The following is a 113,334-nucleotide window of genomic DNA, read 5'->3' as shown; positions in this document are numbered from 1 at the left end:
GGCCGTTTCCGACCTGCTGGGCCGCCCGGCGATGCGTTACGTGGAGTGGGCGCGCCGTCACGCTGATCTATTCGGGTAACCCGATTTGGTGGGCCGGGGGGCCTCGGGTAAAGTTCTCCACGGCACGGCAAGCCGGGCCAAATGGGGTATGGGGTAATTGGCAGCCCGGCTGATTCTGGTTCAGCTAGTCTAGGTTCGAGTCCTGGTACCCCAGCGCAGCCCTCCTCCGGGAGGGCAGTGCTGGAAAGCAGTTATCGCTGGAAACAGCGAGATAGCACGTCCTGGTCCCGTCGTCTAGCGGCCTAGGACGCCGCCCTCTCAAGGCGGTAGCGAGGGTTCGAATCCCTTCGGGACTACATTCGGCAACGGCCCGCATCTTCTGATGCGGGCCGTTTCGCATTCCACCACCCTCATCTCATACGCGGCCCGCCGCGCCCCGCCGCAGCCATCGACGTCGCGTGAGCTCCCGCGCGACGTGGGCGCCACTCGCGGGCTGGGGCCCTGTCGCACTCCGCCACAGGCCGCGGCTCCGCCGTTCTCGGTGCCGCCTCAGGGGTGCCGGGCGGCGCCCGGAGCGGGCCCGTGGTCCGGCCGTCGCCGGCGGTGTTGAGGTGGGTGGATATCCGATTTCGGCTGCGGCGGAGGTGCTGATAGAGTTCAGCCCGCCGCCGCAACCGGGCGGTGAACGGAAGTTCTTGGTCCCGTCGTCTAGCGGCCTAGGACGCCGCCCTCTCAAGGCGGTAGCGAGGGTTCGAATCCCTTCGGGACTACCAGAAAGATCGGCCCGCACCGGATCCGGTGCGGGCCGATCTATTTCTCTGCTGCCTCAGCACCCCTCAGTTTCCGCGCCGGAAGCAGAGATCGCGGGAAGCCGTTTTCTGCTCTCCGGAGATCGGCGTGGCCGGGCCGTCGCGTGCCGGGAATACTGCGGCGATGACCGACCTCACCGTTCGCCGCGTCGACTTCGGATGGTTCATCCGGCCCGCCGAGGAACCCGGCACCGGTGCGCCCCGGGTCGAACCCGCCCTGGGCTATCTCATCGACCACCCGGCCGGCCGGATCCTGGTCGATACCGGCATGGGCAGCCATCCCGAGGTCGACGCCCACTACCAGCCGCACCGCGTTCCGCTCGGAGCCGCGCTCGCGGCCGCCGGCGCCACGATCGGCGACATCCGGTACGTGGTGAACTGCCACCTCCACTTCGACCACAGTGGCGGCAACCCGGAGTTCGGCGGCGTGCCGGTCTTCACCCAGCGGACCGAGCTGGCCACCGCCCGGACCGTGCCCCATCACACACTTCCCGAGTTGGTCGACTTCGCCGGCGCCCGCTATGAGGAACTGGACGGCGAGACGGAGATCCTGCCCGGGGTCCGGATCGTTCCGACTCCGGGGCACACCGCCGGACACCAGTCGGTGGTGGTGACCGCCGCCGACGGCACCGTGATCGTGGCGGGGCAGAGTCACGACCACGCCAGCGCGTTCACCGGCGACGTGCTCGCTCACCGGGCCGGGGTCGGCGAACCCCCGCCGTGGATCGAGAGACTGCTCACGTTCGACCCGCGGCGGGTGCTCTTCGCTCACGACAACGCCGTCTGGACTCCCTGAAGCAGCGCCCCCACCGGCCGCGATCTAGTGAATGTCTCCGCCAACGGCGCGGCAGGAACCCACAAGATCGCGGCAGGTAGGTGGGTAGGCAGGTGGGTGAGGGGGGTTAGAGGCCGGAGAGGCGCTGGCCGGCGCGAACGACGGCCATCGCGTGACGCTCACCGGGGCGACGGCCCAGCCGCTCGATCGGACCGCTTATCGAAATCGACGCGATCACCCGCCCGGTGCGGTCCCGGATCGGCGCGGAGACGCTTGCCACACCCGGCTCACGCTCGGCGACGCTCTGGGCCCAGCCGCGGCGGCGCACCTCGGCCAGAGTGCGGCCGGTGAACTTGCAGCGCGGTAGGAGCGGCATCACAGCCTCGGGGGGCTCCCACGCGAGCAGGATCTGGGCGGCCGACCCGGCGACCATCGGCAGCACCGAACCGACCGGCACGGTGTCGCGCAGACCACTCGCCCGTTCGGCGGCGGCGACGCAGATCCGTTCATCGGCACGACGCAGATAAAGCTGAGCGCTCTCGCCCGTGGCGTCCCGTAGTGCGGACAGCAGGGGTTCCGCGGCGGTCAGCAGAACGTCTGGCGCGGCATTGGCCAACTCGCCCAATCTCGGTCCTGGCCGCCATCTTCCTTGAGTGTCACGCACCAGCATCCGATGGATCTCCAAGGCCTGGGCCAGGCGATGTGCGGTCGCCCGCGGCAGCTTGGTGCGTTCGACCAACTCGGCAAGGCTGGCGCCGTCGACACATGCGGCGAGGATGACGACCGCCTTGTCGAGAACGCCTACACCGCTCATACTGTGTCCCACAAGCCGAAACATACATTCCAGAATTTAGGATGTCCAGATGGTGGGAGTCACTCCCCAGAGCGGGAAACCCAGGACCCTGGCCGAGAAGGTCTGGGATGACCACGTGGTGCGCACGGCCGAGGGTGAGCCCGACCTGCTCTTCATCGACCTACACCTGCTGCACGAGGTCACCAGCCCGCAGGCGTTCGACGGTCTGCGGATGGCCGGGCGGCCGGTACGCCGTACCGACCTCACGCTCGCTACCGAGGACCACAACACCCCCACCGGGTATGCGGATCCCGCGTTCAACACCAAACGCGGCGAGCTCTTCACGATCGCCGACACGACCTCCCGCACGCAGATCGAGACCCTGCGCAAGAACTGCGCCGAGTTCGGTGTCGAGATCCGTCCGCTGGGCGACGTGAACCAGGGCATCGTGCACGTGATCGGCCCCCAGCTCGGCCTCACCCAGCCCGGCATGACGATCGTCTGCGGCGACTCGCACACCGCGACCCACGGCGCGTTCGGCGCGCTGGCCTTCGGCATCGGCACCAGTGAGGTCGAGCACGTGCTCGCCACCCAGACGCTGCCGCAGTCGAAGCCGAAGACGATGGCGGTCACGGTCGTCGGCGAGCTCGGCCCGGGCGTCTCCGCGAAGGACCTGATCCTCGCCCTGATCACGCAGACCGGCACCGGTGGCGGCAACGGCCACATCGTGGAGTACCGGGGCGAGGCCATCCGCAAGCTCTCCATGGAGGGCCGGATGACCATCTGCAACATGTCGATCGAGTGGGGCGCCAAGGCCGGCATGATCGCGCCGGACGAGACCACCTTCGAATACCTCAAGGGCCGCCGGCACGCCGCGAAGGGCGCCGACTGGGACGCCGCCGTCGCGTACTGGAAGACCCTGCCCACCGACGAGGGCGCCGAGTACGACACCGAGATCATCCTGGACGCGGCGTCGATCAGCCCGTTCATCACCTGGGGCACCAACCCGGGCCAGGGCGCCTCGCTGAACAGCGTCGTGCCCAGCCCCGAGGACTTCCTGGACGAGGTCGAGCGCGGCGCCGCCGAGCGCGCCCTGGCGTACATGGACCTGACTCCCGGCACCCCGTTCCGCGAGGTCCCGGTCGACGTCGTCTTCGTCGGCTCGTGCACCAACGGCCGCCTGGAGGACCTGCGTGCCGCCGCCGACGTGATCCGTGGCCGCAAGGTCGCCGACGGCGTCCGCATGATGATCGTGCCCGGCTCCTACCTGGTGCGCGAGCAGGCCGAGGCGGAGGGCCTGGACAAGGTCTTCATCGAGGCCGGCGCCGAGTGGCGGTTCGCCGGCTGCTCGATGTGCCTGGGCATGAACCCGGACACGCTCAGCCCCGGCCAGCGCGCCGCCTCCACCTCCAACCGCAACTTCGAGGGCCGGCAGGGCAAGGGTGGGCGCACCCACCTGGTCTCGCCGCAGGTCGCCGCCGCCACCGCCGTGGTCGGCAAGCTGGCCGCCCCCGCCGACCTCTGATCCCGCCGGAGAGAAAAATGGACAAGTTCGTCACCCACAGCGGCAAGGTCATGCCGCTGCGCCGTTCCGACGTGGACACCGACCAGATCATCCCCGCGGTCTACCTGAAGCGGGTCACCCGGACCGGCTTCGAGGACGGCCTCTTCAACGCCTGGCGTGAGGACCCGTCGTTCGTGTTGAACAAGCCGGCCCACGCGGGCGCCACCATCCTGGTCGCCGGCCCGAACTTCGGTACCGGATCGTCCCGGCAGCACGCCGTCTGGGCGCTGCGCGACTGGGGTTTCAAGGCGGTCATCGCCTCCCGCTTCGGCGACATCTTCCGCGGCAACTCCCTCAAGGAGGGCCTGCTGCCGGTCCAGCTCGACCAGAAGATCGTGGAGAGCCTCTGGGACCTCGCCGAGAGCGAGCCGGAGAAGGAGATCACCGTCGACCTGGAGAGCCGTGTGGTCCGCGTCGACGATGCCGCCTATGGCTTCCCGATCGACGATTTCAGTCGCTGGCGCCTCATGGAGGGCCTCGACGACATCGGACTCACACTGCGGCACGAAGAGGCGATTACCGCGTACGAGAAGACGCGTCCCGCTTTCAAGCCGGTCGTGGTCTGAGCCTTTTCCTCTTTGGCGCGCCCCTGCCGGGTCACCCGGCAGGGGCGTATTCGTTGGGACACAACGGTTTTTTCCCCTGAATGTTTCTGTAACCAGGTCACAGGGCATACCGTGCGCGCAGAATGGCCCGTGACGGGCCAGTTCTCACGTCCGGGAGGAAACCGTGAACAAGGCCGAGCTCATCGAGGCGCTCGCAGTCAAGCTGGGAGACAGGAAGACCGCGACACTGGCTTTGGACGCGTTCATCAGTGAGGTTCAGAACGCCGTTGCCAAGGGCGACAAGGTGGCCCTCACAGGATTCGGTTCGTTCGAGAAGCGGGCACGCAATGCGCGTACGGCGCGCAATCCGCGAACCGGTGAGCCGGTCAAGGTGAAGAAGACGTCGGTCGCGGTCTTCAAGGCCGGCAGCACATTCCGTGATCTGGTGGCGAGCGGAAAGCCGGCCAAGGCGGCCACGGCGGCGGCGAAGAAGTCCACCGCCACCAAGGCCGCACCGGCGAAGACGGCCGGCACTGCGACCGCGGCAAAGAAGACCGCGGCGAAGACGACCGCCACCAAGGCGGTCACGACGACGCCGGCCAAGAAGACCGCGGCGAAGACCACGTCCGCGACCAAGGCGGCCACCACCACCGCGGCCAAGAAGACGACCGCGGCGAAGACGGCCACCACGGCGGCGAAGACGGCGCCGGCGACCAAGAAGGCCGCCGCCACCAAGAAGACCGCCCCGGCGGCCAAGAGCACCACGGCCGCCAAGTCGACGGCCGCCAAGTCCACGGCGGCCAAATCCACGGCGGCCAAATCCACGGCGGCCAAGTCGGCGGCCAAGAGCACGGCGGCCAAGAGCACGGCGGCGAAGTCGACGGCGGCGGCGAAGACCACCGCGGCCGCCAAGAGCGCCACCACCGCGAAGGCCCCGGCCAAGCGGACCGCGCGAAAGGCGGCCACCCCGGCGCCGGCGCCCGCCCGCGCCCGCTCCGCTCCGGCCCGCCGGACCCGCTGACCGGCAGCCCGGCGACGGCGTCCACCCGTTGGGTGGACGCCTTTCCGGTGTTCCGGCGCCGCCCCGCCCGGCCGCCCTACCGTCCGGGGCATGCAGCGAACATCGAGGCCACGCGGCCTGACGACCCGGGCCGGACTCGCCGCGGCGCTGTTCGCGGTCGCGGTCGTGCCCGGGTGGACACTCGGCGACCTGGCCGAGGACCACACCGGCTGGCCGGTGCTGGACTGGCTGATCACCTGCGGCTGGTCGGGCGTCGCGGTGGCGGCCGGCGCGCCGTGGGGCTCGTACCGGCGGATGGACGGCTGGCTGGGGGCGGTGCCGGTCTACGGCTGGTACCTGGCCGGGATCCTGAGCTGGCGGCTGGCGTCGCTGCCGTACCGCGACTGGGAACCGCGCCGGGACGAACTGTGGCAGGCCCGCTGGCTCACCGGTGACCTGATCGGTTACTGGCGGGCCGACGCCGCCGCCCAGCGGGGGGTCACAGCCGCGACGCGCCCAACAGCCGCTCGCCGGACCAGGCCAGCAGCCAGCCGTCGCCCTTCGGCGTCTTGAACGGCTCGTGATCGTCCGAACCGTGCACGGACGCCAGCAGGTGCGGCATCAGCTTGCCCTGACTGCACACCACGACCCGCTCCTGTGCCCGTAACTCGGCCAGCCGGGCACGGGCGGCGGCCACCCGGGCGGGCAGGCCGTCCGGGCCGGACGGTTCAGCGAACGCGCCGTCCCGCACGATCGGCCGGTCACCGAGCGCCGCGGCGAGCGGCTCCAGCGTCTGCGTGCAGCGCAGCGGCGTCGCCGCCACCAGCCGGCGCGGCCGGAACGGGGTGAGCAGGGCGGCGATCCGGTCCGCCTGCTTCGCGCCGACCGGATCGATCGGCCGCAACTCGTCGCGGCCGGCCCACTTCTTCCGTTCCCCGGCCCGGGCGTGCCGGACCAGCGCGATCACCGCGGTCACCGGCGGCAGCGACGCGACTCTCGCCAGGACGGTCGTCTCCTCGGGGTACGTCAACCGCGCGCCGGCCTCGGCGAGAGGCAGCCACGCCAGCTCGTCCACCTCGGCGGTGTCCTGGACCGGCCCGTCCGAGGCCGCGCGCATCAGCCAGTAGGCGACGTTCTTCGGCCGCCCGCCGGGCATCGTGTAGTCGACGTCGGGCAGCCGCAGCTCGGGGATGCCGGCCGAGCCGGTCTCCTCCTCGACCTCCCGCAGCGCCCCGGCCAGCGGCTGCTCGCCACCGGCCAGCTTGCCTTTCGGCAGGCTCCAGTCGTCGTATCGCGGGCGGTGCACCAGGCACACCTCGACCCGGTCGCCGGACCGGCGGTACAGCACCCCGCCGGCGGCGCGTTCGATCTCCGTCACAGTCCCTACTTCTTGCCGATGATGCGCCGGAGCATGGCCGCCTGCAGGTGCACCTGCGGCCGCCCCGGAGTGCCCGTGCTGCGGTGCCAGAGGCCGTCACCGTCGAGGTCCCAGCCCTCGGTGTGCTCGCCCATCGACAGTTCCAGCACGTGCCGCAACTCCTCGCGGGCCGACGGCAGGGTTACCTTGACCAGCGCCTCCACCCGGCGGTCCAGGTTGCGGTGCATCATGTCGGCGGAACCCATCCAGTACTCGGAGTCGGGGCCCGGGCCGAACCGGAACACCCGCGAGTGCTCCAGGAACCGGCCGACGATCGAGCGCACCCGGATGTTCTCCGACAGGCCGGGCACCCCGGGCCGCAGCGCGCACATGCCGCGGATGATCAGGTCCACCTTGACCCCGTCCTGCGAGGCCCGGTACAGCGCGTCGATGGTCTTCTCGTCGACCAGCGAGTTCACCTTGAACTGGACCAGCGCCTCGCCGCCCTCCCGGGCGATCCGGGCCTGCTCCTCGATCCGCTCCAGCAGGCCCCGGCGGACCCCGTGCGGCGCCACCAACAGACGCCGGTAGGTGGTCTGCCGGCTGTATCCGGTGAGCACGTTGAACAGGTCGGTGACGTCGGCGCCCACCTCCGGGTCGGCGGTCAGCATGCCGAAGTCCTCGTAGAGCCGGGCCGTCTTCGGGTGGTAGTTGCCCGTGCCGATGTGACAGTAGCGCCGGATCTGGTTGCCCTCCTGCCGTACGACCAGAGAGGTCTTGCAGTGGGTCTTGAGACCGACCAGGCCGTAGACCACGTGGCAGCCGGCCCGCTCCAGGGTGCGCGCCCAGGCGATGTTGGCCACCTCGTCGAACCGGGCCTTCACCTCGACCAGGACCACCACCTGCTTGCCCGCCGCCGCCGCGTCGACCAGGGCGTCGACGATCGGGGAGTCACCCGACGTGCGGTAGAGAGTCTGCTTGATCGCCAGCACGTGCGGGTCCGCCGCGGCCTGCTCGATGAACCGCTGCACGCTCGTCGAGAACGAGTGGTACGGGTGGTGCACCAGGATGTCCGACTCGCGCAGCCGGTTGAACACGCTGCGTGGCACCTCGCCGTCGGCCAGATGCGGATGGGTCGCCGGGACGAAAGGGCGGTCCTTCAGGTCGTCGCGGTCGCACTCGCCGAACACCTGCCACAGCGACGACAGGTCGAGCAGGCCGGGCACCCGCAGCACGTCCTGACTGTCCATGTCGAGTTCGCGGACCAGCAGGTCGAGAACGTGGTCGCTGATCGAGGCGGCCACCTCGAGCCGGACCGGCGGGCCGAACCGGCGCTGCGCCAGCTCGCGCTCCAGGGCCTGCAGCAGGTCCTCGTCGCGGTCCTCGTCGACCTCCAGCTCGGCGTTGCGGGTCACCCGGAACAGATGCCACTCCAGGATCTGCATGCCGGGGAAGAGCTGGTTCAGGTGGACCGCGATCAGTTCCTCGATGGGCAGGAAGCGCACGCCGCGGTGATCGTTCTGCACGGCCACGAAACGGTGCACGTTGTTCGGCACCTTGACCCGGGCGAACAGCTCCGGGTTGTCGCCGTCCGGGTACCGCAGGGCCACGGCGAGGTTGAGCGAACGACTCGAGATGTACGGGAACGGGTGCGCCGGATCGACCGCCAGCGGAGTCAGGACCGGGAACACCTGCTCCCGGAAGAAGGTCCGCAGACGCCCCTGCTCGGCGGCGTTCAGCTCCTTCCACGAGACCAGCTCGATGCTCTCCGTCGCCAGTTTCGGCCGCACCTCGTCGGCGAAGCAGGCGGCGTGCCGAGTGACCAGGTCGGCGGTCCGCTCGGTGATCATCTCGATCTGGTGACGCAGCGGCGAGCGGTCGCCACCGCGGACCGGCAGGCCCGCGCTGAGCCGCCGCTTCAGGCCGGCCACCCGGACCATGTAGAACTCGTCCAGGTTGCTCGCGAAGATCGCCAGGAATTTCGCCCGCTCCAGCAGCGGGGTGCCCGGGTCCTCGGCCAGGGCCAGGACCCGGGCGTTGAAGTCGAGCCAGGACAGTTCCCGGTTGAGGAAACGGTCCTCGGGCAGCGTGTGACCCGGCTCCTCGTCCTTGTCGTCGTCCTCGTCGTCCACATCGAGCGCGGCCACCATCTCACTCACGGTGTGCTCGACGGCCTCGCGCTCCGTGATGACGGTCTCCGCCGGGGTCACCGTGGCCGGAACCACCGGCTCGGCGGCGGGTTCGGCGGCGGGCGCCGGGTCGGGAGCCTCGGTCGTCTGCGATTCCGCCGACTCGGGCCTGGGCAGAAAGCGGCCGTTGGGGCCGCGCCGGCGGGTCTCGGGGGTCCGGGGCGGGGTCTGCATGCGTCCATCATTGCCGTTTCCGGAGAAACGTGAAACGAACTACCGGATGATCACATCAAGCGATCCCGGGAATTAACACCCGCCAAATCACACCGGTCGCGTCCGACTCGACGGTCACGCGCTGGCCCAGCCGGAGAAGGCGCAGGCCGGAGCGGTTGAAGGCCTCCGCCGCGAAGGTCAGGGGGGTGCCGTCGTCGAGCAGCAGCGAACCGCTACGGGTCTCCGGGTCGAAAGTCGCTATCGTGCCCTGCACCGGACGAACGTTACCCCGCTCAGGCGGCCGGCGCGCACTCCGCCGTGAGCCCGAGGTCACGCAGCAGCCCGCAGGTGCGCCGGCCGGCACCCAGAGCGAGCACGGCGCCGAGATCGGCGGCGGTGTCCACGTCCTGCCGCAGGCCCGGCCAGTCCCCGCGCAGCCGGGCCGCGCCGGAGCCGGCGTGCGCCGCCGCCGAGAGCCCGCCGAACCGCGGATCGAGCACCTGCCCGGGCGGTACGGCCAGCAGGACCGTCCCGGTGCCCGCGGCGTCCGCCACGAAGCTGCGGCCGGACACCCGGCTCAGCGCGTCGTCGAGTTGCTCCGGGCGCAGGGCCGGCAGATCGCCGGCGAGCACGGCCCGGTGCGCCGACAGCCCGGCTGCCTCGTCGGCGCCGAACCGCATCGCCGAGTTCAGCCCGCCGCCCGGGTCGGGCACCACCCGGGCGCCCAGCTCTCGCACCGCGTCGCCGACCACCGGATCGTCGGTCACCACGATCAGCTCGGCGACAGTCGCGGCGGCGAGCACCGCGGCGGCGGTGTCGCGCACCATGGCGAGAGCGAGATCGGGGTGACGGTCCATCGGAACCGCGCCCCGCAACCGCGTCTTGGCCAGACCCAGCCGCTTCACCGGGATGACAGCCGTCCAATTCCGCACCACCCGCCCATCCTGCCCGAGGTCCGCCTCTCGCGGTGCCTCACGTCACCGCGTCCCCGCTCACAGACGGCGGTGGCCAGTGATCCGGCAGACCCCTGCCTGGTCCCACCGGCCATGAGCGGGCATGATTTCGTCGCAGGTGAACAAGGAAGTCGGCGGACGACGTCGCCGATCGAGGGACGGGGGACGCCGTGACACAGCTCAGGCTCGGCTTCTGGCAGCGTGTCGCGGTGATGCTGGTGCTCCCGGTCATGACCGTCCTGACCCGTAAGACGTGGCTGCGGATGACCGACATCCCGGCCACCGGACCGGTCATCCTGGTTCCCAACCACGTCTCGCACTTCGACCCACTGGTCGTGGCGCACTACCTCTACCGGGCCGGGCGCTGGCCACGGTTCCTCGGCAAGGCCAGCGTCTGGAAGGTTCCGGTTATCGGGTACCTGCTGACCAAGGCCCGGCAGATCCCCGTCGAACGAGGCAGTGTGGAAGCGGTGAAGTCGCTGGACACCCTGGTGGAGGCGTTGCGTGAGGGCGGGGCGGTGGTGATCTATCCGGAAGGCACCACGACCCGGCACCCCGACCTGTGGCCGATGCGCGGCAAGACCGGCGCCGCCCGGCTCGCCCTGCTCACCGGCGCACCGGTCGTGCCGATCGCGAACTGGGGCGCGCAGCAGATCTTCGACCCCCGTACCAACCGGCTGAAGCTGCGCCGGGCGCCCGTGACGGTGACGACCGGGAAACCGGTCGACCTCAGCCGCTGGGCCGGCCTCGAACCGAGCCGCCCGGTGCTGGAGGCGATGACCGAGGCGATCATGCTGGACATCCGGGACCTGCTCGGCGAGATCCGCGACGGCGAACCGCCGGCGCTCTACGACCGGCCCGCACGGCGGGCCATTAACTCGGAGGACGCACCATGAGGGCCGCCGTCATCGGATCCGGAGCCTGGGGCACCGCGTTCGCGAAGGTGCTCGGCGACGCCGGGTCGGAGGTGACCATGTGGGCACGGCGGGAAGCCGTGGCCGCGGAGATCCGCGACAAGCAGGGCAACGCCGGATCGCTGCCGGGTGTCCGGCTGGCCGACGGCGTGACCGCCACGACCGACCTGGCGGCGGCCGTCGCCGGAGCCGAGCTGATCGCGATCGCCGTGCCGTCGCAGACCCTGCGCGGCAACCTCGCCGACTGGGCCGGCCTCTTCCCGGCCGACGCCACGGTCGTGTCGCTGATGAAAGGCATCGAGCTCGGCACCCTCAAACGGATGAGCGAGGTGATCGTCGAGACCGCGGGCGTCGCCCCGGAACGGGTGGTCGTGGTCTCCGGGCCCAACCTGGCGCCCGAGATCGCCGCCGAGCAACCCACCACGACCGTCGTGGCGTGCTCCGACGAGAGCCGTGCCAAGCAGGTGCAGCACGCCCTCGCCACGCCGTATTTCCGGCCGTACACCAGCGACGACGTGATCGGCTGCGAGCTGGGTGGCGCCTGCAAGAACGTGATCGCGCTCGCGTACGGCATGGCGGTCGCGCTCGGGCTCGGCGACAACACCCGCGCCTCGCTGATCACCCGGGGACTCGCCGAGACCGCGCGACTCGGCGTGGCGCTCGGCGCCGACCCGCTCACCTTCGCCGGCCTCGCCGGCCTCGGCGACCTGGTCGCCTCCTGCTCGTCGCCACTGGCCCGCAACCGCACCTTCGGCGAGCACCTGGGCCGCGGCGAGAGCCTGGAACAGGCGCAGATCGCCACCCGGCAGACCGCCGAGGGCGTCAAGAGCTGCCTGTCCATCCGCGACCTGGCCCGGGCGAACGGCGTCGAGATGCCGATCGTCGAACAGGTGGAACGGGTGTGCCACGAGGGCGTGGACCCGCGGGTCGCGGTCAAACTGCTGATGACCCGGGAGATGAAACCCGAGTGATCGTACGAACCGTCGCGTTCGCCGCGATGCCGGAACACAGTGGGGAACCGCGATGAGTCACTCCGACGGCACCCGTGCCGTACACGCCGGCCTGCCGGCGCCCGCGGTCGGCGAGCCGTTCCTGCCGGGACCGGTCTTCGCCGCGCCCTACCACCTCGACCCGGTCACCGGGCCCGGTGAGAACGGTTACGCGCGGACCGAACACCCGACGAGACGGGCCCTGGAAACGGCGATCGAGGCCCTGGAGGGCGCGCCGACCCTGGCCTTCGCCAGCGGGCAGGCGGCGATCACCGCGCTGCTGCTCGCCGTGCTGCGCACCGGCGACACCGTCGCGCTTCCGTCGGACGGCTATTTCACGGTACGGGCGTTCGCCGAGGGAACGCTTCGTGACCTCGGTGTGAAGACCGTCCTGGTGCCGACCGCCGGCCCCTACCCGGACTTCACCGGGGTGCGCCTGGTGCTGCTGGAGACGCCGGCGAACCCGGGACTGGACGTGTGCGACGTGCGGGCGCTGTCCGCCGCCGCGCACGAGGCCGGGGCCCTGGTCGCGGTGGACAACACGACCGCCACACCGCTCGGGCAGAACCCGCTCGCCCTCGGGGCCGACCTGGTCGTGGCGTCCGGGACCAAGGCGCTGACCGGGCACTCCGACGTGCTGCTCGGGTACGTCTCGGCGCACGACCCCACACTGCTGGGCAAGGTGGAGACCTGGCGCAAGCAGACCGGGGCGGTGCCGGGGGCGTTCGACTCCTGGCTCGCGCACCGGTCGATCGCCACGCTCGACCTGCGGCTGGCCCGGCAGACCGCGAACGCCGCCGCCGTCGCCGGGCTGCTGCTGAGCCGCTCCGACGTGACCGGGGTGCGGTGGCCGGGGCTGCCGTCGGATCCGTCCTACCCGATCGCGTCGGCCCAGATGCGGCGGATTCCGGGAATCGTCTCGTTCGACCTCGGTTCCGCCGAGCGGGCCGGCCGGTTCCTGTCCGCGGCGCGGCTGGTGTTCGCGGCCACGTCGTTCGGCGGCGTGCACACCACGGCCGACCGGCGGGCGCAGTGGGGGGACGACACGCCGCCCGGGTTCCTGCGGTTCTCCTGCGGGATCGAGGACGCCGCGGACCTGCTCGCGGACCTCACGGCCGCGCTGGACGCGTCCGCGTGACCGGCGGTTGGGCGCCGGACGACGTGACCGGTGGTTCGTCGGTGGACGGCGTGACCGGTGGTTCGTCGGTGGGCTGGTCATGACGGCCTGGAGCAGCTTCGACGGCGACGAGGTCGCGGCGCTCACCCAGGGGGAGAGCTTCTTCGCCGACCCGGGGGAGCGGGACTGCCCGGCCTGCGGCCGGCGGCGCCTGCGGGCCTACTTCACCGCGCCGGAGAACGCCAAACGGCCGACTCTCGTCAGTTACGTGTGGTGCGGGGCGTGCGACAAGTTCGTGGGCACCCGAGCCCGGCACCCGGACGGGCTGATCTTCTCGGACCCGCTGGCCACGTTGTCCCCGGCCGAGCGGCGTGACCTGGAACGGAGCCTGACCGGCTTCCTCGCCCACCTGGACGCGCTGTGGGACTCGGGCGCCCTTCCCCAGACGTTCACCGCCTGAGTCCCCCCGGCCGGTGACCACCGGATCAGCCCGGCGGCGGCGTTACCGCCCGGCGCCGGGCGGACGTCGCCGGGAGCCCGCGGGACGGTCCGGCTTCGCTCGGGCGGGGTGGCCGTACCGTCGCATGGGTTTGATCTGGGGTCAGCCGTGTGTGGCGACGAAGTCGTAGAGCCAGTCGGGGGCGATGTCAGCGGGCGAGCCGGTGCGGCGGAGCGCCTCGCCGGGGCGGATGCCGAGCAGGGCGAGCGTCATCGTGGCCAGGAGCGTGGAGCGGCCGTTGTCGGCCGCCGACTGGGTGACCACGAAGCGGCCCGCGCGGACCTCACGGGCGAGCCGGACGGCGAGGGCCACCACCTGGTTCGCCTCCTGCCGCGTCTCGGTGGCCGACGGCGGCGACGACCTGGCCGGCGCGGGGAACGGCACCACCTCGATGCCGGCGGTGTCCGGGCCGGACTCGGCCGAGGAGACCAGCACCTGCACGCCGGCTCTGGCGAGCGCGCCCAGTTCCTGCGGCGACCACGGCTCGTCCCGGGGATGAGCCATCGTCGCCAACTGCCCTGGCCCCGGGCCGGCGATCACGTGGAGTGCTGGAGCCATGGACGCTTCGTCCTCCCTGCCTTGGACACTCTTCAGGGTCGCCGCCACGAATCCCATATTCGGCTTACGCAGAGTAGGGTCACCCCCGGTATGCCCGCTAGCTGGAAGGCGCGAGAAGAGTGACGTCCCCCCGCAAGACCCGCGTCGCGATCGTGTTCGGCGGTCGCAGCACTGAGCACGCCATTTCCTGCGTCAGTGCCGGTGCGATCCTGGCTGCGCTGGACCCCGGTCAGTACGAGGTGGTCCCCGTCGGAATCACCCGTGAGGGGCGGTGGGTCCTCGCATCGGGTGACACCGAAGAGCTCGCGATCAGCGAGCGGAGACTGCCGGAGATCACGGCCGAGTCGGGCAACGGGCTGGTGCTCGCGGCCGACCCGACGGCCGCCGAGCTGATCGTGCGGGACCCTGCCGAGGGTGTCTCCGAGCTGGCCGGTGTGGACGTGGTGTTCCCGGTGCTGCACGGCGCCTACGGCGAGGACGGCACGATCCAGGGGATGCTGGAGATGGCCGGTATCCCGTACGTGGGCGCCAACGTGTTCGCCTCGGCGGCGGCCATGGACAAGGAGTTCACCAAGAAGCTGGCGGCGGCCGAGGGGATTCCGGTCGGGCCGTACGCGGTGCTGCGCGCCGGCGTCTCGCTCTCCGAGGCCGACAAAGAGCGCCTCGGGCTGCCGGTCTTCGTCAAGCCGTCGCGGGCCGGGTCGTCCCTCGGCATCAGCAAGGTCACCGACTGGGCCGACCTGGACGCGGCCATCGCGGCCGCCCGGGAGATCGACCCGAAGGTGCTGGTCGAGGCCGCGCTCGTGGGCCGCGAGATCGAGTGCGGGGTGCTCGAGGCGGAGTCCGGTGGCACGCCGGAGGCGTCGCTGCTCTCCGAGGTCCACATGGACGACGTCGAGTGGTTCGACTTCGAGACGAAGTACCTGACCGGCAGCCGGTTCACGATCCCCGCCGAGCTCTCGCCGGAGCTGACCCGGAAGATCCAGGAATACTCGCTGCGGACCTTCACGGCGCTGGACTGCGCCGGCCTGGCCCGGGTCGACTTCTTCGTGACCGAGGCCGGCGAGGTCTTCCTCAACGAGATCAACACCATGCCGGGGATGACGCCGCACTCGATGTTCCCGCGGATGTGGGCGGCCACCGGCCTGGAGTACCCCAAGGTGGTGGACCGGCTGATCCGGACGGCGCTCAGCCGCGGCACCGGCCTGCACTAGGCGTCACTCGCAGCCGCTGGGCATGGTGCCGGCGGCCTTCGACTTGACCGTCTTCACGATCGTGTCGGAGAACTCGTTGGCCCATTGGGCCGGGTTCTCGTAGGACGCCGGCACGGTCACCCGCACCGGGACCTCGCGGTCCATCGTGGTGATGGTGGCCGCGCCGTCGCCGGGTGCGCCGTACCAGCAGACGTTGTTCATGATCAGGAGCTCGGTCTCCAGCGGGACGCAGCCGGGCGTGGTGTCGCCGGGAACCTCGCACATCACCGGCGCGGCGACCCCGCACTGGACCGTGACCGGCGGTTCGCCGTAGGCGGCGTTCTGCTCCGGGCCCGAACTCACCTTGCGGCCCGGTAGATCGCGGATCTTGGCCGGCAACTGGGACGTCACGGCGAGACAGACCTGAGCGGCTCTCTCGTCGAGCGGGGGCGCCTCCATCACGACCGGCGTGCTGGGGACTGGTCCTGCCGCTTTTTCGGTTTTATCCGAATTGTCTGGCTTTATGGTGAGGAAGGCGACGGCACCCACGATCAAAGTCACCGGCACGGCCACCGCGGTCGCCCACAGAGCGGCGATCCGCTTCGTCCGGTCCGGTGCTTCTTCGATCTTGGGAGTGTCGAGGTCCACCATGTCAGAGGTTTACCACGGAGCAGGTGAGCGTCCGCGTGATGCCTGGCACGTACTGGACCTTGCTCACAATCAGGCCGCCCAACTCGTCCACGGTGTGCGCCTGGGTCAGCACCACCACGTCATAAGGGCCGGTCACCGCGTCGACCCGCACCACTCCCGATATCTTCTCGATCGCTGCGGCCACGTCACGGGCCTTACCGACCTCGGTTTGAATGAGGATGTATGCCTGGACCACGATCGACTCCAATCCGCCACCGTGTCGGTGATCCCCGGTCGTTGAAACTACCGTACGAAGCGACCCGGCAGCGGGACGCCACCATCGAAGGACTTAGACGTGAGCATCGCAGAAGCCGGTGAATTCGGTCTGATCGGCCGAATCGTCTCCCGGCTCGGCTCCGGATCAGCGACCCTGCTCGGCCCCGGCGACGACGCCGCCGTGGTCAGGGCACCCGACGGACGGGTCGTCGCGTCCACCGACGTGCTCGTCGAAGGACGGCACTTCCGCCGCGACTGGTGCGGCGCCGCCGACGTCGGCCACCGCGCCGCCGCCGCCAACCTGGCCGACATCGCCGCCATGGGAGCCGTGCCGACCGCCCTGCTCGTAGCGCTGTGCCTGCCCACCGGACTCGAGGCCACCTGGGCCGAAGGCCTCGCCGACGGGCTCACCGACGAAGCCGGCCTCGTCGGCGCCACCGTCGTCGGCGGCGACACCTCGTCCAGCCCGACACTCACCATCGCGGTCACCGCCCTCGGCGACCTGCGCGGGGCGGCGCCGGTCCGGCGCGACGGGGCCCAGCCCGGCGACATCGTCGCCCTCAACGGACGGATCGGGTACGCGGCCGCCGGCCTCACCGTGCTCTCCCGCGGATTCCGGACGCCGAAACTGCTCGTCGAGGCGTACCGGCGGCCCGCCGTCCCCTACGCCGCCGGCCCCGAAGCCGCCCGGCTCGGCGCCACCTCGATGATCGACGTGTCCGACGGGCTGCTCCAGGACCTCGGGCACATCGCCGATGCCAGCGTCGTCGGCATCGACGTGCGGCGGGACGCCTTCGAGCTGCCGGACCAGATGCGGGACGCGGCCAAGGCGCTCGGCGTCGACCCGTACCAGTGGCTCCTCGCCGGCGGCGACGACCACCCGCTCGCGGCGACTTTCCCGGCCGGCGTTCCGCTGCCGACGGGGTGGCGGGTGATCGGCTCAGTGCATGACGGGTCCGGGGTCACGGTCGACCGCAAGCCTTGGACCGGTGGTCTGGGCTGGGACCACTTCCGCTAACCACCTGGTCGCCCGGGTTTCGCCGCCCGCCGCCCGCCGCCCGCCGGTTCTCCGCCGCCGGGCGTCGCTGCCCGCGTCGGCCGGCCGGTACCCGGCGTTTGACGTCCGCCGTCTCCTGGCGCCCGTGGCCCGCCTCTCGGTCGGTTTCCCTGTGTGCGCCCGCCTGGGCTGTCGCCTCTTGGCCGCCTACCGTTGCCGCCCGTCTCCCGCCATTCGCCGGCGGTCGTGCCGTCTGATGCTGTCGTCTTCGTCTCCCGACCGCCTTCGTCTGCCGCGGGGATCGGTGGCCGTGGTTACTCTTGCTTCGTGCACGACTTCAAGATCAACTCCGTGGGCTTCGACGATCCCGCGGTCCAGCTTCTCGTCGCCGAGAACCTGCGCGACCTCTCCGAGCGATATGGGGGGACCGGCGACGACACCCCGATCGCCGCGAGCGACTTCGCCCCGCCGAACGGAGACTTCCTCGTCGCCGTCGACGGTGACGAGCTGATCGCCAGCGCCGGCTGGCGCCGTCACGGCGACGACGCCGAACTCAAGCGCATGTTCACCACCAAGGCGGCACGCGGGCGCGGCGTGGCCCGCCGCATGCTCACCGCCATCGAGGAGTCAGCGGCGGCGGCCGGCTGCAAGCGAGTGATCCTGGAAACCGGCGACCGCCAGCCGGAGGCGATAGCCCTCTACGAGTCGGCGGGTTACGTGCGCATCGAGGACTTCGGCTATTACAAGGGCCACCCCGACGTCCTCTCGTACGCCAAGCCTCTCTAACTCTCTGGCGGCCTCTCTGGCGGCCGGATACGGACGGCCGCCGGTACTTCCGGTATCTGGCTCTCACCAGCACACCCCGTCTCGACGGCCGGCCTTGGCCATGTGCTGGCCGCGGGCCTCCCCCCTGTCGCGGTAGTGGCCTCAGGAGATGTGCTGGTCGTGAGCTCGTGTCCTGTGCCGGCTCTCGGCCCTGGCGACGTGCTGGCCGCAGTCCTCACCCTGCCTCGACAGCCCGCTCTAGCCATGTGTCGGCCGCGAACCCACCTCGCGCCCGCAGCCGGCCCTCACCATGGGTTAGCTAGCCGTCAGCTCTCGCCCTGTGCCGTTGCGGTGAGACGGGCCCGTGCTCGGCTGCCGGCCTGACCCGATGCCCGGCTCGACCGATTCCTGATGGCTAGAGCGCTTCCGGGATAGGGGTCACTGCTCGCACCGCCATTGGTCAAGGGCTGCGGTGCCGCCTAGGGGCCTTGCCTCCGATGGTCGGTGACATCGCCTTGGAGATCTTGGTGCACTACCCACCGGATGCGGGTGTTGACGCTTCAAGATCACTGGGGGTGGGGAGAGCTGGACGAATCTTGATGCGTTGGCAGCCGGATCCGGTGGTTAGCGCATCACGATTGCGAAGGTCTGGCTCGATAGCGGCGTCTGTAGATGAGGGTCTGGCTCGTGGGCGTCGTTTGAGGATGGCGGTCATGTGGGAACGGGCGTGGGCCTGCGTCGCTTGTTTGTCGCCGGCTCTTCCGTCGGTGCTCTGCCGGGCTTCTTCGTCGGCGCTTAGGCGGGCTTCTTCGTCGGCACCCAGGCGGGCTGCTCTGTCGGCGCTCGGCCGGGTTGCCTCTCCTGGACTTTCTCTGGGCGGAAGGCGGGGTCACGTCCGCTGGCGTGGTGTTAGAGGCGGAGGTTGCTGCTCGCGAGCGGATGCGGGCCTTGTAGATCTTGGTGCGGTGGCCACCGGTTGCGGTGGTTAATGCTTCAAGGTCGCTGGGGACGTGGCGGGCAACCGAGATGTTGATGCCCTCACTGCGGGCAGAGGGGGGCAGCGCTCCATGATCACCGTGGGCCGTGGGCCGTGGGCCGTGGGCCGTGGGCCGTGGGCTGTGGGCTGGGGGCCGTGGGCTGGGGGCTGGGGGCCGTGAAGCGTGGGCTGTGAGGCGTGGGATCGGGGCCGTGGGCTGGGGGCGGGGTCTTGCGGGGGTCTGGTGGAAGAGTGGCGATCGTTCAGTGAGGGTGGTGGAGGGCTGCCCTCAGCTGGACGAGAACCTCGTCTGGGCGGTGGCGGACCGCCCAGGCAGGGAAGCGGAGAACTCGATCACCGGGAATCCACAGGGAGTTCTACCGATGCATGTCGGCCCACCACTGCTGAACGTCCATGTGATGGCCGCCGTCGATCTCGACGTGCAGGCGTTGATCCGGGAAGTAGGCGTCCAGGTAGTTCTGTCTGCCGTTCCGGTCGCGGCGCGGGTGCTGGAGCACAGGCGCCGGCAGGCCGGCCCGCCGGCACAGGGCGAGGAAGTCGGCTTCGGGAAGCGAGTGCGCGCCTTCTGCCGAGCATGCGATGGCTTCCGTGATCGTTCGGCGATGGCGTAGTCGGGGCATCGCCGCCAGCATGGACCGCATGCCGTCGGCGCGGACGAGGCGCTGCTGGAAGCCGGCCGCCACGATCGCCCAGGCCCGGCGTTCCGAAGGCTGCCACTGTGCCGCGTCGAGGAGCGAACGGGCCGGTGAGGTGGCCGGCAACCGCCCGCCGGGATTCAGGTCGGCGGGACGAAGCAGCGTCGTCCGGTGAACGATCACACCGTCCGGCGCGTGCCTCACGGTCGTCCGAGCCGGGAGCAGCACATGGATCTCCTCGGATCCCAGGCCGCCGACGCCGGCTTCTCGGCCGCTGATGTCGGCTCCCGGGCTCCGGGCGCCGGTTCGCGGGCTGTGGATGTCGGCTCGCGGGCTGTGGGTGCCGGTTCGCGGGCTGTGGGTGCCGGTTCTCGGGCTGTGGATGTCGGCTCCCCGGCTGCTGGCGTCGCGGAAGCCCAGAGTTTCGAGTGCGGACAGCCCGGCGAGGTGGGCGGTATGCCCGGCGACTGTCCCCAGGATCGCGATCCAGCGCGCCTCACGTCGCCCGAGCGGGCCCGTATGGGTGACGTAGACGCCGCGGTGTGGTGCCTGCCAGCGACCGGAGGACAAACGTCGTTCGACCATTCGGACGGTGAGATGGCGTAGCGCCTGGACGCGGGTGAGGATCCCATCCTGGTGGTGAAGCAGTTCCCTCAGCGCGGGGTGGTCGTCGGCTCGCATGGCGGAAATGCTTCAGGGACTGCGGCCGCCGGGCGAACGGATACCCGGCATCCTGTGGATAACCGGCCGGTCGCCATCGGCTTCGCCAGCACGGGGATAGCCGAGGATGGCATTCGCGCTGCTCGCGAGAAGAATGCCAACATCTACGCGTGATGCGGCCACGGACGATCAACCGTGTGGCTACCCGACGATCGAGGCGCGGCTACGGGCGATCGAGGGCGGGGTTACAGGGGGCCAAGGGCGCGTCCGGACGGATAAAGGTGCCGTTGCGAGCGGTTGAGGGCGCGTCCGGGCCGCCGAGAGCGCGGTTGGAGGCGGCCGAGGGCGCGTTCGGGCGGCTGACGGCGCGGTTGGAGGCGGCCGAGGGCGTGTCTGGGCGGCTGAGGGTGCCGTTGGGTTGGCGCGGGGTGCCGAGGGCGGCTCCCCGAGACGCTCAGGGTGCGGTTGCGGGGCGGCTGACGGCGCGCGGCCGGAGGTGAGGTTGGCGCCCTGAGGGCACCGCATGCGGGCGGCCGGGGGTGCAGCTGAGGGTGCCGGGTGGTGTTGCGGGTGATGGTGCGGTTGCTGGGGACTGGGCTTCGGCGTTGTGGATGGGGGTCCGCTGATGGCGGGGTGGGCTCGGATGGCTGAACGCCGCGAACCAGGCCGGAACAGCGAGGATCCACCTCGGGAACAGCGAGGATCCACCTCGGGAACAGCGAGGATCCACCTCGGGAACAGCGAGGATCCACCTCGGGAACAGCGAGGATCCACCTCGGGAACAGCGAGGATCCACCTCGGGAACAGCGAAAAGCCGCCGAACCAGTGGGTTCGGCGGCTTTCGTTACAGCCTGGAAAGGCTCAGGTCAGGCGCGGACGACCTTGCCGGCCTTGATGCACGAGGTGCAGACCTTGAGCTTCTTGGTAGTCCCGCCACCGGCCGGAGTGCGCACCGACTGGATGTTCGGATTCCAGCGGCGGTTGGTCCGCCGGTGCGAGTGGGACACGTTGTGGCCGAAGCCCGGCCCCTTGCCACAGACGTCGCACACGCTAGCCACGGGATACTCCTGGGTTTGATACGAAACTGAAGGCGCCCAGGGAAATGAACATCGCCCAGGCAACCCGGCGAGCTTACCCGATCCGGGGGCTGGACAGCCAATCGCCCCCGGTCAGGGCGCGCACCCAGCGATTGTCGGGGGCGGTTAGTACGATTTTCGCGTGCTGGAGACCCTCGATGCCGCCGCGGTACGCCGCTGGTGTGATGGTGGGCTCGAGGCGCTCCGGGCTCACCAGCGTGAGATCGACGACCTGAACGTCTACCCGGTGCCCGACGGCGACACCGGCACCAACCTCGTCCTCACCCTGACCGCCGCACATGAGGCTCTGGCGTCCACCGAGACGCTCGATCCCACCGGGGCGCACGGGCCACCGGGCTCGACCGGAGTGGCCGGGCTCATGCGGCGGATGGCGCGGGGAGCGCTGCTCGGGGCGCGGGGCAACTCCGGCGTCATCGTCTCCCAGATTCTGCGGGGGATGGCCGACACCTTCACCGGCACGGTCGCGGTGCGGGGCATCGAGCTGGCCCGGGCGTTGCGGACGGCGACTGACGCCGCCTACGCGGCTGTGGCACGGCCGGTCGAGGGCACCGTGCTGTCGGTCGTGGCGGCCGCCGCCGAGGGAGCCGGCCGGATCAAGTCCGACGATCTGCTCATCGTTGCCCGGGCGGCCGCGCGGGCCGCCACCGAAGCCCTGGCCCGCACCCCGCAGCAGTTGCCGATTCTCGCTCAGGCGGGCGTGGTCGACGCCGGTGGCCGCGGTCTCTGCCTTCTACTCGACGCCCTGGTCCGAGCGGTCGCCGACGGCTCCGGCGAGGGACCCGGCGTCGGCGAGCGATCCGGCGACGGCGAGCGATCCGGCTCCGGCGAGGGACCCGGCGTCGGCGAGCGATCCGGCTCCGGCGAGGGAAACGGCGACGCGAGCGCCGACACCACAAGCAATGGCAGTGCGGACGACGGCAGCGCGGACGGTGCGCGCGGTGGCGATGCGAGCGGTGGGGGCAGCGGCAGTGTGCGCGGCGGCGTTGGTGGCGGCAGCGCGGGCGGCAGCAATGCCGCCGGAGGCACCGCACGGAGGGCCACGGCCGGCGGCCTAGTGCCGAGGCGCTCTGAAAGCAGCGCTACGGCCGATGACGGCCGGCCCGAATCCCAGCGGCCCAGCTGGCCGGGAGACAGGCGTGCGGCGGACGGCAGGCCGCAAGAGCTCTGGGCGGCGGGCGATCAGCGCGCGCCCGGCGGCCACGCGCCCGATGGCGGCTATGCGGGCGCCGGGCAGGCGGGCGGCGGGCATACGGGCGCTGGGCACGCAGGCGGCGGGCATGTGGGGGGCGGTGGCGAGGATGGGTGTGCCGGCTTCGGGTATGAGGTCCAGTACCTCCTGGACGCCACCGACGAGGCCGTCGAAAGGCTGCGGACCGTCCTGGACGGCCTCGGCGACTCACTGGTCATCGTCGGTTCAGGCGACGGCGACCCTCCGACCTGGAATGTCCACGTGCACGTCACCGAGATCGGCCCGGCTGTCGAGGCCGGAATAGCGGCCGGTCGCCCGTACCGGATAAGTGTCACCCCGCTGGAAGAGCGGCGCGGTGGAAGCGACAGCCGCGGCGCCGTGGTCGTCGCCGCCGGCGACGGGCTGACGGCGTTGTTCGAGGCGGAGGGCGTCGTGGTCGTCGACCGCAACCCGTCGACCGCGGAGATGCTGGCGGCCGTGCACGCGACCTGCGCCCGGTCGGTGGTGTTGCTGCCCAATGACGCCAATACGCATGCGGTCGCCGTCTCCGCGGCGCGCGAGGCGGAGACCACGGGGGTACGGGTGAGCGTCGTCCCCACCAGATCCCCGGTGCAGGCGCTGGCGGCTCTGGCGGTACGCGACGCGCAGCGGCCGTTCGCCGACGACGTGATCGCGATGGCCGAGGCCGCCGGCGCCTGCCGGTACGGCGAGGTCTGCACCGCCCAGCGGGACGCTTTCACGGTCGCCGGCCAGTGCCGGGCCGGTGACCTGCTGGGTCTGGTCGACGGCGAGGTGCACGTGATCGGCTCGGACCTGGCCGAGGTGAGCCGCCGCCTGCTGGACCGGATGCTCGGCGGCGGCGGCGAGCTGGTGACGCTGGTGCTCGGGGCGGGCGTCCCCTCGGGCTTCGAAGCGGATCTGCGCGGCCATGTGCACCGCACCTGGCCTTTCATCGAGCTGGAGTGCTACGCGGGCGGCCAGCCCCGCTACCACCTGTTGGCAGGAGTCGAATGACCACGACCGACACCCCGTTGACCAAGGTGCTGGGGGCGAAGACCGCCAAGGCCTTGGAGCAGCATCTCGACCTGAACACCGCCGGTGACCTGATCTATCACTTCCCGCGCCGTTACGACGAGCGTGGCGAGCACACCGACCTGCGCAGCCTGGAGGTGGACGAGCAGGTCACCGTGCTGGCGCAGGTGCAGGGCATCAGTGTGAAACCGATGCGGCAGCGGCGCGGCAACATGCTTGAGGTGACCATCGGCGACGGTTCGGGCGCGACGCTGACCTGCACGTTCTTCAATCAGGCCTGGCGTGAGCGGGAACTGCGCAAGGGTGTGTGGGGGCTGTTCGCCGGCAAGGTGACCGAGTTCCGTGGCAAGCGCCAGCTTAACGGCCCGGCCTATCAGCTGCTCAGCGCGGACGCGACGAAGGACGATGCGGCCGCCGAGATCGAGGAGTTCGCGGGGGCGCTGATCCCGGTCTATCCGGCTGCCCAGGCGGTGCCGACCTGGGTGATCGCCAAGTGTGTGCGGACGCTGCTGGACACCTTTCAGCCGCCGGACGATCCGATGCCGGCCGAGGTGCGGGCGAAACGGAACCTGTGCGGCATCGGGACGGCCCTGCGGGAGATCCACCGGCCGAGTTCCGACGCCGCGCTCTACTCCGCGAAACACCGGCTGAAGTGGGACGAGGCTTTCGCCGTACAGCTGACGCTCGCGCAACGCCGGGCACGGGCGGCGGCGGCGCCCGGGACCGCCCGGCCGCGAGCGGAGGACGGGCTGTTGTCGAAGTTCGACGCGGGTCTTCCCTATGAGCTGACCGAAGGTCAGCGACAGGTGGGCGAGGAGATCGCCGCCGACCTGACCCGGCCGCACCCGATGCACCGGTTGCTGCAGGGCGAGGTCGGCTCCGGCAAGACCCTCGTTTCGGTACGCGCGATGTTGCAGGTGGTCGACGCCGGGGGGCAGGCCGCCCTGCTGGCGCCGACGGAGGTTCTGGCGACCCAGCACTTCCGCGGCATCAGCGCCCAGCTGGGGGCGCTCGGCCGGGCCGGTGAGCTGGACGGCGATCCGGGCGGCACGCAGTTGGCCCTGGTCACCGGCTCGCTGGGGGCGGTGGCCCGGCGTGCGGCGCTGGCCAGGGTCGCCGACGGGACCGCCGGCATCGTCGTGGGCACGCACGCCCTGCTGTACGAGGGGGTCGACTTCAAGGATCTGGGTCTGGTGGTCGTCGACGAGCAGCACCGGTTCGGCGTGGAGCAGCGGGACGCTCTGCGTGCCAAGGCGTCCCGGCCACCGCACGTGCTGGTGATGACGGCGACGCCGATCCCGCGCACGGTGGCGATGACGGTCTACGGCGACCTGGAGACGTCGATCCTGTCGCAGTTGCCGCGCGGTCGTTCGCCGATCGCCTCGCATGTGATCCCGGCGCTGGACAAACCGGCTTATCTGGACCGCGCCTGGGTGCGGATCAAGGAGGAGGTGCGGGCCGGCCATCAGGCGTACGTGGTGTGCCCGCGGATCGGCGAGGGCCCGGAGGACGAGGAGACCCCGCCGAAGGACGACGAGCCGGCCCGCCGCCCGCCGCTGGCCGTCACGGAGGTGCTGCCGCTGCTGCGTGACGACTATCTGAAGGGCCTGCGCATCGGGATGCTGCACGGCAAGATGCCGCCGGACGAGAAGGACACGGTGATGCGCCGGTTCGCCGCCGGCGACGTGGACGTGCTGGTGGCGACCACGGTGATCGAGGTGGGGGTGGACGTGCCCAATGCGACGGTGATGCTGATCCTCGACGCCGACCGGTTCGGGGTGTCGCAGCTGCATCAGTTGCGCGGCCGGGTGGGCCGGGGTTCCGCGCCGGGCGTCTGCCTGCTGCACACCGAGTCGGTGGAGGGCTCGGCGGCCCGTGAGCGGCTGGACGCGGTCGCCTCCACCACGGACGGTTTCAAACTCTCCGAGATCGACCTGGAGCAGCGCCGGGAGGGCGACGTGCTGGGCGCGTCGCAGTCTGGCAAGCACTCGCACCTGCGGTTGTTGTCGCTGCTCCGCGACGAGAAGCTGATCAAGGAGGCCCGGGCGGAGGCGTCCGAGCTGGTCGGCGACGACCCCGACCTGTCCCGTCACCCCGCGCTGGCGGCCTCGGTCGCCGCGCTGGTGGACGAGGATCGCGCCGAATATCTGGAGAAGGGTTGATTCTGCACATCTGCCCGCGCGACGCGTGGGCCACGATCGTCGCCGACGGCTTCCTGGAGGCCGACGGCTTCATCCACTGTTCCCCGGCGGACTGGGTGCACGTGGTGGCGAACCGCGTCTTCCGGGGCCGCGACGACCTGGTCCTGCTGGAGATCGACGAGACCGGGCTGCCGGTGGTCTGGGAGGACGGCGACCCTCCGGAACCGGACGGCCGGCAGTTCCCGCACCTCTACGGCCGCCTGCCGGTGAGCGCGGTGGTGGCCGTCCACGATTACCCCCCACGCGAAGACGGGTCCTTCCCCGAGTGGGGAAGGACCCGTCAACAGTGATCATCAGGCGGTGAAGTTCACCTTACGGCGACGCGCCAGGATGTAGAGCACGGCGCCCGCGACGAGCAGCAGGAACGCGCCACCGGCGACACCGGCGGCGGCCGAGCCGGTCAGCGGCAGCTCGCCGTCGCCGTCGCCGCCACCGTCACCGGCGACCGGGGTGGTCGCGACCGGGCTGGTGCTGGTCGACACCGTCCCGGACGGGGTGGCCGACGGCTTGTCGGCGCTCGGCGAGGTGGTCGGCTTGGTGGTGGCCGGGGTGGAGCAGTTCGCCGGCTTGGTCCAGGTGACCGCGCCGTTCAGCACGTCGAGGCCACCGGAGACGGCGACCTTGAGGTTCTCGGCGGCCGCGAAGGTGACGGTCTTGGTCTCGCCCGGCTGGGCGGTGATCGTCTGCGCCGCACCCTTGTTCGGGGTGAAGGTGGCGGTCACGACCGCGCCGTTCTGCGGGTTCTTCACCGTGAAGGTGAGGCCGTCACAGTTGCTGGTCACCGTGCCGGTGGGCTTGCCGACCTCGGGAACCTGGCAGTCCGCGGGCTTGGTCCAGTCGCCGCTCCACAGCACGGTCGAGCCGGACTTGACCACGATGTTCTTGGCGTTGGCCTTCGGCACGGTGACCGTGACGGGGGTCGCGCTGGCCTTCAGCTCCTCGGTCTTGGAGAACCCGCCGTCGGCGGTGATGAGGAACTTCTCGCTGTGGCTGCTGCGGTTGGTCAGCGTCAGCTGCACGTTGCCGTCACAGTCGGGCAGCGCCACGGCGGCCGGCTTCGACACGCAGGTGCCCTGGCCGCCGTTGTACCAGGCGTACTTCGGGTTGTCCTTGGCCGGGGTGGAACGAGAGCCCTCGTTCTTGTCGCTGCCGACCTTGCGGTCGTTGTAGAACTCGCCGCCCTCGGTCAGCGGGTTGAGGATCTTGTCGCCGAAGACGAAGTCGACCTGGGTGAAGCACTGCGGAACCTCGACCTTGAAGTCCAGCTTGCTCTCGGTGAGCTTCTGCGATCCGGTCGGCGCGGTGAACTTCTTCACCGAGGTGTCCAGCACGTACTGCGGGAGGGCGAACTTCGCCGACGGCGCGGTGTAGGAGACCAGAGCGAACGACTGCTCCAGGCCGGCGCAGAGCGGGCCGTTGGTCAACGTGATGCCGGCGGTGCCGGCCGGGCCGTTGAAGGTGTGCTCGTACCTGGCGTTCTCAAGGGTGGTGCAGGCTTCACCGGTGGCGCTCGCCGGGGAGGAGAACCCGACGAGGCCGGTCAGGCCGACCAGCGCGGCGGCCACCACGGCCGCAGCGCGGGGGAACATCTTCATTCGTGCTCCAACATGAGGGGAATGGGCGGGGGCACGCCGACTCGAGATCGGCGCGCCCCCGGTTGTTGCTGTTTTCAGTGGTGCTGAAGCCCTTGTCAGGCGGTGAACTTCACCTTGCGGCGGCGAGCCAGGAAGAACAGCGCGCCACCCACGGCGAGCAGGCCGGCGGCGCCGGCGGCGACACCACCGGCGGCGGCGCCGGTGACGGGCAGGCCGCCACCCTCGCCGTTGTCGCAGTTGTCGGGCTGCTCGAACGGAACCTTGGCGGACTCGGTGTAGGTCTTGCCCTTGTAGACGACGGTGAAGGTCACGTCGACGGAGAAGCCCTCGGTGGCGCTGAAGGTCGCGGCGTCCTTCTTGCCCGGCTCGATGACGAGCTGGCGCACCTCACCCTTGCTGGTCTTGAAGTCGAGGGTGAACTTGCTGTCGTTCTTGGTGTTGTCGACACCGATCGTGATGGTGTCGCAGGTGAGCTCGAAGATCGGCTCAGCCGGAACCTCTTCGGGGATGGTCACCGGAGGAACCGGGGTGCTGGCGCTCGCCGACGGCGAGGCCGGGGCGGACGGCGAGGACGAGGTGCTGGGCTTGTCCTCGGGCTTCTTGCACTCACCCACGAGCGGGACGGTGTCGCCCTTGGTGGCCGTCTTCCCGTTGTCCCACTCGGCCGAGATCGTGAGCGTGGCGCTCTTCTCGGTGGCGGCCACCCGCTGCTTGCCGACGACGGTCTCGCCGCTGGCCATCCACTCGTTGATCGCGAACTTCGGCCCGTCGATCTTGCCGGTCGGCGACAGCGTGACCGCGGTCCACTTGACCTTCTGGTTGGGCGACCCGTCGCCGACGGCCTTGACGGTCCAGTCCACGACCCACTCGCCGGCGACGCAGGTGGACTTGCCGGAAACCTCGTTGTGGTGGGCCAGCGCCGGGGAGGCGAAGGCCACGGTGCCGGCGATGCCGATCAGCGAACCGGCGACGAGGACTGTCGCTCTGCGGAGCGGGGACTTGGACACGTTCACGCCATCTCCTGGTGTAACGGGGGTCAGGAAGGGTGCGCGCGAGGAGTTCGCAGAGGATCGCCGGTGGACGGCACGAGGCCTGCGCTTGACGCCTCCCCGCGTCATTCGGTGCGGGAGGATAGAACGCCCCCGCAACGTCGCCCGACCCTAGCCACTTCCGGAGATCAAAGAAACGTCTCAGCCGCAGCTAATGCTCTTGTTGTCAATCTGAGATCTTCGCTACACCGAACGGCATCGGGTGGTCGCCCGCCGTGCCTATGGCGACGGAAATATTCACGCCGCGGTGGTCTCCCGCTGGTGGTGAAGTAGCGTCGCCTGTGATGACCAGGATTATCGCGGGTGCGCACGGCGGCCGTCGGCTGTCGGCTCCTCCCGGCGCGCAGACGAGGCCCACTTCGGACCGGGTGCGGGAGGCGTTCTTCAGTGCACTCGAGACGATGACCGACTTGTCCGGCGCGCGGGTCGCCGACCTCTATGCCGGATCCGGAGCCGTGGGCCTGGAGGCTCTGTCCCGGGGCGCCGCGCACGCGTTGCTGGTCGAGGCGGACGCCAAGGCGGCGCGCGTCATCCGGGACAACATCGTCGCGCTGAAGGTGGGTGAGGCCGCGAGGCTGGTCACCGGCAAGGTCGTCCAGGCTCTCGGCAGCCCGCCCTCCGGGGGTCCGTACGACGTGGTGTTCGCCGATCCGCCCTATGCGCTCGGTGACGACGAGATCACGACCGTGCAGGAGGAACTGGTGGCCAACGGCTGGCTGGCGCCGGACGCCGTGGTGATTTTCGAGCGTTCCACCCGCGGAGAGCCGCTGAGCTGGGTGGACGGTCTGGCCGGGGACCGCACCCGGCGTTATGGCGAGACCACGCTTTGGTACGGTCGCCGATCATGAGACGAGCGGTGTGTCCTGGCTCCTTCGACCCGGTCACCAACGGGCATCTCGACATCATCGGACGGGCCAGCCGGCTCTTCGACGAGGTCATCATCGGAGTCCTCATCAACCAGTCGAAGACCGGGCTGTTCACCATCGAGGAGCGTCTGGAGATGCTCGGGGAGGCGACGGCGGAGTACGGCAACGTACGGGTCGCGGCCTTCCACGGCCTGCTGGTCGACTTCTGCCGCACCCAGGGCGCCGCGGTCGTCGTGAAGGGCCTCCGCGCGGTCAGCGACTTCGACTACGAGTTGCAGATGGCGCAGATGAACATCGGGCTCTCCGGTGTGGAGACCCTGTTCATGCCCACCAACCCGCTCTACTCCTTCCTCTCGTCGAGCCTGGTGAAAGACGTGGTCAAGTGGGGCGGTGACGCCTCGCCGTACCTCCCCGACCCGGTGCTGGCGCGGCTGATCAGCCGGCTCAAGCAGAACTAGGCGCCCTCGGCGCGCCGGGAACTCCCCGGGCGGTGAAGAAGTAACGTGATCGCACCACCTTGAGTGGCGCGAACCGGAGTGGCGCGAGACGACAGGAGTGAGGCACCGGTGGATCCGCTCGACCGCATCGACGAGATCATCGACCTTGTGCAGGACGCGCGCGCCGTACCCATGTCGCGAACGAATTTCATGTTCGAGCGCGCCGAGATGATCGATCGCCTGGAGATCCTCCGCTCCGAGCTGCCCGAGGCCCTGCGCCGGGCGGCCGCGGTCCTGGAGGAGCGGGACCGGATCGTCGACGCCGGCCGCCGTGAGGCCGACCGCATCATCAGTGAGGGTGAGAGTGAACACTCCCGCCTGGTCTCGGTGAACGAGATCACCGTCTCCGCCGAGCACGAGGGCGCCCGGATCATCTCCGAGGCTCGCACCGAGGCGCAGCGCCTCCGTGAGGAGGTCGACGACTACGTCGACACCGCCCTGGCCAACTTCGAGCAGTTCCTGACCCGGGCGCTGGCGTCGATCGAGCGGGGCCGTGACAAGATGCACGCCTTGCGCGAGATCGGCACCTTCCAGGGGGAAGACGCCGAGCGGCCGCTACCTTTCTAAGCTGAGCACTCCCACCAGCCCGATTCGACGACGTCCGACAAGCTCAGGTAATGTTTTCGGTCGGCCTACCCATGGCTGAGGAATCACGATGCCCAAGTCACCGCAGAGCCACCTAGACCCCAGGAAGCCGCTGGTCGTCGACACGACGAAGCTCCCACGGCAGCCTGGTGCGACGCGTGCCCTGAAACGGGTGGTGCCGGCCCCGGCAGACCTCGGTCTGGAAATGATCTCGGTCCCCGAGGGTTCCGACCTCACGCTCGATCTGAGCATGACGTCGGTGTCCGAGGGGGTCTACATCGACGGCATCGTCAGCGGCTCGCTCACCGGCGAGTGCGGGCGGTGCCTCAACGAGATCGACAAGTCGTTCGCGGTGCGGATCGCGGAGCTGTTCGCCTATCCGGACAGCACCACCGAGGAGACCACCGAGGACGACGAGGTGGGGCGGATGCAGGGCGACCTGCTAGACCTGGAGTTGGCGGTTCGGGACGCGATCGTGCTGAAACTGCCGGTCACCCCGCTCTGCCGCGCGGACTGCCCAGGGTTGTGCCCCGACTGCGGGGTGCACTTCGACGACCTTCCGGCTGATCACAGCCACGAGGAGATCGATGCCCGCTGGGCCGCTTTGCGCAACCTGACGAATACTGAGCAGTCCGATGGGGCGCCGCCGCCCTGAGTAAGCCTGGTCGCCCTGAGTAAGCCTGGTGCGGCTCCGCCGCAACAACCGCAGAACATCATCAAGGAGTAGGAACCGTGGCCGTCCCGAAGCGCAAGATGTCGCGCAGCAACACCCGCTCGCGCCGGGCGAACTGGAAGGCGACCGCGGTGGTTACCGCGGCCTGCTCCCAGTGCAAGTCGCCGAAGCTGCCGCACGCCGCCTGTGGTGTCTGCGGTACCTACAACGGCCGTCAGGTCATCGAGGTCTGACGACTCCGCGTGACACGCCCGATCATCGGGCGGGTCGTGCCGGAGCGGTGGCGAACCACCGGTGCCGCGGCTCCCGGACAGCGTTCTGTCGGGGAGCCGGGCACCGCGCGGATCGCCGTCGACCTCCTCGGCGGGGACCAAGCTCCCGCCGTCGTGGTTGACGGCGCTCTGCGTGCTTGCAAGGCAGACCCGTCCCTGCACCTGACTCTCGTCGGCCCGGCCGAGGCTGCCGACGCGGTTCTGGCCGCCCTGAAACCGGCCGATCGCCGCCGGATCACCACCGCGATCACTCCCGCCGACACCATCGGCGGTGCGGTGCTCGCCGTCGCCGAGGGCCGCGCCGACGCGCTGGTCTCCGCCGGCGACACCCGGGCCACGGTTCTCTCCGCGGCCCGCGAGCTCGGCCGCTGGCCGGGCCTCCGCCGTCCCGCCCTGGCCGCCGTCGTGCCGACCGCCGCCGGCCGTCTCGTCCTGCTCGACGTGGGTTCCACCGTCGACCCCGACGAGGAGACCCTGGCCTGGCACGCCCGCCTCGGAGCGGCGTACGCCTCGGTCGTCCACCGCATCTCCGCGCCGCGCGTCGGCCTGCTCACCATCGGCACCGAACCCGGCAAGGGCGATCGCCTGCGCCGCGCCCTGCCCGCCCAGCTCGTCAGCCTGCCGCTGCCGGCCGGCGCCCGCTACGCCGGTCTGGTCGAGGGCGGTGACGTGGTGCTGGGCCGCGCCGCCGACGTCGTCGTGACCGACGGCTTCACCGGAAACGTCCTGCTCAAGGGCTTGGAAACGGCGTACGCGCTGACCGGCCCACCCTCCCGGAACACCGATCCGCCAGCCCGCGCAGCGTTGCTGCTCGGGGTCTCCGGCACGGTCGTCGTCTGCCACGGCGCCGCCGCCGGCCCTGATATCGCCGCGGGCATCGCGCTCGCGGCGGACCTGTACCGTCGCGGCTCGGTCGCGGCGATCGCCGACCTGCTCAGAGTTCAGCGAGGTATCGCATGATTGACAAGCGTCGCCGTCCGTCCACCGAACCCCTCGAGGAGGCGTTCGGTGTGCCGTTCAAGCCGGAGCTGCTGGAACGTGCCCTGACCCACCGCTCGTACGCGTACGAGAACGGTGGCCTCCCGACCAACGAGCGCCTGGAGTTCCTGGGCGACTCGGTCCTCGGCGTGGTGATCACGTCGGCGCTCTTCCACAACCACCCGGACCTGCCCGAGGGCCAGCTCGCGAAGCTGCGGGCCAGCGTGGTGAACATGCACGCGCTGGCCGACGTGGCGCGCGCTCTGGGACCGGGCGGGCTCGGCCCGCACCTGCTGCTCGGCAAGGGCGAGGAGACCACCGGCGGCCGGGACAAGGCCAGCATCCTCGCCGACACCCTGGAAGCCCTGCTCGGCGCGATCTATCTGGAGCACGGGCTGGAGATCGCCGGCGAGGTGATCCACCGCCTGTTCGACCCGCTGATGGCCGAGTCGGCGGGCCGGGGCGCCGCCCTGGACTGGAAGACCAGCCTTCAGGAGCTGACGGCCGCACTGGGCCTGGGTGTGCCGGACTACCTGATCGAGGACTCCGGGCCGGATCACGCCAAGACGTTCACCGCCTGGGTGGTCGTCGCCGGTGAGCGGTACGGCGGCTCCGAGGGGCGCAGCAAGAAGCAGGCCGAGCAGCGGGCGGCCGCGGCCGCGTGGCGAACCTTGACGGAGCAGGCCGAGAAGACGGAGCCATGACGATCACGTCCGAGAAGACGATGAAGGCGGACCTCTGGGCCAGATCGGGCGCCTGGAACGGTCTGCTCACCGCCGTCGGCGTTCTCGCGCTGACCCGGATCGGTCAGCTGATGATGATCTCCTGGCTGGGCGGGGCCACCACTGCGCCACGATCGGTCTGGGAACGGCTTCTGATCTGGGACGCGGGCTGGTTCCTGCGGGTCGCCATGGACGGCTACCCCGACGGGTACACCTATGACGGTCAGGGCAAGCTCGAAGGCAACGAGCTGGCCTTCTTCCCGGTCTATCCGATGCTGATCCGGGCCGGCGCCGCGATCGGCATGGACCCGAGCGTGGCCGCCGTCGGCGTGGCGTGGACCGCCTCGATCGCCGCCGCGGTGGCACTGCACCTGCTCGGCACCGCCCTCTACGACCGGCGGGCCGGCTGGGCGCTGGTCGCCGTCTGCTGCTCCGCCCCCGCTTCCGTGGTGCTCTCCATGGCGTACTCGGAAAGCCTCTTCATCGCCCTGGTCGCCGGCATGTTCGTGGCCGCCCATCAGCGGGTGTGGTGGGCCGCCGGCCTGCTCGGCCTGGCCGCCGCGCTGACCCGCCCGACCGGCGCCGCCGCCGCGCTCGGCCTGGCGGTGGCGGCCGCCCTGGCGATGCGGGACAGCCGCGAACAACGGTGGAAGCCCCTCGCCGCGGCCGCCGCCGCACTCGCCGGGGTGCCGCTCTACCTGGGCTGGGTCGCCTATCGGGTGGGTGACCTCAGCGCCTGGTTCAAGATTCAGACCGCGGGCTGGGGCACGTCGTTCGACTACGGCAGCAGCACCGGCAAGTTCCTCTGGACCACCCTGCGCGGCGGCGACGGCTGGATCCCGGTCAGTGTCGCGCTCATCCTGCTGGTGGCGCTGGCCGCGGCCGGGGTGGCGCTGGCCCAGAAACCGTGGCTGCCGCTGGCCGTCTACGGCGTGGTCGCGATGGTCCTCGTCTATGGGCAGGCCGGCTTCTACCACTCCAAGCCGCGGCTGCTGCTGCCCGTACTGTTGACGCTGCTGCCCGCCGTCGCGGCGGCCGCTCGCGCCCGCCCCCGGGTCGCGATCCTGTCCATCGCCGCCTGGGCGCTGTTCGGCCTCTGGTACGGCGCCTACCTGGTAACCGTCTGGCCGTTCACGCTGTAAAGGATCCCCCCGTGCCCGAGCTTCCCGAGGTCGAGACCGTCCGTCAGGGCCTGGCCAAGTGGGTGACCGGCCGCACCATCGCCACCGCCGAGGTGCTGCACCCGCGCGCGATCCGCCGCCACCTCCCCGGCGACGCGCACTTCGCGGCGATCCTGGCCGGCCGCACCGTCCTCGACATCTCCCGCCGCGGCAAATACCTGTGGCTGCCCCTCGACTCCGGCGACGCGATCATCGGCCACCTGGGCATGAGCGGCCAGCTGCTGATGCAGCCCGCCGAGGCCGCCGACGAGAAGCACCTGCGGGTCCGGTTCACCTTCACCGACGGCGGGCCGCAGCTGCGCTTCGTCGACCAGCGCACGTTCGGCGGCCTGTCGGTCTCCGAGGGCGGCGCCGAACTGCCCGACGAGATCTCCCACATCGCCCGGGACCCGATGGACCCGCTCTTCGACGATCACGCGTTCACCGCGCGCATCCGGGGCCGGCACACCGAGGTCAAACGCGCCCTGCTCGACCAGACGCTGATCTCCGGCGTCGGCAACATCTACGCCGACGAGGCCCTGTGGCGGGCGAGACTGCACGGCGCCCGCCCCACCGACCTGTTGAGCCGCCCGGCCGTCGAGCGCCTGCTCGGCCACGTCCGCGACGTCCTCGGCGAGGCCATCGTGGCCGGTGGCACCAGCTTCGACGAGCTCTATGTCAACGTGAACGGCGAGAGCGGCTACTTCGACCGCTCGCTCAACGCCTACGGCCGCGAGAACGAGCCCTGCCACCGCTGCGGCGCGATCATCCGGCGCGAGCAGTTCATGAACCGCTCATCGTTCAGCTGCCCCCGCTGCCAACCCCGACCCCGCAAGAGCCTCTGATCTCGTACGGCCACCCCGCCCCCCACCGCACCACGGGCGTCCCGTGGCTCCCCGCGACGCCGCCCCCACTCCATGCCGCCCCGCGACTCTCGCGCACGGCGTTTCCCCGTCGCCATCTTGATGCGCCACCCACCGTTCCCGGTGGTCACCGCACCAAGATCGCGATGCTAGGCGGCGGCGGGGGCGGTGGCGGGGATTCGGGGGCCGGCGTCGGTGGCGAGGCCGAAGCCGGCTCCGCGTCGTCCCATCAGCCGGCGGGCGGCGGTCAGCAGGGGCGCGGGCACCCCGTACACGATGTGCCCGTCCCCGGGCCGCACCCCGTCACCGTCCCAGCTCTGGTAGGCCGACCACGGGCCCTCGAACGTGCAGATCCGCACGCCCAGGTCCCGGTAGAGCGGATGCGTCGGCACCCCCGGGTTCAGGACCACCCGATGCAGCCCGCGCCGGGCGGCCAGCCGGACGGTCAGCGCGACCGGGCCGACCCCGCCCGACCCGGCCGGGGCGCGGTCGAGGAACAGCCCCTCCACACCGTCGGCCCGCCAGGCGTCGACATCGGCGAGCACGTCGGCGAGGGACCGGCTGCCCCAGTCCAGGTCGATGCGGCCGAGGGACTGGTGCAGGGTGCGGCGGTCGCCGGGTTGTTCGCGGACCACCCAGGTCTCGGCGTCCAGTTCCAGTTCAGGCGACGGGTGGGCGTACGGGGGGAACAGGGTTTTCACGGCGTCCTCCGGAGATCGGCGGCGGTCGATGCGACGATGAGCAGGCCGGCGAGGTGCGTGGCGGCGAGCACGGCGACGGCGGCGGGCAGCAGCCCGGCCGGCGGGGCGAACAGGGCGAGCACGGCCGCGGCGAGCGGCGGGATCGCGGCGAGTGTGGCGGCGATCCCGTGCCGGGACCGGGCCGCGAGCAGGAAGGTGACCGCGAACACGCCGCCCAGCAGCGTCCCGGCGGCCAGCGCGAGCACCGCGTCCCGGGCGCCGGGAACAGCGGAGAACCCGTACGGCAGCCGGTACGCGGCCACCAGCAGCCCGCAGCCCGCGGCGAGCGGCGGCACCAGGCCGGCCAGGGTGATCGCGGTGACGTTGCGGACGTGCCGGTCGAACTCCTCAGGTGTCTCGGCGGAGTCGAGTCCGGCATCGAGCCGGTCGGTGTGCCAGCCGATCAGACCTTCCAGCAGCGGCACGGCGAGCAGCAGCGGCAGGGTGGCGGGCAGCGGCATGACCGCCGGCCCACCCCGCCAGAGCAGGATCACGGAGATCGCCTGCGCGGCGCCGATCACCAGGTAGGCGAGGGCGCGCCGGCGGTCGGCGGAGGTGAGGCGCGGGGTGCGGCCGATCGGCGCGGAGAGCACCGCGGGCAGCAGAGCCGGCCGGAACGCGCGGACCGCGACCGCCACGATCGCCGCCGGGAGCAGCGTCTCCACCGGCACCAGGGCGGCCTCGGCGACGCCGCCGGCGTCGGCCATCACCGTGGCGGCGAGCAGCCAGCACGGCACGTACCATCCGGCGACCGTGCTCTCGGCGCGGGTGACCAGCGCGGCGGTGACGCTGCCCAGCGTGATCAGCCCGCCGATGCCGACGGTCGCGGCGAGCAGCCGGTCCGGCCCGAGCAACGCGTCCGGCGCGATCCACACCAGCGCGCACCAGAGCCCGATCACTCCGGCGAACCCGGCACCGACCGTCCGGGCCGCGGCGGCCGGCCCACCCCGGTGAGCGACGGTCACCCCCACCCCGGTCAGCCCCTGCGCCGCGGTCCATCCGAGCAGCAGGATCATGGCGGGTACCGGCCAGGCCACCCGCCCCAGCACCTCGGCGGCGGCGACGGCGACGCTGAGCGGCCCCAGGTAGAGCCCGCAGCGCACCAGCGCGGCGATCAGATAGGCGCTCCGCGGGCGCCGGGCATGCGCGCGGCGGCCTCCGCGCCGCCGAGGTGCGATCCGATTTCCTATCCGGTACGCCCCACGCGCCCCGCCGTCGTCGCGAGAGGCATCGCGCCCCACCGGCTCGGCGCCGGCCGGCCCTGGTGACGGCTCACCCTCCGACACGTCCCGCCCTCCGGCGAGTCCCGTGACGGACGATCCCGCACCGGCCGGCGCCGGCGCCACGAGGACCGCTGCCCCCGGCCCGCCCGCCCGGTCCGTCCCGGTCATGTCCGCCAAGCTCTCCGCCCGGCGGACGTCCAGGCCGCTCTGCCCCTGGCGGACGTCCAAGCCGTGAACGCCATCCCCGGCGTCCACACCGTTGACGTCGTCCCACCCGGTCCCGTAGGCGGCGTCCCACCCGGCCCTCTGGGCGGCGTCATCCCACCCGGCTCCGTGGGCGTCGGTCCAGCCTGTCGCGCCCGTGGCACCTGCTTCCGCGGTGTCCGTCCAGGCGGTTCCGAGCGCGGTGTCCGTGACCGAGGGCCCGGTCCAGCCGTCCACGGCCGTCCCGGCCCAGCCGCTGACCGCCGTCCCGTCTCCCGTTCCGGCCCAGCCGTCCGTTCCGGCCCAGCCGTCCGTTCCGGCCCAGCCGTCCGGTCCGGCCCAGAAGGCCCGTCCGTCGACCACCCCCGACGCCTCCAGCGGGTCGGTGATGCTCGCGGCCGGCAGCGCCTGCCCGGCGTGTGCCGGCCACGGGCCCGGGGACGGCGCCGGGAACTCGACTTCCGCGAGATCGGCCACGGCTCCCGGAGCCGGCACGGGTTCGTCGGCGGCGTGCCGTCCACCGCCGCGGCGGCGCGGGGGCGCCAGCTCGTTCGGGTTGACGGCGGCGTGCCGCGGTTCGCCCGCGGAGTTCTGCCGCCGCCGGTTGCGGCCGCGGGCGGAGCGGGTGGAGGTGCCGCCCGCGCCACGCGGGGGAGTGATCGTCATGAAGTCTCCCGGGTTAGCCATCGCACGGTCGCCGGTGTGGCGATCCGGGGCGCGGGGACGGTGAGCGCCAGTTCGAAGGCCGTCGCCGGGGGTGGCGCGGCCAGGTCGGTGTAGAGAGCGCCGTACACCCGGACCACCCGGTCGACGGTGAAGTGGGTGAGGGCGCGCTGGCGGGCGGCGTCGCCGAGGGCCCGGCGCCGGCCGGGGGCGCGGAGCAGCCCGACGATCGCGATGGCCAGTTCGGACGGGTCCCCGGTGGGCACCAGCACCCCGGTGTCGCCGATCGTCTCGGCGGCCGGCCCGACGTCCACGCCGACCACGGCGCGGCCCGACATCATCGCCTCCACCAGCCGGTACGGCGGGTCGGCGGGTCCCGGCACGTGTGCCACGACCTGCCCGACGGTGTACCGGTCGCGGGGGTCGGCGGGCAGCGGGTGCAGGCGTACCGCCCGGCCGAGCCCGGTCCGTTCGATCTGCTCGGCGCAGTGTTCCTCGTGGGCGGCGGTGACTCCGACCAGGTGCAGGACCACGCCGGGGATGGCCGCGGCGACCTCGGTGAACGCGTCCAGCACCAGGCCGAGCCCGCTGTCCGGCCCGCCGCTGCCGGCCCACACCACGGTCGGAGACTCGGTGGGTTCGGCGGCTCCCGGGTACTCGCGGGGGTCGACCCCGGCGGGCACCTGGACGAGCCGGGTGGGCTGCGCGCCGTGTTCCAGCGCCCAGCCGTGGTGGTAGGTGCTCAGCGGGGCGATCAGTTCCGCCTCGGCGTACCCGATGCGGGCGACCGAGGTGCGGAACCGGCGCAGCACCGTGCGCACGCCCACGGAGAGCCGGTCCTCGGCGGGCCGCTGCCGGGGCACCGCGGCACGCGCCTCGGTGAGCAGCAGTGGCGTGCCGGTGCGCCAGCGGCCGGCCAGCGCCGTGAGCAGCGGTGTGGTGCCCCCCACGCAGTGCACGAGTTCCACCTCGGGCAGCGGCACCGCGAGCGCCCGCATGGCATGGCGCAGCAGGGTGGCCGCGGTGCGGGCGTCCCGCACGCTGAGCCGGGGCAGCGGGGGGATGCCGCCGCCGGCGCCGGCCTGCCGCTGCCGCCATGCCTCCAGCAGCGCGTCGGCGAGCGGGAGCGCGGCGAGCGGGTCGGCGTGGTCGTCGCCGGCCGACGGCGGGCAGAGCCGGGCGATCCGCCGCAGTCCGTCGGTGAACTGGGCGGTGACCGGCGTCTCGTCACCGAGAAGGCCTTTGCAGAGCAGGGTGGCGGCTTCGGCGGCGCCACCGGGGGCGGGTCCGCGCCGTCGTTCGGCGCGTGCCGGGTCCCGGCCCAGCGCGATGGCACGCGCGGAGCCGACGTTGAACGGAAGCGGGTACGCGGGCGCGGACGGTAGCTCACGGTCCGTGACGGTCAGCAACTCGAAGCGGAACCGGCGCAGTCCCTCGACGAGGGTCCGGCACCAACCACCGAGCGCGTCCCGCCGGTACGGGTACCCGCCGCCGGTGAGCAGACAGATGCGCTCGCGCGACGGGGTCGGATTCACGCTGGGGGCAACGACGCAACCCGGCGAAGTTGCGGGACGATGTCGGCTAGGCGACACAATTACGTACTTTTTACACCTATTTGTCAGCCGCCTTTGCCCGTTTTTGCCCGAAAGGCCACGACGTGCGGGCCGCTTCTGTGCTTGTCGGAGGCGCCGGTGGCCCGGTCCGGTGCCGACCGCCCGTGTCCTCGCGGCCACGCAGCGGAGCGACCGCCGGCCCGCGCCCGCGTCGCCACCGTCGCCGGCCGCCACGTGAGCCGCCGCCATGGGAAGCGGGCAAGCCTCGCCGAGTGTGCCGAATCCCGCGAATCGGGCCGCTCTTGACGAGATCGACACGCCCGCCAATGATGGGTATGACCTGGTAGGGCACCCCTGAGCGGTCCTGGTGGCGTGATTCACTTGACTCGCGCGCGCAACCGGCATGCCCTCGGCTTGACGGAGAGTGGATGTCGGCGGACTATGGAGTTGTCGCCAGTCGCGCCCACTCATGCCTCGGTTCACCCGCGGCCTGAGCTTCCGCACCATAAGAGCCCCGCAGTTTCACTGGCGGGATTCTGCGCTCGCGCGTGCCCGTGAGCATGTGGTGTGTCGGTTCGCCTTGAGTTGACACTGCGCCCCGATCCTTTGGGTGCGTCAGTTGAGGGCGCCACGCTGGCCGGCTTTTCCGGCAGCGGACAGGCAGCGCAAACAGCAAAGCGCAAACGGCACAGCACAGCGCAACAACACAGCGGACCACCCCAAACCGAGACGCAACGCGTCACAAGGAGTCACGATGGCGAAGGCCCTCTTTGGCCACGTAGGTGCGGCGCCCGACCGGCGCCTCCTCGACGAGGTCACCCGTCTGCGTTCCCGGGTCCAGGCCCTGGAGTTCGAGGTCACCCGCCTGCAGGCGGACAACGATCGTCTGGCGGCGGCGGCCGCGGAGGCAGACGACTTCGCGCGGCTGACCGAGCCCGCCCTGACCTGAGCCCCCCGCCGAATGCCGGAGGGTGCTGCGGGGTGACCACCCGGCGTTCACATCCCCTCGAAGTACAGAAGTAAAGACGCACCGAAGAAAAGCGCGCCTCCACCTACCGTGGCGGCGCGCAGCTTTTTAGCCACGTGATTCCGCTGCGGGAAAGCGACGGCCGGGTAGCCTGCCTCCCAGCAGACGTACCGGCGACCCTCGGAGATCCGTGCACCTCAAGAGCCTGACGGTCAAGGGCTTCAAGTCCTTCGCCTCCGCCACCACCTTGCGGCTGGAGCCGGGCATCACCTGTGTGGTGGGGCCGAACGGATCCGGCAAGTCCAACGTCGTCGACGCCATCGCCTGGGTTCTCGGCGAGCAGGGCGCGAAGGCGCTGCGGGGCGGCAAGATGGAGGACGTCATCTTCGCCGGGACGGCGGGTCGGGCCCCACTGGGCCGGGCCGAGGTGACGCTGACCATCGACAACAACGACGGCGCTCTGCCGATCGACTACACCGAGGTGTCGATCACGCGCCGGATGTTCCGCGACGGTGCCAGCGAATACGAGATCAACGGCAACACCTGCCGGCTGCTCGACATCCAGGAACTGCTCAGCGACTCCGGCATCGGCCGGGAGATGCACATCATCGTCGGGCAGGGCCGACTCGACGCCATGCTGCACGCCAAGCCCGAGGACCGCCGCTCGTTCATCGAGGAGGCGGCCGGTGTGCTCAAGCACCGCAAGCGCAAAGAGAAGGCGATCCGCAAGCTGGACGCCATGGGGGTCAACCTCAACCGCCTCGGTGACCTGACGACCGAGTTGCGGCGGCAGCTCAAGCCGCTCGGCAGGCAGGCCGAGGTCGCCCGCCGGGCCGCCGGCATCCAGTCCGACCTGCGCGACGCCCGCCTGCGCCTGCTCGCCGACGACCTGCACACCCTGCGCACCACCCTGGACCGGGAGATCGCCGACGAGTCGGCGATGCGGGACCGTCGTGGCCAGGTCGAGGAGGAGAACCGCGAGATCCAGCGGATGCTCGCCGACCTGGAGCTGGCGCACGCCGAGGACGCGCCGCTGCTGGCGGCCGCCCAGGACGCCTGGTACAAGCTGTCCACCCTGCAGGAGCGGTTCCGGTCCACCGAGCAGCTCGCCACCGAGCGGCTGCGCCACCTCGCCGCCACCCCCGACGACGAGCGCCCCGGCCGCGACCCGGAGATGCTCGAGGCCGAGGCCGAGAGCGTCCGCGAGCAGGAGGACGAGCTGCGCGAGGCGCTCACCGAGGACCAGATGCGGCTGGCCGAGGCGGTGGAGTACCGGCAGGACCTGGAGCGCCAGCTGGCCGCGGCCGAGGGCGAGCTGCGGGCGGCGGCCAAGGCGATCGCCGACCGGCGCGAGGGTCTGGCCAAGCTCACCGGCAACGTGAACGCGGCACGCGCCCGGACGACCAGCGCGGCCGAGGAGATCGAGCGGCTGGCGGCGGCACACGACGACGCGATGATGCGGGCCGAGGCCGCGCAGTCCGAGGTCGACCTGGTCGCGGCCGAGTCCACCGAGGCCGACCGGGACAACGCCGACCTCGACGCGCGGCACGACGAGGCGGTGGCCGCGCACGACCGGGCCGCGGCCGTGGTCCGCGAGTTGTCCGACACCGAGCGCTCCGCCGAGAAGGACGCCGCCAGCTGGAAGGCCCGCGAGGAGGCACTCGCTCTCGGCCTGAAGCGCAAGGACGGCGCGGGCGCGCTGCTCGCCCGGTCCGGTCAGGTGCCCGGGTTGCTGGGCAGTCTCGCGTCGCTGCTGACCGTCCGCCCCGGCCACGAGGTGGCGCTCGCCGCGGCCCTGGGCGTGCTGGCCGACTCGGTCGCTCTCTCCGGTGTGGACGAGGCGATCGAGGCGATGCGTACCCTCAAGATCGCTGACGCCGGGCGCGCGGACCTGGTGGTCGCCGGATCCGCCGGGCCGGGCATGCAGGGCTCGCTCGCGAGCCTCCGCCCGGAGCTGCCGGAGGGCGCTGTCTGGGCTCCTGAGATGGTCGACTGCCCGGAGCAGGTCCGGCCCGCGCTCAACCGGGCGCTGCGGGACGTGGTGCTGGTTCCGGACCTGGCCGCGGCCGCCGCACTGATCGCCGCGAACGCCGAGCTGCGCGCGGTCACGCCGGAAGGCGACGTGCTCGGCGCCTACGCGGCGGCCGGCGGCTCGGCGAAGGCGACCAGCTACATCGAGGTGCAGGCAGCGGTCGACGAGGCCAAGGCCAGGCGGGCGGCGGCCGAGCAGACCATCGCCGAGGTCAAGGAGCAGCTGGGCGCGGCCCGGGCCGAGGTGGCCGAGCTCAAGCAGGCCGTCGGCGTGGCCGCGCAGGCCAAGCGGGCCGCCGAGGGCGAGCGCAACGCGGCCGCCCGGCGACTGGCCGAGCTGGGCGCCGCCGCCCGGTCCGCCAAGGCGGAGACCGAGCGGCTCGGCACCTCCCGGCAGAAGGCCGAAGCCGCCCGCGAGGCCGACCTGATGCGGGTGGCCGAGTTGGAGGAGCGGCTGCGGCTGGCCGAGGACACCCCGCTCGACGAGGAGCCCTCCACCGAGGAACGTGACCGGCTCGCCGCTCTGGTGCCGCAGTCCCGGCAGAACGAGATGGAGGTGCGGCTCGCCGTCCGTACCGCTGAGGAACGGGTCTCCTCCATCGCCGGCCGTGCCGACTCGCTGCTGCGCCAGGCCAACCAGGAGCGGCAGGCCCGGGAACGGGCCGCCGCGAGGCGGGCCGCACGTGCCCGCGGCGCCGAGATCGCCCGCGCGGTCGCGCTCGGCGCGGCGGCCGCGCTGGGACGCGTCGCCGTCTCCCTCGCGGCCGCGGCCGACCACCGCGACCAGATCGCGAGCGCGCGCACCAGCCGGGAGGCCGAGCTCCAGGAGGTACGGGCCACGGCCAAGCGCCTCGTCACCGAGCTGGAGCGGCTCACCAGCGAGGTGCACCGCGACGAGATGGCCCGCGCCGAGCAGCGGATGCGCATCGACCAGCTGGAGGCCAAGGCCGCCGAGGACTTCTCGCTCGACGTCGAGACCCTGATCAACGAGTACGGCCCGGAGCAGCTCGTCCCGCCCGCACAGGCCGACGTGCTGCAGGCCGAGAAGGACGGCAAACCGCTCCCCGAGCCGGCGCCGTTCCACCGCCCCACCCAGGAGAAGCGGGCCAACAAGGCGGAACGGGACCTCACCCTGCTCGGCAAGGTCAACCCGCTGGCGCTGGAGGAGTTCGCCGCCCTGGAGGAACGTTACAAGTTCCTCAGCGACCAGCTGGAGGACCTGAAGGCCACCCGCAAGGACCTGCTCACCGTGGTCAAGGACGTCGACGAGCGGATCCTGGAGGTCTTCACGTCGGCGTTCGAGGACACCGCGCGCGAGTTCCAGGCCGTCTTCCAGGTGCTCTTCCCCGGCGGTGAGGGCCGGCTGATCCTCACCGATCCGGAGGACATGCTCACCACCGGCGTCGACGTGGAGGCCCGCCCGCCGGGCAAGAAGATCAAGCGGCTGTCGTTGCTCTCCGGTGGCGAGCGCTCCCTGACCGCGGTGGCCATGCTGTGCGCCATCTTCCGGGCCCGGCCGTCGCCCTTCTACATCATGGACGAGGTGGAGGCGGCCCTCGACGACGTCAACCTGGGCCGGTTGATTACCCTCTTCCAGCAGCTCCGTGAGAAGAGCCAGTTGCTCATCATCACGCACCAGAAACGCACGATGGAGGTCGCGGACGCCCTGTACGGCGTCACGATGCGCGCCGGCGTCACCCAGGTGATCAGTCAGCGTCTCAACACCAGCCCAGCCGCGCCGCCCACCACCCCCGAGCGGACGGAAGGCGACCCTTACCCGGAGGAGTAGACACGTCATGCGCGATCGCGCCCAGGCCCTGTTGATCGACCTGGACGGCGTGCTGCGCCGCTGGGACCCGGCCCCGATGATCGCCGTCGAGGTCCAGTACGGTCTCAAGCCGGCCTCGTTGCTGGAGACGGCGATGTCGTGGGACATCTACCGGCCCGCGATGGCGGGCGAGATCACCCACGCCGAGTGGATGAAGCTGGTCGCCGACCGGCTGCCGCTGGACGGCGAGGAGGCCACCGCGGCGGTCGCCGAGTGGCAGGCGTACCGGGGTGAGGTGGACCCGGACGCGCTGGCGTTCGTCCGCGAGGTGCGAGCGGCCGGCCGCAAGGTCGGCCTGGCCACCAACGCCACCGACCTGCTCCGCGGCGATCTGGATCTGCTCGGGCTCACCGGCGAGGTCGACCTGATCCTGAACTCCTGGGAACTCAAGGTCCACAAGCCCGCCCCGGAGTACTTCCAGCAGGCATGCGTGGCGATCGAAACCGTACCCAAGCGGGTGCTCTTCGTCGACGACGACGACCGGGTGATCCGCGGCGCCCGGGTGGCGGGCCTTTCCGGATACCGCTGGGCCGGGCCGGAGCACGTACCGTACCTGCGCAAGGTTCTCGATCTGCCGATGTGATGCCACCGGGGTGGTCGAAGGGAACGTCATGTCTGTTGTTGCCAGGATCGGCGCGCTGATCAGCGGTGGCGCCCTCGTCCTGTGCGTGTCGGCCTGCACCTCCGACCCGGCCGAGCCGGCTCCGTCCGGTCCCGCCTGGATCGAGGCCGACACGTCGGAGGCGACCGGTGGCCCGACCGGGGCGCCGAAGTCACCGGGCGCGTCGGCGGCGACCGTCGCGCCGGTGACCGCGGACCGCCAGTTCGTCTTCGGCACGGTCGACTCGGACGGCAAGTGGTTCCTCAGCGTGAACGGCACCGGTCTGGTGGAACTCACCCGGAAGTACAGCGACCAGGCCCTGTTCGTGCCGTCGCCGGTCGATGCCGGCGGGGCCGGGTTTCTGCTGAGAACCGGGTCGGGGACCTCGTGCCTCAAGGTGCACGACCCGGGTGGCGGCAAGCAGTCGCGTCTCAAGACCGCTGCCTGTGACATCGCGGACGCCGGCCAGATCTTCAGCTTCTCGCTCTCCCGGGACGGCCAGGGCCGGGCTGTCGCGGTGAACGGCCTGGTCGTCCACGCCGAGGCCGGGAGCAGCAAGGTCATCGTCAAGAAGGCCGGCGAGGGTCTCTTCCCGGCCTTCATCGCGACCGACCGCGGCGCCTCGACCCTGCCGCGCCTGGGCGGTTGACGCTCGCGTCGACGGGGCCCCGGCGGACTGAGACGCCGGGGCCACGCCTTCGTCAGCGCTGGTAGTCGACCGAGGCGACCTCGAACAGTTCGCCGGCCTTGGTGGTGCCCTCGATGAGAGCGGTGGCGACCGGGCCGTCCAGGATCAGGGTGCCGACCGCGTTGCCGAAGTACGGCCCGGCCAGACGCTTCCAGCGCAGCGCCGGCCGGTGCACCGAGGCGGTCCGGGCCAGTCCGCGGGCCAGCTGGGCCAGCGCGCGGGACCAGGCGGCTCGCATCAGCGGGCGCATCGGCAGCGGCACCTCGTTGTGGATCGGCGAACAGGTCAGCTGATAGACCGGAGTCGCCATGGCGTGACCGAAGTCGGCGCGGGCCACGTACGAGTGATGAACGTCACCGGACAGCACGCTGATCGAGGCGGGCGCCCCGTACGCTCCGCCGGCTCCCACCCGGTGCCCCGGCGCCTCCGGACCGCCCTCACCGAGCCGCCGGAACAGCTCACCCAGCGCCGCGAACGACTTCCCGAACGCCGCCCAGTGCTCCATGTCGAAGGTGCGGCGCATCGTCTCCCCGAGCGCCGCCACCCGTGGCTTGTGCGAATCGGCGAGCCGCTCGTTCCACGCCTCCAGGTGATGGAACGCGTGCGGCATCAGCCACGGCAGCGACGACCCGACGACCAGATGGTCGTAGTCACCGTGGGCGCGGTCCAGGAACCAGTCCCACTCGGCGGCCGGCAGCATCGCCCGGGCGCCCGGAGTGAGCACCCGGTTGCACCGGTTGTCCAGCACGATCAGGCGGGTCCGGCCCAGGTCGAGGGCGAAACTCCACTGGTACGGCACGTCGGTGTTGTGCGCCGACTCCGGATCGTCCACCCGGTTGCCGAAATCACGCAGCAGCTCGGTGGCGTCGTCGGTGGTGCTGACCTTCTGGAAGAGCGGGTCGGCGGCCAGCTCGTCCGGGCTGAGGTTGCCGAGGTGCTGATAGATCCAGTAGGACGCCAGGCCGGCGGAGATCCGCTCCCGCCACCACGGCTGCCGGGCCATGTCGGCGCGCCAGGACGCGGACGTGTTCCAGTCGTCGATCAGCTCGTGGTCGTCGAAGATCATCACGCTCGGCACGGTGGAGAACAGCCAGCGCACCTCGGGGTCGCGCCACGACTCGAGGTAGAGCTTCGTGTACTCCTCGAACGCGACGACCTGGTCGGTCGGGCCCAGGTGGCCGTTGCGGCGGCGGCGCCGCAGGAACCGGCGCACCTTCGCCGAGGTCTCGTCGGCGTAGACCTGGTCGCCGAGCAGGACCAGCGTGTCGGGACGGGCCTCCGGGTCGGCCATCAGCCGCCGGGCGTAGGCGTCGAGGGCGTCCGGCGGCAGCCTGCGCCCGCTCGCCTCGGGAGTGGCCTCGCGGCAGGACCCGAAGACGAGACTGACCGGCTGGTCCCGGTCGTCGGCGGCCCGGGTCCGGATCACCGGCGGCGGGTACTCCGACCCGGACTCGGGCCAGACCTGCCGGTCGTCGAGGAGCAGGCGGTACGGGGTCGCCGAACCGAGGGCGAGGCCGTCGACGACGACGATCGCGTAGTGGTGGCCGTACGCCGAGAAGGTCTGCGCCGACCCGGCGCCCGTGCCGTCGGCATCGACCCGCACCTGGGCGGGTTCGCTGGTCTCCAGCCACAGGGTCGCGCGGTCTCCGTCGACCCGGCGCAGCACCGGTCCGATGAGCAGTTGAGCGGTCACCGGTCGGTACCGCGGGTGTTGCGCATTGGGGATCCTCCACGCCGTTACAGGGGGTGACCCATCCTCCGCCACCAGGGCCCGGAATCGCCAGTGTGTAGCCTCTCCCACGGCCCGACGGCGCATCTGTCAGGATTCGGGCATGGAATACGTGGTCGCCGCAGTGATCCTGCTCGTCGTCCTGGTCGTGGGCGCGGTCGGGCTGGTGGTGCCGAAGATGCGCCGTCGCGATCTTCCGCCCCCTCCCACCGCGGGCTCGACCACCACCCTGGAACGTCCCCCGTCCGTGCCTACCGCGCCCCCGATCGAGGACGAGCTTCCGCCGCTGATCGAGCGGCCCGCTCCGGTCGAGGCCCCGGCGCCGCCCGCCCCGGTCGTCGTCGAGGAGCCGCCGGCGCCGGTGGTCGAGGAACCGGCGCTGGACCGGCCGGAGCCGTCGGCCGGCCGCATGGTCCGGCTGCGCGCCCGGCTGGCCCGCTCGCAGAGCGCCCTCGGCCGCGGCCTGCTCGCCGTCCTCTCCCGGGACCACCTGGAGGAGGAGGACTGGGAGGAGATCGAGGAGAGCCTGATCACCGCGGACGTCGGGATCGAGGCCACCCAGGTGATCGTCGAACGGCTTCGGGAACGGGTCCGGATCCTCGGCACCCGGACCGTCTCCGGGGTGCGGGAGCAACTCGTCGAGGAACTCGTCGCCGCCCTCGAACCCGGAATGGACCGCAGCCTGAAGACCGCGCCGCACGACGGCCGCCCGGCCGTGGTGCTGGTCGTCGGGGTCAACGGCGCGGGCAAGACCACCACCTGCGGAAAGATCGGCCGGGTGCTGATCGCCGACGGGAACACCGTGCTGTTCGGCGCGGCCGACACGTTCCGCGCCGCGGCCGCCGACCAGATCCAGACCTGGGGCGAGCGGGTCGGCGCCGAGACCGTCCGGGGCCCGGAGGGCGGAGATCCGGCCAGTGTGGCGTTCGACGCGGTGAAGCGGGGCATCGACACCGGAGTGGACACGGTGCTGATCGACACCGCGGGCCGGCTGCAGAACAAGGTCGGCCTGATGGACGAGCTCGGCAAGGTCAAGCGCGTGGTGGAGAAGCACGGCGCGGTCGACGAGACGCTGCTCGTGCTCGACGCCACGACCGGTCAGAACGGCCTGGAGCAGGCCCGGGTCTTCACCGAGGTGGTGGACGTCACGGGTGTGGTGCTGACCAAGCTGGACGGCACGGCGAAGGGCGGCATCGTCATCGCCGTACAGCGCAAGCTGGGGATTCCGGTCAAGCTGGTGGGCCTGGGCGAGGGTCCGGACGACCTGGCCCCGTTCGAGCCGGTGGCCTTCGTCGAAGCCCTTGTTGGCGGGGACGCGTAGTCTTCCGGGTGTGTTGTGTTCGAGCCTGCGGGTGTGTGGTGTTTGAGCCTGGGAGGCCGTGAGTGACGCAGGAGCCGCTGCGCGAGATACCGCTGCACGGTGGCAACGTCAGTACGGTCTCCCGGGTCGGTGACACGGTCCGGCGTAACGCGGGGCCGTGGACGCCGGCCGTGCACGCCCTGCTGCTCCACCTGGAGCGGGTCGGTTTCACCGGCTCGCCGCACGCCCTCGGCATGGACGAGAAGGGCCGCGAGGTTCTCTCCTACCTGGACGGCGAGTGCGGGGAATACCCCCTGGCGCCGCACTGGGTCACCGAGGAGGCGCTGGTCACCGTCGCCACGATGCTGCGGATGTTCCATGACGCGCAGTACGGCTTCGTCCCCCCGCCGGGCTCGGTCTGGCGCTCGTTCGGGCCGCCTCCGCCGGACACCGAGGTGATCTGCCACCACGACGCCGCGCCGCACAACGTGGTCTGGCGGCCCGACGGCACCCTCGCGCTGATCGATTTCGACCTGGCGTCGCCGGGCTCACGGCTCTACGACGTGGCGTACGCGGCGTGGACCTGGGTGCCTCTGTTCAGCGACCGGGACTCGTACACGCTCGGGTGGAAACGGCCGAACCGGCCGCGGCGGCTGCGCCTGTTCGCGGACGCCTACGGGCTGATCCCGCGAGACCGGCACCGGCTGGTGAAGACCATAAGGAAGCGGATCGTCGACCACGTCGAGGGCATCCGGCGGATGGCGGCGGCCGGTGATCCGGCGTTCGTCCGGATCGTGCACAAGGGCCATCTGCGCCGTCCGATGCGCGACCTGAGGCTGCTCGATTACGAGCGCCACACGCTGGAGTACGCGCTCCGCTGATCCACCCGTAATGCCCTGCGACCGGGGCGAATGCGGCTATATCGTGGCTGTTCACAGGGCCATCGCCTGCGCCCTGTGAGAGTTTCTTCACACGTCGGAAACAGTGCGTGACTTGCTGGAAATCGCGCGTAGACCGTGCTCGAAACAGCCGACCGGAAGGCTTCCGCCGAACCGGCCGACAGGCGACGTTGCCCCAGGTGCGGTGTGAGTGGACACCTTATTCCGAGAGGAGGCAGCGTGGAGATCAACACCGGCAATACCGCTTGGTTGCTCCTGTCGTCTGCGCTCGTTTTGCTCATGACACCGGGTCTGGCGCTGTTCTACGGTGGCCTCAACCGGTCCAAGGGCGTTCTGAACATGATGATGATGAGCTTCTCCTGTCTGGGGCTCATCAGCGTCCTGTGGGTGCTCTACGGCTTCAGCCTGGCATTCGGGGTCAACAAGAGCCCCGGTCTGCAGAACGTCATCGGCAACTTCGACTACCTCGGCGCCGACGCCGCCAAGATCACGGAGGAGTGGCTGTTCTTCGGGGCCAACACCGGCATCCCGACGTACGCCTTCCTGGTCTTCCAGATGATGTTCGCCATCATCACCGTCGCCCTGATCAGCGGCGCGGTCTCCGACCGGATGAAGTTCGGCGGCTGGGTCCTCTTCGCGCTCGGCTGGTTCACCCTCGTCTACATCCCGGTCGCCCACATGGTGTGGGGTGGCGGCTTCATCGGCACCACGATCCGCGCCCTGGACTTCGCCGGTGGCACCGCGGTCCACATCAACGCCGGCGCCGCGGCCCTGGCGCTGGTCCTGATCCTCGGCAAGCGGATCGGCTGGCCGCGGGAGAACATGCGGCCGCACAACGTGCCGTTCGTCGCCCTCGGCGCCGGCCTGCTGTGGTTCGGCTGGTTCGGCTTCAACGCCGGCTCCGAGCTGACCGTCGACGGCACCACCGTCATCGCCTTCATCAACACCCAGGTCGCCACCGGCGCCGCGCTCGTCGGCTGGGTCGCCGTCGAGTGGATCCGGGACCGCAAGCCGACCCTGGTCGGCGCCTCCTCCGGCGCCGTCGCCGGCCTGGTCGCCATCACCCCGGCCTGTGGCTTCGTCGAGCCGGTCCCGGCCGTCATCATCGGCCTGATCGCCGGTGTGGTCTGCGCCCTGGCGGTCGGCCTGAAGTACAAGCTCGGCTACGACGACTCGCTCGACGTGGTCGGCGTCCACTTCGTCGGCGGCTGGATCGGCTCCCTGGCGCTCGGCTTCTTCGCCACCGACTCGGTCAACGCCGGCATCACCGACGAGAAGATCCTGAACGCCAGCAACGGCCTCTTCTACGGCGGCGGCCTCACCCAGCTGGTCCGCCAGTTCGAGGGAAGCGCCCTGGTCACCGCCTACTCCTTCGCGGTCGCGGCGGTCCTGGCCCTGATCCTCAAGGCGGTCAAGCTCGGCCGCGTCAGCGAGGAGACCGAGGTCGGCGGCATCGACATCACGGCCCACGGCGAGAGCGGCTACGACTTCACCCCGGCCGCCGGTGCGAGTGGCGGCGCGTTCGCCCTGGCCGGTATCGGTTCCAAGGAAAGCGTGGACGCTGACGGCAAGGCTTCCGTCAGCCAGAAGGTCTCCGGCTAGATTTCCCCGATGGCTGCAATGGAAGGACTGAGCATGAAGCTGGTGACAGCGGTCATCAAGCCGTACCAGCTCGACGCGGTGAAAGAGGCTCTGCACGCCCTCGGCGTCGCCGGGCTCACCGTGAGCGAGGTACAGGGATACGGCCGGCAGAAGGGCCACACCGAGGTGTACCGGGGCGCCGAGTACACCGTCGAGTTCCTGCCCAAGATCAAGGTCGAGGTGCTGACCGACGAGATCGACGTCGAGAAGATCGTCGACGCGGTCGTCACGGCCTCCCGGACCGGCAAGATCGGCGACGGCAAGGTCTGGGTGACCTCGGTCGAAGAGGTCGTCCGGGTCCGCACCGGCGAACGTGGCCTGGACGCCCTGTAAGCCATGACGAACCCGTTGAGTGAGCCGCCGGCCCCGCCGGCACGCCCCGGCGCCGGCGGCTCGCTCGACAGCCTGAGGCGACACATCGGCGCCTGGCTGAAGGACCTCTTCCCGGCCCACCTGTCCGGGGTCAGCCTGATCGCGGTCGGCGGGCTCGGCCGGCGCGACTGCGCCCCCTACAGCGACCTCGACCTGGTGCTGGTGCACAACGGCACCGCCGGGATCGACCGGATCGCCTCCGCGCTCTGGTACCCGATCTGGGACGCCCGCCTCGGGCTGGACCACTCGGTGCGTACCCTCCCCGAGGCCCTGTCCGTCGCACACGACGACGTGAAGGTCTCCCTCGGGCTCCTCGACGCCCGGCACCTGGCCGGCGACGCCGCCCTCTCCGCCGAGCTCATCGCCGCCACCTCGGACCAGTGGCGGCGCACCGCGGTGCGGTTGATGCCCCAGCTCCGGGAACTCACCACCAGCCGCTGGACCAGCCACGGCGAACTCGCCTTCCTGCTGGAGGGCGACCTCAAGGAGGCGTCCGGCGGGCTGCGCGACGTCACCCTGCTGCGCGGCATCGGCCGGGCCGGGATCGCCGACACCATGCGGCCCGCGGTCCGGGCCGCCACGCTGCGCCTGCTGGACACCCGCGACGCCCTGCACCTGGCCGTCGGCCGCCGGGTGGACCGGCTCGTCGCCCAGGAGCGCAAGGCCGTCGCCGACATGCTCGACATCGAGGACCCGGACACGCTCCTGCGGCGGGTGTCCGGCGATGCCCGTACCATCGCCCATGCCGTGGACGACGCCTGGCGTGCCGTCGAACGCCTGCGCGGCGGACGCCGCCGCGGCGGCCCCGGCTCCCCGCCGAACCGCCGGCCGGTCGCCCGTGACGTCGTGGAACACGACGGCGAACTGGTCCTCGCCCGCACCGCGATCGGACCGGTCCCCGACCCCAGCCTCTCGCTGCGGGTGGCCGCCGCGGCCGCCACCGCGCGGCTGCCCATCGCCCGCGCCACCAGCGAATGGCTCGCCTCGTTCTGCCCGCCGCTGCCGACCCCCTGGCCGCCCGCGGCGCGCGCCGCGCTGGTCTCACTGCTCGGGTCCGGTCCCGGGCTGCTGCCCGCCTGGGAGACCTGCGACCGGTACGGGCTGATCGACGCGTGGCTGCCCGAGTGGGCCCGGATGCGCAGCCTCCCGCAGCACCACCCGATCCACCGCTACACGCTCGACCGTCACCTGGTGCAGACCGCCTACGAGGCCACCGCCCACACCCGTGAGGTGGACCGCCCCGACCTGCTGCTGATCGGCGCCTTCCTGCACGACGTCGGCAAGGGCCTGCCCGGTGACCACAGCATCGCCGGCGCCCCGATCGCCGCCGACATCGCGGTCCGCATCGGCCTGCCACCCGCCGACGTGGCCACCATCGAGAAACTGGTCCTGCTGCATCTGCTGCTGCCCGACGTGGCCACCCGGCGCGACCTGAGCGATCCGAAGACGATCTCCACGGTGGCCGCGCAGGTCGGCGACACCCACACCCTGCACCTGCTGCACGCGCTGGCCCGCGCCGACTCGCGGGCCACCGGCCCGGCCGCCTGGTCGGACTGGAAGGGCCGGCTGATGGCCGAACTGGTCACCCGGGTCGACACCGCGCTCGACACCGGCGCGCTGCCGGAACCGCCGGAACCCGACCCGGAACTGCTCGACGGCGCCCTGCCGGTGGTGCACCTGGACGGCGACCGGGTGGCGGTGGCCGCGGCCGACCGCCGGGGCCTGCTCGCCGGGGTGGCGGCCTGCCTGGCCATGCACCGGCTGGACGTGGTGGCCGCGAACACGACCACCGTGGACGGGCGGGCCATCGTGGAGTTCTACACGTCGCCGCGGTACGGGTCGCCGTACGACCCGGTCGCCCTCGCCGCCGACCTGCGCCGGGTCGGCGCCGGTGACGTGTCGGTGACCCAGCGGGTGCGCGCCCGCGCGATGAGCGGCCGCGGCGGGACCGCCTCGCCCCGGGTGGTCTGGCAGCGTGACGTGGCCACCGACGCGGTGGTGCTGGAGTTGCGTGCCGCCGATTCGGCCGGGCTGCTCTACCGCGTGACCCACGCCCTCGACGAGGCCGGGGCGGAGATCCGCGCGGCCCGCATCTCCACCCTCGGCGGTGACGTGGTCGACGCGTTCTACCTGGTGGGCGCGTGGGCCTCGGCCGACGAGCGGAAACGGGTGGAGGCCGCGGTCCTGGCCGCCGTCTGAGCGTCACCCGGCCGTCGTACCGGCGTTGATCCGAAAGGACATTGCCCGGTACGGACGGAGAGTCGATGGCTGAGGCACACCCGGTCGCGTTGCTGGACGATCACGTCACCCTCGCCGGGGCCGGGGCGGAGGTGTCGCTGCCGAACACGGCGATGCGCAACCGCTCGGTGGCCGCCCGCCGGGTGCTCGCCCGCGCGGCCGGGATCGGCCTGGACGAGGTCCTCGAAGCGGCCCGCAAGGGTGACACCCGCAAGATCCGCCGGCCGGTCGACCCGGCGCTGCTCGCCGGGCTGGCACAGACCATCGCGCTGCAGGACGAGCAGCCGAGCGACCGGGCCGACGCCCTGGCGCTGTACGCGCTGATCCGCACCGGCCGCGGCGCCCGTTCGCTGCCCGGCGCCCATCAGGCCCTGCACGCCCAGCTGGTCTACGCCTGGCAGGGGCCGGGGAACGCCCGTCAGCTGCTCGGCGCCTACCACCGGATCCCGGCCGCGGCCCGGGAGTCGCTGGAGATCGACCTGGCGAACCCGCACGCGGGCGGGCTGGACGAGGAGGAGACCTGGCTGGCCCGGTTCGGAGCGCTGTTCCCGTCGCCTCCGCCGGTGCTGGCCGCCGCCCCGGAGCGGGCGCCGTTCGACCGTCTCGCCGGTTCCGCCGGCCACCCCGCGGAGACCGCGGGCGAACGCGTCTCGGTGGTCGTCACCGCGTACCGGCCGGGGGAGGGGCTGCTCACCGCGGTCCGCTCGATCGCCGCCCAGTCCTGGCCGGACCTGGAGATCATCGTGGTGGACGACGCCTCGCCACCGGAACACGACGCGATCCTGGCCGCCGCCGAGGACCTGGACCCGCGGGTACGGCTGATCCGGCTGCCCGGGAACGGCGGGACCTACGCGGCCCGCAACGCCGGGCTCGCGGCGGCCCGCGGCGACTTCGTCACCTTCCAGGACTCCGACGACTGGTCCCATCCGCGCCGCATCGAGCTGCAACTGGCGCCGCTGCTCGCCGGCCCGGCCGTGGTCGCCTCCACCTCGGAGGGCATCAGCGTCACCGACCACCTGGTGATGACCCGCCCAGGCATCCGGCGGGGCCGGGTCAACGTGTCGTCGCTGCTGTTCCGGCGAGAGGCGGTGCTGCGGCGGATCGGCTGGTTCGACGCGGTCCGCAAGGCCGCCGACTCCGAATACCTGGAACGCATCCAGGCGGCCTTCGGCCCCGGATCGGTGGTACGGGTGGCGAAGCCGCTCGCCCTGATCCGGCTGACCGAGGGGTCACTGTCCCGCTCGGAGATCCGGGCCTACTGGATGCATCCGGCGCGGACCGCGTACATGTCGGCGTACCGGTGCTGGCACGCGGGAGTCCGGCCGCTGCACCGGGAACGGGCCGGCACGGACCGGCCGTTCGTCGCGCCGGCCCACCTCAGCGGGCTGTCGCCGGCCCGGCGCTACGACGTGGTGGTGGCCGCCGACTGGCGGTTCCTGACCGGCACCCAGCGGTCGGCGCTGGCCGAGATCAGGGCGCTGCGCGCGGCCGGGCACTCGGTGGCGATCCTGCACCTGGAGTCGCTGCGGTCGGTGCACCGGCAGCGGCGGTCGCTCAGCCCCGGAGTGCAGCGCCTGATCAACACCGGGCGGCTGGACCAGGTGCTGGAGACCGAGGACGTCGACGCGGGACTGCTGCTGGTCAGGCAACCCGAGGTCCTCCAGTTCGCGCCGGAGGACGGCTGCCGGATCCGGCCCCGCCGGGTGGTGCTGGTCGCGGACCGGGCGCCGGCCCGGCGCGACGGCAGCGACCGCCGGTACACGGTGCCGGCGGCCTCGGCCGCGGCTGTCCGGCTGTTCGGGGCCGCCCCGCTCTGGTGCCCGCAGGACGCCGCCGTCCGGAACCTCATCGCCGGCGCCGAGATGACCGACTTCGACCTGCCGTACGTCGCCGAGCCGCTGGACGTGGCACGCCCGATGCCCGCCCCACTTGGGCCCGCCGTGGTCGGCACCGACCTCTGCGACGCCGGCGAGTGGCCCGGCGACCTGGCCGAGGCGCTCGCCGTCCCCCGCCGGTTCAGCGACGCGGACGTACGCTTGCGGCTGCCCGAGAGCCCGCTGCGCCCGGCCGGCCTGCCCGCGTCCTGGCTGGTCTACGAACCGGCCGACCTCGATCCGCGGACCTTCACCGCCCAGATCGACTTCTACCTGCACTTCCCCGCCGAGCAGTCGGCCGAGATGCTGTCCCGGCCCGCCCTGGAGGCGGCCGCGACCGGCTGCGTCGTCCTCGTCCCGGGGCGTCTCGCGGACGCGTTCGGTGACGCCGCCGTGCCGTGCGCGCCCGCCGACGCGCCGGCCGTGGTCCGTCGCTTCCAGTCCGACCCGCGCCGGTACGCGGCACAGAGCGCCCGGGCCCGCGCCGCCGTCGCCCGCGACCACCGTCCCGAGGCTCTCACCGAGCGGATCGGCGCCCTGCTCCACGTGGGCGCCCCGGCACCCGCCCAGCGAGGGCGTAACGGGGCCGGTACCAACCCCGTTACCCCGGGGGCTGGGCTTTCGTAGGGCTGGGCTTTCTCGAAGACAGCGCACCGATGAGGAGTATCCGCATGAGCACACTGAGCCGAATCCGCCGCCGGCTGCCGCGCCTGACCGGTTTGCAGGCCGTGGCGATGTCGGCCGCCGGCGTCCTCTGCGCCGGCGCCGCGGCGACCGCGCTCACCGGGCACACCGGAGTCGCCACCGCTCTGCTCGCCCTGCTCGGCGGCATCATCCTGGCCGGGCTGATGCTGCTGTACCGGCGCCTCGCCAAGGTGCAGAAGGCCGGGCTCGCCGCCCAGCGCGACCTGCGGACCACGGTCGAGGAGATGCAGCGGCGCCTGGTCGCGGCCGTCGAGCGGGAACGGCTCACCGCCGGCGACCGCCACCTCGAACTGGCCGACGCGATCGCCCGGGTCAAGCAGATCACCGATCGCAAGGCCGCCGCCTCGCAGCTTCTCGCCCTGCCCCGCGAGTTCGAGGCCACCATGCAGCTCTTCCAGGGCTTCACACCGCGCGCCCCGATGCCGTCGTCCGGCGACTACGCGCTCAACCCGACCGACCTGCTGGAGCTGCTGCACCTGGTCCGTACCCGGCAGCCGCGCCTCGTGCTGGAACTGGGCAGCGGCACCTCCTCGGTGTGGATCGCCTACGCCCTGGAGCAGTCCGGCGGCCGGCTGATCTCGCTGGACCACGACGCCGGCTACGCCGGGCGCACCCGGGCGGCCCTCGCCGCTCACGGCCTGTCCGGGGTCGCGGAGGTACGGGACGCGCCGCTCACCCCGGTCGGCATCGAGGGCCGTGACTACCCGTGGTACGACCCGGAGGTCCTGGCCGACCTGCACGACATCGACTTCGTGCTGATCGACGGGCCGCCCGCGTCGACCGGCGCGGACGCCCGCTACCCGGCCATGCACATGATCGAGAAGCGTCTCGCGGACCGGGCCACCATCGTGTTCGACGACGCCGGGCGCAGCGACGAGCAGGCCGCCATGGCCGCCTGGACCGAGCGGTACGAGGGGCTGACCCGCGAGGGTGAGCTGCTGGGCCGGCACGCGGTGCTGGCGTTCGTACGCCCGCCGGCGATGGCCACCGCCCGCGCCTGATGACCGTCACGCTGCCCCGGCGCCGGAGCAGGCCGGCCCGGGGCGCGGCGCGGCCGGTGTACCGGGGCGACATCGAAGGGCTCCGCGCCGTCGCGGTGCTGCTGGTCGTCCTGGCCCACGTGGGCGTGCCCGGCATGTCTGGCGGGTTCCTCGGCGTCGACGTGTTCTTCGTCGTCTCCGGGTTCCTGATCACCACGCTGCTGCGGCGGGAGATGGACTCGACCGGGCGGATCGGCCTGGCCCGGTTCTACGCCCGGCGGGCCGTCCGGCTGCTGCCCGTCGCCACCTTGGTCATCGTGGTGAGCCTGGCCGGGGCCTGGTTCCTGGCGCCGCCGCTGCGGTTCCCGGACTTCGCCCGAGACGCCCTGGCCGCCGCCACCTACACGATGAACCTGCGCCTCGACGCGGGCGGCACCGACTACTTCGGAGATCCGGCGCCGTCACCGTTCCAGCACTTCTGGTCGCTGGCGGTCGAGGAGCAGTTCTATCTGCTGTGGCCACTGCTCGTGGCCCGGGGCCGGTTCGCCCCGCACCTGATGGTGGCCGTCACGATCGCCTCGTTCACCTGGTCGGTCACCCAGATGTCCTACTTCGGGACCCTGGGCCGGGCCTGGGAGCTCGGCGCCGGGGCGCTGCTCTCCTTCCTGGTGATCAAGCGCCGTCCGTGGCTCGGCTGGGCCGGTCTGGCGGCCGTCGTCACGGGAGCGTTCGTCTATGACGAGGCGACCCCGTTCCCGGGGGTGGCGGCGCTGCTGCCGGTGCTCGGGACGGTCGCGGTCATCGCCGCGCACGGCAACCCGCTCCTGGAGACCGGGCCGATGCGCTGGCTCGGCCGGATGTCCTACGGGTGGTACCTCTGGCACTGGCCGGTGCTGCTCGTCGCCCCCGCCAGCCTGGCCGCCCGGATCGCGGCCGCCGTCGCCGCGCTGGGGCTCGCCGTGGTCAGCCACCACCTGCTGGAGAACCCGGTGCGGCATCATCGTGCTTGGACCGTACGCCCACGCCGTGGCCTTCTTCTCGGGCTCGGCCTGTCCGCCTCCGCCGCCGTCCTCGCCGCGCTCGGCATCCACCACCCGCCGCGGATCCCCGCCCACGGCACCGCCCCCGACGCCGGCCGGGCCATCGCCGCCGCCGGGAACCCGGCCGGCACCATGAAGCGGATGCTCGCCACCGCGACCACTCCCACCGGCCTGCCCCGCAACCTCGACCCCACCCTGGAGGACGCGGCCCGGCAGCGGCTGGCGCCCCAGCTCGACGGCTGCCACGTCGGCCTGACCGGCCCGTTCCGTCCCCGGAGCGACTGCTCGTACACGACCGGACGGCGCACCGCCGTCCTCTTCGGCGACTCGCACGCCCTGCAGTGGTTCCCCACCATGGAGGCCATCGCCCGGAAGAACGGCTGGCGGCTCTACAGCTTCACCCGCAGCTCGTGCAGCCCTGCCGACGTCGCCCTGGACGAGCGCCGGGCCCGCAGCCGTTACGTCGAATGCGACGACTGGCGGACCCAGGTGATGGCCCGGATCGCACAGCTGCGGCCCGACCTGGTGGTCGTCTCGTCCAGCGTCAACTACCGCCAGGTCCTGGCCGGACGGCCCGCCGACCCCGACGCGGTCTGGCAGACCGGCTGGGTGCGCACCCTGCCCGCCCTCAAACGCGCCGCCACCCAGGTGGCCGTGCTCGCCGACACGCCGTTCCTCACCGTGGCGCCCGCCGACTGCCTCAGCACCAGAGCCGACGACATCTCCGGATGCGCGGCCCCGCGAGCCGACGTGCTGCCCGAACCACGGTGGCGGGAGATCGAACGGGCCACCGCCGTCGCGGCCGGGATACCCGTGATCGATCCGGTGTCCTGGCTGTGTGCCGCCCGCTGCCCGCTGGTGGTCGGGAACACCCTCATCTACCGCGACAGCAATCACCTGACGGAGGCGTACGCCCGGCTCGTCGCTCCTCTGCTGGAGCCCCGGCTGCCGCAACCCTGGAGATGAAAAGAGCGCGCCCCGGGGGGGGGGGGCGGGGGCGGCCCCGCGGCGCGGGGGGGGGGGCCCCCGCCCGGGCCGGAAGGGGGCTCCGGCCCATGCTCGAATCGGTCAGTAACCGAAGTTCTGGGTGAAGTAGCCGGTGCCGTTCGCGGAGTACACCGCGCCGACGCCGACGGTCTTCGCCTTGCAGTTGAGGATGTTGGCGCGGTGTCCCGGGCTCTTCATCCAGGCGTTGACCACCTCGTTCGCCGTGCGGTAACCCCACGCGATGTTCTCCGAGGCGGGCTTGGTGTAGCCGGCGGCCTTGATCCGGGTCACGAACGACGACCCGGCACTGCCGGTGTGGCTGAACTTGCCGGTCTTCGCCATCCACGCGCTGTGCTGGCGGGCGGCCACGGTGAGCTTGGCGTTGACGGCGACGGCGCCGCAGCCCTTCGCCTTACGCTGGACGTTGGTCAGCTTGGCGATGTCGGCCTGCAGGCTCGCCACCGGCACGACCGCGGCCTCGGCCGGCGACGCGACGAACATCGCGCCGAGGGCGGCGGGGGCGAGGGCGGCCAGAGCGAGACGGCGGAACATCGAGCGCAAGAGGAGCCCTTCCGAAGATCGGCGCCCGGCTGCATCGCCGGGCTCACCGTTCTCTTCGGCCCGCCCTCAGGCCACTGGAATGCCAACCAGGTGCGCTCCAGTCACCATCAAGTTGCCACCCCCGCTACCTACCCACCCCCACTACTCGCCGCCACCTCCGCCAGCCGCGATCTCGCTGAGTTGAGGCGCACCGTTATCGGGCAGTTCCACAAGATCGCCGGTGGAGGGGGTGGGCGGCGGCTGCTCGAGGAGGGTTGTCACCGCGGCCGCGTAGCGGGTGTGCGGGTGGCGGGTCTGGGCGAAGGCCAGGCCGCGCTCGCTCTGGGCGAGCAGGGCCGCCGGGTCGCGGTGGAGGCGTTCGACGGTGGCGGCGACGTCCTCCGGGGTGGCGTAGACCGCGGCCGGACCGAACGCCGGGGCGTGGTGGTGCGGAAGGACCGGGATGCAGCCGGCCGCCATCGCGATCAGGACCTCCGGGCTGACCGGCGCGGCCCGCTCGTCGGCGGGCAGGTGCACGTAGAAGTCGAGCTGGTGCAGGAAGCCGCGGGTGTCCACGTCGGGCCGCTGGTAGACGAGCCAGCCGTGCGGGACCGCCTGGGGTGGGCGGTTCAGGTCGAGGACCCGCACGTCCAGGCCGGCGCGGCCGGACTCCGGGGCGCCGGCGCGGCGGGTGGACACCGGGAGGGCCGTGCGCAGGCGGTGCCATTCGCCCGCGCCACCGGTGCAGATGCGGCCGATCACCGGACGGTCGGCGCGCGGGCCGGAGCGGTGCAGGCGCCAGCGCCGCAGGTTGACGCTGCCGGGCAGGTCGGTGGCGGTGAGGCGGGACCCGAACGGGCCGGCGGCGAGCTGGTCGCGGCAGGCCGGATCGGTGGGCGCCCAGTGCGGTTCGACGCCGAACAGGCGGCGCGCCTCGGCGGCGCAGTGCGCGGCGGCCGGAGTCCACGCCGGGTCGGCTTCGATCACCACACGGGAGCCGCGGATCGCCGACGCGGTGCCGGGGGCGAACCCGAGGACCGCGGGACCGTGCACCAGGATCAGCCGGGCGTGCACCTCGTCGGCGAGGACGACCTGGTCCACCACCCGAGCGTTGATCATCTGCTGCAGGGCCGGGTCCAGTTTCGCGGGCCGCCCGGCGACGTTGGCCAGCGTGTCGAGATGCAGGATCGCCACCGCGCGGCCGGGCTCGGTGAGAGCGCGGACGCGTTCGGCGACCGGCCAGGAGGTGTCGCCGTGGGTGTTCCAGTCACCGGCCAGGATCACGTCGTAGGTGGTGCGCCGCTGCCCGGCCTCGCCGGCCAGGGCCCGGGGCGCGGCGAACGGCCGCTGCCGCGGGGCGCGCGGGCGTACCGCGGTCTCCTGGGCGGCGGCGACCCGGGCGTGCCAGGCCTGGAACGCCGAGAGGTACGCGTGCCGCGCCGGATGCATCCAGCCGGGCCCGATGTCGGCGCTGGACAGCGAGCCGGCGGTGAGCCGCACCAGGGCGAGCGGTTCGCTGCCGAGGTGCCGCACGGCGGGCCGCCCGAAGACCGCCCGGGCCCGTTCCACATATTCGGCGTCGGCCCCCTTGCGGACCGGGTCGAGATAGCCGAGCCGTTCGAGGACGGTCTCGCGGCGGATCATCAGCGACGACAGGTTGTACGACCGGAACTCGCCGAAGCCGGGCCGGGTCACCACCAGGTCCTCGGTGACCCGGATCGCCGCCGACGTGGTCGCCACCAGGGCCGGTTCGGTGAGCAGCGGGGCGACCTGGCGCTGCAGGCGCAGCGGGTGTGACCAGTCGTCGGAGTCCTGGAAGGTGACGAACTCGCCGCTGGCCAGGTCGAGTCCGGCGTTGCGGGCCCGGTAGGTGCCGCCGTTGGAACCGAGGCGGACGATCCGCACCCGCGGGTCGAGTGCGGCCGCCCGGGCCAGGACCGGCTCGTGGGCGGGGCCGGAGCCGTCGTCGACGACGAGGATCTCGTGATTGGTCCAGCTCTGCGCGACGAGCGAACGGACCGCGGTGATCAGTTCCGGTCCCGGGCGGTAGGTGGTGACGATCGTGGTGATCCGGTGTGCCGAGCCGTGCCGGGACGCGGGCCGCGACCGGATCCGGTCGAAGCTGGTCGCCTCCTCGGAGGAGGCGTCCAGGGCGAGGCCGGGCGCCGGAAAGAGGGCGGTGAAGCGGCCCGGCCACTCGTCCTTGGTGGCCAGGTCGACGACCAGAGCCTCCCGGATCGGGCCGGGCACCTCCGGGTAGTCGGCGAGCAGCTTCGCCACCCGGACCGGGTCGCCGGCGGCGAACGCGATCTGCGCGTGCAGACCCTGGTGGGCGGGTGCGACCCCGGACGGGCCGAAGGTGCGCAGCAGCGAGTCGAACAGAGCCAGCCCGTCGGCCCGGTCACCGGGGTAGAGGTCCTGCAACGCGACCACCCGGGCGAGCTCTCCCAGCGCCCACGCGTCGGCGTCGGGGAAGAGCCGGCCCTCGCGGGCGGCGGCGACCAGTTCGTCGGCCGGGCGGCGGGCCGCGGCGTAGGCGAGCAGTGTCCGGGCCGCCGCCGACCGGGTGTGCAGGGCCGCGGCGGCGGGACCGGTGGGCGCCACCGCGGACAGGTCCCGCCAGTGCCGTTCCAGCAGGTCCGTGCCGTACGCGTCCGGTGTCGTGTGCTGCCTGCGCATTGCCCCCCTCAGTCTTCTCGCTCCGATCAACGCGCCGGGGGTGGGGTGCGTGACGCCGGGTACGCACGCCTCGTTGACCCGACCATGACCGCGACCGTCCACGACGTGGCGATCCTCTCCGACTTCCGGTACCCGGGAGGCACTTCGGCCAGCATCGCCGCGGAGGTCCGTGCCCAGGCTCGCGCCGGCCTGACCACCGTGCTCGTGCACGTGCGCTCGCCGCACCTGAAGAAGGAGCGGCCGTTCCATCCGCTGATCACCGGGCTGATCCGGGACGGGTCGGCCTATCTGGCCGCCGAGGGCGAGGAGGTGGCCGCGAAGCTGCTGGTGGTCCGGCAGCCGCGGATCTTCACCGAGGACCCGGCGTCGCCGCCGCCGGTGCGGGCCGGCCGTGCCGTGATGGTCCTCAACCAGGCTCCCGGTGATGCCGGGGACCCGGCCCGCTACTACGACTTCGCCGAGGTCCGCAAGCGGGTGGAGGGCCTGTTCGGGGCCGGCATCGAGTGGGCGCCGATCAGCCCGCAGGTCCGCGCCGAGGTGCTCCGCGCCGAACCGGGCGCGGTGCTGACCGGCGCCGACTGGCACGAGATCATCGACGGGTCGCAGTGGTGGTCGGACCACTCGAAGCTCGGATCGGTGCCGGTGATCGGGCGGCACGGCCGGCCCGACCCGGTGAAGTGGCCGCGGACCCGGGCGGAGTTGCTCCAGGCGTACCCGGACGCCCCCGACATCAGAGTCCGCGTCCTCGGCGGCGGTGAACTGGCCGTCGAACGGCTCGGCCGCAGACCGGCGAACTGGGAGATCATCGAGTTCGGTACGTGCGAGCCGGCCGAGTTCCTGCGCGGGATCGACTTCTTCGTCTACTTCCACGACCCGGACCTGATCGAGGCGTTCGGCCGGACCATCATGGAGGCGATGGCCGCCGGTGTGCCGGTGATCGTCGGCGAGCATTTCCGGCCGCTGTTCGCCGACGCCGCGCTCTACACCACCCCCGAGGGCGTGGTTCCGCTGGTCCGGGAGTTGTACGCGGACCGGGAACGGTACCGGTCGATCTGCCTGCGCGGGCGGGAGTTCATCGAGTCCCGGTACGGCTACCCGTCCCACCTGATCCGGCTCGCCGACCGCGGCGTGCGTCCCGGCGCCCCGCCGCAGCCGGCACTGACGGCGCCGCGCCCGGTGGAGACCGGCACGGTGCTGCTGGTCAGCGACAACGGTGTCGGGCTGGGGCACCTGTCCCGGCTGATGGCGATCGGCCGGCGGCTGCCCGGGGGTGTCCCGTCCGTGGTCGCCACCCAGTCGCACGGGGCGATGGTCGCCCACCGGGAGGGCTTCCTCACCGAGTACATCCCGTCCCGCAGCGTGCTGAACCTGCCCCGGCAGGCCTGGTCGGAGCTGCTGCGCAGCCGCCTGGAGCATCTGATCGACCTGCACCGCCCGGCCGTGGTGGCGGTGGATAGCGTCCCGCACGACGGCATCGTCGCCGCCGCGCGATCGCGGCCCGGAGCCACTTGGGTGTGGGTGCGCCGGCCGATGTGGCGGCGGGACACCGGCGCCGAGTGGATCGAGCGGCGGGCCGCCTTCCATCACATCCTGGAACCCGGCGAGTTCGCGGCCGCCGCCGACGAGGGGCCGACCGTGGCCGACCGGGGCGGCGTGCACACCGTCCGGCCGATCACCTATCTGGACGCCGCCGAACTGGCCGAGCCGGAGGCCGCCCGGGCCGTCCTGGAACTCGAACCCGGCCACCCGGCCGCTCTGCTGCAGCTCGGCGCCGGGAACATCAACGACATCTCGTCGCCGGTGGCCCGGATCGCCCGGCGCCTGCGGGACGCGGGCTTCCAGGTGGTGCTGGCCGAGTCGGCGATCGCCACCGAGCCGATGCCCCCGGTCGACGGCGCGCACCTGGTGCGGGTCTACCCGATCAGTCGATACCTGCGCGGTTTCGACCTGGTGGTGAGCGCGGCGGGTTACAACTCGTTCCATGAGCTGATCGCCTTCGGGATCCCGGCCGTCTTCGTGCCCAACCGGGAGACCGCCCTGGACGACCAGGTCAGCCGGGCCCGTTTCGCCGCGGCCGCGGGCGCCGCCCTGATCGTCGAGGACCCGGACGGCGACGACCTGGACCGGGTGCTGGCCCGGGCGGTGCGGGCGGACGTACGCGAGTCGCTGAGCCGCCGCTGCGCCGAGGTGGCCCTCGGCAACGGGGCCACGGACGCCGCCGACTGGCTGGCGGCCTTTGTTCACGCGAGAACGGGAACGTGACCGATGCCTGACGAAGGCGAGATGCAGTCCCTGGTGGTCCGGCTGCGCACGATCGAGCAGGAGCGGGACGCCTGGCGGTCACGGTGCGACGGCCTGGCGACCGAACGGGACCGGGAGCGGGAGGCCGCCCGGCGGTTGCGGGGCAGCCGCTCGTACCGGCTCGGGAACGGCCTGGCGACGCTGGCCCGTGAGCCGTTGCGGCTGGTGCGCCGGATCCGCCGTCGTCCGGTCGACGTGCCGCCGCGCCGCAGGGCGGCGAAGCGCCCTCTGCCGGCCCGTCTCTACGTGGCGATCGGCCTGGACCTGCCGGAGCTGCGGGAGTTCGTGCTGACGGTCCGGCGGCGGGTGGTCGTGGAACTCGACCACCGGGCCGTGGTGCTGACCGACAATCCGGAGTTCTCGCTGCTGCGCAAGGCCGGCCTGATCCTGGAGTACCTGCCGGACCGCGTCACCTGGGAGCGGCACCGCCCGGATCAGCCGTGGGACGTGGTGCTCTCCCAGCGGCTGTCGCGCCTCTACGCCGAGCACGACGCGACGCACGTGGTCTTCGTCGACCCGGACCGGCCGCCGACGCTGCCGGAGATGCTGGACACAACCCCGCCGGCCCGGACGTCGTTGCAGCAGTCATGACGGCCCAAACGGTGATGATTCCGGCGACAGAGCTGCCGGCCGCTCGGGAGAGGCCGGAAGCACCCCGGCTGTGGGGACACGTGGCCCGGCGCTGCCTCCTGGTGCCGCTCGTGGTGCTGACCCCGCTGCTGGCCGTGGCGCCCTCCCGGGATCACCGGTTCAACGTCTACTGGCACGGCGGCATGTTCCGCGGCGACCCGGGCGCGATCGTCTCGCACACCATCGCCAGCGGCGACGCCTACCTGCGGCTCGGCAACTTCCGCCCGCTCGGCCGGATGCTGGAGAAGTCCCTCGACCTGCTCGCCTTCACCGGCATGCAGCAGCTCGGACTGCCCGCCACGGTCACGCTGCGGGCCGTCTCGATCGGCGCGGCGATCCTGCTCACCCTGGCCGTGGTCGTCTTCGCGGAGAGCGTGCTGAACCGGGGCCGGATGATCGGCGGGACACCGTCGGCGGTGGGGCTGCTGCTGCCGTACGCGGTCGGCGCCGGCTTCATCGCCTCCGGCCAGGACAGCACCACGGTCCTGTTCGGAGGCCTCTACTTCAGCACCGCCGCGCTGGTCCTGCTGGTCGCCGCCGCGGCCTGCCGGCTCGACCGGCTGCGCTGGTGGAACGGGGTGCTCGCGGTCACCGCCGGCGCCGGCCTGGCGATCTTCAACGAGCCCGCCTACTTCGCCGTGCCGCTGGCCACCGCCGCCGTGCTGCTGCGCGGCCGGTTCGTCCTCGGTCTGAACCCCCGGCAGTTGCTCACCTCGCCCGGCGCCCGGTTCGCCGCCCTGCTCTGGGCCGGGTTCCTGCCGGTCTTCGCCGCGGTCCGGTGGATCATCCGGGGGTTCTGCGCCGGCGGCGGCTGTTACCAGGGCTCCGACCTGATCGTGGACGGCCGGTCGATCCTGCTGCTGCCGGTCCGGATGGTGGCCTGGCTGCCGCCGCTGCAGTGGCGGGCGGCCACCGGGACGGCGACCGGACCCTGGCTGCGCGGAGTCATCCCGGTGGTGGCGATCCTGCTGATCGGGGCGCTCGCCGTGCGTACCCTCCGGGTCCTGCCGAAGACCGCGCGCCCGGACCGGCGGTCGCTCGCGGGCCTGGCCGCCCTCGCCGTGGTGGTGCTCGCCTGCGGCGCGCTGCTGGCCACGCTCAGCGTGGCCGTCCGCGCCGCGATGAGCGGCGCGGAGTTGTGGGAGCAGGGCTGGCGTGACTCCGCGCTGACCGTGCCCGGCGGAATGCTCCTGGCCGTCGCGCTGGCGCTGCTCGGCGGCCGTCGGGCGGCCGTCGCGGCGCTGGCCGCCCTGATCCTCTGCGGGGCCGTCTCGGCGACCGCGAACCGCGCCTACGCCGCCGCCACCGCCGCCGGTAAGGCCGCCCAGATGGACAACCGGATCGCCGCCGCGATGGGCTCCTTCGAGCGCGGCCGGCCCGGCAACGCCCGCCGGTGCGCGCTGCTCGACGAGGCGATCCAGTCCTATCGCGGCAAGCCGTTCCTGCAGGAGCGCTACGCCGACTCGCTGGACGTGGCGGCCCGCACCCTCGCCGGCGTCCCGTTCTGCGACCGGGCGGCCCGATGAACCCGATCAATCCGGTGAGTCCGGTGAGCCCGCTGATCTCGGTGGTCGCGCCGATCTACAACGAGGGCCCCGGCGTCGAACGGTTCGTGGCCCGGCTCGGCGAGGTGCTCGGCGCGGCCTCGATCGACTACGAGCTGGTCCTGGTCGACGACGGCTCCGCCGACGACTCCTGGTCCCGCATCGCCCAGCAGGCGCTCCTCGACCCGCGGGTGCGCGGCCTGCGGCTGTCCCGCAACTTCGGCAAGGAGGCGGCTCTGCTGGCCGGGCTCGAACACGCGGCCGGCGACGCCGTCGTGGTGATCGACTCGGATCTCCAGCACCCGCCGTCCGCCATCCCGGCGATGGTGCGGCGCTGGCAGGAGGGCGCCCACGTGGTCGAAGCCGTCAAACGCAACCGGACCGGGCAGTCGCTCGGCAACCGGCTCGGCTCCCGCCTCTTCAACCGGGCGTTCACCCGGCTCACCCACGTGGACCTGGTCGACGCCACCGACTTCCGGCTGCTCGGCCGCCCGGCCGTGGACGCGCTGCGGCGGATGCCCGAGCACTCCTCGTTCTTCCGCGGCACCAGCAGCTGGATCGGCTTCACCCGGGCCACCGTCGAGGTCGACATCGACCACCGGGAGGGCGGCGCGTCCCGCTGGACGCCGCGCGGCCTGGCACGGCTCGCGGTCAACGGCCTGACCTCGTTCACCTCGGCCCCGCTGCACCTGGTCACCCTGGTCGGACTGGCGTTCGCGGTGTTCGCGGCGGTCCTCGGCGTGCAGACGCTGATCCGCTGGATCTCCGGCGGCTCGGTCGCCGGCTTCACCACCGTCATATTGCTGCTGCTGGTGACGGGCACGTTCGTGCTGATCGGCCTCGGCGTGATCGGCGAGTACCTGGCCCGCATCCACGAGGAGGTCCGGGGGCGGCCGCGCTACCTGGTCCAGGAGCGGGCCGAGACCGCGGTTCCCGAGCGCTGGGTGGTCGAGCAGCGTGCCGAGCGCTGACGATCTGACCCGATTAGCCCGTTACGGCATCAGTGGCGGGCTGAGCGCACTCACCCATTTCACCGTTGGCCTGGCCGCTTCCGCCTGGCTCGGCCTGCCGGCGGTCCCGGCCTCCACGACCGGCTTCGCCGCCAGCGTCGCCGTCTCCTACCTGCTGCAACGCGCCTGGGTCTTCCGCGCCGACGCCGGACACTCGATCACCGGCCCACGTTTTCTCACGGTCACGGCGGCGGCCCTGGCCCTCAACACGGCAGTCCTCTGGATCGGCGCGGACCTCCTCGACGGCCCCTACGCCGCCGTCCAGGGCGTGGCCATCCTGCTGATCCCGGTGGTCAACTATCTGCTCAACTCCCGGTGGACCTTCGCTCGGGCTTAAAGCCTCTGACGGTACGGCTACCCGAGCACCGTGGGGGGGGGGGCCGGGCCGCGCCCCGGCCGCCCCGCGAGGCCCCCCGGCCCGGCCTTGTTGTTTCGCCCACCCCGCCCCGGGGGCCCCCCCCCCCCCCCGCCCCCCCCCCCCCCACGGTGCTCCCTGCCGGCCGTACAAGATGGGTGCCTTTAGAGGCGGTGCGCCTCGCGGACGGTGGTGACGCCGCGGGTGTCGAAGAAGCGCTTCGCGATGCGGGCCAGGTGGTCCGGGTCGTAGCTGCGGTGGTTCTGCACCAGGATGACCAGATCGGCGCTGGCGGCGGCCCCTTCCAGGTCGTCGGTGCGGGAGACCGGGACGCCGTCGAGGTCCCAGGTCGTCACGTGCGGGTCGTGATAGGCGACCGTGGCGCCGAGCGCGGCCAGGTGCCGGGCCAGCGGCGCGGCCGGGGACTCACGCTGGTCGGCGATGTTCGCCTTATAGGTGATGCCGAGCAGCAGCACCGTCGCGCCGCGGACCGCCTGGCCGTCCGCGTTCAGCAGGTTCTGCGCGCGGCGGGCCACGTACGCCGGCATCGTGGTGTTGATCTCCTGGGCCAGCTCCACGAACCGGAACGGGTAGCCGAGCTTGCTGCGCACGTTGTGGCTCAGGTAGTTCGGGTCGATCGGGATGCAGTGCCCGCCGACGCCCGGCCCGGGGTAGAAGGCCTGGAAGCCGAACGGCTTCGTGGACGCCGCGTGGATCACGTCCCAGAGGTCGATGTCGAGCTCGTGGCAGAACCGGGCCATCTCGTTGACCAGTGCGATGTTCACGTGCCGGTACGTGTTCTCCAGCAGTTTCGCGGTCTCCGCCTCGCGGGTAGACCGGGTCCGCACCACCGTCTCGACGAACCGGCCGTAGAACTTCTCGGCCGTGTCCGTGCACGCCGGGGTGTAGCCGCCGACCACCTTCGGGGTGTTGTGCGCGCCGTACACCTGGTTGCCCGGGTCGATCCGCTCCGGCGAGAAGGCCAGGTGGAAGTCGATGCCGGCGGTGAGCCCGGAGAGCTGCTCCAGCCGGGGCCGCACCTCCTCGTCGGTGGTGCCCGGATAGGTGGTGGACTCCAGCACCACGAGCATGCCGGGCCGCAGGTTGCGCCCGATCGCCGAGGTGGCGCCGAGCACCGCCCGCAGGTCGGGCCCGTCGCCCTCGGCCAGCGGCGTGGGCACGCAGATCACCGCGGTCCGCGCCTGCCCGATCAGCGACTCCTCGGAGGTCGGGAGGAAGCCGGCGGCCAGCATGTCCGCCACGTCGGCGTCGCTGAGATCGTCCACGTGGGAGCGGCCGTCGGCGAGGGAACGGACCACGGGCTCGTTGATGTCGAAGCCGAGAACCGACATGCCGGCCCGGATCGCCTGCCGCGCCAGTGGCAGGCCGACGTACCCGAGTCCGAGAATGACGACGTCGTAACTCAAGGAAGGTCTCCTTCTCGCGAGGAATCCGCCGGTCAGGCGACGGGCGGCAGCGCCACATCGGGCGGGACCGGCCGGTCGTCCCGCTCGGGGTTCGGCTGCCGGGGCGCCGCGATCGCGCGGACGCTCCGGTGCTGCAGCTCGAACGGGGAGGTGAACGGCAGATAGGCCGGAAGGAACTCGGCGACCAGTGCCTCCTGGTCGGCGACCGCCGCGCTGTGCACGTCCACGTCGTTCAGGCAGAACGCGTCGACGTTGCGTCCGCGCAGCAGCCTGGCCAGCCGCAACGGCGTCGCCGGCTGGGCCAGGTCGGTGTAGAGGTAGCGGATCCTCCCGGGCGCGGCCCGTCCGGTGAGGTAGGCGTAGTACTGCTGGAGCGACGAGAGCAGCGAGATGTCGTCCGGATGCCGGAACTGGTGCCCGGCGGTGGCCGTGACCTGCTCGAAGAACCGCTCCTCGATCTCGGCGATGACGCCGCGCCGCGACGGGTGCGGGGTGTGCATCATCTTCCGGGTCAGCGTCCGGCCGAACGTCTCCTGGATCAGCCGGCGGTTGTTCTTGGCGGCCGAGTCGGCCGGACGGTCGGCGGGGCCGCGTGGCGCGGTGTCCACCCGGGCCGCCGAGGCGAAGAACTTGGTCAGCCCGCCCGGGGTGAAGAACAGATCCGGGGTGACCGGCCGGCCCAGGATCACGTCGTCGTTCAGGTAGAGGAAGTGCTCGGCCAGCCCGGGGATCCGGTGCAGCCGCGACTCGATCGCCTGCGAGTTGAAGGTCGGCAGCCGCCCGGTGTCGCCGAAGATCTCCCGATGGCTGACCACGGTGAGCCTCGGGTGGGACTGGTCCAGCCAGGCCGGCACCTGGTCGTCGGTGACCAGGAACACCCGGCGCACCCACGGGGCGAAGCAGTGCAGGGCGCGCAGCGAGTAGCGCAGTTCGTCGCGACTGACGTAGCGGGAGTCGTTGGCGGCCTGCCGGCTGCCGGCACCGACCCAGGTGTTCTCGGCGAGCGCCCGGGCCTTGCGCCGCCGCCACTCCGGGTCCTCGCCGTCCACCCAGGTGTAGACCACGTCGACGGGGAAGTCGATCCGGTCCGGGTCCACCGTCGTGAACACCCGCCGGGTTCGGTACGCGGTCACCTCGTCCGGAGCGCTGAAGGCCCCGAAGACCGGCTCGGCGGCGACCGTGACCGGCTCGGCGACCGGGATCGAGTCGGCCACCGGGTTGCGGCGCGGCGAGATCAGACGGCCGTCCCGCTCGCGCCAGAACTCGACCTCGCAGGCCAGGTCGTGGCCGAGCACCAGGCTGCCGCCCGGGTCGGTCACCGGCCAGCACACCGCCACCACCTCGGCGGTACGGCGGCGGCGTTCCGGGCGGACCACGCGCAGCGATCCGTGATCGGTGGTGACCAGCTTGCGGAGCAGTCGCAGAACCTCGTCGCGGCCGGACTCGGCCACGGCCACGGCGGTGCGGACGGGCGACCGGGTCGGCACCCGGAACCAGTCGACCCCGGCCTCGTCCAGGGCCCGGACGACCCGGTCCAGGTTGCTGCGGCGGATCTCGGCGGGTGAGGCGGCGGGGTCGACGCGGGCGGTCAGGACCCCGGCGGTGGTGCGTACGCGCAGCGTGGTGGCGTCCGGGCGGCCGGGCCGGGCCGGGCCGAGCGGCATGAAGGTACGGGCGATCCGCAGCCGCCGCTCCGGGGCCACACGGGGCAGGACTCGTGCCTCGACCGTCTCGAAGAGCCGCCGGCGCACCGGCCAGGGGGCCAGCCGTAGGACCTGTCGCAGCGTCACGCCGTCGTCCTTTCGCCGCACATCCGCCGAGGTATCAACGCCCCGGCAAAGAACGAAGTTGCGGTCTATGCCCTCTAACTGCGTTATACGGCTTTAGTGCCGGTCAGGCGCGTCATCGTGCCGACATCACCCCTAGGGGAACGGATGGGGGACTCAGCCGATGCGGCCCTTGCGCGGGACAGGCATGGTGGAGGGCGCGACGATGCGACGACGGCGGGAGGCCGGCGATGGGCAAGGCAATCGCATTCCTGGTGGCAGTGATCGCGGGCGTGGTGGCGGTGGGCTGGGTGTTCAGCTCGCTGCTCGGCCCGTTCCTCTTCTATCTGATCGTGGGCGCGCTGGTGGTCGGCGGCGGCCTTTACCTCTACTCGAAGGCGAAGAGTTCCCTCGCCCCCGGCACCCGGGCTCAGCGCCGTATCGAGGCGGCCGCACGCACCTACCGCATGCGGAACAGGTGAGGATGCGACCGTGCGGCTAGGCTTGGCGCTGACGCCAACACTTTCGACCAACGGGATGTCGCACCGTGTTTGACACTTTGAGTGACCGCCTATCCGGGATCTTCGGCAAGCTCCGCGGCAAGGGCAAGCTCACTGATGCCGACATCGACGCCACCGCGCGGGAGATCCGTCTCGCGCTGCTGGAGGCCGACGTCGCGTTGCCGGTGGTGAAGGCGTTCATCGCCAGCCTGAAGGAGCGGGCCCGGGGCGCCGAGGTCTCCCAGGCCCTCAACCCGGCCCAGCAGATCATCAAGATCGTCAACGAGGAGCTCATCGAGATCCTCGGCGGCGAGGGCCGGCGCCTGCAGTTCGCCAAGCAGCCGCCGACCGTCATCATGCTGGCCGGTCTCCAGGGCTCCGGTAAGACCACGCTCGCCGGCAAGCTCTCCCGCTGGCTCAAGAACCAGGGCCACCAGCCGCTCCTGGTCGCCTGTGACCTGCAGCGCCCCAACGCGGTCAACCAGCTCCAGGTGCTCGCCGGCCGGGCCGGGGTCGACGTCTACGCTCCCGAGCCCGGCAACGGCGTCGGCGACCCGGTCAAGGTCGCCCGCGACTCGATCGAGCACGCCAAGCGGGCGGCGAAGGACATCGTCATCGTCGACACCGCCGGCCGCCTCGGCATCGACGCCGAGATGATGCAGCAGGCCGCCGACATCCGTGCCGCGGTCGACCCCGACGAGGTCATCTTCGTCATCGACGCCATGGTCGGCCAGGACGCGGTGCGCACCGCCGAGGCGTTCCGCGACGGCGTCGGCATCACCGGTGTGGTCCTCTCCAAGCTCGACGGTGACGCCCGCGGCGGTGCCGCGCTCTCCGTCCGGCACGTCACCGGCCAGCCCATCCTGTTCGCCTCCACCGGCGAGAAACTGGAGGACTTCGACGTCTTCCACCCCGACCGGATGGCCGGCCGGATCCTTGACATGGGCGACCTTCTGACCCTCATCGAGCAGGCCGAGAGCGCCTTCGACGATGACCAGAAGGAGAAGATGGCCAGCAAGCTGCTCGGTGGCGAGCAGTTCACGCTGGAGGACTTCCTGGACCAGCTGATCGCGGTCCGCAAGATGGGCCCGATCGCCAACATCCTCGGCATGATGCCCGGCATGGGCCAGCTCAAGGGCCAGCTCGACGACCTCGACGACAGCCACTTCGACCGGGTCACCGCGATCATCCGCTCGATGACCCCGGGCGAGCGCACCAACCCGAAGATCATCAACGGCTCCCGCCGGCTGCGTATCGCGAACGGCTCCGGCGTCACCGTGATGGACGTCAACCAGCTGCTCAACCGCTTCACCGACGCGCAGAAGATGATGAAGCAGATGACCGGCATGATGGGCCTGCCGGGCGCCCGCCGGAGCGCGACGAAGAGCTCGAAGAACAAGCGCAAGGGCACCAAGGGCGGCAACCGTCCCCGCGTCGGGGGCCGTCCCGGTGGCATGCCTGCCGGTTTCCCCGGTGGCATGCCCCAGCTGCCCCCGGGCCTCGACCCGAACGCCCTGGGTGGCGGCGGCATGCCGGGCGGTTTCAAGCTGCCGAAACTCGACTTCAACAAGCTGAGCAAGCCCAAGGACGAGGACCGCTAGAATAGTCAAGGGGCTAGTGGCGTTGCGCTAGTAGTCAGGGGGCTAGTATCGTGGGTGTCGATCCCAGCGAGGAGGACCTCATGACCGCTGCCCTGCGCCTGCCGGACAAGCAGGACTGGACCGTCGACGACCTGGCCAGCCTTCCGTCGGATCTCAACTATGAGTTGATCGACGGAAGGCTGATCTTGCCGTCCCCTATCGGATTGCATCAGATTCTCGGCATCAAAATCGCGGTGGCGCTGGAGCAGGCCTGCCCCGAGGGCTACAGCCCGGTGACCGACTACTCGATGGAGGTCGATCGCCGAAACGAGCCACGACCGGACGTCGTGGTGGTGCACGACAGCGTCGTCATGAAAAGTCCGGCTCCCATCGATCGGGCGATCCTGGTCATCGAGATCATCTCGCCGACGTCCCACTTCAGGGACATGCATGCGAAGGCCAAGGTCTATGCGGAGGCAGGGGTGAGCCACTACTGGGTGGTCGACCCGACGGTGGAGAGCGGCGTGACCCTGACGGTGTTCCACCCCGGCCGCACAGGGGCCTACGAGGTCGTCGTCGACACCAGCAAGGTGTTCAACACGGATGTGCCCTACCCGATCACCATCGATCTGCCGGCGCTGACCAAACTCCGTGACAAATACCTCGCTGCCCAGGGCGACTCTTGATCCTGTAGTAGTGGTGCATGGCGTTTCATGTGCGCGGGACGGTTCTGCCGGACGGTGAGGTCCGGGACCTGTGGCTGGTGGGGGATCGGGTCACCTTCGAGCCGGTGGCCGGGGCCGAGACGATCAGTGACGGCGGGTTCGTCCTGCCGGGGCTCGTCGACGCGCACTGCCACCTGGGGATCGCCTTCGGGGCGAAACCGATCGAGAGCGTCGATCAGGCCCGTGAGCTGGCCGTGATCGACCGGGATGCGGGTGTGCTGGCTCTTCGGGACGCCGGCTCGCCGTTTCCGTACCCCGAGTTGGACGACGAGTCCGGAGTTCCGCGCCTGGCGCGCGCCGGGCGGCATGTGGCCGCGCCCCGCCGCTATCTGCGGGACATCGGGGTCGAGGTGGCCGGTGACGAGGTCGCCGCCGCCGTCACCGCGCAGGCGAAAGCGGGCACCGGCTGGGTGAAGCTGGTCGGCGACTGGATCGACCGGTCGGTGGGTGACCTGGCGCCGAGCTGGGACGCCGCGACCATGAAGGCCGCCGTCGAGGCCGCGCACGCCGCCGGGGCGCGGGCCGCGGTGCACACGTTCTCCGAGGAGGGCGTGGAGGTCATGGTGAAGGCCGGTGTGGACTCGGTCGAGCACGGCACCGGGCTGACGCTGGACCTGATCGACGAGATGGCGCGACGGCAGACCGCCCTGGTCCCCACGATGATCAACATCCGGACGTTCGGCAAGATCGCCGACAACGCGCGCGGGAAGTTCGACGGCTACGCCGACCACATGATCGCGCTGCGGGACCGTTTCCCCTCGGTGGTGCTGGCCGCGCACGAGGCCGGCGTGCCGATCTATGTCGGGACCGACGCGGGCGGCGGCATCCGGCACGGCCTGGCCGCCGAGGAGATGCTCTACCTGCACGAGGCCGGGATCCCGGCGATCGACGTGCTGGCCGCCGCCTCGTGGAGGGCGCGGGAGTGGCTGGGCTTCCCCGGTCTGGTCGAGGGCGGCCTCGCCGACCTGGTGGTCTACGACGCCGACCCTCGAGCCGACCTACGGGTGGTCCGGGCGCCCCGAAGGATCGTCCTGCGAGGCCGCGTCATCCGCTGAGTTCGTCAGCCGGTCAGGTCCCACATCTCCAGACCGTCCTTGGTCGCGCAGGCGAGGCGTTCGGCGGTGAAACCGCACCGGCCGGTGATCGCCGGGGTCTCGCCGAGCACGGTGCGGGCATCGGTCGCCGCTGTGACCTTGACCATCCGGGTGGCCTGACCTTCCCCTGCCGGCGCCATCACCATGAGCAGGTGACCGGAGTCCAGCCAGCCCACCTGGCCGGCATGCCGGAAGGTCTCCCGGCCGTTCTCGTCGTAGAAGGCGGCCCCCTCGTCGCCGGACACCAACGTCCGCCCGCCCAGCGAGGAGAGCCACGCCGACCCGTCCGGCGCGGGAGTCCGCCACAGCCGGCGGCGCTTTTGCACGTCGACGGCGGCGACGGTCGGCGGCTCGTCGCCGTCCTGCTCTAGCACGCAGACCCGGCCGGGCCCGCAGGGAGTCAGATCGGCGACGGTGCGGATACCCGGCCCGATCTCATGGACGACCGACGTGGCGGTGCCGCCCGACAGGTCGACGGCGTGCACCCGCGACAGCGTATTGCGGGTTCCGTACTGGTCGGTGCCCTTGGCGGGGCCAGACTCGACGAAGTACGCCCAGCCGTCGTAAACGGTCAGGTCACTGAACGTCGTGTCGGCCTTGACGTCGGCGGGGAGGCTCTGCACCAGTTCGCCTGTCGACATCCGGCGTACCTGGACCTTGCCGCTCCTGGTCACCTGCGCGAAGCGGTCGGTGGACGCCGCGGACGGCAGCCCGTACTGGGTGGCGCGTTGCTCGTCGGCGGGCGTGTACAGCACCGCACTGGACACCGGGCGGTCGGATCCGGCCGGTTGCTTCCAGAGCTTCGCGCCGCTGTGCACGTCGAACCCTTCGGTCTGGCCGGTCGCCGCCACCATGTGCACGTACACCCGGTCGGAGAAGAGGGTGTCGTCCGCCACGTCGAAGGGCTGACTCCAGCGCTGGGCCCCGGTGACGCCGTCGAAGCCGTACTCGGTGCGGTCCGGGTCGGTTCCGTCGTTGTGTTCGAGGCTGACCATCACCATCCCGGCGACGGCCTGGAAACCCCCGAATTCGCCGGATCCGGTGGGCTTCTGGGCGGGCCACGTTGCCGCACCGGTTCGCGCGTCGGCCCCCAGAATCCGCATACCGTCCTTGTCGGCCCAGGCCGCGTAGGCCCGTTCGCCGTCGATCGCGGCGAAGGAGGGGAAGCCCTGCTCCGGGTACGAGATCGGGCCGGCGATCGGCGCGCCGACCGAAGGCAGCTGACCCCCGGTCGCGGCCGGTGGCGTGGTCTGCCGGCTGTGCCCGTCGCGCCAAGTGGTGACGCTGAGGCCGGCCGCGGCCAGCGTCACGGCGGCGGCGACCGACACCATGGCCCGGGCCTGGCTGCGTCGCCGGCCACGGCGGCGTGCCTGCTCGGGTGATCCGAGCGGGATCGCGTCCGCCTGCCGGTGCATGGAGGAGAGAAGTTCATCGAGGTCAACCGGCACTGCGGGCTCCTTCCGGGAGGGGTGCGGCCTCAATGCCGCCGACTGCTGCCGCGAGTGCGGCGCGCCCGCGGGACAGCCATGACTTGACCGTGCCGCTGGAGGCGCCGGTCTCCGCGGCGATCTCGGCCACCGATCGATCCAGCAGGTAGTGCAGGACGACGGCGTGCCGGTACTTCGCGGACAGCGTTCGCATCGCCGCGACGATCAGCACCAGGTCCTCGGACGGGGGTGGGGCGGGCGCCGGCGGTCGTTCGCCCTCGGCACGGGAACGCCACAACTGCAGCCGCCGCCAGCGATCGGTGGAGAGCCGTTGCACCACCAACCTCAGCCAGGCCTCCGGATCCTGGTAGCCGGACAGCCTCCGCCACCGCTGCCAAGCCCTCGCATAAGCCTCCTGGACGAGGTCTTGCGCTTCACCGGGGTCTCCGGTGAGCCCGTACGCGTACCGCAACAGGCGCCGGGACGTGTCCCGGTAGAACCCGTCGAAGTCGTCAGCTCTGCTCATCGCACCGCCTTTCCAGAGAGAGACACGGTCCGCCCGCCCGGCTGGTTGCACGATGGCCACGACTAAGATGTCGCCTCATGGCTCGCGTGCTCACTCCCCGTGCGGAGGATTTCCCCCGCTGGTACCAGGACCTCATCGCCAAGGCGCAACTCGCCGACAACGGCCCGGTGCGCGGGACGATGGTGATCCGGCCGGTCGGCTACGCCATCTGGGAGCGCATGCAGGCCGACATGGACGCCCGCATCAAGCAGGCCGGTGTGCAGAACGCGTACTTCCCGCTCTTCATCCCGGAGAACTACCTGCGCCGCGAGGCCGACCACGTCGAGGGCTTCTCGCCCGAGCTGGCCGTCGTCACCCACGCCGGCGGTAAGGAGCTCGCCGAGCCGCTGGTGGTGCGCCCCACCAGCGAGACGGTGATCGGCGAGTTCATGGCCAAGTGGGTCGACTCGTACCGTGACCTGCCCCTGCTGCTGAACCAGTGGGCCAACGTGGTCCGCTGGGAGCTGCGTCCGCGGACCTTCCTGCGCACCACCGAGTTCCTCTGGCAGGAGGGCCACACCGCACACGCCACCGAGGCCGACGCGCGCGAGCACGCCCGCGACATCCACCGCAACGTCTACCAGGCGTTCATGGAGGACTTCCTGGCCATCCCGGTGGTGCCGGGCCGCAAGACCAAGGGCGAGCGTTTCGCCGGCGCCACCAACACGATGACCGTCGAGGCCATGATGCGCGACGGCAAGGCGCTGCAGATGGGCACCTCGCACGAGCTCGGCCAGAACTTCGCGAAGGCGTTCGACATCACGTACTCGTCGGCGGAGCGCACCGTCGAGCACGCCTGGACCACCTCGTGGGGCACCTCGACCCGCATGATCGGCGGTCTGATCATGGTGCACGGCGACGACAACGGCCTGCGGCTTCCGCCGCGCCTCGCGCCGATCCAGGTCCAGGTCATGGTGGTCAAGGCGGGCGAGGGCGTCGCCGAGGCGGCGGCCACGCTCACCGAGGACCTCAAAGCCGCTGGTGTACGGGTGAAGCTCGACGACCGTGCCGACATCCCGTTCGGCCGCCGCGCGGTCGACGCGGAGTTGCAGGGCATCCCGATCCGGATCGAGGTCGGTCCGCGTGACCTGGCCAACGGCAACGCCGTGGTGGCCCGCCGGATCGACGGCACCAAGTCGCCGATCGCCCTGGCCGAGGTGACGAACGCGGTGGTCGCCGCCCTCGAGGCCGACCAGCAGCGGCTGTACGACGACGCGCTGGCGTTCCGGGTGGAGCGCACGGTCGACGTGAAGACGCTCGGTGAGGCGATCGAGGCGTCGCAGACCGGCTGGGCCCGGGCGCCGTGGTCGGCGATCGGCGAGGCCGGTGAGAAGGAGGCGAACGGCAAGGCCGTCACGGTCCGCTGCCTCACCCGCGAGGACGGCTCGATGCCGGAGTCGGACTCCGAACCGGATCTGATCGCCTACCTGGGCCGTTCGTACTGACCGTGCGGTTCGAACCCGGTCGCCTGATCCTGCACCGTGACACCCACCTCGGCCGGATCGCCTTCGTGCATCCCGGCCGGGTGATCTCCGACGACGACCGTGGGCTGCTCATCTGGGTGGCCCGCGGTTCGGCGATCGCGGTCGAGACGACGCTGGACGGCCGTTTCTCGCGGGACTTCCCGTTCGCCGACTGGATGGCCGCTCCGCGCGCGGTCCGGCCGGCTCAGTGGCGTGGACCGGGCGTGCTGCGGTTCTTCCCGCCCGGCGAGAACCATTCGGTCTGGTTCTTCCGCGACGACGAGGGCTCCTTCACCGAGTACTACGTGAACCTGGAGGAGTCCGCGGTCCGCTGGGACGACGGTGACGCCGCCGGCATCGACGTGATCGACCAGGACCTCGACGTCGTGGCGACCGCCGGCCGGGTCTGGCGCTGGAAGGACGAGGACGAGTTCGCCGAGCGCCTGGCCTTCCCGGACCTCTACTGGGTGCCCGACGAGGCCGCGGTGTGGGCCGAGGGCCGCCGGGTGATCAAGCGGATCGAGGCGGGGGAGTTCCCGTTCGACGGCACGTGGACGGATTTCCACCCGGACCCCACCTGGCCCACCCCGGCCGAACTGCCCTCGGGCTGGGACCGTCCGGTTGTCGCTCGTCACTAGGGGTCGATTGTCATCCACCGGCTGTCGTCTGGCAGAATGGCATGCTGGTATCCGGCATGCGTCAGGCGCCCTCTAACCCCTGATCGCGATGCCAGTCCACGAACCATCGGTCCCGCAATCCCCACGTGGGCTCCGGTCGGCTCACCCACGCAGTCATCAGGAGCGAAAACACCGTGGCCGTTAAGATCCGGCTCCTGCGGATGGGCAAGATCCGCAACCCGCAGTACCGCATCGTCGTCGCCGACTCGCGCACCAAGCGCGACGGTCGCGCCATCGAGTACGTCGGCATCTACCAGCCGAAGGAACACCCCTCGGTGATCGAGGTCAAGTCCGAGCGCGTCCAGTACTGGCTCTCCGTCGGCGCCCAGCCGTCCGAGCCGGTGCAGCGCATCCTGGAGAAGACCGGCGACTGGCAGAAGTTCAAGGGCCTGCCGGCCCCGCCGCCCCTGCTGGTGGCGCCGAGCAAGCAGAACAAGACCGAGGTCTACGAGGCCGAGGCCAAGGCTGCCCTGGGTCTGAACGAGACCAAGCCGGCCACCCAGAGCAAGCAGAGCAAGAAGGCTGCCGCTCCGGAGGTCGCCGAGGCTCGCCCGGCCGACACCAAGGCCGCCGACCCGGCGGAGCCGAACCGTGAGGCCGTTGCCGAGACTGCACAGGACCCGGCCGGTGCCGGCGCCGACGCAAGCTGACGGGGCGCTCCGGCCCGCGCTGGAGCACCTCGTCAAGGGCATCGTCGACAACCCGGACGACGTCCGGGTTCGTCTGGTCGACTCGCGCCGCGGTAAGCGGCTCGAGGTCCGTGTGCACCCGGAGGACCTGGGAACGGTCATCGGGCGCGGCGGGCGGACGGCCAAGGCCCTGCGTCAGGTGATCGGGTCGATCGGCGGTCGTGGCATCCGGGTCGACATCGTCGACGCGTACTGACCTGAGCTTCCTAATCGGCTTCGCCGTACTGCAAGGGGAGTTTGAGTGCTGCTCGTCGTCGGCCAGATCGGTAAACCGCACGGCATCCGTGGCGAGGTCACGGTGGTCGTGCGGACCGACGAGCCCGAGGAACGCTTCACCGCCGGGTCGGTGTTCACCACGGAGGTCCCCAGGGACCGCCGGGTGAGCGCCGGCCCGGCGGCCGCGCCCGAACCCGGTGCTCGTTTCAAGGTTCCCGAACAACTCGTCCTCGAGTCGATCCGCTGGCATCAGGGTCGCGGCATCGCCGTCTTCGAGGGCATCCACGACCGCAATGTCGCCGAGGCGCTCAAGGGCGTGTTCCTTCAGGTGGACAGCGCTGACGTGGCTCCGCCGGAGGACCCGGAGGAGTTCAACGACCACCAACTCATCGGGCTTCGGGTGGAGTCTCTGCAGGGTGTGGAGTACGGCACGGTGCAGCGGATCGACCACGCTCCCGCGTCCGATCTGATCGTGCTGAAGAAGACCGATGGCGGGACGGCCCTGATCCCGTTCGTGACCGCGATGGTCCCGACGGTGGATCTGCCCGGCGGCCGGATCGTCGTCGACCTCCCGGAAGGCCTCCTCGATCTGTGAAGGTCGACATCATCTCGATCTTCCCGGATTACTTCGCGCCGCTGGAGCTCTCGCTCATCGGCAAGGCGCGGACCACCGGGACACTCGATCTCACCGTGCACGACCTGCGCACCTGGACGCACGACGTGCACCGGACGGTGGACGACTCCCCGTACGGCGGCGGCCCCGGCATGGTGATGCGCCCGGAACCGTGGGGCCAGGCCCTGGACGCGGTCGCGGCCGCGGGGGCGACTCTGGTCGTACCCTCGCCGGTGGGGAAGCCGTTCGCCCAGGCGGACGCCCACGAGCTCGCCGGCCTGGATCACCTGATCTTCGCCTGCGGCCGTTACGAGGGCATCGACCAGCGGGTGATCGACGACGCCGCGGACCGGATGCCGGTGCGTGAGGTGTCCCTCGGCGACTATGTGCTGTTCGGTGGCGAGGTCGCGGTCATCGTGATCCTGGAGGCGGTCACCCGGCTGCTGCCCGGGGTGCTCGGCAACGCCGACTCGCTCACCGAGGAGTCGCACGCGGCCGGCCTGCTGGAGGCCCCGGTCTACACGAAACCGCAGTCGTGGCGCGGTCGCGAGGTGCCTGAGGTGCTGCGCTCCGGCGATCACGGCCGGATCGCCCGCTGGCGCCGCGAGCAGAGTCTGCTGCGCACCGCGGCCCGCCGCCCCGATCTGTACGCCTCCTATCCGCCGGAGCACCTCGACAAGAAGGACCGGAAGGCGCTGGCCGAGGCCGGATTACCGACCCCGCCTCCGCGTGTGGCAGAGTAGGGAAGTTGCCGTCTCGTTCCCGCGCCGTGGGACCGAGACGAGGACCCTCTGAGGCTGATCTCGATCAGACCGGTGGGGGGTCAGAATCACCCACCGCGCACCGAACTCCCGGTGCGCCACGAAGTACGAGGATGCAGCGATGAACACGCTGGACGCTCTCGACGCCCAGTCGCAGCGCACCGACCTTCCGAGCTTCCGCGCCGGTGACACCCTCAAGGTGCACGCCCGGGTCGTCGAAGGTAACCGTTCCCGTGTCCAGGTCTTCCAGGGCGTGGTGATCGCCCGCCAGGGTGCCGGCCTGCGGGAGACCTTCAAGGTCCGCAAGATCAGCTTCGGTGTCGGTGTCGAGCGGACCTACCCGCTCAACAGCCCGGCGATCGACCGGATCGAAGTCATCACCCGTGGTGACGTGCGCCGCGCCAAGCTCTACTACCTGCGTGAGCTCCGTGGCAAGAAGGCCAAGATCAAGGAGCTTCGCGAGAAGCAGTCCGTCTGACGATCTCCGATCCGGCGGAAACCGAGCGAGCGAACTAAGCTTGCGCCGGTGCCGGATTGTTCGGACATTTTCGTGGCCCTGGCCATGACGATGAACCATTCCAGTGCTACCGCCCGTAACTTTCCCTAGCCGGGAAACTCGGGCGGTAGTGCTGTATCCGGGGGCGGTTCGCACCGTCTGGCGGCGGGAGATGCAAAGCGTGGATCCGATGGAAGGCTATCGGCCGGCACGACGGCGGCGGTCCGTGGTGCGGCGCAAGGAGATGCCGCTGTGGCAGGAGCTTCCGCTGCTGCTGATCGTGGCGTTCTGCCTGGCGGTACTGATCCGGACCTTCCTGGTCCAGGCCTTCTACATCCCGTCGGGGTCGATGCAGACCACCTTGGAGATCAAGGACCGGGTGCTGGTCAACAAGGTCGTCTACGACATGCGGGACCCGCTGCGCGGTGAGATCGTGGTGTTCCGGGGCACCGAGGACTGGGCTCCCGAGGTGACCGAGGCGGTCAGCAACACCTTCATCGCCAAGCTCGGCCGCACGGTCGGCGACCTGGTCGGAGTCAGCCGGCCCGGCGAGCGTGACTTCATCAAACGGGTGATCGGTCTTCCGGGTGACAAGGTGGCCTGCTGCGACGCGCAGGGCCGGATCACGGTCAACGGGGTCGGCATCGACGAGCCGTACATCGCCGAGGGCTTCAACTCCGACCTGAGCCAGCCACCGATCGCGAAACAGTGCACGAGCCGCCGGTTCACCGAGGTGACCGTCCCCCCGGGCGAGATGTTCGTCATGGGCGACCACCGCTCGGTCTCACAGGACGCCCGCTGCCAGGGGACGGTGCCGATCGAGAACATCATCGGCCGGGCCTTCGTGGTGGTGTGGCCCAGCGAGCGCTTCACCGGCCTGGACGTGCCCGACGTCTGGCGACAGTTCGGCGAGCAGCAACCGGCGGCCGCCGCCGCGCGCCCCGTCCCGCAACAGCGGGAGCAGCCGGCGGTTGCCACAAACGTGTTCCCTCTTCTCTTCGGTGTGGTTTTATCCGCGCGTTCCGGCATGTCGTTGTGGACTCGACGACGTAGGCTCCGAGCGTGATTGACGAGCAGACCGAGAAGCGCCAGGGATCGTTCTGGCGTGAACTTCCCATCCTGCTGGGGGTGGCGATCCTGGTCGCCGTCCTGGTGCGCGCGTTCGTGCTGCAGACGTTCTACATCCCGTCTCCCTCGATGCAGCACACGCTCGAGCTGTGGGACAGAGTTCTGGTCAACAAACTCGTCTACGAATTCCGCGAGCCACGCCGCGGCGAGATCATCGTCTTCAAAGCCCCCTCCGTCTGGCAGGCCGGCAACGAGGGCGACGACTTCATCAAGCGGGTCATCGGTCAGCCGGGCGACAACGTGGTCTGCTGCGACCCGCAGCAGCGGCTCATGATCAACGGCAAGTCCCTCGACGAGCCGTACATCTATGTCGAGTCCGACGGCACCCGTAACCAGGTCGCCGACCAGAACTTCGACATCACCGTCCCGGCGGGCCGCCTCTGGGTGATGGGCGACCACCGCGAGGCGTCCGGTGACTCCCTGGAGCACTACGAGCAGAGCAGCGCCACCGACGAGGCCGGCAAGATCGAGCAGGCTACGGTCCCGGTCGACTCGGTGGTCGGGCGCGCCTTCACGATCTTCTGGCCGGCCGGCCGGGCGACCTGGCTCACCGTGCCGGATGAGTTCAACTCGATCCCCGACGCGGGCAAGTAACTCCTCCGCAATAGGCTTGGTCACGTGACCGAAGTGATTGACCGTCGCGCCGGCCGCGTTCTGCTCGTCGATCTGGCGGGCCGGGTGCTGCTGCTGCACGGCGGCGACCCCGCGCGGCCCGGCCTGCGCTGGTGGTTCACCCCTGGTGGCGGCCTCGACACGGGCGAGACCACCGTCGACGCCGCCTGCCGGGAGCTCTTCGAGGAGACCGGCCTGCGCGCTCCCGCCGCCGATTTGGGCGAGCCGGTCCTGCACGAGGTCACCGACTTCTCCTACAACGACCGCGCGTTCCGGCAGGAGCAGGACTTCTATCTGCTCCGGGTGACCGATTGGCAGGTCGACACCGCCGGGATGGACGAGGAGGAACGCCTCACCATCACCGAACATCGGTGGTGGTCGGCCGCCGAGATCGAGGCGAGCCGCGAGGAGATCTTCCCGGCCGGCCTGGCCGCCCTGCTCCGGCGGCTCACCGTCGACGCCGTACCCGAAGGTTCCTGAAGATGCTGGCCCCACCGCGCACCGTCGTCCGCCGCGAGGCGGGCCTCTACGCCTTGGAGCAGGCCCTCCAGCGCCGCGGCTTCCGACATGTGGCCGGGGCCGACGAGGCTGGCCGCGGCGCCTGCGCCGGGCCGCTCGTCGCGGCCGCCGCGATCCTGCCGGAAGGCCGGCGTGGCGAGATCCCCGGCCTGGCCGACTCGAAACTGCTGACCCCCGCCGCCCGCGAGCGGGTCTACGACCAGGTGGTCGCGAAAGCCCTCGCCTGGTCCGTGATGATCATCCCGCCGGCCGAGGTCGACGCCCGCGGCCTGCACGTCTGCAACCTCGCGGCGATGCGCCGGGCGCTGGCGTCGCTCGCCGTCCGCCCGGAGTACGTGCTCACCGACGGCTTCGGCGTCGACGGCCTGGGCGTGCCCGGTCTCGCGGTGTGGAAAGGCGACCGGGTCGCCGCCTGCGTCGCCGCCGCCAGCGTCCTGGCGAAAGTCACCCGCGACCGGCTCATGGTCGAACTGCACGACAGGTTCCCCGACTACGGGTTCGCCGTGCACAAGGGTTACATCACCGAGGAGCACAGCACCGCGCTGGCCACCCACGGCCCGTGCTCCGAGCACCGCTTCTCATATGTCAACGTCGCCGCCGCCTCCGGGCGCGGCAACCGGCCGCCGCGGGCCCGCCGCCCCGTGGACCCGGTGATTCCCGCAGTGCCGTCACTGTTCGACGACGTATCCGTTACCGAGCCGCTGCTGCTTCCGGAAGCGGCTGAGGGTACCGTCGGCGTGGCGTCCGGCGAGCAGCCTCAGCCGTCGCCGTCGGTGGGGGAAGATAGTGCCATGGAGGGCGAGACACGATGAGCGCAGAGGATCTCGAGAAGTACGAGACCGAGATGGAGCTGCAGCTCTACCGGGAGTACCGCGACATCGTCCGCCAGTTCTCCTACGTGGTGGAGACCGAGCGCCGGTTCTACCTGGCCAACCAGGTCGATCTGCACGTGCGTAACTCCGACGGCGAGGTGTATTTCGAGGTCGAGATGCACGACGCCTGGGTCTGGGACATGTACCGCCCGGCCCGCTTCGTGAAGAACGTGCGGGTGATGACGTTCAAGGACGTCAACGTCGAGGAGCTGGAGAAGCCAGACATCTCGCTGCCGGACGAGCCGGGTTTCGGCGGCTGACGGTCGTCCACAGTCCGCGGCCGTCCACAGGGGCGGTCGTGAGCCCTGCCGCGGCCCGGCAGGCTCGGTGGCATGCCTGTTCCCGCCGTTGTGGCGCTGCTGCCGCTGTTTCTGCTTCCCGGCCCTCCGGTCGCCCCCTCGTCACCGTCCCCAGCGGCGCTGCGGGCCGCTGACGCCGCCTACCGCTGGCCGGTGGTGCCGCCGCGGGTGGTGCGGCGCTTCGAGCCGCCGGCTCAGCGATGGCTGCCCGGGCACCGCGGCGTCGACCTGGAGTCGTCCGCCGGCGCGGTGGTCCGGGCCGCCGCGGGCGGCGTCGTCGTCTACGCGCAGGCGCTCGCCGGACGGGGTGTGGTGAGCGTCGCCCACGCCGGTCAGTTGCGCACCACCTACGAGCCGGTCACCGCGACCGTCCGGATCGGCGACCACATCGCGGCCGGCGACCCGATCGGGACGGTCGAGACTGGGCACCCCGGGTGCGCGGCGGACGCCTGTCTGCACTGGGGGCTGCGCCGCGGTGAGGTCTATCTCGATCCACTGGCGTTGCTCGGGTTCGGGCGGGTGCGGTTGCTGCCGCTCGACGGGCGGTGACCGCCTCTCCGGCCGCCGCTCGCGGCCGCACCCCGCCGCGGTGTCCATCCTGGCGGCCGCTTGTCTCGGCGGTCTTGCCCTGTCCGGGTACGGTCTCCAGGCCCGACGGTCTTGCCACCGTCCGGCCGCCTCCGCTCCGGGGGCGTGCCGCCTTTTCGGCGGGCTTCTGCGGCGGGTTCAGCGCTGGTAAGCGGCGAGCAGGCCCGGAAGCCGCTCGGCGAGGGCCTCGTACTCCTCCGGGCGGTTGTAGACCTGCGCGCTCAGCCGCAGCAGCCCCCGTCCGCCCCAGGCGTTCACCGCCACCTCCGCCGCCAGCTTCTCGGCGATGTGCAGCCGCAGCGCCTGCGCTTCCGGGACGGTGGTCGCCAGCCCGGCCGGCAGCGGCACCACCCGCATCGCCACCCCCGGTCCGCCCGGTTCCGGCAGATCCGCGGGCTCCAGGCCGAGGGCTTCACCGACCACCCGCTGGGCGTACGCCGCAAGCGTCTCGTTGTGCTCCTGGACAGCCTCCAGCCCGAGCGTGCGCATCGTGAAGATCCCCGTCGGCGCCGCCAGCCACGGCGTGTAGTCGATCGTGCCTTGGAACTCCACCGAGCGCGGGAAACCCTGTTCGTGCTCCCAGGACACGACCAGCGGCTCGATCCGGCGGCGCCAGGCCGGCGCCACGTGCAGCAGCGCGGTGCCACGCGGAGCCCAGCCCCACTTGTGCAGGTTGCCGACCCAGAAGTCGGCGCCGATCGCGGACACGTCGACCGGCAGCATGCCCGGGACGTGGGCGGCGTCGACCAGCACCGGAATGCCGTGTTCACGGGCGGCGGCGGCGATCTCGCGCACCGGGAAGAGGGCCGCCGTCGCCGAGGCGAGCTGATCGATGACCAGCAACCTGGTGCGCCCGGGCCGCAGCGCGGACCGGACCCGGGCGACGACCTCCGGCGCGGAGAGGCCGAGCGGGACCGCCACCGTCCGCGCGGTGGCCCCGGTCCGCCGGCACCGGTGGCGGACCGCCATGGTGACCGCCCCATAGGCGTGGTCGCTGAGCAGCACCTCGTCGGAGGCCCCGAGCCCCACCGACTGCAGGACCAGCGAGACCGCCGCCGTCGTGTTCTGCACCAGAGCGCTGCCGTCCGGGTCGGCGCCGAGGAACGTGGCCAGGTGCCGCCGGGTGTGGACCACCCGGTCCAGCAGCCCTGTGCCGTAGAAGCGCAGGGGGTTCGCCTCCACCTCGTCGCGGAGCCGCTGCTGGGCACGCTGCACGCTGATCGGCAGCGCGCCGAACGAGCCATGGTTGAGATAGGACATCGACGGGTCCAGGGAGAAGAGCAGGCGGGCGCCGGGAATGGGCCGGGGCTTCTCCGGGGCACTCATGCTGTGGATCGTACGACGTCAGGCCCGGGGATGAGCCTGCTTGAACGCCGCACGCAGCCGCTCGGTCGACACATGGGTGTAGATCTGGGTGCTCGCCAGAGAACTGTGCCCGAGCAACTCCTGCACGGCACGCAGATCCGCGCCGCCGTCGAGCAGATGCGTCGCCGCCGAGTGCCGCAGATCGTGCGGGCTGGTGTGCGGAAGCCCCGCCGCACGGGCCGCGTTCGCGACGATCCGCCGGACCACTGTCGCCTGCAGCCGGCCGCCCCTCGCCCCGAGGAACAGGGCGTCGCGGCTGGAACGGTTCGCCAGCTCCGGGCGGCCCAGGCGCAGCCAGTCGTCGAGGGCCCGCCTCGCCGGATGCCCGAAGGGGACGGCCCGTTCCTTGGCGCCCTTGCCGAAGACCCGGACGACCTGCCGGGCATGGTCCACGTCGGCGCGATTGAGGGCGCAGAGTTCGCTGACGCGTACGCCGGTCGCGTAGAGCAGTTCGAGGACGGCCCGGTCCCGGATCGCCAGGCCGTCACCACCCGGCGTCTCGCCTTCCCTCGTCCCGTCCTCGCATGCGTCGTCCATACGTGTCCGCGCCTCGCGTGCGACGCCGTCCTGGCGGTCGCTCCCAGGTCCGGCGCTTCGGGGTGTCTCGCGCTCCCGGGTGTCGCCTGCTGTGGCCGCTTCGCCGGGCGCGCTGTCGTCCCGTGCGCCCTTCGGGCCTCCGGCGGGTCCGGCTGCCTGCTCGTTCTTCGGGCGTGGGGTGGGCCCGGCTGCCTGTTCGTTACTCGGACCGCTGGCGGGCCGGGCCGCGGCCATCAGGCTGGCCGCCTGGTCGGCGCGCAGCACGGTCGGAAGGCTCCGGTGGGCATGTGGGCTGGCCAGTTGGGCGCCCGGATCCTCGGGGGAGCGGCCCGTGCGGTGTGCCCATCCGGTGAAGGCCCGCGCCGCCGCGGCACGCCGCGCCTGCGAGGACCGGGCCGCGCCGGAACCCATCCGGGCGGCGAGCCACCCTCGGAGAACCGTGATGTCCAGCTCGGCGACGGTCGCCCGCCCCTCGAAGGCCGCATGGTCCAACAGGGACACGACATCCCCGACGTACGCCCGGACGGTGTGCTCCGAACGCCCCTCCACCACCGCGAGATGGCGGCCGAACTCGTCGACGGCCTCGCGCAGGGCTGCGGGCAGCCGCTCATGCAGTTCACGAATTCGCATCGCCTCAGACCGTCCATCAGGAGAGGTGCCTGGTCAAGAATTTATGTCGTACCCCGGGTCTAGCGTCTGTCGCATGGCACGCTGGCAGGAAATCGAGCAGGACGCCCCCGAGTTCGCGGCCCGTGTGCGGGCCCTCTTCGAGGCCGGCACCAACAAGACCATCGCGACGCTCCGCCGAGACGGCTCACCTCGGATCAGCGCGTCCGAGGCCCAGTTCGTCGACGGCGAGGTCACCCTCGGCTCGATGCCCGGCGCGATGAAGCTGCTGGACCTCCGCCGTGACCCTCGCATCGCCATGCACAGCCCCACTCTTGAGCCACCGGCCGGCGACCCGTCGAGCGGTCCGGGCGACGCCAAGCTCTCGGGCCGCGCGATCGAGGTCCCACCCCCGCCCGGCAGCCCACACTCCGGTGCCGCCTTCTTCCGGATCGACATCGAGGAGGTGGCACTCACCTACGTCGGCACCCCCGCCGACCACCTGGTCATCGAGTCGTGGCACGCCGGTCGCGGCTACCGCCGCCGCTCCCGCGCCTGACCCACCGCCGCTCTCGTGCCGGTGTGATCTCGTGCCGGTGTGAGCCCGTGTCCGGGGGAGTGCCTCGGTAACGGTGTGCACGCGACAGTAACCTCGCTCCCGTTGGCTTCCGGGTGAGTCGATCTGCTGGCCGTGCGGAAGCGCTGTTTCAGGTCCGTTTTGACCGCGGATTCGCACGGCGAGCAGATCGACTACTGGCGAAGGCGGTCGCGTTCCCGGGAAGCAACCGGACCGGGGTGGATCTGGCCGGCTCTGCCGCCTGTTCGTAAGTGCGGCCTCGGTCCGCTCGAGGCACTGCTCACGACCAGGTCAGCAGAGGTCGGACCGGCTGCCACCGTGCGCCCGTGGCCGGACACCCCCGTGCCGGTGCTTAGTGTGCCGCCGGGCCTGCCTCTGGTGTGTTACCGCTCGCGGGCTCGACGCGTCGCCGCACCCATGCCGGTGTTTGGTGTGTCGTCGGTTCTGTGTCTAGTGTCGCCGCTCCTGGGCTGGATGCGTCGCCGCACCCGTGCCGGTGCTTGGTGTGTCGTCGGTTCTGTGTCTAGTGTCGCCGCTCCTGGGCTGGATGCGTCGCCGCACCCGTGCCGGTGCTTGGTGTGTCGTCGGTTCTGTGTCTGGTGTGGCCGCTTCCGGGCCTGACGCATCGCCGTGCCCGTGCCGGTGTGACCCCGTGCCGGTGTGACCCTGTGCCGGTGTTTGGTGTGTCGTCGGTTCTGCGTCTGGTGTCGCCGCTCTCGCGCCTAACGCATCGCCGCGTTCGCGTTTGGTGGGACGCCGAGTCTGCGTCTGGTGGGACATAGCGCCGGTGCCTGACGCGCTGTCGGCCATGTGCTTGACGCATCACCGCATCCCATGCCGGTGTGACCCCGTGCCTGTTTCTGTGCCCGTGCCTAGTGTGTCGCCGCGTCTGCGTCCGACGGTCCCGTCCGCGTTGTCCGACGGTCCTGTCCGCTTCGTGCCTTCGGTGGGCGGTTAGTGGTGCCACATTGCGAGGGCTGCCAACCTGGGCGATCTGAGCGGTCACGTCCGCTGGCGTGGTGTAAGAGGCGGCCAGCGCTGATCCGTGTGTGTTGATCTTATGCGGCGACTGCGGTTGTCTCGATGATTCCGGTGTCGTGCTGTGTGGTATCGATGCTGGCCAGCCGGGCTTTGGCGAGAATCTCCAGGCCCATGTAGCGGCGGCCTTCGACCCATTCGTCGGTCTGTTCGGCCAGGACCGCGCCGACGAGGCGGATAATCGCGTCGCGGTTCGGGAAGATCCCGACGACGTCGGTGCGGCGGCGGATCTCCTTGTTCAACCGTTCCTGTGGATTGTTCGACCAGATCTGCCGCCACAACTCCCGCGGAAAGCTGGTGAAGGCCAACAGGTCGGCGCGGGCGTCGTCAAGGTGCTCAGCCGCGTCCGGGAACTTCTGCTCGATCGAGTCGAGGACCCGCTCAAACTGTGCATGGACCGCGGTGGCATCGGGCTGGTCAAAGATCGTGCGGACCAGGGTGGCGACCCACGGCTGCGCACTCTTCGGGACCTTCGCCAGCAGGTTGCGCAGGTAGTGAGTGCGACAACGCTGCCACTGCGCGCCGGGCAGCGCAGCGCCGATCGCACCGACCAGACCGCGGTGGGCATCGGAGATGACCAGGCGGACACCGGACAAGCCCCGGGCCGTCAGCGACCGGAGAAACGCCAGCCAGCCGGCGCCGTCCTCGTCGCTGGCGACGTCGAGACCGAGGACCTCCCGGCCGCCGTCGACGTTGACGCCGACCGCTACCAGCGCGTGCACGTTCACGATGCGGCCGTGCTCACGGACCTTGATGACCAGGGCGTCGGTCCACACGAACGTGTACGGACCGGCGTCCAACGGCCGGTTACGGAACGCCTCGACCTGGGCGTCCAGATGCCGGGCCATCTCCGAGACCTGCGACTTCGACAGCGACTTGACGCCGAGTTGCTCGACCAGCTTCTCCATCCGCCGCGTCGACACCCCGAGCAGATAGCTGGTGGCGACCACACTGACCAGAGCCTGCTCGGCCCGCCGCCGGTGTTCCAGCAGCCAGTCCGGGAAGTAGCTGCCGGACCGCAGCTTCGGAATCGCCAGATCGATGGTGCCGGCCCGGATGTCCCACTCCCGTGGCCGGTAGCCGTTACGCGAGTTCGTCCGCTCGACGCAGCGTTCGCCGTAACCGGCGCCGCACAGCGCGTCGGCCTCGGCGGACATCAACGCGTCGGCGAACGTTTTCACCATCGCCCGCAGTACATCAGGGCTCGCCGATTCCAGATGCTCGCCCAGCAGCCCGGCCAGGTTCAAACTCTCTGTTGCGGCCATCGCAGGTCTCTCCTTCTGATCGTCAGACAATCCGAAGGATCTGCGGTGGCCGCCTCTTTCATCCCCGAAAGTCCAGGTCATACACCACTTCAGTGGACGTGACCATCTGAGCGTGGGTATGTGGCTGCAGACCCAGAGGTTTCGAGGTGCGGGGCGGGGCACGGCATGGATGGTCGCAAGTCCAGGCGGACGGACGTTGCCGAGTGGGGGTGCCGGTCCGGGGAGGAGTGTGGGAGGGGATTGCCGCCCTAGTTCCTGCTGCATGTGCGGATCCAGGCAGTTCGGTTGGCAGGAGGGCTTTCGCTGGCCGGGCTAGCGCTGCGGGTGTGGTGGTCGCAGGCCGGGCGCCCGATGTCGCAGTGATTGACGGCGGCTCTCTATGACGAGCAGAGGAAGGAGCTGTCCGCGAGGGCCAGTCAGCTATAGCGCCTGGACGAGCGACTGTCCTAGGAGCGGCGTGCCGGCGGGTCGCGGCAGTGGGTGCAGTGGTGGCGGTCGAGGCTGTGGCGGTGGCAGGAGCGGTGTGCCGGAGAGCGGCAGTCAGAGGCTGCGAGGGCCGGAGGAAGGGCTGTCCGAAGAGGGGCATGGCGGAGAGCGGCTCTCGGGGGAGTGGTGGGTGACGGAGGGGTCGCCTGAGGCGGAGCGGTTTCTGGCCCAGGAGAGGAAACGCTCGTAGAGGTTCAGCGGCGGAACACCGCCATAGGCGGTGAAGTCGTCGAGGGCCTCGTACATCTGGGCGGAGAGATAGATCTTCAGAAGTGATGGGTAGGCGCGGTACTCATCGAGGAGGCTCGCCTGGGACTCGGGGCAGGGCCAGGGCTGGTCGCAGACCCGGCAGCGCCAGTGCGGACGGTCGGGCAGATGCTCGGGCTCCGGTGCCGTGGACAAACGATTCCCCCGAAAGTGATCGGCCGGTCGGGCACGGGACGTCAATGGCTGCGAGGTTGGCGGCGATAGCGTCGCCGAGCGCCCTGGGTGGCGCGGTGCTGCTGGGCCGGTGTGAGGCGGCCGGCGCGGCCCACACTGGAGTCCGGATCAGCTGCCCGGGACGGGGTGGCTCCGCCGGCGGAGGCGGGAGACCCGTCAGCGCCGGGGAGGGCGGCACGCGACCGGTAGACGCCTCGGCGACCCTGTGTCACCTGGTCAAAGACGGGTGAGTCGTGGGGTGGATAGGGCGCCGGAGGCGCGGGCGGAACACGGTCGATGCAGGGGGCCGGAAGCCCGCATATGCAGCGCCGCCACAGGCTCCGCCAGTCGCGTCGATGGTTCGGATGGAAGGGGACCGGACCGCTAGTCCGGCGACTTCTAGTCATGAGACCACCTTAGTTGACTACGGACTAGCTGTCTCCTATCAAGTTGATTATCGACTAATAGTCCCGCGCCTACGGTCGATCATGTGGGAGTGAAGCCGATCCGCCTCATGGGCGCGCACGAGATTCGCATCCGTCTCGGCGGAGTCAGCCGGCAGCGGGCGTACCAGATCACCAGCCGTGCCGATTTTCCGAAGCCGGTAGCCGACCTGGCCCAGGGCAAGGTATGGCTGACGGAGGACGTCGAGGCCTGGATGAAGGTCCACCGACGAGATCTGGACGAGTCCGAGGACTGATTCGTCCGGTCACGTCGGTGGCCGTGGACCGGCCCGGGCCGGTCGTCGCTTCGCGACGGCCTGGCCTTACGACGGGCCGGCCACCACCATGCCGCCACGTCGACGCCGGCTGCCCGATCAGTCGGCATCATGCCGATTTCGCCCCGGCTCAGGAACCCGGTCGGAAGCGGATCCGGAAGTAGGTCCCGGCTCGCGGCCGGGGGCACTTCCGGGAACGCGGCCGGGATCGGAGCGCGGCGTGCGGTCGGCAACGGAGTGTGGAGTGCGGTCGGCAGCGGAGCGCGGAGTACGGCCGGGCGCGAGGTTGCGAGCGAGCGAGACCCCGTCCGCGGTACGCACCACCAGTCCCGCGGTCTCCAGAAGCGACAGACGCCGCAGCACCGTACGCAGCCCGAGCCGTGCCTCGGCCGCGAGCTGTTCCGGAGTGGACGATCCGTTCGGCGGGAGCGCCTCCAGGACCAGCGCCGCCTCCTCGTCGAGCTGGTCGCGCCGGTGTTCCGGCCCGCGCGGCGGCTCGGTGAGGTATTCGCCGATCCGGCCGACCTCTTCGAGCACCTCGTCGGCGTTGGTGACGACACGCGCGGCCGGGCTGCTCCGCAGGATCTCGTGGCACCCGACCGACATCGCCGACGTCACCGGCCCGGGCACGACCATCGCCGGCCGGTTCAGAGCCAGCACCCGGCTCATCGTCTGGGTCGCGCCGCTGCGTGCGGCGGCCTCGACGACGACGGTGCCGGCGGTGGCCGCGGCGATGACCCGGTTCCGGATCAGGAACCGGTGCCGGAGTGGTTCGGCCCCGATCGGCCATTCGCTCACCAGCAGGCCGGTGTCGGCGATCCGGTCGAACAGCGCCGAGTTCCCGGCCGGGTAGGGCCGGTCGACCCCGCAGGCGAGGACGGCCACGGTGCGGCCGCCGGCGGCGAGTGCCCCGCGGTGAGCCGCGGCGTCGATGCCGAACGCTCCTCCGGACAGCACCGTCCACCCGTCGCGGCTGACCGAATAGGACATGTCGGTGGTGACGTGCGTGCCGTAGCTCGTGGCCGCCCGCGCGCCGACGATCGCGACCGACCGGTCCAGCGTCTCGCCGAGTGGCCACGCCCCGCGCACCCAGAAGCACAGCGGCGGACGGGTGTCCTGGTTGATCCGGCCGCCGGTGTCCATCTCCAGGGTGGCCAGGTCGGCGATGCGGTCCGGCCACTCCTCGTCGGAGGGCACCACCAGGCGGGCGCCGAGCCGGTCGGCCCGGCGCAGCGAGATCTCCGCGATCCGGCGGGCGTCACCGGCCGTGGCTCGGGCGGCGACGGCGGCGCGCAGGCGGGTGTCCGGGAGGTCGCCGCTGAGCAGGAGGTCCAGGGTGGCCGGCGCGCCGGACTGCTCCACGAGCGTCCACACCGCCCGGTTGCCGGGCTCGGCCAGCCAGGTCAGGGCGACCCGGGCGGCCCGGTCCGCTTCCCCTCCGACCCTCAGGGGCCCACTCATGCTGCACACCCGTCAGCCGGGGTGACGATCGCGACACTCATTCAACTCTCCTTCAAGATGGGAAGCAGGCGGGAAGCCCGGGCCGGGGCGACGACGCTGGGCGGGCGACGATGCGGGAGGTGCGGGCTCGCACGGCGAGGCCGCAGGCGCAGGGACGGGCGACGTGAGCTCGGTCAACGAGGCCGGGGCGGGCGGCGAGGCGGGAAACGCGGACCCGGGCGAGGCAACGGCCGGTGGACGGCTGGGCGAGGAGGCGGGCGGAGACCCAAGGAGCGAGGAAACCGGCGCCGGCCCGGCCAGCGAGCCCGGCGGCCTGAACAGCGGGGGAAGAACCGGCGGCCTGAACAGCGGGGGAAGAAACGGACGTCGGGACGGGAAGCGCAACCGCCGCAGCCCGGACGGCATCCGGAGGCGGCAGGAGAGGCCGTGCGACGAGGAAGGCCGGGACGGGAACGGAAAGGCGAGAAGGCAGTCACTTCCGGACACGGGCGCCGCCCTCTCCCATCCGGAGTTGATAGGCCTCGCACACGTCCCCGGTCCCCGGACGATCGCGTCCGTCGAGGTCGGCGATGGTCCAGGACAACCGGAGGCAGCGGTCGTAGCCGCGAGCCGAGAGGCTGCCGCTGTCGAGGGCGTCGTGCAGGACGGCGGTGTCCCGGGCCGGCAACCGCCATGGCGGCCGCCGCAGGACCGGCCCCGGCACCTCGGCGTTGACCCGCCACCCGCCGTCCGCCCATCGTGCCGCCGCGGCCGTCCGGGCCCGCGTCACCCGTGCCGCGACCAGCGCGGACGACTCGGCCGGCTCGGACTCGACGACCAGTTGCGCGGCCCGCACCGGCAGCAGGTTGACCCGCATGTCGATCCGGTCGAGCAGCGGCCCGGAGAGCCGGCCGAGATAGCGCCGCCGCACCGCCGCCCCGCAGTGGCACGCGTGGTCGCCGGCGGGGGACGCGCACGGGCACGGGTTCGCCGCGACGACCAGTTGGGCCCGGGCCGGGTACTCGGTGGTCCCGCTGGCCCGGGACAGCACGACCCGCCCGCTCTCCAGCGGCTGCCGCAGCGCCTGCAACGTCACCCGGCTCATCTCGGGGACCTCGTCCAGGAACAGGACCCCTCGATGCGCGAGCGAGAGCGCGCCCGGGCGGACCAGTCCGGATCCGCCGCCGACCAGGGAGGCGAGGGTGGAGCTGTGGTGCGGCGCCTGGAACGGCGGCCGGCGGACCAGCCGCCCGTCGGGAGGCAGCACCCCGGCGATGGACTGCAGCGCGGTCACTTCGAGGGAGGCGTCGTCGTCGAGTTCCGGCAGGATCGACGGGAGCCGTTCGGCCAGCATCGTCTTGCCGGCGCCGGGCGGCCCGAAGAGGGCCAGGTGGTGCCCGCCCGCGGCGGCGATCTCCAGGGCGTACCGCCCGGTCTCCTGCCCGGCGAGATCGGACAGGTCGGGTCCGGGTGGTTCGGGCGTGACCGGCACGGCCGGCGGGTCGAGCAGGGCGCCGTTGCCCTGGGCGAACTCGACGAGCCGGTGCAGCGTGTCCACCGCACGCACCACGACCCCGGGCACGACCGTCGCCTCCCGTGCGTTGGCCAGCGGCACGATCACCCGGGTGACCCCGGCCCGCGCCGCCGCGGCGACCATCGGCAGGACACCCCGCACCGGCCGGACGGTCCCGTCGAGCCCGAGTTCGCCGAGGAGCGCCACCCCATCGAGGCGGGCCGGGGGCAGCTCGCCGGCCCCGGCGAGCACCGCCGCGGCCACGGCGAGATCGAATCCGCTGCCGCGCTTGGGCAGCGCCGCGGGCAGCAGGTTCACGGTGATCCGCCGGTTGGGCCAGTCGCGCCCGGAGTTCACCACGGCCGCCCGCACCCGGTCCCGGGCCTCGTTCAGCGCGGTGTCCGGCAGCCCGGTGAGAACGAGGGTGGGCAGCCCGTTCGAGAGATCGGCCTCGACCTCAACCACATGCCCGGCGACCCCGACCAGTCCGGCGCACAGCACCCTGGCGTAGCTCATCAGAACGCGTCCCGGAGGTGGACCAGGCGGGTGGCGCCGCGGCGTTGCGGCAGGACCTCCACGACGTCGAAACGGATGCGCTCCGCCCGTACCCCCGACTCGGTCAGCCACCGGGAGGCCAGTTGCCGCAACCGGCGCACCTTGCGGTGATCGACGGCGGCGGCCGGTGGGCCGAAGGCCGCCGTGCGCCGGGTCTTGACCTCACAGAAGACCAGGTCGGGACCGTCGCGCAGGATCAGGTCGATCTCGCCGTCCGCGCAGCGCCAGTTGCGTTGCAGCAGCGTGAGGCCGATCTGCTGGAGGTGCCGGGCGGCCAGTCGTTCGCCGTAGGCGCCGATCGCCCGTCGCTGAGTCGTCATGACCCGGCACCGTGGCAGCGGCACGGCCGCCCGGCGGGACGCCCTGTGGACTCCCCAGCAGTGTGGATTCCGCCGCGATGCCCGTCCCGGTGTGATATGCCGGCGGCACGGTGGCGAGGCCCACAAGAACTCTCATGTCGTACGGCCACCCCGCCCCGCCGAACCGGGACCGAACCTGGGCTGCCGCGCGGCCGTCTCCCGGCTCCCGGCCGCTGCGCGAGCGCCGGGCTGCTGCCCGGGCCGAGGACGGACGCGGCTTGGCGTATGCTTGGCAACGGCGACCGCCCAGGCGGTCGACCTCGCGTGCCCTCCGAACGCGCCGTTGCCTGAGTTACTCAGGGTGAGCGGCCGTCGGCGGTGGCCCTCCCTGGTCCCGATTCGCATCGGGCCCGACTGCGGCCACCGACCAGGCGCCAGGACGCTCATCGTTGGTGAGCGTGACAACCAGGGATAGCTAGGAGCAACCCACCATGGCCGTAGTGACCATGCGCCAGCTGTTGGAGAGCGGTGTCCACTTCGGGCACCAGACCCGCCGCTGGAACCCGAAGATGAAGCGCTTCATCATGACCGAGCGCAACGGCATCTACATCATCGACCTGCGCCAGACTCTCGACTACATCGAGAAGGCGTACGCGTTCGTGCGGAGCACCGTCGCCGAGGGTGGCCACATCCTCTTCGTCGGCACCAAGAAGCAGGCGCAGGAGGCCATCGCCGAGCAGGCGACCCGGGTCGGCCAGCCCTACGTCAACCACCGCTGGCTCGGCGGCATGCTGACCAACTTCCAGACGGTTTACAAGCGTCTTCAGCGCATGAAGGAGCTTGAGGCTCTGGGTGACCTGACCGGCACCGCCGCGGGTTACACCAAGAAGGAGACCCTCCAGCTCTTCCGTGAGAAGACCAAGCTCACCAAGACCCTCGGTGGTCTGCGTGACATGACCAAGACGCCGTCGGCGATCTGGGTCGTGGACACCAAGAAGGAGCACATCGCCGTCGACGAGGCCCGCAAGCTGGGCATCCCGGTCATCGCGGTGCTGGACACCAACTGTGACCCCGACGAGGTCGACTTCCCGATCCCGGGCAACGACGACGCGATCCGTTCGGCCGAGCTGCTGACCCGGGTCATCGCCACTGCCGTTGCCGACGGCCTGATCGCCCGTTCCGGCCGTGGCCGTGGTGGCGCCGAGGAGAAGCCCGAGCCGGGCGCCGTCGCCGCCGGCGAGCCGCTGCCCGAGTGGGAGCGCGACCTGTACGAGGGCGCCGAGAAGAAGGCCGACGAGACCGTCGCCGTCGAGGCCGCTCCGGTTGAGACCGAGGCTGCTCCGGCGGAGACCGAGGCCGCTCCGGCTCCGGTCGCTGCCGCCGCACCGGCTGAGTAAGTCGTCCCGATTGCCTCCGGCCGTCGCCGCTCCTGGCGGCGGCGGCCGAATCCCGACTGATCATCGAGAGAAGAGTCATGGCTAACTTCACCGCCGCGGACGTCAAGAAGCTCCGCGACCTCACCGGTGCCGGCATGATGGACTGCAAGAAGGCCCTCGACGAGGCCGACGGCGACTTCGACAAGGCCGTCGAGTTCCTGCGCATCAAGGGCGCCAAGGACGTCGGCAAGCGGGCCGGCCGCACCGCCGCCAACGGCATCGTGGCTCACTCCGGCAAGGCGCTGCTCGAGCTCAACTGCGAGACCGACTTCGTCGCCAAGACCCCCGACTTCGTCGCGCTGGGTCAGTCGCTGGTCGAGCTCGGTGAGCGCAACAAGGTGGCCGACGCCGCCGCGCTGCTCGCCGCGACGCTGGACGGCAAGACCGTCGCCGACACCATCCAGGAGTACGCGGCGAAGATCGGCGAGAAGATCGTCGTGAACCGCTTCACGATCGTCGACGGCACCGTCGCGGTCTACCTGCACCGCAAGGCGCAGGATCTGCCGCCGCAGGTCGGCGTCCTGGTGGAGTACACCGGCAAGTCGGACGAGGCCGCCGACTCGGACGCCCGCGCCGTCGGCATGCAGATCGCCGCGATGCGCCCGAAGTTCCTCACCCGTGACGAGGTCCCGGCCGAGGTTGTCGAGACCGAGCGCCGCGTCGCCGAGCAGACCGCTCGCGAGGAGGGCAAGCCGGAGCAGGCGCTGCCCAAGATCATCGAGGGTCGGGTCAACTCCTTCTTCAAGGACTTCGTCCTGCTGGAGCAGTCTTCGGTCGTCGACAACAAGAAGACCGTCAAGGCGATCCTCGACGAGGCCGGCATCCAGGTCACCCGCTTCGTGCGGTACGAGGTCGGCCAGGAGTAAGGCTCATCACGCAAATGACACGGGAGGTCGGGTACGCGATGGAGCGTCCGGCCTCCCGGTCGCATAAGGTCTCCTGCAGATAGCGAAGGGAAGGCGGGTCTCATGACGATGGTGACCGAGCAGTCCGCAACGGTTGACGATCAGAGCCCGCCGACCATGCGGCCGCGGCGGGTCGTTCTCAAACTCTCCGGCGAGGTCTTCGGCGGCGGCGACGTCGGGGTCGAGCCCGACGTGGTGCAGTCGCTGGCGAAACAGATCGCCACGGTGACACGGCGCGGCATCCAGGTCGCGGTCGTGGTCGGCGGCGGCAACTTCTTCCGCGGCGCCGAGCTGCAGAAGCGCGGCATGGACCGCAACCGGGCGGACTACATGGGCATGCTCGGCACGGTGATGAACTGCCTGGCCCTCCAGGACTTCCTGGAGAAGGAGGGCATCGAGACGCGCGTGCAGACGGCCATCACGATGGCCCAGGTCGCCGAGCCCTACCTGCCCCTGCGTGCCATCCGCCACCTGGAGAAGGGTCGCGTCGTCATCTTCGGCGCCGGCGCCGGTATGCCGTACTTCTCCACCGACACGGTCACCGCCCAGCGTGCGCTGGAGATTCACGCGGACATGGTGCTGATGAGCAAGAACGGCGTCGACGGGGTCTACACCGCCGACCCGCGGGTCGATCCGGACGCCCGGAAGCTGGAGACCATCACCTTCCAGGAGGTCCTGCAGCGTGGTCTGCGGGTGGCCGACCAGGCCGCCTTCAGCCTCTGCGAGGAGAACAAGCTGCCGATGCTGATCTTCGGCGCGGAGGGCGACGACACCATCGTGCGCGCGTGCGCCGGCGAGCGGATCGGCACTCTCATCACGGCCTGAGCTGACGTCCCCACATCCCGCACCACCGAAGACAGCAAGGAGGCGAGAAGAGCCGGTGATCGAGGAAACCCTCTTCGAGGCCGAGGAGAAGATGGAGAGCGCGGTCGAGCACGCCAAGGAGGAGTTCGCCGCCATCCGTACCGGCAGGGCCACTCCCGCGATGTTCTCCAAGATCCTGGTCGACTACTACGGTGCGCCCACGCCGGTGACGCAGATGGCGTCCGTCGGTGTGCCGGAGCCCCGCATGGTCATCGTGAAGCCCTACGACGCGTCCCAGCTGGGCCCGATCGAGCGGGCAATCCGTGACTCCGACCTCGGTGTCAACCCCAACAACGAGGGTACGCAGTTGCGCATCCATCTTCCGCAGATGACGGAGGAGCGGCGCCGCGAGATGATCAAAGTGGCGCGCGGTAAGGCTGAGGACAGCCGTGTCGCGATCCGCAACGTGCGCCGCAAGGCCAAGGACCAGATCGACAAGCTGGTCAAGGACGGCGAGACCGGCGAAGACGACGGCCGCCGTGCGGAGAAGGAGCTCGACGACGTGACCCATCGTTACGTCGCCGTCATCGACGAGCTCGTCAAGCACAAGGAAGCCGAGCTCCTCGAGGTCTAGGCATCCGACGAAGCCCGGCGCATCTCACCGAATGTGCCGGGCTTCTCCCATGCCGGTCGCCGGAACGGATGGCGCCGCCGCCGTTCGGGCCAGTACGAGTTCACGGGCGGTTAAATTGCGCGCCACCTCGACGGCTGTTCAGGCGTCACCTGTGCAGTACGCTCGGCACGGTTCCCGTGGGCGCGACATACGGCCCCACGGGCCCGGTCTCGCCCGGTGTCCAGGGGCGAAGTCAGAGATTCGGCAGGCAGGGGTTCGGCTTTGTTATTGCGTTCGGCGGCGCCGCTGTCCACGAGCCTTCCCGAGGTCTGATGTCCTACGTCGATCCCCGTGCACGGCAGATCCCCGGCGACGACACCAGCGTCCCGGCGCCGGGCAACCCTGAGTCAGAGGACCTGTATGCCGCTGTCCGGCACACCGGAGCCGTCACCGAGTACCCCGGAACGGAATCGATGACCGACGAGCCCGGCGCCCCCGAGGAGAACGGCAGGAGCGGCGGCAGGGGCCGTCGCCGTGCCGGCCGGGGCCGCAAGCCGCAGGGCGGCGGCCGCGCCGGCCGTAACCTGCCCGCGGCCATCGCGGTCGGCCTCAGCCTCGGCCTGATCGTCCTCGCCGCGCTGCTGGTCCAGCCGGTGGCCCTGCTCGGCGTCCTCGTGGTGGCGTCCGGCATCGGTGCCTGGGAGATGGCCCGCGCGCTGGCCAGCACCGGGGCCCGGCCGCCGCTGATCCCGCTGATCGCCGGCAGCGCCCTGATGACCGGCCTGGCGTGGTTCGAGGGCGCCGACGCCCTGGTCCTGGGCCTGCTCGTGACGGTCGGCGCGTCCGCGTTGTGGCGCCTGGCCGACGGGGTCGCCGCCGTGCGCCGCGATTTCACCCCCAGCGTGCTGATCGCCGTCTACGGCCCCTTCCTGCTGAGCTTCGCGGCGATGCTGGTGCGGATGGACGAGAAGGACGGCCCCCTGATGGTGATCTGCACCCTGGTCGCCGTGGTGCTCTCCGACACGGGTGGCTATGCCTCCGGCGTCTTCCTCGGCAAGCATCCGATGGCGCCGAAGATCAGCCCGAAGAAGTCGTGGGAGGGGTTCGCCGGCTCGGTGACGGCCGCCGCGATCGGCAGCGGCGCCCTGCTCTTCTTCCTGCTGGACGTCCCGGTCTACTGGGGCCTGCTGTTCGGCGCGGTCATCTCGGTGATGGCGGTCGTCGGAGACCTGGCCGAGTCGATGCTCAAGCGGGACCTGAAGGTCAAGGACATGAGCAACCTGCTGCCCGGGCACGGTGGCCTGATGGACCGGCTGGACTCGATCCTGTTCGCCGTCCCGACCGCGTACCTGCTCTTCTCGATCATCACCCGGAGCTAGCTGTGGGCGACCGACTCCGCGGACGTGGGAGACTGGAGACGCCATGACGATTCTTCCGGTCATCCCGATCAGTCCCGATCAGCCCGACGCGGTCAGCACACGCCGCCGTCCCAGCATGCCTCCGCGCCATCTCGCCGACCTGGACCTCGCCGGCCGCCAGAGCGCCGTCGCGAGCCTCGGCGAGCCGGCCTTCCGGGCCAAGCAGCTGTCCACCCACTACTTCGGCCGCCTGGTGCGGGACGCCGCCGCGATGACCGACCTGCCGGCCGCCTCCCGGGACAAGCTCACCGCCGACCTGCTGCCCACGCTGCTGACCCCGATCCGGGAGCAGGCGTGCGACGACGGCGCGACCCGCAAGACACTGTGGCGGCTGCACGACGGCGCGCTCGTCGAGAGCGTTTTGATGGGTTACCCCGACCGGGTGACCGCCTGTGTCTCCAGCCAGGCCGGGTGTGGCATGGCGTGCCCGTTCTGCGCGACCGGCCAGCAGGGCCTGACCCGCAACCTGTCGGTGGCGGAGATCGTGGACCAGGTGGTCTATCTGGCCGGGGTGGCCGCGTCCGGCGCGGTCACCGGTTCGCCGCCGCGCCTGTCCCGGGTGGTCTTCATGGGGATGGGCGAGCCGCTGGCCAACTACCCGCGGGTGATCGAGGCGGTGCGGCGGCTGACGTCGCCGGCGCCGGAGGGTCTCGGGCTCTCGCAACGGCACATCACGGTGTCCACGGTGGGTTTGGTGCCCGCAATGCGCCGGTTGATCGCCGAACAGCTCTCGGTGACCCTTGCGCTGTCACTGCACGCCCCCGATGATGATCTGCGCGATGAGCTTGTGCCCGTCAACCAGCGTTGGAAGGTGGCCGAGGTGCTCGATGCCGCGTTCGAATACGCGGCGCGGACCGGCCGCCGGGTCTCCATCGAGTACGCCCTGATCAGGGACGTAAACGATCAGCCCTGGCGTGCCGACCTGCTGGGCCGCCTTCTGCACGGCAAGCTGGCCCATGTGAATCTCATCCCACTCAACCCGACACCGGGCAGCAAGTGGGATGCGAGCCCCAAACCGGTCGAGCGCGAGTTCGTCCGCCGGCTGCGAGAGTCCGGCGTGTCGACCACGGTTCGCGACACCCGGGGCCGGGAGATCGACGGCGCGTGCGGCCAGTTGGCCGCGGGTGAGCTGACGGAAGCGAGCGCTGGGGGCGCCGCAGCCGACGCGGAGGTGGCACAGTGACTGGGCGTAGGTCCCAGCGAGCGGAGTGGGAGACGTTGTGACGAGTCAGGGGCAGCGTTTCCGAAGGCGTGCGCTGCGGCGTGGCTACAAGGTCGACGAGGTCGACGCTTTCCTGGACCGGGTCGAGGCGACTCTGGCCGGCGAGCAGGTCGGCCCGCCGGTCGGTGCGCAGGAAGTGCACGACGTCGTCTTCCGGGTGCGTTTCGGCGGCTATGACGAGTGGCAGGTGGACCTGCACCTCGACCGGGTCGAGCGCCAGCTGGCCGAGTTCGAGGAGCGGGGCGGCCGCCCCGCCGACTCGATGCGCGACTCGATGCGCAGTGGTCTCACCGCCGGCTCGCACTCCGGCCCCGGCCCGGTCTCCGGCCCACCGTCGATGGGCCCCGGCCCCGGTCAGGGTTTCGACCGGGGTGGCTTCGACCGCGGGCCGGCTGGCGCCGGTGTCGGGCCCGGTGGCCAGGGCGGCATGCAGGGGCAGCTTCCGCAGTCGCAGGGCTACCCGGGCCAGCCGCAGGGCTTCCCGGGGCAGGGCGGGCAGGGCATGCCCGGTGGGATGGGTGGCCAGGGGATGAACCCGGCGGCCCGGATGGCATCGCCGCCGACCGAGAGGCTCCCCGCCCCGGTTCGTGACGACCGGATGATGCCGCCCCAGATGCCCCCGCAGGCGCCGCAGCGTCAGCAGCAGCTCCCGCCCGGCCCGGATCCGTACGGGCGTTACGACGAGCCCACCGGCTACGGCCAGCAACAGCAGCAGCCGCAACAGCCGCCGCAGCGTCCCGGCCCGCCGCCCGGTTACGACCAGGGCGGTTATGGCCAGGGTGGCTATGACCAGGGCGGATTCGACGGTTTCGAGCCGGGCCGGCACGGCAAGGCCGACATGACGGCCGAGATCCGGATGCCCGACCGCGACCCGCGTGGCGGTTACGGCCAGCAGCAGATGCCGAGCGCTCCGATGCCGGGTTCCCCGATGGCGGCGCCCGGTTCGCCGATGCCGGGTGCGCCGATGAGCGGCCCGCCCTACGGCGGCGGTTACGGCCCGCAGCAGCCCCAGCTCGGCCCTCCGCTGGGCGAGCCGGGTGGCGAACTCTACCGGGTCGACCAGTTGCGGCGGACGTTCCAGCCGCGCCGGTTCGGCAGCGGCTATGACCCGATGCAGGTGGACCGGCTGTTCGAGGGCATTCTCCAGGCGATGACGGGCCGCGGCCCGATGCCGGTGAACGAGAACGACCTCGACATGCTCCAGTTCGGTCTGGTGCCGAACGGCTACTTCGAGGCCGAGGTCGATGCCGCGCTGCGTGAGGTGAAGGACATCCTGCTGCGGCGCCGCTGACCGGTGACGAGAAACTGCGGCGCCGCTGACCGGTGACGAGAAAGAGGGGGCCACCGGCCCCCTCTTTCGTGTCCGGGAGCTTACTGGTCGTTGGGTCGCAGGCCGCTGCGCCGCAGCACCGCGTCGCCGATCAGGACGGCGATCAGGCCGACCGCGATCAGGACGAGCCAGACCTTCTCGGTGTTGCCCTGCTGGTTGCCCCAGAGAAAGAGCAGCATGATCGCGGCCGAGATGATCGCGCCGCGCTGAGCCCGCTTGCGGTTACCCGGCTTGAGCTGGTCGGGCGCGTAGACCTCGTGGTGTTCGTCCGCAGCCACGGTCGCTCCCCTCCTCGTCGGTAGTGACATCCGAATCGGAAAACAGTGTGTCACGGGGTCGGCGGGCGGAACCCGGCAACCCGGCTGTACTTTCGATGCGGTCACAACGCCGCGGGAACAGACGCACGATGGCGGCCCCCGCGCCGCGGAGACAGACGCAAGACGGCGGTGACCATGCCGCGGAGACAGAAGCAAGGCGGCGGTCCCCACGCCGCGGAAGCAGAAGCAAGATGCAAGCAGAGGAGCGACTAGTGCGGATCACGGGCACCGGCCATGCGAGCATGCGGATCGACACCGCTGCCGGCAGCATTCTGTGCGATCCGTGGGTGAATCCGGCGTATTTCGCCTCGTGGTTCCCATTCCCGGACAACTCCCTGCTCGACTGGGAGACCCTGGGCGACGTCGACTACCTGTACGTCTCCCACCTGCACCGGGACCACTTCGACGCGGAGCACCTCAAGCGGTTCATCAGCAAGAAGGCGACCGTCCTGCTGCCGGAGTACCCGACCAGCCAGCTCGAGGACGAGCTTCGTGATCTGGGTTTCACCAGCTTCCTACGGACGAAGTCGGACGAGGTGCACGAGCTCGACGGCGGCCTGAAGGTGATGATCCAGGCGTTGATCAGCCCGACCGACGGTCCGATCGGTGACTCGTCACTCTGGGTGGAGTACGACGGCATCCGCGTGCTGAACCAGAACGACGCTCGCCCCGCCGACCTGACCCGGTTCAACGAGCTGGGCCACGTGCACGCGCACATGCTGCAGTTCTCCGGCGCCATCTGGTACCCGATGGTCTACGAGCTGCCGGAGAACGCGAAGACGGCGTTCGGCAAGCAGAAGCGGGACCGGCAGTTCGACCGCACCTGGCGTTACATCGACGACCTGAAGGCCGACCACGTCTTCCCGATCGCCGGCCCGCCGTGTTTCCTCGACGACGAGCTGTGGCAGTTCAACGACATCCACGGCGACGAGGGCAACATCTTCCCCGACCAGTCGGTGTTCCTCTCCGAGTACGCGAAGGTCGGCGGCACCAACGGCATCGTGCTGCTTCCGGGCAGCGTGACCGAGCTCACCGACGGCGGCGCGACGGCGACGACCGAGCACCCGGTGCCGGTCGAGGAGTTCTTCGCGAACAAGGTCGCCCACCTGGAGGAGATGCGGGAGCGTAAGCGCCCCGCCCTGGAGGCGGAGAAGGCGTCCTGGCGGCACCCGGAGATCGACGTCCTGGGCGAGCTGAAGAAGCGCATCGAGCCGCTGCTCGAGGAGTCGATCTACCTGGCCAAGGGCGTCGGTGGCCCGGTCCGGTTCGACCTGGTCTCCTACGACGGCGGCGAGATCGAGTCGATCGTCGTGGACTTCCCGGGCAAGCAGGTCCGGCCGTACGCCGACGAGAAGGTCCGCTACCGCTTCAAGATGCAGCGCGAGCTGATCGAACACCTCATCTTCATCGACGAGGGAGACTGGGTGAACTCGCTGTTCCTGTCCTGCCGCTTCTCCGCGGCCCGGATCGGGCAGTACAACGAGTTCGTCTACGCGTTCTTCAAGTGCCTTTCCGAGGAGCGCCTGCAGTACGCCGAGGGCTGGTACGACGAGCACGAGAAGTCCGTCGACGCCGAGGACATCCAGTTCGGCGACTGGACGGTGCAGCGACGTTGCCCCCACCTGAAAGCCGACCTGTCCCGGTTCGGCATCGTCGAGGGCAACGTGCTGACCTGCCAGTTGCACGGCTGGAAGTTCGACCTGCCGAGCGGCCGCTGCCTGACCGGCGTCGGCCACAAGATCCGCGCCAGCAAGTCCTCTTAAAGAGCGAGATCGCGCAGGATGCGGCGGGCCGCGTTGTGGCCCGCCGCGCCGATCACGCTGCCGGCCGGGTGCGCCCCGGCCGAGCCGTGGTACAGCCCGTCCAGCCCGGTGGAGTACGGCATCCGCTGGTCGAACGCCACCGTGTTGTCGACGTGGTGGATGTGCCCGCCGGTGATCCCGAAGTGCTTCTCGATCCCCGGTGGGGTGAGCGGGAACACGTCGGCGACCAGGTCCGAGGTGCCGGGCGCATACCGGTCGCAGAGCGCGAGCAGCCTGTCCACGTACCCCGGAAGCTCCTGATCCCACGACGAGCCCGTCGGCTCGAAGGGCACCGATTGCACGAAGAGCGCCGAGGAATGGTGTCCGGCCTCGTCGCGCAGCGACGGATCGACGGTGGTGTGCAGGTACCACTCGATGGTCGGCTCGTCCGGCAGGACGCCGGCCCGCACGTCGGCCCACATCCGCCGCAGGTTCGTCATCGGCGAGGCCTCGCCCGGCAGCAGGTGGACGGTCGACCCGTTCGGCGACGGCGCGCCGTCGGGCAGGCAGGCGAACCGCGGCAGGTCACGCAGCGCGAGATTGACCTTGAGGGTGGTTCCGGTCCGCTTGACCGCGGCCATCCGCTCGGTGAGCGCCGAGGGCAGAGAACCTTCCGGAACGAGACCCATCAGCTGGTACGGGTCACAGCCGCCGAGAACGACCCGGGCGGAGACCGATCGCCCGTCGGCCAGCACCACGCCACTGGCCGCGCCGCCGTCCACGGTCACCGCGGTCACCCGGGCATCCGTGAAGAGGCGGGCTCCCGCGGCCCGGGCGGCGTCCGCGAAGACCCGTGACACCGTGCCCATCCCGCCTTCGGCGATCAGCCACGTCCCGTCCGAGCCGGGCAGCCGGCACATGTTGTGCACCAGGAAGTTGTGCCCGGTGCCGGGGTCGTCCGGCCCGGCGTTCAGCCCGGACAGGCCGTCGGTGACCGCGTACATCGCGACCAGCAGCTCGCTGGCGAACCCGAACCGGGCCAGATAGTCGGCGACCGATCCGCGCACCAGATCGAGGAAGGTGCTCTGCAGCTGCGGCCGGATGTGCCGCTCGGCGATCTCCTCCACCGGCGCCGGCTCCTCCAGCCAGGCGGGCGCGAGGTCGGCGCGGAGCGCGCCGATCTCGACGGCCAGGGCTTCGTCGGCGGCCGCGTCGCGGTCGGTGAGCTGCGCCCGGTTCGCCTGGGCGTCGCTGCCGAAGAGGAGGTACGGCGAACCGGCCCCGGCGCCGGGCAGGAAGTAGTGCGGGTCGCGCCGCAGCACCGGGATGTCGACGTCGAGCGTCCGCAGCAGCTCCGGCGGCATCAGGCCGAGCAGGTAGGAGCCGGTCGACTGGCCGAGGCCGGGCACCCGGGGGAACGGGTGCTCGGTGCGGGTGGCGCCGCCGAGCACGCCGGCCGCCTCGAGCACGACGACGTCGAGCCCGGCGCGGGCGAGCAGGATCGCGGAGACGAGAGCGTTGTGGCCGGCTCCGATGATCACCACGTCGGCGCTGTCCGGAATGGGGGTCATGGTTCGCGAGGTTACCTCGGGGTCGCGCTCGGTGAACTCGCCGGATCGTCCGACAGAAGCGACCCGGCGGTGCGGGTCGCCGCGAAACCGGTGAGCAGCACCACGTGGAAGAGGTACAGCCAGAGGCCGATCGCCACCACCGCGCCGACCTCGGTCAGGCCGCCGAACGGCACCCCGAGGTCCAGCGGCAGCGAGGTGAACAGCACCGCCCCGTGCAGGAACCCGGACAGGTTGGCCGCGGTGAACGAACCGATCAGGGTGGTGGTGAGCCACGGCGGACGGCCCGGCGCGACGTACCGGAACACCCAGATCACCACCGGGGTCAGCACCAGCCAGACCGCCAGGAACGACAGCACCACCCCCAGCACCGACCACCAGCCGCCGCGCAGCCACAGGCGGCTCGTGGTGGGCAGCGCCAGCAGCAGCGACAGCAGCAGGGCCGGGGCGGCGGCCAGCAGGGGCAGCCACAGCAGCCGGCCGCGCCAGCCGACCAGCCGCTCGCCGGGGCGGGAGAGCGAGGCGAAGGCCCGGCGCAGGCCCTCGCCGTACAGGGTGGCCGGCAGCAGGCTGGCGAGCGCGAACATCGGCGTCAGCGCCAGTCCGGCGTCGATGAGCGCGGCGAGCGCGTGCGACGCCCCGATCTCGTCCGGCAGCGCGCCGATGGTCCGGCCGGTCAGGCGGTGTACCCGCTCCGCGCCCACCACCAGCCCGGTCAGCCACACCGCCAGCAGCGCCACCGGGATCACCGCGATGCCGCTGTAGAAGGTGATCGCGGCGGCGTGCAGCGCGACGTCTCGCCCACGCAGCGGCCGGAACAGTGTTGTCAGTGCCTGGCGCGCTCGCAGCATGTCGTTGCCTTACCCAATCGGACGTTCCTGACGTCGATCGTCATGGAGATCGATGGATCGCCGCCGCGGCCGTGAGACCGTGGGGCGGGCGCCGGCGCGAACCGCCGTCCGGGAAGATGAGCGTTATGCGTGACCTCGTACTGCTCGGCTCCACCGGGTCCATCGGCACCCAGGCCATCGACATAGTCCGGCGCAACCCGGACCGGTTCCGGGTGGTGGCCCTGGGCGCCGGCGGCGGCAACGTCGGTCTGCTCGCCGCGCAGGCCCTCGAACTGGGCGTCGAGGTGGTCGGGGTGGCCCGCGCCTCGGTCACCCAGGACCTGCAACTCGCCTTCTACGCCGAGGCGCAGAAGCGCGGCTGGGCCACCGGCGACTTCAAGCTTCCCAAGATCGTGGCCGGGCCGGAAGCGATGACCGAACTGGCCAGGTGGCCGTGTGACGTCGTGCTGAACGGCGTGGTCGGCAGCCTCGGGCTGGCGCCCACCCTCGCGGCCCTCCAGGAAGGCCGGATCCTCGCCCTCGCCAACAAGGAGTCGCTGGTCGCCGGCGGCCCGCTGGTCCGGCGGATCGCCAAGCAGGGGCAGATCGTCCCGGTCGACTCGGAGCACTCGGCGCTGGCCCAGTGCCTGCGCGGCGGCTCGGCGGCCGAGGTGCGGCGGCTCGTCCTCACCGCGAGCGGCGGGGCGTTCCGCGGGCGGCGGCGCGAGGAGCTGTCGAACGTCACCCCGGAGGAGGCCCTCAAGCACCCGACCTGGGACATGGGCCCGGTCGTGACGATCAACTCGGCCACCATGGTGAACAAGGCGCTCGAGGTGATCGAGGCGCACGAGCTGTTCGGCGTGCCGTACGACGACATCGAGGTGATGGTCCATCCTCAGTCGGTGCTGCACTCGCTGGTCGAGTTCACCGACGGGTCGACCCTCGCTCAGGCCAGCCCGCCCGACATGCGGCTGCCGATCGCGCTCGCTCTGGCCTGGCCGGATCGGGTCCCGCGGGCGGCCGCCGCCGTCGACTGGACGGCCGCGCACAACTGGGAGTTGCGCCCGCTCGACGAAGAGGCGTTCCCGGCCGTCCGGCTGGCCAAGGAGGCGGGCCGGGCCGGGCGCTGTCTGCCGGCCGTCTACAACGCGGCGAACGAGGAGTGTGTGGCCGCTTTCGTCTCGGGTCGGCTACCGTTCCTGGGCATCGTCGACACGCTGGAACAAGTCCTCGCCGCGGCCCCGGATTTCGCGGAGCCGGGTACCGTCGAGGACGTGCTTGCCGCCGAGGCCTGGGCGCGTGTCGAGGCGCAGCGGATGATCACGACTGTGGCTGAAGGAGCCTGATGCTGTTCTGGCTGGGTGTGGTGGCGTTCGCGCTCACCATCCTGATCTCGGTGAGTCTCCACGAGCTGGGTCATATGATCACCGGCAAACGCTTCGGGATGAAGGTCACGAAGTACTTCGTCGGCTTCGGCCCGACGATCTTCTCGTTCCACCGCGGCGAGACCGAGTACGGCCTGAAACTCATCCCGCTCGGCGGCTTCTGCAAGATCGTCGGCATGACGCCGCAGGACGACGACGTCGCCCCGGAGGACCAGCACCGGGCCATGTGGCGGTTCCCGGTCTGGAAGCGGACCGTGGTGATGGCCGCCGGTTCGATCACCCACTTCATGCTGGCGCTGGTCGGCGCCTGGGTGATGGCCTGGAGCATCGGCCTGCCCAACATCGACCTCCCGCAGAACGCGGAGCAGACGCGCTCCGCCCCCGCGATGATCTACGTGGCCGACTGCATCCGCACCTCGCTGAGCGACACCGCCACCACCGAGTGCGTGCCGGGCCAGGGCAGCGCCCAGCAGTCCCCGGCCAAGGCGGCCGGGCTGAAGACCGGTGACCTGATCACCAAGGTCGGCGCCGTCGCGGTCACCGATTACGGCCAGTTGACCGACACCATCCGGGCCTCGGCAGCCGCTCCGACCACCTTCGAATATGTGCGCGACGGCAAGACCGCCACGACGACGGTCAACCTGCTCCCGGCCGAACGGCGGCCCATCGAGGACCCGAAAGGCCCGATCTCCCAGGTCGCGGTCGCCGGCGTGAGCTGGACCACGGACCAGCCGGCCGTCATCACCTACAGTGCCTTCGGAGCGGTGCCCGCCTCCGGCGAGTTCAACTGGTATCTGGTGGAGAAATCGCTCCAGGCGATGGCCCGGATCCCCGAGAAGATTCCGGCCCTGTGGAACTCGATCACCGGTGACGAGCGCGACCCGGACACCCCGATCAGCGTCGTCGGGGCCAGCCGGATCGGTGGCGAGGCCATCGAGAAAGGCGTGCCCGAGGTCTTCTGGCAGGTCTTCATCTCGCTGAACGTGTTCATCGGCCTGTTCAACCTGCTGCCGCTGCTGCCGGTCGACGGCGGGCACATCGCCATCGCCTGGTTCGAAGCAATTCGCTCATGGCTCTACAAGCGTTTCCATCGACCTGATCCGGGCCGGGTGGACTACTACAAGTTGATGCCACTGACGTACGCGGTGATTCTCATCGGTGGGGCGTTCACCCTGCTGACCGTGACCGCCGACATCGTCAACCCCATCTCGATCTTCAAGTGAGTGACATGACCGCGATCAGTCTCGGAATGCCGGCCGTCCCCCCGCCGCCCCTGGCCCCGCGCCGGCAGAGCCGCCAGATCAACGTCGGGGGAGTGTTGGTCGGCGGTGGCGCGCCGGTCAGCGTTCAGTCGATGACCACCACGCTCACCTCCGACATCAACGCGACGCTTCAGCAGATCGCCGAGCTGACCGCGTCGGGGTGCCAGATCGTCCGTGTCGCCGTCCCGTCCCAGGACGACGTCGAGGCGCTGCCCGCGATCGCCAAGAAGTCGCAGCTCCCGGTGATCGCCGACATCCACTTCCAGCCGAAATACGTGTTCGCCGCGATCGACGCCGGCTGTGCCGCGGTCCGGGTCAACCCGGGCAACATCCGGCAGTTCGACGACAAGGTCAAGGAGATCGCGAAGGCCGCCGGTGACGCCGGCATCCCGATCAGGATCGGCGTCAACGCGGGCTCGCTCGACAAGCGGCTCCTGGAGAAGTACGGCAAGGCCACCGCCGAGGCGCTGGTCGAGTCGGCGCTCTGGGAGTGCTCGCTCTTCGAGGAGCACGGCTTCCGGGACATCAAGATCTCGGTGAAGCACAACGACCCGGTCGTCATGATCCGGGCGTACCGGCAACTCGCCGAGCAGTGCGACTACCCGCTGCACCTCGGCGTCACCGAGGCCGGGCCGGCGTTCCAGGGCACCATCAAGAGCGCGGTCGCGTTCGGCGCCCTGCTCGCCGAGGGCATCGGCGACACCATCCGGGTCTCGCTCTCCGCGCCGCCGGTCGAGGAGATCAAGGTCGGCAACCAGATCCTGGAGTCGCTGGGTCTGCGCGAGCGCGGTCTGGAGATCGTGTCCTGCCCGTCCTGCGGCCGGGCCCAGGTCGACGTCTACACGCTCGCCGAGCAGGTCACCGCCGCTCTCGAGGGCTTCCCGGTGCCGCTGCGGGTGGCCGTCATGGGCTGCGTCGTCAACGGGCCCGGTGAGGCCCGTGAGGCCGACCTCGGCGTCGCGTCCGGCAACGGCAAGGGCCAGATCTTCGTCAAGGGCAAGGTCATCAAGACCGTGCCCGAGTCGATCATCGTGGAGACGCTGGTCGAGGAGGCGCTGCGGCTCGCCGACGAGATGGGCGCCGAACTCCCCGAGGAGTTGCGCGAGCTGCTCCCTGGCCCGACCGTCACCGTCCACTAGTCGTCTGAGTTCCTGTGGGGCCCGGTCACCGGCGTTCGCCGGGGCCGGGCCCTTCTCG

At 71.2% G+C, this 113,334-nt stretch carries 105 protein-coding genes and 3 tRNA genes (1 of these 108 only partly in view); 76 read left to right on the top strand and 32 right to left on the bottom strand.

Translation table 11 applies throughout. The features are described 5' to 3' along the window. The 5 genes from QLQ12_RS03700 to QLQ12_RS03680 form a co-directional block, all read left to right on the top strand. Positions 1-79: the end of an NAD(P)H-binding protein gene (locus QLQ12_RS03700; RefSeq protein WP_282757094.1), read on the top strand. It extends 725 nt beyond the left edge of the window; only the last 79 of its 804 coding nucleotides appear in the window; its start codon lies beyond the left edge, outside the window; the stop codon is at positions 77-79. Positions 80-142: 63 nt separating this feature from the next. Then, positions 143-214: transfer RNA gene (locus QLQ12_RS03695), tRNA-Gln, on the top strand. A 69-nt stretch (positions 215-283) separates the two neighbouring features. Further along, a tRNA-Glu gene (locus QLQ12_RS03690) sits at positions 284-356 on the top strand. 341 nt (positions 357-697) lie between these two features. Further along, positions 698-773 (top strand) — tRNA-Glu (locus QLQ12_RS03685). Between the two features lie 160 nt (positions 774-933). Beyond that, positions 934-1,605, top strand: a complete 672-nt coding sequence (locus tag QLQ12_RS03680) for an MBL fold metallo-hydrolase (protein WP_282757093.1) — start codon at positions 934-936, stop codon at positions 1,603-1,605. 106 nt (positions 1,606-1,711) lie between these two features. On the opposite strand, the gene QLQ12_RS03675 is transcribed toward QLQ12_RS03680, so the two are convergent. Further along, on the bottom strand, positions 1,712-2,398 hold the full coding sequence (locus tag QLQ12_RS03675; protein WP_014447202.1) for an IclR family transcriptional regulator: 687 nt from the start codon (positions 2,396-2,398) through the stop codon (positions 1,712-1,714). A 49-nt stretch (positions 2,399-2,447) separates the two neighbouring features. On the opposite strand from QLQ12_RS03675, the gene leuC reads away from it, so the two are divergent. From leuC to QLQ12_RS03655, 4 genes are all read left to right on the top strand, one after another. Beyond that, positions 2,448-3,902, top strand: a complete 1,455-nt coding sequence (gene leuC, locus QLQ12_RS03670) for a 3-isopropylmalate dehydratase large subunit (RefSeq protein WP_282757092.1) — start codon at positions 2,448-2,450, stop codon at positions 3,900-3,902. Between the two features lie 17 nt (positions 3,903-3,919). Beyond that, positions 3,920-4,507 (top strand): 3-isopropylmalate dehydratase small subunit, encoded by a 588-nt coding sequence (leuD, locus tag QLQ12_RS03665; protein ID WP_282757091.1) that lies wholly within the window; start codon positions 3,920-3,922, stop codon positions 4,505-4,507. A gap of 163 nt (positions 4,508-4,670) precedes the next feature. Beyond that, positions 4,671-5,507, top strand: a complete 837-nt coding sequence (locus QLQ12_RS03660) for an HU family DNA-binding protein (RefSeq protein ID WP_282757090.1) — start codon at positions 4,671-4,673, stop codon at positions 5,505-5,507. A gap of 90 nt (positions 5,508-5,597) precedes the next feature. Continuing rightward, positions 5,598-6,059, top strand: a complete 462-nt coding sequence (locus QLQ12_RS03655; RefSeq protein WP_282757089.1) for a hypothetical protein — start codon at positions 5,598-5,600, stop codon at positions 6,057-6,059. Here QLQ12_RS03655 and QLQ12_RS03650 read toward each other — a convergent pair. Genes QLQ12_RS03650 through cofC form a run of 4 tightly spaced genes read right to left on the bottom strand, consistent with a single transcriptional unit; the run spans position 5,986 to position 10,120 of the window. After that, a complete protein-coding gene (locus tag QLQ12_RS03650; RefSeq protein WP_282757088.1) occupies positions 5,986-6,864 on the bottom strand; it encodes an NUDIX domain-containing protein in 879 nt (292 codons plus the stop codon). The two genes, QLQ12_RS03655 and QLQ12_RS03650, sit on opposite strands and share 74 nt — an antisense overlap. A 5-nt stretch (positions 6,865-6,869) precedes the next feature. Continuing rightward, the gene (locus QLQ12_RS03645; protein WP_282757087.1) at positions 6,870-9,206 is read right to left on the bottom strand and encodes an RNA degradosome polyphosphate kinase; all 2,337 of its coding nucleotides are present in this window, start codon (positions 9,204-9,206) and stop codon (positions 6,870-6,872) included. 55 nt (positions 9,207-9,261) lie between these two features. After that, entirely contained in the window at positions 9,262-9,459 is a 198-nt protein-coding gene (locus tag QLQ12_RS03640; RefSeq protein WP_282757086.1) for a cold-shock protein, read from the bottom strand. Positions 9,460-9,478: 19 nt separating this feature from the next. Beyond that, a complete protein-coding gene (gene cofC / locus QLQ12_RS03635; RefSeq protein ID WP_282757085.1) occupies positions 9,479-10,120 on the bottom strand; it encodes a 2-phospho-L-lactate guanylyltransferase in 642 nt (213 codons plus the stop codon). 188 nt (positions 10,121-10,308) lie between these two features. On the opposite strand from cofC, the gene QLQ12_RS03630 reads away from it, so the two are divergent. From QLQ12_RS03630 to QLQ12_RS03615, 4 genes are all read left to right on the top strand, one after another. Then, complete coding sequence (locus QLQ12_RS03630; RefSeq protein ID WP_282757084.1) at positions 10,309-11,034, top strand: lysophospholipid acyltransferase family protein; 726 nt, start codon at positions 10,309-10,311, stop codon at positions 11,032-11,034. Next, a complete protein-coding gene (locus tag QLQ12_RS03625) occupies positions 11,031-12,023 on the top strand; it encodes an NAD(P)H-dependent glycerol-3-phosphate dehydrogenase (RefSeq protein ID WP_282757083.1) in 993 nt (330 codons plus the stop codon). The genes QLQ12_RS03630 and QLQ12_RS03625 overlap by 4 nt, the downstream gene beginning before the upstream one ends. A 52-nt stretch (positions 12,024-12,075) precedes the next feature. Beyond that, positions 12,076-13,179 (top strand): cystathionine gamma-lyase, encoded by a 1,104-nt coding sequence (locus tag QLQ12_RS03620; protein ID WP_282757082.1) that lies wholly within the window; start codon positions 12,076-12,078, stop codon positions 13,177-13,179. 79 nt (positions 13,180-13,258) lie between these two features. Next, complete coding sequence (locus QLQ12_RS03615) at positions 13,259-13,618, top strand: hypothetical protein (RefSeq protein WP_282757081.1); 360 nt, start codon at positions 13,259-13,261, stop codon at positions 13,616-13,618. A 141-nt stretch (positions 13,619-13,759) separates the two neighbouring features. On the opposite strand, the gene QLQ12_RS03610 is transcribed toward QLQ12_RS03615, so the two are convergent. Next, positions 13,760-14,215 (bottom strand): hypothetical protein, encoded by a 456-nt coding sequence (locus tag QLQ12_RS03610; RefSeq protein WP_282757080.1) that lies wholly within the window; start codon positions 14,213-14,215, stop codon positions 13,760-13,762. Positions 14,216-14,334: 119 nt separating this feature from the next. Here QLQ12_RS03610 and QLQ12_RS03605 point away from each other — a divergent pair, with 119 nt between their 5' ends. Next, positions 14,335-15,429, top strand: coding sequence for a D-alanine--D-alanine ligase family protein (locus QLQ12_RS03605; RefSeq protein ID WP_282757079.1), 1,095 nt, complete (start codon positions 14,335-14,337; stop codon positions 15,427-15,429). A gap of 3 nt (positions 15,430-15,432) precedes the next feature. On the opposite strand, the gene QLQ12_RS03600 is transcribed toward QLQ12_RS03605, so the two are convergent. Both QLQ12_RS03600 and QLQ12_RS03595 read right to left on the bottom strand, forming a co-directional pair. Beyond that, a complete protein-coding gene (locus QLQ12_RS03600; protein ID WP_282757078.1) occupies positions 15,433-16,059 on the bottom strand; it encodes a DUF3515 domain-containing protein in 627 nt (208 codons plus the stop codon). A gap of 1 nt (position 16,060) precedes the next feature. Further along, complete coding sequence (locus QLQ12_RS03595) at positions 16,061-16,294, bottom strand: Lrp/AsnC ligand binding domain-containing protein (protein WP_282757338.1); 234 nt, start codon at positions 16,292-16,294, stop codon at positions 16,061-16,063. A gap of 99 nt (positions 16,295-16,393) precedes the next feature. Between QLQ12_RS03595 and QLQ12_RS03590 the strand changes: the two genes are divergently transcribed. Beyond that, complete coding sequence (locus tag QLQ12_RS03590; protein WP_282757077.1) at positions 16,394-17,332, top strand: thiamine-phosphate kinase; 939 nt, start codon at positions 16,394-16,396, stop codon at positions 17,330-17,332. Between the two features lie 306 nt (positions 17,333-17,638). After that, positions 17,639-18,097, top strand: a complete 459-nt coding sequence (locus QLQ12_RS03585) for a GNAT family N-acetyltransferase (protein ID WP_282757076.1) — start codon at positions 17,639-17,641, stop codon at positions 18,095-18,097. Between the two features lie 1,332 nt (positions 18,098-19,429). Here QLQ12_RS03585 and QLQ12_RS03580 read toward each other — a convergent pair. Next, positions 19,430-20,293, bottom strand: coding sequence for a hypothetical protein (locus QLQ12_RS03580; protein ID WP_282757075.1), 864 nt, complete (start codon positions 20,291-20,293; stop codon positions 19,430-19,432). A 51-nt stretch (positions 20,294-20,344) separates the two neighbouring features. Here QLQ12_RS03580 and QLQ12_RS03575 point away from each other — a divergent pair, with 51 nt between their 5' ends. Beyond that, positions 20,345-20,542 (top strand): hypothetical protein, encoded by a 198-nt coding sequence (locus tag QLQ12_RS03575; RefSeq protein WP_282757074.1) that lies wholly within the window; start codon positions 20,345-20,347, stop codon positions 20,540-20,542. 692 nt (positions 20,543-21,234) lie between these two features. Here the strand turns inward: QLQ12_RS03575 and rpmB are convergent. Further along, positions 21,235-21,426: a 50S ribosomal protein L28 gene (gene rpmB, locus QLQ12_RS03570; protein ID WP_026207002.1), complete on the bottom strand. Its 192-nt coding sequence runs from the start codon at positions 21,424-21,426 to the stop codon at positions 21,235-21,237. Between the two features lie 160 nt (positions 21,427-21,586). Here rpmB and QLQ12_RS03565 point away from each other — a divergent pair, with 160 nt between their 5' ends. The 3 genes from QLQ12_RS03565 to QLQ12_RS03555 are packed head-to-tail and all read left to right on the top strand — an operon-like array spanning position 21,587 to position 26,177. Further along, complete coding sequence (locus QLQ12_RS03565) at positions 21,587-23,668, top strand: DAK2 domain-containing protein (protein ID WP_282757073.1); 2,082 nt, start codon at positions 21,587-21,589, stop codon at positions 23,666-23,668. Continuing rightward, complete coding sequence (gene recG / locus QLQ12_RS03560; RefSeq protein ID WP_282757072.1) at positions 23,665-25,848, top strand: ATP-dependent DNA helicase RecG; 2,184 nt, start codon at positions 23,665-23,667, stop codon at positions 25,846-25,848. The genes QLQ12_RS03565 and recG overlap by 4 nt, the downstream gene beginning before the upstream one ends. Further along, positions 25,845-26,177 (top strand): DUF952 domain-containing protein, encoded by a 333-nt coding sequence (locus QLQ12_RS03555; RefSeq protein WP_282757071.1) that lies wholly within the window; start codon positions 25,845-25,847, stop codon positions 26,175-26,177. The genes recG and QLQ12_RS03555 overlap by 4 nt, the downstream gene beginning before the upstream one ends. A 3-nt stretch (positions 26,178-26,180) precedes the next feature. Here QLQ12_RS03555 and QLQ12_RS03550 read toward each other — a convergent pair whose 3' ends face one another. After that, the gene (locus QLQ12_RS03550) at positions 26,181-27,482 is read right to left on the bottom strand and encodes a hypothetical protein (RefSeq protein WP_282757070.1); all 1,302 of its coding nucleotides are present in this window, start codon (positions 27,480-27,482) and stop codon (positions 26,181-26,183) included. Positions 27,483-27,577: 95 nt separating this feature from the next. Next, a complete protein-coding gene (locus QLQ12_RS03545; RefSeq protein WP_282757069.1) occupies positions 27,578-28,495 on the bottom strand; it encodes an LPXTG cell wall anchor domain-containing protein in 918 nt (305 codons plus the stop codon). Between the two features lie 320 nt (positions 28,496-28,815). On the opposite strand from QLQ12_RS03545, the gene rsmD reads away from it, so the two are divergent. The 9 genes from rsmD to mutM all read left to right on the top strand — a co-directional run bounded on the left by rsmD (position 28,816) and on the right by mutM (position 35,129). Next, positions 28,816-29,379, top strand: coding sequence for a 16S rRNA (guanine(966)-N(2))-methyltransferase RsmD (gene rsmD, locus QLQ12_RS03540; protein ID WP_282757068.1), 564 nt, complete (start codon positions 28,816-28,818; stop codon positions 29,377-29,379). Beyond that, complete coding sequence (gene coaD, locus QLQ12_RS03535) at positions 29,376-29,855, top strand: pantetheine-phosphate adenylyltransferase (RefSeq protein WP_282757067.1); 480 nt, start codon at positions 29,376-29,378, stop codon at positions 29,853-29,855. The genes rsmD and coaD overlap by 4 nt, the downstream gene beginning before the upstream one ends. 108 nt (positions 29,856-29,963) lie before the next feature. Next, entirely contained in the window at positions 29,964-30,461 is a 498-nt protein-coding gene (locus QLQ12_RS03530) for an ATP synthase subunit B family protein (RefSeq protein ID WP_282757066.1), read from the top strand. Positions 30,462-30,549: 88 nt separating this feature from the next. After that, positions 30,550-31,134, top strand: a complete 585-nt coding sequence (locus QLQ12_RS03525) for a YceD family protein (protein ID WP_282757065.1) — start codon at positions 30,550-30,552, stop codon at positions 31,132-31,134. A 77-nt stretch (positions 31,135-31,211) separates the two neighbouring features. Then, positions 31,212-31,385: a 50S ribosomal protein L32 gene (gene rpmF / locus QLQ12_RS03520; protein ID WP_282757064.1), complete on the top strand. Its 174-nt coding sequence runs from the start codon at positions 31,212-31,214 to the stop codon at positions 31,383-31,385. Positions 31,386-31,421: 36 nt separating this feature from the next. Then, on the top strand, positions 31,422-32,384 hold the full coding sequence (locus QLQ12_RS03515) for a phosphate acyltransferase PlsX (protein ID WP_282757337.1): 963 nt from the start codon (positions 31,422-31,424) through the stop codon (positions 32,382-32,384). Further along, positions 32,381-33,106 carry a ribonuclease III gene (rnc, locus tag QLQ12_RS03510; RefSeq protein WP_282757063.1) on the top strand — a complete coding sequence of 242 codons (726 nt, stop codon included), beginning with the start codon at positions 32,381-32,383 and terminating at the stop codon, positions 33,104-33,106. The genes QLQ12_RS03515 and rnc overlap by 4 nt, the downstream gene beginning before the upstream one ends. Further along, complete coding sequence (locus QLQ12_RS03505; protein WP_282757062.1) at positions 33,103-34,266, top strand: mannosyltransferase family protein; 1,164 nt, start codon at positions 33,103-33,105, stop codon at positions 34,264-34,266. The genes rnc and QLQ12_RS03505 overlap by 4 nt, the downstream gene beginning before the upstream one ends. Positions 34,267-34,277: 11 nt before the next feature. Beyond that, on the top strand, positions 34,278-35,129 hold the full coding sequence (mutM, locus tag QLQ12_RS03500) for a bifunctional DNA-formamidopyrimidine glycosylase/DNA-(apurinic or apyrimidinic site) lyase (RefSeq protein WP_282757061.1): 852 nt from the start codon (positions 34,278-34,280) through the stop codon (positions 35,127-35,129). Positions 35,130-35,296: 167 nt separating this feature from the next. Here the strand turns inward: mutM and QLQ12_RS03495 are convergent, their stop codons facing one another. From QLQ12_RS03495 to QLQ12_RS03485, 3 genes are read right to left on the bottom strand one after another with little or no spacing between them, the layout of a single operon-like run. After that, entirely contained in the window at positions 35,297-35,848 is a 552-nt protein-coding gene (locus QLQ12_RS03495; RefSeq protein ID WP_282757060.1) for a spherulation-specific family 4 protein, read from the bottom strand. After that, complete coding sequence (locus QLQ12_RS03490; RefSeq protein ID WP_282757059.1) at positions 35,845-37,980, bottom strand: hypothetical protein; 2,136 nt, start codon at positions 37,978-37,980, stop codon at positions 35,845-35,847. Before QLQ12_RS03490 ends, QLQ12_RS03495 begins: the two co-directional genes overlap by 4 nt. Next, positions 37,977-39,512: a DUF3492 domain-containing protein gene (locus QLQ12_RS03485; RefSeq protein WP_282757058.1), complete on the bottom strand. Its 1,536-nt coding sequence runs from the start codon at positions 39,510-39,512 to the stop codon at positions 37,977-37,979. Before QLQ12_RS03485 ends, QLQ12_RS03490 begins: the two co-directional genes overlap by 4 nt. A gap of 772 nt (positions 39,513-40,284) precedes the next feature. Here QLQ12_RS03485 and QLQ12_RS03480 point away from each other — a divergent pair. From QLQ12_RS03480 to QLQ12_RS03465, 4 genes are all read left to right on the top strand, one after another. Next, a complete protein-coding gene (locus QLQ12_RS03480) occupies positions 40,285-40,479 on the top strand; it encodes a hypothetical protein (protein WP_282757057.1) in 195 nt (64 codons plus the stop codon). Between the two features lie 208 nt (positions 40,480-40,687). Then, positions 40,688-44,317 carry a chromosome segregation protein SMC gene (gene smc, locus QLQ12_RS03475; RefSeq protein ID WP_282757056.1) on the top strand — a complete coding sequence of 1,210 codons (3,630 nt, stop codon included), beginning with the start codon at positions 40,688-40,690 and terminating at the stop codon, positions 44,315-44,317. A gap of 7 nt (positions 44,318-44,324) precedes the next feature. Beyond that, positions 44,325-44,939 carry an HAD family hydrolase gene (locus QLQ12_RS03470; RefSeq protein WP_282757055.1) on the top strand — a complete coding sequence of 205 codons (615 nt, stop codon included), beginning with the start codon at positions 44,325-44,327 and terminating at the stop codon, positions 44,937-44,939. A 28-nt stretch (positions 44,940-44,967) separates the two neighbouring features. After that, positions 44,968-45,606, top strand: a complete 639-nt coding sequence (locus tag QLQ12_RS03465; RefSeq protein WP_282757054.1) for a hypothetical protein — start codon at positions 44,968-44,970, stop codon at positions 45,604-45,606. 52 nt (positions 45,607-45,658) lie between these two features. Here QLQ12_RS03465 and QLQ12_RS03460 read toward each other — a convergent pair whose 3' ends face one another. Then, positions 45,659-47,338, bottom strand: a complete 1,680-nt coding sequence (locus QLQ12_RS03460; RefSeq protein ID WP_282757053.1) for an alkaline phosphatase D family protein — start codon at positions 47,336-47,338, stop codon at positions 45,659-45,661. A gap of 139 nt (positions 47,339-47,477) precedes the next feature. Between QLQ12_RS03460 and ftsY the strand changes: the two genes are divergently transcribed. The 8 genes from ftsY to QLQ12_RS03420 all read left to right on the top strand — a co-directional run bounded on the left by ftsY (position 47,478) and on the right by QLQ12_RS03420 (position 59,389). Beyond that, on the top strand, positions 47,478-48,695 hold the full coding sequence (ftsY, locus tag QLQ12_RS03455; protein ID WP_282757052.1) for a signal recognition particle-docking protein FtsY: 1,218 nt from the start codon (positions 47,478-47,480) through the stop codon (positions 48,693-48,695). 62 nt (positions 48,696-48,757) lie between these two features. Next, positions 48,758-49,555, top strand: a complete 798-nt coding sequence (locus QLQ12_RS03450) for an aminoglycoside phosphotransferase family protein (RefSeq protein WP_282757051.1) — start codon at positions 48,758-48,760, stop codon at positions 49,553-49,555. Between the two features lie 237 nt (positions 49,556-49,792). Then, on the top strand, positions 49,793-51,175 hold the full coding sequence (locus QLQ12_RS03445; protein WP_282757050.1) for an ammonium transporter: 1,383 nt from the start codon (positions 49,793-49,795) through the stop codon (positions 51,173-51,175). A 33-nt stretch (positions 51,176-51,208) separates the two neighbouring features. After that, positions 51,209-51,547, top strand: coding sequence for a P-II family nitrogen regulator (locus QLQ12_RS03440; RefSeq protein ID WP_328518256.1), 339 nt, complete (start codon positions 51,209-51,211; stop codon positions 51,545-51,547). Positions 51,548-51,550: 3 nt separating this feature from the next. Next, on the top strand, positions 51,551-53,785 hold the full coding sequence (locus QLQ12_RS03435; RefSeq protein WP_282757048.1) for a [protein-PII] uridylyltransferase: 2,235 nt from the start codon (positions 51,551-51,553) through the stop codon (positions 53,783-53,785). Between the two features lie 65 nt (positions 53,786-53,850). Continuing rightward, a complete protein-coding gene (locus tag QLQ12_RS03430; RefSeq protein ID WP_282757047.1) occupies positions 53,851-56,325 on the top strand; it encodes a glycosyltransferase family A protein in 2,475 nt (824 codons plus the stop codon). A 44-nt stretch (positions 56,326-56,369) separates the two neighbouring features. Next, positions 56,370-57,404 (top strand): O-methyltransferase, encoded by a 1,035-nt coding sequence (locus tag QLQ12_RS03425; RefSeq protein ID WP_282757046.1) that lies wholly within the window; start codon positions 56,370-56,372, stop codon positions 57,402-57,404. Further along, positions 57,404-59,389, top strand: coding sequence for an acyltransferase family protein (locus QLQ12_RS03420; RefSeq protein ID WP_282757045.1), 1,986 nt, complete (start codon positions 57,404-57,406; stop codon positions 59,387-59,389). The genes QLQ12_RS03425 and QLQ12_RS03420 overlap by 1 nt, the downstream gene beginning before the upstream one ends. A gap of 102 nt (positions 59,390-59,491) precedes the next feature. Here the strand turns inward: QLQ12_RS03420 and QLQ12_RS03415 are convergent, their stop codons facing one another. Then, positions 59,492-59,962, bottom strand: a complete 471-nt coding sequence (locus QLQ12_RS03415; RefSeq protein ID WP_282757044.1) for a CAP domain-containing protein — start codon at positions 59,960-59,962, stop codon at positions 59,492-59,494. Between the two features lie 150 nt (positions 59,963-60,112). Next, positions 60,113-62,629, bottom strand: coding sequence for a glycosyltransferase family A protein (locus QLQ12_RS03410; RefSeq protein ID WP_282757043.1), 2,517 nt, complete (start codon positions 62,627-62,629; stop codon positions 60,113-60,115). Positions 62,630-62,713: 84 nt separating this feature from the next. Here QLQ12_RS03410 and QLQ12_RS03405 point away from each other — a divergent pair, with 84 nt between their 5' ends. Genes QLQ12_RS03405 through QLQ12_RS03385 form a run of 5 tightly spaced genes read left to right on the top strand, consistent with a single transcriptional unit; the run spans position 62,714 to position 68,451 of the window. Then, a complete protein-coding gene (locus tag QLQ12_RS03405; RefSeq protein WP_282757042.1) occupies positions 62,714-64,891 on the top strand; it encodes a glycosyltransferase in 2,178 nt (725 codons plus the stop codon). Between the two features lie 3 nt (positions 64,892-64,894). Continuing rightward, positions 64,895-65,521: a hypothetical protein gene (locus QLQ12_RS03400; RefSeq protein WP_282757041.1), complete on the top strand. Its 627-nt coding sequence runs from the start codon at positions 64,895-64,897 to the stop codon at positions 65,519-65,521. Continuing rightward, on the top strand, positions 65,518-67,086 hold the full coding sequence (locus QLQ12_RS03395; protein WP_282757040.1) for a hypothetical protein: 1,569 nt from the start codon (positions 65,518-65,520) through the stop codon (positions 67,084-67,086). The genes QLQ12_RS03400 and QLQ12_RS03395 overlap by 4 nt, the downstream gene beginning before the upstream one ends. Positions 67,087-67,109: 23 nt before the next feature. After that, on the top strand, positions 67,110-68,075 hold the full coding sequence (locus QLQ12_RS03390; RefSeq protein ID WP_282757039.1) for a glycosyltransferase family 2 protein: 966 nt from the start codon (positions 67,110-67,112) through the stop codon (positions 68,073-68,075). Beyond that, the gene (locus QLQ12_RS03385; protein ID WP_282757038.1) at positions 68,062-68,451 is read left to right on the top strand and encodes a GtrA family protein; all 390 of its coding nucleotides are present in this window, start codon (positions 68,062-68,064) and stop codon (positions 68,449-68,451) included. Before QLQ12_RS03390 ends, QLQ12_RS03385 begins: the two co-directional genes overlap by 14 nt. 182 nt (positions 68,452-68,633) lie before the next feature. On the opposite strand, the gene QLQ12_RS03380 is transcribed toward QLQ12_RS03385, so the two are convergent. Both QLQ12_RS03380 and QLQ12_RS03375 read right to left on the bottom strand, forming a co-directional pair. Next, positions 68,634-69,896, bottom strand: coding sequence for a nucleotide sugar dehydrogenase (locus tag QLQ12_RS03380; protein ID WP_282757037.1), 1,263 nt, complete (start codon positions 69,894-69,896; stop codon positions 68,634-68,636). A gap of 32 nt (positions 69,897-69,928) precedes the next feature. Further along, complete coding sequence (locus QLQ12_RS03375) at positions 69,929-71,686, bottom strand: stealth family protein (protein ID WP_282757036.1); 1,758 nt, start codon at positions 71,684-71,686, stop codon at positions 69,929-69,931. Positions 71,687-71,913: 227 nt separating this feature from the next. Here QLQ12_RS03375 and QLQ12_RS03370 point away from each other — a divergent pair, with 227 nt between their 5' ends. The 4 genes from QLQ12_RS03370 to QLQ12_RS03355 all read left to right on the top strand — a co-directional run bounded on the left by QLQ12_RS03370 (position 71,914) and on the right by QLQ12_RS03355 (position 75,522). Continuing rightward, positions 71,914-72,144, top strand: coding sequence for a hypothetical protein (locus QLQ12_RS03370; RefSeq protein WP_282757035.1), 231 nt, complete (start codon positions 71,914-71,916; stop codon positions 72,142-72,144). 65 nt (positions 72,145-72,209) lie between these two features. Next, positions 72,210-73,763 carry a signal recognition particle protein gene (gene ffh / locus QLQ12_RS03365; RefSeq protein ID WP_282757034.1) on the top strand — a complete coding sequence of 518 codons (1,554 nt, stop codon included), beginning with the start codon at positions 72,210-72,212 and terminating at the stop codon, positions 73,761-73,763. Positions 73,764-73,843: 80 nt separating this feature from the next. Then, the gene (locus QLQ12_RS03360; RefSeq protein ID WP_282757033.1) at positions 73,844-74,428 is read left to right on the top strand and encodes a Uma2 family endonuclease; all 585 of its coding nucleotides are present in this window, start codon (positions 73,844-73,846) and stop codon (positions 74,426-74,428) included. Positions 74,429-74,445: 17 nt separating this feature from the next. Further along, a complete protein-coding gene (locus tag QLQ12_RS03355; RefSeq protein WP_282757032.1) occupies positions 74,446-75,522 on the top strand; it encodes an amidohydrolase family protein in 1,077 nt (358 codons plus the stop codon). A 5-nt stretch (positions 75,523-75,527) separates the two neighbouring features. On the opposite strand, the gene QLQ12_RS03350 is transcribed toward QLQ12_RS03355, so the two are convergent. Together QLQ12_RS03350 and QLQ12_RS03345 are read right to left on the bottom strand one after the other, a co-directional pair. Further along, the gene (locus QLQ12_RS03350; RefSeq protein WP_282757031.1) at positions 75,528-77,009 is read right to left on the bottom strand and encodes an outer membrane protein assembly factor BamB family protein; all 1,482 of its coding nucleotides are present in this window, start codon (positions 77,007-77,009) and stop codon (positions 75,528-75,530) included. Next, positions 76,999-77,514 carry a SigE family RNA polymerase sigma factor gene (locus QLQ12_RS03345; protein WP_282757030.1) on the bottom strand — a complete coding sequence of 172 codons (516 nt, stop codon included), beginning with the start codon at positions 77,512-77,514 and terminating at the stop codon, positions 76,999-77,001. The genes QLQ12_RS03350 and QLQ12_RS03345 overlap by 11 nt, the downstream gene beginning before the upstream one ends. A gap of 77 nt (positions 77,515-77,591) precedes the next feature. Between QLQ12_RS03345 and proS the strand changes: the two genes are divergently transcribed. The 13 genes from proS (at position 77,592) to QLQ12_RS03280 (ending at position 86,447) form a co-directional block, all read left to right on the top strand. After that, a complete protein-coding gene (gene proS, locus QLQ12_RS03340; RefSeq protein WP_282757029.1) occupies positions 77,592-78,998 on the top strand; it encodes a proline--tRNA ligase in 1,407 nt (468 codons plus the stop codon). Positions 78,999-79,000: 2 nt separating this feature from the next. Further along, positions 79,001-79,654: a DUF402 domain-containing protein gene (locus QLQ12_RS03335; RefSeq protein WP_282757028.1), complete on the top strand. Its 654-nt coding sequence runs from the start codon at positions 79,001-79,003 to the stop codon at positions 79,652-79,654. A gap of 173 nt (positions 79,655-79,827) precedes the next feature. Next, positions 79,828-80,343: a 30S ribosomal protein S16 gene (gene rpsP / locus QLQ12_RS03330; protein ID WP_282757027.1), complete on the top strand. Its 516-nt coding sequence runs from the start codon at positions 79,828-79,830 to the stop codon at positions 80,341-80,343. After that, on the top strand, positions 80,321-80,578 hold the full coding sequence (locus tag QLQ12_RS03325; protein ID WP_111651360.1) for an RNA-binding protein: 258 nt from the start codon (positions 80,321-80,323) through the stop codon (positions 80,576-80,578). The genes rpsP and QLQ12_RS03325 overlap by 23 nt, the downstream gene beginning before the upstream one ends. Before the next feature lie 48 nt (positions 80,579-80,626). Next, the gene (gene rimM, locus QLQ12_RS03320) at positions 80,627-81,193 is read left to right on the top strand and encodes a ribosome maturation factor RimM (protein WP_282757335.1); all 567 of its coding nucleotides are present in this window, start codon (positions 80,627-80,629) and stop codon (positions 81,191-81,193) included. Beyond that, positions 81,190-81,954 carry a tRNA (guanosine(37)-N1)-methyltransferase TrmD gene (gene trmD, locus QLQ12_RS03315; protein ID WP_282757026.1) on the top strand — a complete coding sequence of 255 codons (765 nt, stop codon included), beginning with the start codon at positions 81,190-81,192 and terminating at the stop codon, positions 81,952-81,954. Before rimM ends, trmD begins: the two co-directional genes overlap by 4 nt. Before the next feature lie 139 nt (positions 81,955-82,093). Next, on the top strand, positions 82,094-82,450 hold the full coding sequence (gene rplS, locus QLQ12_RS03310; RefSeq protein ID WP_282757025.1) for a 50S ribosomal protein L19: 357 nt from the start codon (positions 82,094-82,096) through the stop codon (positions 82,448-82,450). 208 nt (positions 82,451-82,658) lie between these two features. Beyond that, positions 82,659-83,534 carry a signal peptidase I gene (gene lepB / locus QLQ12_RS03305; RefSeq protein ID WP_282757024.1) on the top strand — a complete coding sequence of 292 codons (876 nt, stop codon included), beginning with the start codon at positions 82,659-82,661 and terminating at the stop codon, positions 83,532-83,534. Next, positions 83,531-84,190 (top strand): signal peptidase I, encoded by a 660-nt coding sequence (gene lepB / locus QLQ12_RS03300; RefSeq protein ID WP_282757023.1) that lies wholly within the window; start codon positions 83,531-83,533, stop codon positions 84,188-84,190. The genes lepB (QLQ12_RS03305) and lepB (QLQ12_RS03300) overlap by 4 nt, the downstream gene beginning before the upstream one ends. Positions 84,191-84,214: 24 nt before the next feature. Then, positions 84,215-84,688, top strand: coding sequence for an NUDIX hydrolase (locus QLQ12_RS03295; protein ID WP_282757022.1), 474 nt, complete (start codon positions 84,215-84,217; stop codon positions 84,686-84,688). Between the two features lie 2 nt (positions 84,689-84,690). Further along, positions 84,691-85,539, top strand: coding sequence for a ribonuclease HII (locus QLQ12_RS03290; protein WP_282757021.1), 849 nt, complete (start codon positions 84,691-84,693; stop codon positions 85,537-85,539). Continuing rightward, positions 85,536-85,859, top strand: a complete 324-nt coding sequence (locus QLQ12_RS03285; RefSeq protein ID WP_067505225.1) for a DUF2469 domain-containing protein — start codon at positions 85,536-85,538, stop codon at positions 85,857-85,859. Before QLQ12_RS03290 ends, QLQ12_RS03285 begins: the two co-directional genes overlap by 4 nt. Positions 85,860-85,931: 72 nt before the next feature. Next, the gene (locus QLQ12_RS03280; RefSeq protein WP_282757020.1) at positions 85,932-86,447 is read left to right on the top strand and encodes a M23 family metallopeptidase; all 516 of its coding nucleotides are present in this window, start codon (positions 85,932-85,934) and stop codon (positions 86,445-86,447) included. Positions 86,448-86,624: 177 nt separating this feature from the next. Here the strand turns inward: QLQ12_RS03280 and QLQ12_RS03275 are convergent, their stop codons facing one another. Together QLQ12_RS03275 and QLQ12_RS03270 are read right to left on the bottom strand one after the other, a co-directional pair. After that, a complete protein-coding gene (locus tag QLQ12_RS03275; protein ID WP_282757019.1) occupies positions 86,625-87,812 on the bottom strand; it encodes an aminotransferase class V-fold PLP-dependent enzyme in 1,188 nt (395 codons plus the stop codon). 18 nt (positions 87,813-87,830) lie between these two features. Further along, positions 87,831-89,018, bottom strand: coding sequence for a tyrosine-type recombinase/integrase (locus QLQ12_RS03270; protein WP_282757018.1), 1,188 nt, complete (start codon positions 89,016-89,018; stop codon positions 87,831-87,833). Between the two features lie 73 nt (positions 89,019-89,091). Between QLQ12_RS03270 and QLQ12_RS03265 the strand changes: the two genes are divergently transcribed. After that, complete coding sequence (locus tag QLQ12_RS03265) at positions 89,092-89,553, top strand: pyridoxamine 5'-phosphate oxidase family protein (protein ID WP_282757017.1); 462 nt, start codon at positions 89,092-89,094, stop codon at positions 89,551-89,553. A 1,076-nt stretch (positions 89,554-90,629) separates the two neighbouring features. Here QLQ12_RS03265 and QLQ12_RS03260 read toward each other — a convergent pair. Beyond that, a complete protein-coding gene (locus tag QLQ12_RS03260; protein ID WP_282757016.1) occupies positions 90,630-91,874 on the bottom strand; it encodes an IS256 family transposase in 1,245 nt (414 codons plus the stop codon). Between the two features lie 540 nt (positions 91,875-92,414). Beyond that, complete coding sequence (locus QLQ12_RS03255) at positions 92,415-92,762, bottom strand: hypothetical protein (protein ID WP_282757015.1); 348 nt, start codon at positions 92,760-92,762, stop codon at positions 92,415-92,417. A 532-nt stretch (positions 92,763-93,294) separates the two neighbouring features. Between QLQ12_RS03255 and QLQ12_RS03250 the strand changes: the two genes are divergently transcribed. After that, entirely contained in the window at positions 93,295-93,480 is a 186-nt protein-coding gene (locus tag QLQ12_RS03250; RefSeq protein ID WP_052164533.1) for an AlpA family phage regulatory protein, read from the top strand. 117 nt (positions 93,481-93,597) lie between these two features. Here the strand turns inward: QLQ12_RS03250 and dprA are convergent, their stop codons facing one another. The 3 genes from dprA to QLQ12_RS03235 all read right to left on the bottom strand — a co-directional run bounded on the left by dprA (position 93,598) and on the right by QLQ12_RS03235 (position 97,326). Continuing rightward, positions 93,598-94,959 (bottom strand): DNA-processing protein DprA, encoded by a 1,362-nt coding sequence (gene dprA / locus QLQ12_RS03245; protein ID WP_282757014.1) that lies wholly within the window; start codon positions 94,957-94,959, stop codon positions 93,598-93,600. Positions 94,960-95,431: 472 nt separating this feature from the next. Beyond that, the gene (locus QLQ12_RS03240; RefSeq protein WP_282757013.1) at positions 95,432-96,967 is read right to left on the bottom strand and encodes a YifB family Mg chelatase-like AAA ATPase; all 1,536 of its coding nucleotides are present in this window, start codon (positions 96,965-96,967) and stop codon (positions 95,432-95,434) included. Further along, positions 96,967-97,326 carry a YraN family protein gene (locus tag QLQ12_RS03235; protein WP_282757012.1) on the bottom strand — a complete coding sequence of 120 codons (360 nt, stop codon included), beginning with the start codon at positions 97,324-97,326 and terminating at the stop codon, positions 96,967-96,969. The genes QLQ12_RS03240 and QLQ12_RS03235 overlap by 1 nt, the downstream gene beginning before the upstream one ends. Before the next feature lie 470 nt (positions 97,327-97,796). On the opposite strand from QLQ12_RS03235, the gene rpsB reads away from it, so the two are divergent. The 7 genes from rpsB to QLQ12_RS03200 all read left to right on the top strand — a co-directional run bounded on the left by rpsB (position 97,797) and on the right by QLQ12_RS03200 (position 104,994). Continuing rightward, the gene (gene rpsB / locus QLQ12_RS03230) at positions 97,797-98,702 is read left to right on the top strand and encodes a 30S ribosomal protein S2 (RefSeq protein ID WP_282757011.1); all 906 of its coding nucleotides are present in this window, start codon (positions 97,797-97,799) and stop codon (positions 98,700-98,702) included. 77 nt (positions 98,703-98,779) lie between these two features. After that, positions 98,780-99,607 (top strand): translation elongation factor Ts, encoded by an 828-nt coding sequence (tsf, locus tag QLQ12_RS03225; RefSeq protein WP_282757010.1) that lies wholly within the window; start codon positions 98,780-98,782, stop codon positions 99,605-99,607. Positions 99,608-99,763: 156 nt separating this feature from the next. Further along, positions 99,764-100,471, top strand: coding sequence for a UMP kinase (gene pyrH / locus QLQ12_RS03220; protein ID WP_282757334.1), 708 nt, complete (start codon positions 99,764-99,766; stop codon positions 100,469-100,471). Positions 100,472-100,526: 55 nt separating this feature from the next. Further along, on the top strand, positions 100,527-101,084 hold the full coding sequence (frr, locus tag QLQ12_RS03215) for a ribosome recycling factor (RefSeq protein ID WP_282757009.1): 558 nt from the start codon (positions 100,527-100,529) through the stop codon (positions 101,082-101,084). Positions 101,085-101,395: 311 nt separating this feature from the next. Next, the gene (locus QLQ12_RS03210; protein ID WP_282757008.1) at positions 101,396-102,442 is read left to right on the top strand and encodes a phosphatidate cytidylyltransferase; all 1,047 of its coding nucleotides are present in this window, start codon (positions 101,396-101,398) and stop codon (positions 102,440-102,442) included. 43 nt (positions 102,443-102,485) lie between these two features. Next, a complete protein-coding gene (gene rlmN, locus QLQ12_RS03205) occupies positions 102,486-103,664 on the top strand; it encodes a 23S rRNA (adenine(2503)-C(2))-methyltransferase RlmN (protein ID WP_282757007.1) in 1,179 nt (392 codons plus the stop codon). 37 nt (positions 103,665-103,701) lie between these two features. Continuing rightward, positions 103,702-104,994, top strand: a complete 1,293-nt coding sequence (locus QLQ12_RS03200; protein ID WP_282757006.1) for a DivIVA domain-containing protein — start codon at positions 103,702-103,704, stop codon at positions 104,992-104,994. Positions 104,995-105,074: 80 nt separating this feature from the next. Here QLQ12_RS03200 and QLQ12_RS03195 read toward each other — a convergent pair whose 3' ends face one another. Beyond that, the gene (locus QLQ12_RS03195) at positions 105,075-105,341 is read right to left on the bottom strand and encodes a DUF2631 domain-containing protein (protein ID WP_282757005.1); all 267 of its coding nucleotides are present in this window, start codon (positions 105,339-105,341) and stop codon (positions 105,075-105,077) included. Positions 105,342-105,562: 221 nt separating this feature from the next. On the opposite strand from QLQ12_RS03195, the gene QLQ12_RS03190 reads away from it, so the two are divergent. Next, complete coding sequence (locus QLQ12_RS03190) at positions 105,563-107,113, top strand: Rieske 2Fe-2S domain-containing protein (RefSeq protein WP_282757004.1); 1,551 nt, start codon at positions 105,563-105,565, stop codon at positions 107,111-107,113. Here the strand turns inward: QLQ12_RS03190 and QLQ12_RS03185 are convergent. Together QLQ12_RS03185 and QLQ12_RS03180 are read right to left on the bottom strand one after the other, a co-directional pair. Beyond that, the gene (locus QLQ12_RS03185) at positions 107,110-108,663 is read right to left on the bottom strand and encodes a phytoene desaturase family protein (RefSeq protein ID WP_282757003.1); all 1,554 of its coding nucleotides are present in this window, start codon (positions 108,661-108,663) and stop codon (positions 107,110-107,112) included. The genes QLQ12_RS03190 and QLQ12_RS03185 overlap by 4 nt on opposite strands. An 11-nt stretch (positions 108,664-108,674) precedes the next feature. Next, the gene (locus QLQ12_RS03180) at positions 108,675-109,511 is read right to left on the bottom strand and encodes a YhjD/YihY/BrkB family envelope integrity protein (protein ID WP_282757002.1); all 837 of its coding nucleotides are present in this window, start codon (positions 109,509-109,511) and stop codon (positions 108,675-108,677) included. Between the two features lie 116 nt (positions 109,512-109,627). Between QLQ12_RS03180 and dxr the strand changes: the two genes are divergently transcribed. Genes dxr through ispG form a run of 3 tightly spaced genes read left to right on the top strand, consistent with a single transcriptional unit; the run spans position 109,628 to position 113,276 of the window. Then, positions 109,628-110,836, top strand: a complete 1,209-nt coding sequence (dxr, locus tag QLQ12_RS03175; RefSeq protein WP_282757001.1) for a 1-deoxy-D-xylulose-5-phosphate reductoisomerase — start codon at positions 109,628-109,630, stop codon at positions 110,834-110,836. Then, positions 110,836-112,098, top strand: coding sequence for a M50 family metallopeptidase (locus QLQ12_RS03170; RefSeq protein WP_282757000.1), 1,263 nt, complete (start codon positions 110,836-110,838; stop codon positions 112,096-112,098). Before dxr ends, QLQ12_RS03170 begins: the two co-directional genes overlap by 1 nt. Before the next feature lie 5 nt (positions 112,099-112,103). Beyond that, positions 112,104-113,276, top strand: coding sequence for a flavodoxin-dependent (E)-4-hydroxy-3-methylbut-2-enyl-diphosphate synthase (gene ispG, locus QLQ12_RS03165; RefSeq protein WP_282756999.1), 1,173 nt, complete (start codon positions 112,104-112,106; stop codon positions 113,274-113,276). Positions 113,277-113,334: the final 58 nt, after the last annotated feature.

Source organism: Actinoplanes sandaracinus (genome assembly GCF_030009775.1).
Classification (GTDB): Bacteria; Actinomycetota; Actinomycetes; order Mycobacteriales; family Micromonosporaceae; genus Actinoplanes; species Actinoplanes sandaracinus.
The sequence above is the reverse complement of the archived record's forward strand: the minus strand, read 5'-3'. Positions and strand labels throughout refer to the sequence as shown.

What these genes read in the sequence shown, in the direction of transcription:
- QLQ12_RS03680 (WP_282757093.1), top strand. Translation starts at nt 934, where the DNA reads ATGACCGACCTCACCGTTCGCCGCGTCGACTTCGGATGGTTCATCCGG.
- QLQ12_RS03675 (WP_014447202.1), bottom strand. Translation starts at nt 2,398, where the DNA reads ATGAGCGGTGTAGGCGTTCTCGACAAGGCGGTCGTCATCCTCGCCGCA.
- leuC (WP_282757092.1), top strand. Translation starts at nt 2,448, where the DNA reads ATGGTGGGAGTCACTCCCCAGAGCGGGAAACCCAGGACCCTGGCCGAG.
- leuD (WP_282757091.1), top strand. Translation starts at nt 3,920, where the DNA reads ATGGACAAGTTCGTCACCCACAGCGGCAAGGTCATGCCGCTGCGCCGT.
- QLQ12_RS03655 (WP_282757089.1), top strand. Translation starts at nt 5,598, where the DNA reads ATGCAGCGAACATCGAGGCCACGCGGCCTGACGACCCGGGCCGGACTC.
- QLQ12_RS03645 (WP_282757087.1), bottom strand. Translation starts at nt 9,206, where the DNA reads ATGCAGACCCCGCCCCGGACCCCCGAGACCCGCCGGCGCGGCCCCAAC.
- QLQ12_RS03625 (WP_282757083.1), top strand. Translation starts at nt 11,031, where the DNA reads ATGAGGGCCGCCGTCATCGGATCCGGAGCCTGGGGCACCGCGTTCGCG.
- QLQ12_RS03620 (WP_282757082.1), top strand. Translation starts at nt 12,076, where the DNA reads ATGAGTCACTCCGACGGCACCCGTGCCGTACACGCCGGCCTGCCGGCG.
- QLQ12_RS03615 (WP_282757081.1), top strand. Translation starts at nt 13,259, where the DNA reads ATGACGGCCTGGAGCAGCTTCGACGGCGACGAGGTCGCGGCGCTCACC.
- QLQ12_RS03610 (WP_282757080.1), bottom strand. Translation starts at nt 14,215, where the DNA reads ATGGCTCCAGCACTCCACGTGATCGCCGGCCCGGGGCCAGGGCAGTTG.
- QLQ12_RS03600 (WP_282757078.1), bottom strand. Translation starts at nt 16,059, where the DNA reads ATGGTGGACCTCGACACTCCCAAGATCGAAGAAGCACCGGACCGGACG.
- QLQ12_RS03580 (WP_282757075.1), bottom strand. Translation starts at nt 20,293, where the DNA reads ATGGTCGAACGACGTTTGTCCTCCGGTCGCTGGCAGGCACCACACCGC.
- recG (WP_282757072.1), top strand. Translation starts at nt 23,665, where the DNA reads ATGACCACGACCGACACCCCGTTGACCAAGGTGCTGGGGGCGAAGACC.
- QLQ12_RS03550 (WP_282757070.1), bottom strand. Translation starts at nt 27,482, where the DNA reads ATGAAGATGTTCCCCCGCGCTGCGGCCGTGGTGGCCGCCGCGCTGGTC.
- rsmD (WP_282757068.1), top strand. Translation starts at nt 28,816, where the DNA reads ATGACCAGGATTATCGCGGGTGCGCACGGCGGCCGTCGGCTGTCGGCT.
- coaD (WP_282757067.1), top strand. Translation starts at nt 29,376, where the DNA reads ATGAGACGAGCGGTGTGTCCTGGCTCCTTCGACCCGGTCACCAACGGG.
- QLQ12_RS03525 (WP_282757065.1), top strand. Translation starts at nt 30,550, where the DNA reads ATGCCCAAGTCACCGCAGAGCCACCTAGACCCCAGGAAGCCGCTGGTC.
- rnc (WP_282757063.1), top strand. Translation starts at nt 32,381, where the DNA reads ATGATTGACAAGCGTCGCCGTCCGTCCACCGAACCCCTCGAGGAGGCG.
- QLQ12_RS03505 (WP_282757062.1), top strand. Translation starts at nt 33,103, where the DNA reads ATGACGATCACGTCCGAGAAGACGATGAAGGCGGACCTCTGGGCCAGA.
- QLQ12_RS03490 (WP_282757059.1), bottom strand. Translation starts at nt 37,980, where the DNA reads ATGACGATCACTCCCCCGCGTGGCGCGGGCGGCACCTCCACCCGCTCC.
- QLQ12_RS03480 (WP_282757057.1), top strand. Translation starts at nt 40,285, where the DNA reads ATGGCGAAGGCCCTCTTTGGCCACGTAGGTGCGGCGCCCGACCGGCGC.
- QLQ12_RS03470 (WP_282757055.1), top strand. Translation starts at nt 44,325, where the DNA reads ATGCGCGATCGCGCCCAGGCCCTGTTGATCGACCTGGACGGCGTGCTG.
- QLQ12_RS03465 (WP_282757054.1), top strand. Translation starts at nt 44,968, where the DNA reads ATGTCTGTTGTTGCCAGGATCGGCGCGCTGATCAGCGGTGGCGCCCTC.
- ftsY (WP_282757052.1), top strand. Translation starts at nt 47,478, where the DNA reads ATGGAATACGTGGTCGCCGCAGTGATCCTGCTCGTCGTCCTGGTCGTG.
- QLQ12_RS03440 (WP_328518256.1), top strand. Translation starts at nt 51,209, where the DNA reads ATGAAGCTGGTGACAGCGGTCATCAAGCCGTACCAGCTCGACGCGGTG.
- QLQ12_RS03435 (WP_282757048.1), top strand. Translation starts at nt 51,551, where the DNA reads ATGACGAACCCGTTGAGTGAGCCGCCGGCCCCGCCGGCACGCCCCGGC.
- QLQ12_RS03430 (WP_282757047.1), top strand. Translation starts at nt 53,851, where the DNA reads ATGGCTGAGGCACACCCGGTCGCGTTGCTGGACGATCACGTCACCCTC.
- QLQ12_RS03425 (WP_282757046.1), top strand. Translation starts at nt 56,370, where the DNA reads ATGAGCACACTGAGCCGAATCCGCCGCCGGCTGCCGCGCCTGACCGGT.
- QLQ12_RS03420 (WP_282757045.1), top strand. Translation starts at nt 57,404, where the DNA reads ATGACCGTCACGCTGCCCCGGCGCCGGAGCAGGCCGGCCCGGGGCGCG.
- QLQ12_RS03415 (WP_282757044.1), bottom strand. Translation starts at nt 59,962, where the DNA reads ATGTTCCGCCGTCTCGCTCTGGCCGCCCTCGCCCCCGCCGCCCTCGGC.
- QLQ12_RS03410 (WP_282757043.1), bottom strand. Translation starts at nt 62,629, where the DNA reads ATGCGCAGGCAGCACACGACACCGGACGCGTACGGCACGGACCTGCTG.
- QLQ12_RS03405 (WP_282757042.1), top strand. Translation starts at nt 62,714, where the DNA reads ATGACCGCGACCGTCCACGACGTGGCGATCCTCTCCGACTTCCGGTAC.
- QLQ12_RS03400 (WP_282757041.1), top strand. Translation starts at nt 64,895, where the DNA reads ATGCCTGACGAAGGCGAGATGCAGTCCCTGGTGGTCCGGCTGCGCACG.
- QLQ12_RS03395 (WP_282757040.1), top strand. Translation starts at nt 65,518, where the DNA reads ATGACGGCCCAAACGGTGATGATTCCGGCGACAGAGCTGCCGGCCGCT.
- QLQ12_RS03370 (WP_282757035.1), top strand. Translation starts at nt 71,914, where the DNA reads ATGGGCAAGGCAATCGCATTCCTGGTGGCAGTGATCGCGGGCGTGGTG.
- QLQ12_RS03360 (WP_282757033.1), top strand. Translation starts at nt 73,844, where the DNA reads ATGACCGCTGCCCTGCGCCTGCCGGACAAGCAGGACTGGACCGTCGAC.
- QLQ12_RS03355 (WP_282757032.1), top strand. Translation starts at nt 74,446, where the DNA reads ATGGCGTTTCATGTGCGCGGGACGGTTCTGCCGGACGGTGAGGTCCGG.
- QLQ12_RS03345 (WP_282757030.1), bottom strand. Translation starts at nt 77,514, where the DNA reads ATGAGCAGAGCTGACGACTTCGACGGGTTCTACCGGGACACGTCCCGG.
- proS (WP_282757029.1), top strand. Translation starts at nt 77,592, where the DNA reads ATGGCTCGCGTGCTCACTCCCCGTGCGGAGGATTTCCCCCGCTGGTAC.
- rplS (WP_282757025.1), top strand. Translation starts at nt 82,094, where the DNA reads ATGAACACGCTGGACGCTCTCGACGCCCAGTCGCAGCGCACCGACCTT.
- lepB (WP_282757024.1), top strand. Translation starts at nt 82,659, where the DNA reads ATGGAAGGCTATCGGCCGGCACGACGGCGGCGGTCCGTGGTGCGGCGC.
- QLQ12_RS03290 (WP_282757021.1), top strand. Translation starts at nt 84,691, where the DNA reads ATGCTGGCCCCACCGCGCACCGTCGTCCGCCGCGAGGCGGGCCTCTAC.
- QLQ12_RS03285 (WP_067505225.1), top strand. Translation starts at nt 85,536, where the DNA reads ATGAGCGCAGAGGATCTCGAGAAGTACGAGACCGAGATGGAGCTGCAG.
- QLQ12_RS03280 (WP_282757020.1), top strand. Translation starts at nt 85,932, where the DNA reads ATGCCTGTTCCCGCCGTTGTGGCGCTGCTGCCGCTGTTTCTGCTTCCC.
- QLQ12_RS03275 (WP_282757019.1), bottom strand. Translation starts at nt 87,812, where the DNA reads ATGAGTGCCCCGGAGAAGCCCCGGCCCATTCCCGGCGCCCGCCTGCTC.
- QLQ12_RS03270 (WP_282757018.1), bottom strand. Translation starts at nt 89,018, where the DNA reads ATGCGAATTCGTGAACTGCATGAGCGGCTGCCCGCAGCCCTGCGCGAG.
- QLQ12_RS03265 (WP_282757017.1), top strand. Translation starts at nt 89,092, where the DNA reads ATGGCACGCTGGCAGGAAATCGAGCAGGACGCCCCCGAGTTCGCGGCC.
- QLQ12_RS03260 (WP_282757016.1), bottom strand. Translation starts at nt 91,874, where the DNA reads ATGGCCGCAACAGAGAGTTTGAACCTGGCCGGGCTGCTGGGCGAGCAT.
- QLQ12_RS03250 (WP_052164533.1), top strand. Translation starts at nt 93,295, where the DNA reads ATGGGCGCGCACGAGATTCGCATCCGTCTCGGCGGAGTCAGCCGGCAG.
- dprA (WP_282757014.1), bottom strand. Translation starts at nt 94,959, where the DNA reads ATGAGTGGGCCCCTGAGGGTCGGAGGGGAAGCGGACCGGGCCGCCCGG.
- QLQ12_RS03240 (WP_282757013.1), bottom strand. Translation starts at nt 96,967, where the DNA reads ATGAGCTACGCCAGGGTGCTGTGCGCCGGACTGGTCGGGGTCGCCGGG.
- QLQ12_RS03235 (WP_282757012.1), bottom strand. Translation starts at nt 97,326, where the DNA reads ATGACGACTCAGCGACGGGCGATCGGCGCCTACGGCGAACGACTGGCC.
- rpsB (WP_282757011.1), top strand. Translation starts at nt 97,797, where the DNA reads ATGGCCGTAGTGACCATGCGCCAGCTGTTGGAGAGCGGTGTCCACTTC.
- tsf (WP_282757010.1), top strand. Translation starts at nt 98,780, where the DNA reads ATGGCTAACTTCACCGCCGCGGACGTCAAGAAGCTCCGCGACCTCACC.
- pyrH (WP_282757334.1), top strand. Translation starts at nt 99,764, where the DNA reads ATGCGGCCGCGGCGGGTCGTTCTCAAACTCTCCGGCGAGGTCTTCGGC.
- QLQ12_RS03210 (WP_282757008.1), top strand. Translation starts at nt 101,396, where the DNA reads ATGTCCTACGTCGATCCCCGTGCACGGCAGATCCCCGGCGACGACACC.
- rlmN (WP_282757007.1), top strand. Translation starts at nt 102,486, where the DNA reads ATGACGATTCTTCCGGTCATCCCGATCAGTCCCGATCAGCCCGACGCG.
- QLQ12_RS03195 (WP_282757005.1), bottom strand. Translation starts at nt 105,341, where the DNA reads ATGTCACTACCGACGAGGAGGGGAGCGACCGTGGCTGCGGACGAACAC.
- QLQ12_RS03185 (WP_282757003.1), bottom strand. Translation starts at nt 108,663, where the DNA reads ATGACCCCCATTCCGGACAGCGCCGACGTGGTGATCATCGGAGCCGGC.
- QLQ12_RS03180 (WP_282757002.1), bottom strand. Translation starts at nt 109,511, where the DNA reads ATGCTGCGAGCGCGCCAGGCACTGACAACACTGTTCCGGCCGCTGCGT.
- dxr (WP_282757001.1), top strand. Translation starts at nt 109,628, where the DNA reads ATGAGCGTTATGCGTGACCTCGTACTGCTCGGCTCCACCGGGTCCATC.
- QLQ12_RS03170 (WP_282757000.1), top strand. Translation starts at nt 110,836, where the DNA reads ATGCTGTTCTGGCTGGGTGTGGTGGCGTTCGCGCTCACCATCCTGATC.
- ispG (WP_282756999.1), top strand. Translation starts at nt 112,104, where the DNA reads ATGACCGCGATCAGTCTCGGAATGCCGGCCGTCCCCCCGCCGCCCCTG.